Annotated in this window: 100 protein-coding genes, 3 pseudogenes and 1 riboswitch (2 of these 104 only partly in view); of the genes and pseudogenes, 54 read left to right on the top strand and 49 right to left on the bottom strand. The window is 70.9% G+C overall.

Annotated elements, in window-relative coordinates:
• On the bottom strand, nt 1-458 hold the 5' portion of the coding sequence (locus ACQPY0_RS57470; RefSeq protein ID WP_432981919.1) for an NADP-dependent oxidoreductase. 457 nt of this gene lie to the left of the window's left edge; 458 of the gene's 915 nt are visible here — the first part of the coding sequence; the start codon lies at nt 456-458; its stop codon lies off the left edge, out of view.
• Nucleotides 459-556: 98 nt separating this feature from the next.
• Between ACQPY0_RS57470 and ACQPY0_RS57465 the strand changes: the two genes are divergently transcribed.
• The gene (locus tag ACQPY0_RS57465) at nt 557-1,258 is read left to right on the top strand and encodes a TetR/AcrR family transcriptional regulator (RefSeq protein ID WP_432981916.1); all 702 of its coding nucleotides are present in this window, start codon (nt 557-559) and stop codon (nt 1,256-1,258) included.
• A 19-nt stretch (nt 1,259-1,277) separates the two neighbouring features.
• Here ACQPY0_RS57465 and ACQPY0_RS57460 read toward each other — a convergent pair whose 3' ends face one another.
• Nucleotides 1,278-1,772: a TetR/AcrR family transcriptional regulator gene (locus tag ACQPY0_RS57460; protein WP_432981913.1), complete on the bottom strand. Its 495-nt coding sequence runs from the start codon at nt 1,770-1,772 to the stop codon at nt 1,278-1,280.
• A gap of 327 nt (nt 1,773-2,099) precedes the next feature.
• Here ACQPY0_RS57460 and ACQPY0_RS57455 point away from each other — a divergent pair, with 327 nt between their 5' ends.
• Genes ACQPY0_RS57455 through ACQPY0_RS57445 form a run of 3 tightly spaced genes read left to right on the top strand, consistent with a single transcriptional unit; the run spans nt 2,100 to nt 4,616 of the window.
• The gene (locus tag ACQPY0_RS57455; RefSeq protein ID WP_432981910.1) at nt 2,100-2,765 is read left to right on the top strand and encodes an SDR family NAD(P)-dependent oxidoreductase; all 666 of its coding nucleotides are present in this window, start codon (nt 2,100-2,102) and stop codon (nt 2,763-2,765) included.
• A gap of 36 nt (nt 2,766-2,801) precedes the next feature.
• Nucleotides 2,802-3,647, top strand: a complete 846-nt coding sequence (locus tag ACQPY0_RS57450) for an NAD(P)H-binding protein (RefSeq protein WP_432981907.1) — start codon at nt 2,802-2,804, stop codon at nt 3,645-3,647.
• Between the two features lie 60 nt (nt 3,648-3,707).
• Complete coding sequence (locus tag ACQPY0_RS57445; protein WP_432981904.1) at nt 3,708-4,616, top strand: NADP-dependent oxidoreductase; 909 nt, start codon at nt 3,708-3,710, stop codon at nt 4,614-4,616.
• A gap of 1,105 nt (nt 4,617-5,721) precedes the next feature.
• On the opposite strand, the pseudogene ACQPY0_RS57440 reads toward ACQPY0_RS57445, so the two are convergent.
• The 14 genes and pseudogenes from ACQPY0_RS57440 to ACQPY0_RS57375 form a co-directional block, all read right to left on the bottom strand.
• Nucleotides 5,722-5,868, bottom strand: a pseudogene (locus tag ACQPY0_RS57440) (hypothetical protein); the annotation flags it as partial.
• 414 nt (nt 5,869-6,282) lie between these two features.
• Entirely contained in the window at nt 6,283-7,320 is a 1,038-nt protein-coding gene (locus tag ACQPY0_RS57435; RefSeq protein ID WP_432981901.1) for a CU044_5270 family protein, read from the bottom strand.
• Nucleotides 7,313-7,873 (bottom strand): RNA polymerase sigma factor, encoded by a 561-nt coding sequence (locus ACQPY0_RS57430; protein WP_432981898.1) that lies wholly within the window; start codon nt 7,871-7,873, stop codon nt 7,313-7,315. The genes ACQPY0_RS57435 and ACQPY0_RS57430 overlap by 8 nt, the downstream gene beginning before the upstream one ends.
• A 459-nt stretch (nt 7,874-8,332) precedes the next feature.
• Entirely contained in the window at nt 8,333-9,085 is a 753-nt protein-coding gene (locus ACQPY0_RS57425; RefSeq protein WP_432981895.1) for a hypothetical protein, read from the bottom strand.
• Nucleotides 9,086-9,881: 796 nt separating this feature from the next.
• Nucleotides 9,882-11,150: an alpha/beta fold hydrolase gene (locus tag ACQPY0_RS57420; protein WP_432981892.1), complete on the bottom strand. Its 1,269-nt coding sequence runs from the start codon at nt 11,148-11,150 to the stop codon at nt 9,882-9,884.
• A complete protein-coding gene (locus tag ACQPY0_RS57415; RefSeq protein WP_432981889.1) occupies nt 11,147-11,848 on the bottom strand; it encodes an RDD family protein in 702 nt (233 codons plus the stop codon). Before ACQPY0_RS57415 ends, ACQPY0_RS57420 begins: the two co-directional genes overlap by 4 nt.
• Nucleotides 11,845-12,135 (bottom strand): PadR family transcriptional regulator, encoded by a 291-nt coding sequence (locus tag ACQPY0_RS57410; RefSeq protein ID WP_432981886.1) that lies wholly within the window; start codon nt 12,133-12,135, stop codon nt 11,845-11,847. Before ACQPY0_RS57410 ends, ACQPY0_RS57415 begins: the two co-directional genes overlap by 4 nt.
• A gap of 327 nt (nt 12,136-12,462) precedes the next feature.
• A complete protein-coding gene (locus tag ACQPY0_RS57405; RefSeq protein ID WP_432977730.1) occupies nt 12,463-13,305 on the bottom strand; it encodes an IS5 family transposase in 843 nt (280 codons plus the stop codon).
• A 101-nt stretch (nt 13,306-13,406) separates the two neighbouring features.
• Nucleotides 13,407-13,928, bottom strand: a complete 522-nt coding sequence (locus tag ACQPY0_RS57400) for a hypothetical protein (RefSeq protein ID WP_432981883.1) — start codon at nt 13,926-13,928, stop codon at nt 13,407-13,409.
• Between the two features lie 49 nt (nt 13,929-13,977).
• Complete coding sequence (locus tag ACQPY0_RS57395; protein WP_432981880.1) at nt 13,978-14,625, bottom strand: hypothetical protein; 648 nt, start codon at nt 14,623-14,625, stop codon at nt 13,978-13,980.
• Between the two features lie 191 nt (nt 14,626-14,816).
• A complete protein-coding gene (locus tag ACQPY0_RS57390; RefSeq protein WP_432981877.1) occupies nt 14,817-15,587 on the bottom strand; it encodes a hypothetical protein in 771 nt (256 codons plus the stop codon).
• Between the two features lie 720 nt (nt 15,588-16,307).
• Nucleotides 16,308-17,336: a hypothetical protein gene (locus ACQPY0_RS57385; protein WP_432981874.1), complete on the bottom strand. Its 1,029-nt coding sequence runs from the start codon at nt 17,334-17,336 to the stop codon at nt 16,308-16,310.
• A gap of 122 nt (nt 17,337-17,458) precedes the next feature.
• Nucleotides 17,459-18,583, bottom strand: a complete 1,125-nt coding sequence (locus ACQPY0_RS57380; RefSeq protein WP_432995856.1) for a fibronectin type III domain-containing protein — start codon at nt 18,581-18,583, stop codon at nt 17,459-17,461.
• A gap of 147 nt (nt 18,584-18,730) precedes the next feature.
• Nucleotides 18,731-18,871, bottom strand: a pseudogene (locus tag ACQPY0_RS57375) (carbohydrate-binding protein); the annotation flags it as partial.
• A 400-nt stretch (nt 18,872-19,271) separates the two neighbouring features.
• Between ACQPY0_RS57375 and ACQPY0_RS57370 the strand changes: the two are divergent.
• From ACQPY0_RS57370 to ACQPY0_RS57350, 5 genes are all read left to right on the top strand, one after another.
• Complete coding sequence (locus ACQPY0_RS57370) at nt 19,272-20,762, top strand: nitronate monooxygenase (RefSeq protein WP_432995854.1); 1,491 nt, start codon at nt 19,272-19,274, stop codon at nt 20,760-20,762.
• Between the two features lie 99 nt (nt 20,763-20,861).
• On the top strand, nt 20,862-23,477 hold the full coding sequence (locus tag ACQPY0_RS57365; protein ID WP_432981871.1) for a toxin-antitoxin system YwqK family antitoxin: 2,616 nt from the start codon (nt 20,862-20,864) through the stop codon (nt 23,475-23,477).
• Between the two features lie 22 nt (nt 23,478-23,499).
• Complete coding sequence (locus tag ACQPY0_RS57360) at nt 23,500-23,946, top strand: hypothetical protein (RefSeq protein WP_432981868.1); 447 nt, start codon at nt 23,500-23,502, stop codon at nt 23,944-23,946.
• Nucleotides 23,947-24,146: 200 nt separating this feature from the next.
• Nucleotides 24,147-24,665: an RNA polymerase sigma factor gene (locus tag ACQPY0_RS57355; protein ID WP_432981865.1), complete on the top strand. Its 519-nt coding sequence runs from the start codon at nt 24,147-24,149 to the stop codon at nt 24,663-24,665.
• Nucleotides 24,662-25,117: a hypothetical protein gene (locus tag ACQPY0_RS57350; RefSeq protein WP_432981862.1), complete on the top strand. Its 456-nt coding sequence runs from the start codon at nt 24,662-24,664 to the stop codon at nt 25,115-25,117. The genes ACQPY0_RS57355 and ACQPY0_RS57350 overlap by 4 nt, the downstream gene beginning before the upstream one ends.
• A gap of 80 nt (nt 25,118-25,197) precedes the next feature.
• Here ACQPY0_RS57350 and ACQPY0_RS57345 read toward each other — a convergent pair whose 3' ends face one another.
• From ACQPY0_RS57345 to ACQPY0_RS57315, 7 genes are all read right to left on the bottom strand, one after another.
• Nucleotides 25,198-26,172: a transporter gene (locus tag ACQPY0_RS57345; RefSeq protein ID WP_432981859.1), complete on the bottom strand. Its 975-nt coding sequence runs from the start codon at nt 26,170-26,172 to the stop codon at nt 25,198-25,200.
• Nucleotides 26,169-27,059 (bottom strand): ABC transporter ATP-binding protein, encoded by an 891-nt coding sequence (locus tag ACQPY0_RS57340; protein WP_432981856.1) that lies wholly within the window; start codon nt 27,057-27,059, stop codon nt 26,169-26,171. The genes ACQPY0_RS57345 and ACQPY0_RS57340 overlap by 4 nt, the downstream gene beginning before the upstream one ends.
• Nucleotides 27,060-27,070: 11 nt before the next feature.
• Entirely contained in the window at nt 27,071-27,487 is a 417-nt protein-coding gene (locus tag ACQPY0_RS57335) for a GntR family transcriptional regulator (RefSeq protein ID WP_432981853.1), read from the bottom strand.
• Nucleotides 27,488-27,654: 167 nt separating this feature from the next.
• Nucleotides 27,655-30,549 carry a GH92 family glycosyl hydrolase gene (locus ACQPY0_RS57330; RefSeq protein WP_432981850.1) on the bottom strand — a complete coding sequence of 965 codons (2,895 nt, stop codon included), beginning with the start codon at nt 30,547-30,549 and terminating at the stop codon, nt 27,655-27,657.
• 208 nt (nt 30,550-30,757) lie between these two features.
• Entirely contained in the window at nt 30,758-31,183 is a 426-nt protein-coding gene (locus tag ACQPY0_RS57325) for an SHOCT-like domain-containing protein (protein ID WP_432981847.1), read from the bottom strand.
• 26 nt (nt 31,184-31,209) lie between these two features.
• Nucleotides 31,210-31,467, bottom strand: coding sequence for a hypothetical protein (locus ACQPY0_RS57320; protein WP_432981844.1), 258 nt, complete (start codon nt 31,465-31,467; stop codon nt 31,210-31,212).
• Entirely contained in the window at nt 31,467-31,841 is a 375-nt protein-coding gene (locus tag ACQPY0_RS57315; RefSeq protein ID WP_432981841.1) for a DUF2089 domain-containing protein, read from the bottom strand. Before ACQPY0_RS57315 ends, ACQPY0_RS57320 begins: the two co-directional genes overlap by 1 nt.
• 282 nt (nt 31,842-32,123) lie before the next feature.
• Nucleotides 32,124-32,313: riboswitch (cyclic di-AMP (ydaO/yuaA leader) on the top strand.
• Between the two features lie 7 nt (nt 32,314-32,320).
• On the opposite strand from ACQPY0_RS57315, the gene ACQPY0_RS57310 reads away from it, so the two are divergent.
• The 7 genes from ACQPY0_RS57310 to ACQPY0_RS57280 all read left to right on the top strand — a co-directional run bounded on the left by ACQPY0_RS57310 (nt 32,321) and on the right by ACQPY0_RS57280 (nt 40,330).
• Nucleotides 32,321-33,307: an NlpC/P60 family protein gene (locus ACQPY0_RS57310; protein WP_432981838.1), complete on the top strand. Its 987-nt coding sequence runs from the start codon at nt 32,321-32,323 to the stop codon at nt 33,305-33,307.
• 137 nt (nt 33,308-33,444) lie between these two features.
• Nucleotides 33,445-33,984 carry a hypothetical protein gene (locus ACQPY0_RS57305; protein ID WP_432981835.1) on the top strand — a complete coding sequence of 180 codons (540 nt, stop codon included), beginning with the start codon at nt 33,445-33,447 and terminating at the stop codon, nt 33,982-33,984.
• Between the two features lie 688 nt (nt 33,985-34,672).
• Nucleotides 34,673-36,892, top strand: coding sequence for a hypothetical protein (locus ACQPY0_RS57300; RefSeq protein ID WP_432981833.1), 2,220 nt, complete (start codon nt 34,673-34,675; stop codon nt 36,890-36,892).
• A 150-nt stretch (nt 36,893-37,042) separates the two neighbouring features.
• Nucleotides 37,043-37,675 carry a hypothetical protein gene (locus ACQPY0_RS57295; RefSeq protein ID WP_432981830.1) on the top strand — a complete coding sequence of 211 codons (633 nt, stop codon included), beginning with the start codon at nt 37,043-37,045 and terminating at the stop codon, nt 37,673-37,675.
• Nucleotides 37,676-37,732: 57 nt separating this feature from the next.
• On the top strand, nt 37,733-38,278 hold the full coding sequence (locus ACQPY0_RS57290; protein ID WP_432981827.1) for an RNA polymerase sigma factor: 546 nt from the start codon (nt 37,733-37,735) through the stop codon (nt 38,276-38,278).
• Complete coding sequence (locus ACQPY0_RS57285) at nt 38,265-38,807, top strand: hypothetical protein (protein ID WP_432981824.1); 543 nt, start codon at nt 38,265-38,267, stop codon at nt 38,805-38,807. The genes ACQPY0_RS57290 and ACQPY0_RS57285 overlap by 14 nt, the downstream gene beginning before the upstream one ends.
• A 161-nt stretch (nt 38,808-38,968) precedes the next feature.
• On the top strand, nt 38,969-40,330 hold the full coding sequence (locus ACQPY0_RS57280) for a S53 family peptidase (RefSeq protein WP_432981821.1): 1,362 nt from the start codon (nt 38,969-38,971) through the stop codon (nt 40,328-40,330).
• A gap of 59 nt (nt 40,331-40,389) precedes the next feature.
• On the opposite strand, the gene ACQPY0_RS57275 is transcribed toward ACQPY0_RS57280, so the two are convergent.
• Together ACQPY0_RS57275 and ACQPY0_RS57270 are read right to left on the bottom strand one after the other, a co-directional pair.
• Entirely contained in the window at nt 40,390-40,815 is a 426-nt protein-coding gene (locus tag ACQPY0_RS57275) for a helix-turn-helix domain-containing protein (protein WP_432981818.1), read from the bottom strand.
• A complete protein-coding gene (locus tag ACQPY0_RS57270) occupies nt 40,812-41,240 on the bottom strand; it encodes a type II toxin-antitoxin system RelE/ParE family toxin (RefSeq protein ID WP_432981815.1) in 429 nt (142 codons plus the stop codon). The genes ACQPY0_RS57275 and ACQPY0_RS57270 overlap by 4 nt, the downstream gene beginning before the upstream one ends.
• A gap of 92 nt (nt 41,241-41,332) precedes the next feature.
• Between ACQPY0_RS57270 and ACQPY0_RS57265 the strand changes: the two genes are divergently transcribed.
• Nucleotides 41,333-41,941 carry a hypothetical protein gene (locus tag ACQPY0_RS57265; RefSeq protein ID WP_432981812.1) on the top strand — a complete coding sequence of 203 codons (609 nt, stop codon included), beginning with the start codon at nt 41,333-41,335 and terminating at the stop codon, nt 41,939-41,941.
• Nucleotides 41,942-41,996: 55 nt separating this feature from the next.
• On the opposite strand, the gene ACQPY0_RS57260 is transcribed toward ACQPY0_RS57265, so the two are convergent.
• On the bottom strand, nt 41,997-43,469 hold the full coding sequence (locus ACQPY0_RS57260; protein ID WP_432981810.1) for an arabinofuranosidase catalytic domain-containing protein: 1,473 nt from the start codon (nt 43,467-43,469) through the stop codon (nt 41,997-41,999).
• Nucleotides 43,470-43,658: 189 nt separating this feature from the next.
• On the opposite strand from ACQPY0_RS57260, the gene ACQPY0_RS57255 reads away from it, so the two are divergent.
• From ACQPY0_RS57255 to ACQPY0_RS57245, 3 genes are all read left to right on the top strand, one after another.
• A complete protein-coding gene (locus ACQPY0_RS57255) occupies nt 43,659-44,447 on the top strand; it encodes a hypothetical protein (RefSeq protein WP_432981807.1) in 789 nt (262 codons plus the stop codon).
• Nucleotides 44,448-44,507: 60 nt separating this feature from the next.
• On the top strand, nt 44,508-45,023 hold the full coding sequence (locus ACQPY0_RS57250) for a mycothiol transferase (protein WP_432981804.1): 516 nt from the start codon (nt 44,508-44,510) through the stop codon (nt 45,021-45,023).
• A 77-nt stretch (nt 45,024-45,100) separates the two neighbouring features.
• Nucleotides 45,101-46,426, top strand: a complete 1,326-nt coding sequence (locus ACQPY0_RS57245; protein WP_432981801.1) for an NAD(P)/FAD-dependent oxidoreductase — start codon at nt 45,101-45,103, stop codon at nt 46,424-46,426.
• 24 nt (nt 46,427-46,450) lie between these two features.
• Here ACQPY0_RS57245 and ACQPY0_RS57240 read toward each other — a convergent pair whose 3' ends face one another.
• Entirely contained in the window at nt 46,451-47,677 is a 1,227-nt protein-coding gene (locus ACQPY0_RS57240; RefSeq protein WP_432981798.1) for an FAD-dependent monooxygenase, read from the bottom strand.
• Between the two features lie 81 nt (nt 47,678-47,758).
• Here ACQPY0_RS57240 and ACQPY0_RS57235 point away from each other — a divergent pair, with 81 nt between their 5' ends.
• Together ACQPY0_RS57235 and ACQPY0_RS57230 are read left to right on the top strand one after the other, a co-directional pair.
• Complete coding sequence (locus ACQPY0_RS57235) at nt 47,759-48,298, top strand: TetR/AcrR family transcriptional regulator (protein ID WP_432981795.1); 540 nt, start codon at nt 47,759-47,761, stop codon at nt 48,296-48,298.
• An 86-nt stretch (nt 48,299-48,384) separates the two neighbouring features.
• The gene (locus ACQPY0_RS57230; RefSeq protein ID WP_432981792.1) at nt 48,385-48,846 is read left to right on the top strand and encodes a general stress protein; all 462 of its coding nucleotides are present in this window, start codon (nt 48,385-48,387) and stop codon (nt 48,844-48,846) included.
• Here the strand turns inward: ACQPY0_RS57230 and ACQPY0_RS57225 are convergent.
• On the bottom strand, nt 48,827-49,726 hold the full coding sequence (locus ACQPY0_RS57225; RefSeq protein ID WP_432981789.1) for an expansin EXLX1 family cellulose-binding protein: 900 nt from the start codon (nt 49,724-49,726) through the stop codon (nt 48,827-48,829). The two genes, ACQPY0_RS57230 and ACQPY0_RS57225, sit on opposite strands and share 20 nt — an antisense overlap.
• Nucleotides 49,727-49,803: 77 nt before the next feature.
• Here ACQPY0_RS57225 and ACQPY0_RS57220 point away from each other — a divergent pair, with 77 nt between their 5' ends.
• The 8 genes from ACQPY0_RS57220 to ACQPY0_RS57185 all read left to right on the top strand — a co-directional run bounded on the left by ACQPY0_RS57220 (nt 49,804) and on the right by ACQPY0_RS57185 (nt 59,521).
• Nucleotides 49,804-50,292, top strand: coding sequence for a MarR family winged helix-turn-helix transcriptional regulator (locus ACQPY0_RS57220; RefSeq protein ID WP_432981786.1), 489 nt, complete (start codon nt 49,804-49,806; stop codon nt 50,290-50,292).
• Nucleotides 50,293-50,303: 11 nt separating this feature from the next.
• A complete protein-coding gene (locus ACQPY0_RS57215; protein ID WP_432981783.1) occupies nt 50,304-52,631 on the top strand; it encodes a hypothetical protein in 2,328 nt (775 codons plus the stop codon).
• A gap of 492 nt (nt 52,632-53,123) precedes the next feature.
• A complete protein-coding gene (locus ACQPY0_RS57210) occupies nt 53,124-54,458 on the top strand; it encodes a hypothetical protein (RefSeq protein ID WP_432981780.1) in 1,335 nt (444 codons plus the stop codon).
• The gene (locus ACQPY0_RS57205) at nt 54,455-55,960 is read left to right on the top strand and encodes a ferredoxin (protein WP_432981777.1); all 1,506 of its coding nucleotides are present in this window, start codon (nt 54,455-54,457) and stop codon (nt 55,958-55,960) included. Before ACQPY0_RS57210 ends, ACQPY0_RS57205 begins: the two co-directional genes overlap by 4 nt.
• Nucleotides 55,961-55,964: 4 nt before the next feature.
• The gene (locus ACQPY0_RS57200) at nt 55,965-56,549 is read left to right on the top strand and encodes a sigma-70 family RNA polymerase sigma factor (protein WP_432981774.1); all 585 of its coding nucleotides are present in this window, start codon (nt 55,965-55,967) and stop codon (nt 56,547-56,549) included.
• Nucleotides 56,550-56,676: 127 nt separating this feature from the next.
• Nucleotides 56,677-57,321 (top strand): hypothetical protein, encoded by a 645-nt coding sequence (locus tag ACQPY0_RS57195; protein WP_432981771.1) that lies wholly within the window; start codon nt 56,677-56,679, stop codon nt 57,319-57,321.
• On the top strand, nt 57,321-58,247 hold the full coding sequence (locus ACQPY0_RS57190) for a DUF4142 domain-containing protein (RefSeq protein ID WP_432981768.1): 927 nt from the start codon (nt 57,321-57,323) through the stop codon (nt 58,245-58,247). Before ACQPY0_RS57195 ends, ACQPY0_RS57190 begins: the two co-directional genes overlap by 1 nt.
• 8 nt (nt 58,248-58,255) lie before the next feature.
• Nucleotides 58,256-59,521 carry a DUF1996 domain-containing protein gene (locus ACQPY0_RS57185; protein ID WP_432981765.1) on the top strand — a complete coding sequence of 422 codons (1,266 nt, stop codon included), beginning with the start codon at nt 58,256-58,258 and terminating at the stop codon, nt 59,519-59,521.
• Nucleotides 59,522-59,621: 100 nt separating this feature from the next.
• On the opposite strand, the gene ACQPY0_RS57180 is transcribed toward ACQPY0_RS57185, so the two are convergent.
• Entirely contained in the window at nt 59,622-60,506 is an 885-nt protein-coding gene (locus tag ACQPY0_RS57180; RefSeq protein ID WP_432981762.1) for a hypothetical protein, read from the bottom strand.
• A 224-nt stretch (nt 60,507-60,730) separates the two neighbouring features.
• Between ACQPY0_RS57180 and ACQPY0_RS57175 the strand changes: the two genes are divergently transcribed.
• Entirely contained in the window at nt 60,731-61,255 is a 525-nt protein-coding gene (locus ACQPY0_RS57175) for a hypothetical protein (RefSeq protein WP_432981759.1), read from the top strand.
• Nucleotides 61,256-61,261: 6 nt separating this feature from the next.
• Here the strand turns inward: ACQPY0_RS57175 and ACQPY0_RS57170 are convergent, their stop codons facing one another.
• Nucleotides 61,262-62,473, bottom strand: coding sequence for an RNA polymerase sigma factor (locus ACQPY0_RS57170; protein WP_432981756.1), 1,212 nt, complete (start codon nt 62,471-62,473; stop codon nt 61,262-61,264).
• Nucleotides 62,470-63,681 carry an MFS transporter gene (locus ACQPY0_RS57165; protein ID WP_432981753.1) on the bottom strand — a complete coding sequence of 404 codons (1,212 nt, stop codon included), beginning with the start codon at nt 63,679-63,681 and terminating at the stop codon, nt 62,470-62,472. The genes ACQPY0_RS57170 and ACQPY0_RS57165 overlap by 4 nt, the downstream gene beginning before the upstream one ends.
• A 66-nt stretch (nt 63,682-63,747) precedes the next feature.
• On the opposite strand from ACQPY0_RS57165, the gene ACQPY0_RS57160 reads away from it, so the two are divergent.
• The 4 genes from ACQPY0_RS57160 to ACQPY0_RS57145 all read left to right on the top strand — a co-directional run bounded on the left by ACQPY0_RS57160 (nt 63,748) and on the right by ACQPY0_RS57145 (nt 68,755).
• Nucleotides 63,748-64,722 carry a DUF5937 family protein gene (locus tag ACQPY0_RS57160; protein WP_432981750.1) on the top strand — a complete coding sequence of 325 codons (975 nt, stop codon included), beginning with the start codon at nt 63,748-63,750 and terminating at the stop codon, nt 64,720-64,722.
• An 85-nt stretch (nt 64,723-64,807) separates the two neighbouring features.
• The gene (locus tag ACQPY0_RS57155) at nt 64,808-65,218 is read left to right on the top strand and encodes a VOC family protein (RefSeq protein ID WP_432981747.1); all 411 of its coding nucleotides are present in this window, start codon (nt 64,808-64,810) and stop codon (nt 65,216-65,218) included.
• Between the two features lie 18 nt (nt 65,219-65,236).
• Nucleotides 65,237-66,508, top strand: coding sequence for an adenosylmethionine--8-amino-7-oxononanoate transaminase (locus ACQPY0_RS57150; RefSeq protein ID WP_432981744.1), 1,272 nt, complete (start codon nt 65,237-65,239; stop codon nt 66,506-66,508).
• Nucleotides 66,509-66,727: 219 nt separating this feature from the next.
• Nucleotides 66,728-68,755 (top strand): glycosyl hydrolase family 28-related protein, encoded by a 2,028-nt coding sequence (locus ACQPY0_RS57145; RefSeq protein ID WP_432981741.1) that lies wholly within the window; start codon nt 66,728-66,730, stop codon nt 68,753-68,755.
• A gap of 54 nt (nt 68,756-68,809) precedes the next feature.
• Here ACQPY0_RS57145 and ggt read toward each other — a convergent pair whose 3' ends face one another.
• Both ggt and ACQPY0_RS57135 read right to left on the bottom strand, forming a co-directional pair.
• Entirely contained in the window at nt 68,810-70,588 is a 1,779-nt protein-coding gene (gene ggt / locus ACQPY0_RS57140; protein WP_432981738.1) for a gamma-glutamyltransferase, read from the bottom strand.
• Nucleotides 70,589-70,630: 42 nt separating this feature from the next.
• Nucleotides 70,631-71,635 (bottom strand): GlxA family transcriptional regulator, encoded by a 1,005-nt coding sequence (locus ACQPY0_RS57135; RefSeq protein ID WP_432981735.1) that lies wholly within the window; start codon nt 71,633-71,635, stop codon nt 70,631-70,633.
• 1 nt (nt 71,636) lies between these two features.
• Here ACQPY0_RS57135 and ACQPY0_RS57130 point away from each other — a divergent pair, with 1 nt between their 5' ends.
• A complete protein-coding gene (locus ACQPY0_RS57130; protein ID WP_432995852.1) occupies nt 71,637-72,965 on the top strand; it encodes an MFS transporter in 1,329 nt (442 codons plus the stop codon).
• A gap of 98 nt (nt 72,966-73,063) precedes the next feature.
• Here the strand turns inward: ACQPY0_RS57130 and ACQPY0_RS57125 are convergent, their stop codons facing one another.
• The 6 genes and pseudogenes from ACQPY0_RS57125 to ACQPY0_RS57100 all read right to left on the bottom strand — a co-directional run bounded on the left by ACQPY0_RS57125 (nt 73,064) and on the right by ACQPY0_RS57100 (nt 80,224).
• Nucleotides 73,064-75,754, bottom strand: coding sequence for a hypothetical protein (locus ACQPY0_RS57125; RefSeq protein WP_432981732.1), 2,691 nt, complete (start codon nt 75,752-75,754; stop codon nt 73,064-73,066).
• A gap of 81 nt (nt 75,755-75,835) precedes the next feature.
• Nucleotides 75,836-77,391: pseudogene (locus tag ACQPY0_RS57120) on the bottom strand (aldehyde dehydrogenase family protein).
• A gap of 74 nt (nt 77,392-77,465) precedes the next feature.
• Nucleotides 77,466-77,900: a T3SS (YopN, CesT) and YbjN peptide-binding chaperone 1 gene (locus ACQPY0_RS57115; protein WP_432981729.1), complete on the bottom strand. Its 435-nt coding sequence runs from the start codon at nt 77,898-77,900 to the stop codon at nt 77,466-77,468.
• 34 nt (nt 77,901-77,934) lie between these two features.
• Entirely contained in the window at nt 77,935-78,492 is a 558-nt protein-coding gene (locus tag ACQPY0_RS57110) for a hypothetical protein (protein ID WP_432981726.1), read from the bottom strand.
• A 932-nt stretch (nt 78,493-79,424) separates the two neighbouring features.
• Nucleotides 79,425-79,886, bottom strand: a complete 462-nt coding sequence (locus ACQPY0_RS57105) for an HAAS signaling domain-containing protein (RefSeq protein ID WP_432981723.1) — start codon at nt 79,884-79,886, stop codon at nt 79,425-79,427.
• On the bottom strand, nt 79,883-80,224 hold the full coding sequence (locus ACQPY0_RS57100) for a PadR family transcriptional regulator (protein WP_432981719.1): 342 nt from the start codon (nt 80,222-80,224) through the stop codon (nt 79,883-79,885). Before ACQPY0_RS57100 ends, ACQPY0_RS57105 begins: the two co-directional genes overlap by 4 nt.
• 80 nt (nt 80,225-80,304) lie before the next feature.
• On the opposite strand from ACQPY0_RS57100, the gene ACQPY0_RS57095 reads away from it, so the two are divergent.
• From ACQPY0_RS57095 to ACQPY0_RS57060, 8 genes are all read left to right on the top strand, one after another.
• Nucleotides 80,305-80,754 (top strand): MarR family winged helix-turn-helix transcriptional regulator, encoded by a 450-nt coding sequence (locus tag ACQPY0_RS57095; protein ID WP_432981716.1) that lies wholly within the window; start codon nt 80,305-80,307, stop codon nt 80,752-80,754.
• A 70-nt stretch (nt 80,755-80,824) separates the two neighbouring features.
• Nucleotides 80,825-86,554: a pullulanase-type alpha-1,6-glucosidase gene (gene pulA / locus ACQPY0_RS57090; protein ID WP_432981713.1), complete on the top strand. Its 5,730-nt coding sequence runs from the start codon at nt 80,825-80,827 to the stop codon at nt 86,552-86,554.
• Between the two features lie 39 nt (nt 86,555-86,593).
• Nucleotides 86,594-86,818, top strand: coding sequence for a hypothetical protein (locus ACQPY0_RS57085; RefSeq protein ID WP_432981710.1), 225 nt, complete (start codon nt 86,594-86,596; stop codon nt 86,816-86,818).
• Nucleotides 86,819-86,898: 80 nt separating this feature from the next.
• A complete protein-coding gene (locus tag ACQPY0_RS57080) occupies nt 86,899-87,288 on the top strand; it encodes a hypothetical protein (protein ID WP_432981707.1) in 390 nt (129 codons plus the stop codon).
• A gap of 302 nt (nt 87,289-87,590) precedes the next feature.
• Complete coding sequence (locus ACQPY0_RS57075; RefSeq protein WP_432981704.1) at nt 87,591-90,179, top strand: nitrate- and nitrite sensing domain-containing protein; 2,589 nt, start codon at nt 87,591-87,593, stop codon at nt 90,177-90,179.
• Nucleotides 90,179-90,589, top strand: coding sequence for a roadblock/LC7 domain-containing protein (locus ACQPY0_RS57070; protein WP_432981701.1), 411 nt, complete (start codon nt 90,179-90,181; stop codon nt 90,587-90,589). The genes ACQPY0_RS57075 and ACQPY0_RS57070 overlap by 1 nt, the downstream gene beginning before the upstream one ends.
• Nucleotides 90,590-90,604: 15 nt before the next feature.
• A complete protein-coding gene (locus ACQPY0_RS57065) occupies nt 90,605-91,573 on the top strand; it encodes a TAXI family TRAP transporter solute-binding subunit (RefSeq protein ID WP_432981698.1) in 969 nt (322 codons plus the stop codon).
• Between the two features lie 83 nt (nt 91,574-91,656).
• Nucleotides 91,657-92,613 carry a threonine ammonia-lyase gene (locus tag ACQPY0_RS57060; RefSeq protein ID WP_432981695.1) on the top strand — a complete coding sequence of 319 codons (957 nt, stop codon included), beginning with the start codon at nt 91,657-91,659 and terminating at the stop codon, nt 92,611-92,613.
• Between the two features lie 133 nt (nt 92,614-92,746).
• Here ACQPY0_RS57060 and ACQPY0_RS57055 read toward each other — a convergent pair whose 3' ends face one another.
• Nucleotides 92,747-94,825 carry a S9 family peptidase gene (locus ACQPY0_RS57055; RefSeq protein WP_432981692.1) on the bottom strand — a complete coding sequence of 693 codons (2,079 nt, stop codon included), beginning with the start codon at nt 94,823-94,825 and terminating at the stop codon, nt 92,747-92,749.
• Between the two features lie 152 nt (nt 94,826-94,977).
• Between ACQPY0_RS57055 and ACQPY0_RS57050 the strand changes: the two genes are divergently transcribed.
• A complete protein-coding gene (locus tag ACQPY0_RS57050; RefSeq protein WP_432981689.1) occupies nt 94,978-95,973 on the top strand; it encodes an alpha/beta hydrolase family protein in 996 nt (331 codons plus the stop codon).
• A 199-nt stretch (nt 95,974-96,172) separates the two neighbouring features.
• Nucleotides 96,173-97,399 carry an FAD-binding oxidoreductase gene (locus tag ACQPY0_RS57045; protein ID WP_432981686.1) on the top strand — a complete coding sequence of 409 codons (1,227 nt, stop codon included), beginning with the start codon at nt 96,173-96,175 and terminating at the stop codon, nt 97,397-97,399.
• A gap of 7 nt (nt 97,400-97,406) precedes the next feature.
• On the opposite strand, the gene ACQPY0_RS57040 is transcribed toward ACQPY0_RS57045, so the two are convergent.
• Nucleotides 97,407-97,940 carry a GNAT family N-acetyltransferase gene (locus tag ACQPY0_RS57040; protein WP_432981683.1) on the bottom strand — a complete coding sequence of 178 codons (534 nt, stop codon included), beginning with the start codon at nt 97,938-97,940 and terminating at the stop codon, nt 97,407-97,409.
• 62 nt (nt 97,941-98,002) lie between these two features.
• Here ACQPY0_RS57040 and ACQPY0_RS57035 point away from each other — a divergent pair, with 62 nt between their 5' ends.
• From ACQPY0_RS57035 to ACQPY0_RS57005, 7 genes are all read left to right on the top strand, one after another.
• Entirely contained in the window at nt 98,003-98,248 is a 246-nt protein-coding gene (locus tag ACQPY0_RS57035; protein WP_432981680.1) for an acyl carrier protein, read from the top strand.
• Nucleotides 98,232-98,972 carry an SDR family NAD(P)-dependent oxidoreductase gene (locus ACQPY0_RS57030; protein ID WP_432981677.1) on the top strand — a complete coding sequence of 247 codons (741 nt, stop codon included), beginning with the start codon at nt 98,232-98,234 and terminating at the stop codon, nt 98,970-98,972. Before ACQPY0_RS57035 ends, ACQPY0_RS57030 begins: the two co-directional genes overlap by 17 nt.
• Nucleotides 98,972-100,309, top strand: coding sequence for an AMP-binding protein (locus ACQPY0_RS57025; protein WP_432981674.1), 1,338 nt, complete (start codon nt 98,972-98,974; stop codon nt 100,307-100,309). The genes ACQPY0_RS57030 and ACQPY0_RS57025 overlap by 1 nt, the downstream gene beginning before the upstream one ends.
• Entirely contained in the window at nt 100,306-101,355 is a 1,050-nt protein-coding gene (locus tag ACQPY0_RS57020) for an acyl-protein synthetase (protein ID WP_432981671.1), read from the top strand. Before ACQPY0_RS57025 ends, ACQPY0_RS57020 begins: the two co-directional genes overlap by 4 nt.
• Entirely contained in the window at nt 101,352-102,590 is a 1,239-nt protein-coding gene (locus tag ACQPY0_RS57015) for an acyl-CoA reductase (protein WP_432981668.1), read from the top strand. The genes ACQPY0_RS57020 and ACQPY0_RS57015 overlap by 4 nt, the downstream gene beginning before the upstream one ends.
• A gap of 10 nt (nt 102,591-102,600) precedes the next feature.
• Nucleotides 102,601-103,530, top strand: coding sequence for a glycosyltransferase family 2 protein (locus ACQPY0_RS57010; RefSeq protein WP_432981665.1), 930 nt, complete (start codon nt 102,601-102,603; stop codon nt 103,528-103,530).
• A 152-nt stretch (nt 103,531-103,682) separates the two neighbouring features.
• On the top strand, nt 103,683-104,468 hold the full coding sequence (locus ACQPY0_RS57005; protein ID WP_432981662.1) for a hypothetical protein: 786 nt from the start codon (nt 103,683-103,685) through the stop codon (nt 104,466-104,468).
• An 820-nt stretch (nt 104,469-105,288) separates the two neighbouring features.
• On the opposite strand, the gene ACQPY0_RS57000 is transcribed toward ACQPY0_RS57005, so the two are convergent.
• The 8 genes from ACQPY0_RS57000 to ACQPY0_RS56965 form a co-directional block, all read right to left on the bottom strand.
• A complete protein-coding gene (locus ACQPY0_RS57000; protein ID WP_432981660.1) occupies nt 105,289-105,642 on the bottom strand; it encodes a hypothetical protein in 354 nt (117 codons plus the stop codon).
• 478 nt (nt 105,643-106,120) lie between these two features.
• Complete coding sequence (locus ACQPY0_RS56995; protein WP_432981657.1) at nt 106,121-106,879, bottom strand: 2-phosphosulfolactate phosphatase; 759 nt, start codon at nt 106,877-106,879, stop codon at nt 106,121-106,123.
• 59 nt (nt 106,880-106,938) lie between these two features.
• Nucleotides 106,939-109,557: a phosphoribosylformylglycinamidine synthase subunit PurL gene (gene purL, locus ACQPY0_RS56990; protein WP_432981654.1), complete on the bottom strand. Its 2,619-nt coding sequence runs from the start codon at nt 109,555-109,557 to the stop codon at nt 106,939-106,941.
• Nucleotides 109,554-110,234 (bottom strand): phosphoribosylformylglycinamidine synthase subunit PurQ, encoded by a 681-nt coding sequence (purQ, locus tag ACQPY0_RS56985; RefSeq protein ID WP_432981651.1) that lies wholly within the window; start codon nt 110,232-110,234, stop codon nt 109,554-109,556. Before purQ ends, purL begins: the two co-directional genes overlap by 4 nt.
• Nucleotides 110,231-110,494 (bottom strand): phosphoribosylformylglycinamidine synthase subunit PurS, encoded by a 264-nt coding sequence (purS, locus tag ACQPY0_RS56980; protein WP_432981648.1) that lies wholly within the window; start codon nt 110,492-110,494, stop codon nt 110,231-110,233. The genes purQ and purS overlap by 4 nt, the downstream gene beginning before the upstream one ends.
• A 196-nt stretch (nt 110,495-110,690) precedes the next feature.
• Nucleotides 110,691-112,121 (bottom strand): adenylosuccinate lyase, encoded by a 1,431-nt coding sequence (purB, locus tag ACQPY0_RS56975; protein WP_432981645.1) that lies wholly within the window; start codon nt 112,119-112,121, stop codon nt 110,691-110,693.
• Between the two features lie 14 nt (nt 112,122-112,135).
• Nucleotides 112,136-113,710: a hypothetical protein gene (locus ACQPY0_RS56970; protein ID WP_432981642.1), complete on the bottom strand. Its 1,575-nt coding sequence runs from the start codon at nt 113,708-113,710 to the stop codon at nt 112,136-112,138.
• Nucleotides 113,711-113,739: 29 nt separating this feature from the next.
• Nucleotides 113,740-115,038 (bottom strand): acetyl-CoA C-acetyltransferase, encoded by a 1,299-nt coding sequence (locus ACQPY0_RS56965; RefSeq protein ID WP_432981639.1) that lies wholly within the window; start codon nt 115,036-115,038, stop codon nt 113,740-113,742.
• Between the two features lie 92 nt (nt 115,039-115,130).
• On the opposite strand from ACQPY0_RS56965, the gene ACQPY0_RS56960 reads away from it, so the two are divergent.
• Nucleotides 115,131-115,343, top strand: the 5' portion of a protein-coding gene (locus tag ACQPY0_RS56960) for a 3-oxoacyl-ACP reductase (RefSeq protein ID WP_432981636.1). It continues 1,104 nt past the right edge of the window; the window shows 213 of its 1,317 coding nt (coding positions 1-213); its start codon is at nt 115,131-115,133; its stop codon lies off the right edge, out of view.

The raw sequence follows: 115,343 nt of genomic DNA, 5'->3' as shown, positions 1-115,343 counted from the left end.
GCGCCGCTGATCAGCACCGTCTCGCCGGCCTGCGGCTTGACGGCGTCGAGTGCGTCGACGGCGGCGGTGCCGGCCAGCCCGACCGCGCCCGCGACGGCGATGTCGACGCCCTCGGGGAGCTTGGCGATGCCGATGTCCTCCGGCACCGTCACGAACTCGCCGAAACCGCCGTCGCCCAGGAACGCCTTGGTGACCACGCCGAAGACCTTGTCGCCGGCGGCGAAGCGGGTGACGCCGGCGCCGACCGCCTCGACGGTTCCGGCGAAGTCCTTACCGAGCACGAGCGGGTAGCGGTGCTCCATCAAACCGGCCGTGTATCCGGCCGCGACGGCGGTGTCGAATCCGTTGATCGACGACGCCTGCACCTTGACGAGAACCTCACCGGCGCCCGGCTGGGGTGTGGCTACCTCGGCGACCTCCGGTTTTGCACCGTGTTCGGTGATGACCACAGCCTTCACAAGGATCTCCCAGAAATTGGAACTTGTCCTCCACTTGACGTGGCCGAGTGTAGCAGCGAAGTGGACGACATCCTCCAATTCCTCGTAAGGTGATGTACATGACCTCGCCGTCAGCACGCCGTGCCACCACCGGTGCCGGCCTGCGCGTTGATGCCGAGCGCAACCGGCAGCGCATCGTCAGGGCGGCCCGCGAGGTCTTCGCCGAGTGCGGACTCGAGGTGCCGATCGAGGACGTGGCCAAGCGGGCCGGTGTCGGCGTCGGCACGCTCTACCGCCGCTACTCGACCCGCAGCGAGCTGATCACTGCCGCGTTCGAGGAGAAAATGGCCGCATACGCCGCAGCCGCCCGGGAGGCACTCGCCGACCCGGACCCCTGGCACGCGTTTGGCGTCTACGTCGAGAAGATTTGCGCGATGCAGGCCGGCGACCGCGGCTTCACCACCGTGCTGACCATGAGCTTTCCCACCGCGAAGCGTTTCGAGGCCGCCCGCGACGAGGCCTTCGCCGACTTCAGCACCCTCGTCGACCGCGCCAAAGCCGCCGGCAAACTCCGCCGCGACTTCGTCACCCAGGACATGCCCATGTTCCTCATGGCCAACGCCGGCGTGCTCGCCGCCACTGGCGACGAGGCTCCCGAAACCTGGCGCCGGCTGGTCGGGTACCTCATCCAGGCCTGCGCCGCGCCCGCCGCGCAGCCACTCGCGGACCCGCCCGCACCCCGGCAGATGTATCGGGCCATGGTGCGAGCCACGTGGCAGCAACGCGAGCGGCGCACCAGGGGGAACAAGCAGATCACCTGAGGCGCTGGGCGAGGAACCGTCATGGCCGCCGCGTCGCTGCCTGTTCCGGTGGAGGGTCGATCCAGGCCGAGTCGACGGCGCGGTTGATGACGCGCCGCCATCCGGCCGGTGCGTTGGATGCTCTGTTCGCAGTGGCGGCCAGCCAGAGGAGGTCGTTCAGGTCGTCCTCGCTGAAGTCGGGTGCCAGCAAGCCCTCACGGTGGGCCTCGTGAATGAGGCTCTTTCCCAGTGCGGTGAATGCCTCGCAGATGTTGAGCAGTGCGGTGGCGTCGGGGTAGCGCTGCAGGACCGCGTCGTTCAGCGCCGGGTTGGAATGCTGGAGATCGATCATGCCGTGGATGAATGCTTCCAGGCGTTGCCGGGTGGTGGGTTGCTGCAGCACGTGCAGGCCGAGAGTCTTCAGCATCTCTCCGGCGACCTCCGGGATGACCGCGTCGATGAGACCTTCGCGGGAGCCGAAGTGGTTGTAGAGGGTGCCGATGCTGACCCTCGCCGACCGTGCGATCTCCTCCAACGGGACGTCGAGTCCCCTGCTCAGGAAGATGTCGCGGGCGGCGGCACGGAGCTTGGCGGCGTTGCCACGGGCGTCACGTCGCGGAGCGATAGGTTGCGTCATGTAACCCCCGTCACATATTGAGGATGGCCTCAAATCAGTTGCTACAGTTCGTTCTGAGGCCATCCTCAAATTTTAACGGAGAGTGCTGCTTCCGGTGAAACCGACAACCAGCTTGGCCAGGCGGGGCGCCTGCTGGGCGGATTGAGAACCGGCCGCGTTCGCCAGCGCGCGCAGCGCATGCGCAACCAGCGCACCGTCCGTCACAAACGAACAGGGAGATCGACCGTGCCTACCATCGCCATCATCGGAGCCGGCCCCGGCCTGGGAATCGCCATCGCACGAGCCTTCGGCCGGGAAGGCTTCTCCGCGGCCCTGGTTGCTCGCAACGCCGCGAAACTGGACGCCCTCGCCGCCGAACTTCACGCCGAAGGAATCGAGGCGGCGGGATTCACCGCCGACATCACCAAGCCCGACACTCTTGCCGACGCCTTCACCGGCATCAGACAGCGATTCGGCGCGGTCGACGTCCTCGAGTTCTCGCCCGTCGACATGTCGGCGCTGGGCGCCGTCGGAGTCCTCGACGTCACCCCGGCAACGCTTCAGCCGCAACTCGACTTCTACCTCACCGGCGCCATCCAAACCGTGCAGCAGGTTGTCGGGGCCATGATCACCGCTCAGAGCGGCACGATCCTCGTCACCACCGGCGGGGGCTCCATCAATCCGGTCCCCTTCCTCGCCAATATCAGCATCGCCGCGGCCGGCCTGCGCAACTGGACCCTCAACCTGCACAACGAACTCAAACCCCACGGTGTCTACGCCGCCCACATCGCCATCAGCGCCCGGATCGGAGCCGGCAACCCCGCCGCGGCCCCCGACGTCATCGCACAGAAGTACGTCGAACTCCACCAGACTCGCACCGAACCCGAACTGCACTACATCGCCCTCGACTAACTGCCGGACTCCGCATTGCCTGAACGGAGACTCTGCATGTCCCTTCTCGTCTTTGGCGCCACCGGCGCCCTCGGCCGTCTGGTGCTACCCGAGCTACGCAAGCGCGGTGTAGCCGCGGCCGACATCACCGCCGCCGGCCGCAACCAACAGGTTCTCGAGGCCCTAGCCATCGACGGATACCGCACCATCCGCGTGGACCTTGACGACGCCGACCAGACCCGCGCGGCTATCGCTGGACACGACCAAGTGGTGCTCGTCTCGGGCAACGAACCGCAGCGGCTGCAGCAACACCGCGCCGTCATCGACGCCGCCAAAACCGCCGGAGTCCGGTACTTCTTCTACACCAGCGGCGTCAGGGTCGACGACCCGAGCTTCGTCCTCGGCGGCGACCACATCGCCACCGAGGAAGCCATCAAGCAGTCCGGCTTGCGTTACACCATCCTGCGCAACGGCTATTACATCGAGAACTACATCGGCGCCATGCAGGGCGCCGCGCAGACCGGCGTCCTGACCGCCGCAGTCGGGGACGGCCACGTGGCACCGGCCGGCCGGCGTGACCTCGCCGAGGCGCTCGCCGTCGTGGTAACCACCGACGAACACGACGACAAGACCTACAGCCTCACCGGTGACACCAACTACACGTACGCCGACCTCGCCGACGCCATGGCGGAAGTTCTCGGTGAGCCTGTGCAGTACCAGCCGGTCAACGCCGAGCAGTACCAAACCATCCTGACCGACGCGGGACACGACGAAAGAACCGCCGTATTTCTCGCCGCTCTCGACGGCAACCTGGGCGCCGGAATCATGGCACACGCCGGGGACGACCTCACCCGCCTCATCGGGCGCCCCACCATGAGCTTGACCGAAGGCCTGAGCCAATGAACGTCACATCAACAACAGGTCACGCCAGCCGTACCCACTTCTCTTACGACGGGACAAGCAATGGAAGCGATATTTTTCGATAGGTTTGGCGGCCCCGAAGTGCTGCAACTCGGCCAGATCGAGGAGCCGCACGCCGGACCGGGAGAAATCCGCATCCACGTACGCGCCACCGGCCTCAACCCACTGGACTACAGGATCCGCAACGGATGGCTGGCCGACTCCGTCCCCACAACGTTCCCCGCTGTCCCCGGCAACGAGGCCTCCGGGATCGTCGACGAGGTCGGTGAAGGTGTCACCGGGGTAACCGTCGGTGACGCCGTCTTCGGCCTGACCAGCGGTGGTTCCTTCGCCCAGTTCGCGCTGAGCAGCGTCTTCGCCGCCAAACCCGCAGACTTGGACTGGGCCGAGGCCGCCGCACTGCCCGTCGCCGGCGCCACCGCCCGCCGCGACCTCGACCTCCTCGACGTCACCGCCGGGGACACCGTGCTCATCCACGGTGCAGCGGGTGGGATCGGCACCGTCGCGGTCCAGTTGGCCGCTGCTCGCGGCGCGACGGTCATCGGCACGGCATCCCCGGCCAACCATGAGTACCTGCGCTCGCTCGGCGCAATCCCCGTGGCCTATGGCGACGGGCTCGTCGATCGCGTCCGCGAAATCGCGCCACAGGGCATCGACGCGGTCTACGACATCGCCGGGCAAGGCGCGCTGCCCGACTCCATCACACTGCGTGGCGGCACCACCGACCGCATCCTTACCATCGCGGACTTCGCGGGCCCGAGCCTGGGCATTGCACTGCCGATGCACGTCCTGCCCGACGCCGCTCAAATCCTCACCGAACAAGCGGACCAAGTCGTGGACGGCAAGCTACGGATCACCATCGCGGCCGCCCTACCCCTCGCCGACGCCGCCAAAGCCATGGAACGCAGCGAAACAGGCCACGCCCAGGGGAAAATCGTCCTGCACCGGTGAGCAGACGGACATTGTCGGCGAGGTGACACTGCGCCGCCGGGTTATCTCATTCTCGACGTGCTGCACGACGACATCGTGTCCGTCGAGGTTCTCTACCGAACGCCACTGAGCTGACGAGCTGACGCGACTGATGTTGAGGCTACGAACGGCCGAGTACAGCCTCGACGTTGGACACCCTGCCACGATGACGGGGCCGAGCCGACTCGCGTCCGCCGGGTAGTGGCTGGAGTGTGCAGAACGGGTAGGTCCAGTGCCGCGATGATGGTGACCCTGGTCGTGTTCGCATTGTGGACGACCACCCGGACGGAGACGGGCTGCGAACGCAGGATTGGGCCGAGCCTCCCGGAGTCAGCAGCGCCTTCCGGCCGGTGGATCCGCCCACAGCGCCGGATGGGCCCACCGATGCCGTCACCAACACGTCGCCATCGCCGGGGACGCCAGCCGCCCGTGCGCACGTAGCCGGACCAGGGGTGGACCACTGTGCCCTGCGAAGGTCGTCACCGTCAGACGGCAACCGGGCTCGCTGTGGACCCGCGTCACTGCTGCCCATGGCCACTACAAGAGCAGTGAGCAAGCCATCAGCCGATGTCCGGACAGGTCATGGTCATTGTCTACTGCCGAATCTGGCTGTACTAGATCAAGGCGCCTTCGGCGCAGCCCGCAGGCGGTCACCGGCTCGGCGGGCAAGCGGCGCCCGCGCTCCGCGCCGACGCCGGAACCCCACCCGGCCGGGAACCCGCCCACGAGCCGCGCACAGGGCTGTTGAGAAGAGCCCGGTCTGCTCATGGCCGAGGACGGTGCAGCAGCCTTTGGCTCCGGCCCGTCGGGCGCAAGACCGTCGCTCCCGTCAGACACCGGTCGCTTCGCTCCCTGCCAGCTGATCCTATAGTCACGCTCTTTGCCTCCGGCGGGGCCTCCAGCCGGGGGCCTCAGGGTTCCGGTGGGCGCCCCTCCGCACCCCCGCCGTCCAGGCAAGCCCAACAGGCCGGCGACGGGGGCCGCCAAGCGTGGTCGCGGACGTCACGGTCCGTACTCACGAGAGCAGCCCCCGCCGCCAGCCCGTTCCCGGAAGGGTGGACGACGGGTATTACGGAGGGGGTTGGGCCTATCTGATGGATCTTGAAGTAGCGCGGTCGGGTCTGGCGCGGAGCCAGATCACGATCGAGGCGACGGTGAGCGTTGGCTCGTAACGGGATTTCAATTTGTCGTACCGAGTCGCGACAGCTCGGAACTGTTTGAGCCGGTTGAATGCCCGTTCGACCCGGTTGCGATCCTTGTACTGTGCTGCGTTGAAGTTCGGGGGCCGGCCTCGCGCAGCGCGGTGGCGTCACAGCCGCCGGTCGACCCGCCCGCTGCCGACCAGTCTCAGCGCGTCTGCGGGTACGACCGTCAGATGTCCCTGCTCTGCGCTGGTCGCGAACGACATCCCGGACCGCCCAGGTCCGGGCGAACGCTGACCTGACCCTGCTTGCCGAGCACCACCCGATCCCCGGTCACCAACGTCACCGCCGACGCTCGTGCGGTCGAAACTGTATCCGTCGCGCGCGTCAGTGGCGAAACACCCGCCAGACAAACGATCAGGGCCGCGACCACCGTCAGCGGCACCAACAGCCGAACACCGCAGTCTTGCTCCACAGTAGACAACGGTCCGCCAGCGGTGCCGGGTTCAGCCGAGTTTGTCGGTGTGTTCGCAGGCGAGGAGCATCTTCGAGCCCGCGACCGTGTCGACGGGCCGCTCAACGTCGTCCCAGGCGAGCATTTCACCGGTGCGCGGGTCGAAGATGAGCACGTGCCGGGCGCGTTCGTCGTCGAGGCTGACCGCCAGGCCCTTGCGACCGGCGCGGTCGGTGGTCTCGCCTCGCCAGACGACGCCCGCCGTGTTCGCGAGGATGCGCAGCAGTTCGGCTCGCGTGGCGAGCGGCACCGCGCGGGTGGTGAACCAGTCGCGTACCTTGAGGAACGGATCCCCGCCGGCGAGGCGCTTGGCGATCTCGGCCGGGTCGGTCGGCAGGGGCGCGATCGTTCGGTTCGGGTTGGGCGGCAGATCGTTGACGTCGGCGGCCGGCGTGCCGGTCGGCTGGACCGGGTGCTTCTGGAAGTACTGGTAGGACTCCTCGTTCGGGTAGACCGCCGGCAGGAAGGTGGTACGGATCCGCTCGGAGCCGTCGGCGGCGCGCCACTCCCACCTCTCGCTGGGAATGATCCGCTGCGACTTGCCATCGGGCGTGTCGTCGAAGACGGCGTTCCACCCGATGGTGTGGATGAACGTGTACTTGCCTGTGGTGGTATCGCAGCGGCTGGGCGCCAGTTGCGCGGCGAGGGCACGCAGCTGGTCGCCCGTGGCGGGCGGCTGCTTGTCGATCTCGAAGGCCACCGGCCGGATGACGGGCCCGAGCGTCGGCGTCGCTGCGGCGGTCCGGGTGGGCGTCGGTCCAGTGGCCTGGCCGGCCGTGCCGCCGGACGGATTTCCATCGGTCAGGCCGCTGGCTACCACGCCGGTCGCGATGAGCCCCGCGGCGGCGACCCCGGCCGCGACCGGGACCAGGATGCGGCGGCGCCGGACGCCGGACGGTGCGTCGATGTTGACGGTCGCCTCGGCGACGGCGATGAGGTCGACGGCCCTCGCGTGCGGTGGAGGGATCGGCAGGCCGCGGGCCGGGTCCGCCGGGCCGAGGAGTGCCTTGGTGCTGCTGGTGTCAAACATGGCGGTTCCTGTCTGCTGTCGTTTTCAGATGCTTCGGTGCTGGCACACGAGGGGTCGCCGCGGTTGGCGCACTGAGTGCCCGGCTCAGCCGTCCCCGCGCTCGGTGCAGCCGGACGGCCGCCGCGGCACGGCTACAGCCGACAACGGCAGCCGCCTCGGCGAGGGAAAGCTCCTCCCAGCCGACCAGGCGCAGCAACTCCTGATCCGCGTCCGAAAGGGTGACCAGCGCCCGACGAACGTCGGCCAGGCGATCGGTCGCGCTGTGCTCGTCAGCCGTGACAAGCAGGCGCTCGTCGCCGACCTGCACGGGTGTGGCTTGGCGAGCGCGCCAATGGTTCGCGAGCAGGCGACGCGCCACCCCGTACAACCAAGGCAGCTGACGATCGGGCACCTCGACACGGCGGCGCCACGCGACGACGAAGACCTCCTGCGCCACCTCGGCCGCCGCGTCCGGATCACCGATCCGGCGCAGCGCGTAACGAACAACCTGCGGGTAGTGGGCGGAGTACAAGGCAGTGAACCAGCCTTCGCCGCGCTCTCGCAGCACGGGCATGGGCTCTCCTGACTATCGACAGCGGGTACATCGTTACTTGTGTCGCCAGCCGGCGGATCATTACACCCGTCTTTTGGGGGTGTGCCCTCGCCCGAGATCCCCGACCAAGCGTGCCGGTACCACGGCGACATCGGGCAGGTCGACGAGTTGCTCGAACCGTGCGGCCCGCCGGAAAAGCCGGGCTGCTGACCCTAAGCGGGTCAGCTCACGCTCGGGGAGAAGACAGCAGCAAAGTACAGCAACCGACCGCACCGAGCCGGACCATGCCGAAGCTGAAACCTTTGTGTAGCAAAGAATCCAGCTCTACCAAACCGCGCCGCCGCGACTCCTTGCTGCCCGGCGGACGAAGGTGGACGAGCATGGCGCGCCGGTGATGCGGCCCGCTACCTTCCGATTGCCGCCGTCGAAGCCAAGGCCGGCGCCATCGCGGCCCGTCAGCTTGATGGTCGACCTCGCTCGTCAGCGTTCCGTTTGGCCGGGGTGTGCTGAGCGGCGGCTTCGTCGGCGTGTGGCGGTGCTGGTGAAGGCGGTCGCGACGAGCTTCAGGTCGGTGGTGGACAGGGGGCCGTCAGGGCGGCGGGGGCTGTATGGTCCGAGGCAAACGAGTACGTCGTTGACGGTTGTCCAGGTACTCGGGGCCCAGTATCGGCGGTTCTCGAGCAGTTGCGCGGCTAGGGTGGGCTGGTCGCGTATGGCGCCGACGGTGGTCACCACGTGGGTGACGAGGCGGTGTGCGGCGGCGGGTGTGTCGGTGTCGCCGAATGCCGGCAGGAGGAGCAAGAACCGGTCGACCGCAGCGTGGCCGTCGCCGGTGTCCTCTATCGTTGAGGCCAGTTCGGGCCATGACAGAGCTGGGCCTTTGAAGTGCCCTTCCAGCGCGGCGAGATGGAGAACCGGAGTGTCGTCGCCGCGATCGAGGAGATAGTCGACGCCTGCGTCGTCTGGATGGTTACGCATCACGATCCGTAGCAAGGTGTGGTTTCCCAGCGGAAGTGTGAAGACAGGCCATCGGGCCGGGTTGCAAAGCTCGTCGATCAGTACGTCGAGGTCCGCTGGGTCGGCGTCGAAGGCATCGGGTGCGCTGGCTGCGCCGCCGACCGTGTACAAGAACGCCGGCCAGAACAGTGGCTGGTGTATCAGGGGCGCACCGTCGATCAGGGGTGAACGATCAAACGATGGTTGCCAGCCGTCGAGGTAGCCGGGAAGGATCACAGGCTGATCGTTGCACGTCCGCCGAGCGAGATGGCCGAGCCGCACAGGGTGACCCGTGGTTGCGCTGCGGGCTGGCTGGCAAGGCAGCCTGTTCAACTTGCCTGACTTGCCACCTCGGGGGCCGAGATGCCCGCACCGACCGGTGCTTTTGCGGCCCGAGCGCCGATTGGTTGCTACGAGTTCTGTCGCCGACAGTTCCCTGAACCTCGACCTTCTCGGGGCTGGTTAGCCGCGGCCGGCGCGGTTTTCCTTGGTGGGAGTTCGCGGACTTCGGCATGGTGGACCAGACGGTCGGTCGTCGCTGCACGGCGTTGGGGCTGGTTCGGTCTAGCGCGGGCTCGCTGAGGCGATGGCGGCTGCGTCGAAGGCGGCGCATGCGTTTTGATCTCTGGTGTGCCGTCGCCGCAGTCGATGCTGAGGCCGGTTTTCAGTACGGTCCAGGTGCCGCCGGTGTACTGCAGGAAGTATTGCTGACCGGCGTCGCTTGGCATGCCCTGCTTCGGTGCGGGGCGTAGAGGCGTGCGTAGCCGGAGACGCATTGGGTAGATCTTGCCGGCTGGGCGGTTGGACGTAGGCCAGCAGGCTCTCGGGCTTGCACGCGGCGGCGAAGTTGCGGTGGTGCTCGATGCGGCCGTGGTCGGCGCGGCGCCGGCGCTCGCCACGTTGTCGCCGCAGGCGGCGAGTAGCAGCAGGGATGAGCCGGACAGGAGGGTGGTGGCGGCGAGGACGGACCGGCGAGCCAGGCTCCGCGAGGAGAGCGTGTTGGGGACGGCGCCCTGCGGTCAGGCCTCGCCGATCACCAGGGTGGTTCGGCGGCCGTATGCGGTTGGATGGGCAGCGGTTCGTCCACTAGGAACGCGAGGATCGCCTGCCGATAGCGCTCCGGCTGATCCGTCGAGATGCGGTGTCCGGCTCCGTCGATCGGCAGGAGTACGGCGCCGGGCAGCAGGTCTCGATACTCTCGCGTGACGGGCCACGCGATGTAGTCGCATTGGCCTCGGAGCACGAGAACGGGCGCGGTCAGGTTGCGCAGTCGTGGCCGGGGGTCGGGGACGCGCCGGCTGTCATGGACGGTGGCGGCGTTGGCCCAGAACCCGAGACCGACCGGGCTGTGACCGGCCGGGTCTGACGTGGACGAGTTCGGGGTCGTGCATCCGGGTGCCATGTCGAGGCCGGCGACGACACTCTGGTACACACCGTCCATCGTGGCGTCCGGGAGCAGCGCCCGTGCCGCCTGCGGGCCGATCGTGTGCATCAGCGCGTGCGCGAGCATGAATCGCGGCTGGCCCCTGGTGACCTGCTGCTGGTCGCGGAGTCCGGCTTCGGTGAGCCGTTCGGTGTCGGTGAATGCGGGTGCCCAGATGACCCCGGGCGAGGACACGACGGCCTTCTCGACCCGGGTGGGGTGGGTGGCCAGGTAGTTCGCGATGAGCTGGCCACCCCAGGAGGCGCCGATCAGTACTACCCGTTCGACGCCGAGCGTGCGGCGGATGGCCTCCAGATCTTCCACGTGCCGGGCGACCGTGTAGCCGGAGGCGTCGGCCAGCCGCCCGGAGAGGCCGGCACCGAGTTGGTGGTAGGCGTACACGTCGAAACCGGCCGTCGCGAGTGAGGCCGCTGGCTCCGGAGCGGGGGCATCGGGCGCGCCGGGTCCACCGTGGACCAGGATGACGGGCGTGGCCCGCGCCGTCGCCGGTGCCGCGGTTTTCGTGTACGCGATCCGCGAACCCGTTGCCAGGTCCCAATACTGGACGCCCGGCGGGACGGGATACGTGGTGTACGGCGGCGCGGGCGCGTGCACCAGTGTCCCCACCACGACCGCGACCAGCGCGAATGTCAGGCCGGTGACGGCGATGGCGAGGGCCGTCCGGCGGCGGGCACCGCGGGCGGCCCACCACGCCGGCACGCCTGTCGCCAGCCCGAGGGCAAGCGTCCCCGCGACTGTGGCGAGCGCCCGCTGCCCGGTCACCGCGACGGTCGCCAACAGCGTCACGATCCCCGCGCCCGCGCCCACCGGGACGGCGGCCACCAGTACCAGCCTGCGGGCCACGGTCGCGACGGTCACGACTCGGCCCGTGCGACGACCCGCGTACCGGCCACGTAGTCGAGTATCCGCCGGTGGCGGCCGGCCAGAACCGGGGCCCAGTCCAGCCAGGCCAGCGGGCCGAGCAGGAAGCTGGTCCGCCGGAGGATCCCGGCCGGCGCACGGACGCGCAGGCCGGCCTCGGTCACCACGCACAGGCCGAGCAGCCGCTTGCCGGGGGAGGATCCGGTCCCGCTCTCGATCAGGCCCAACCCGAGGATCGACCAGACCAGCGCGAGCGGGACACCGACGGTGTAGAGCAGACCGGTCCCGTCGTACGCCCCGCATCCCAGGCCCATCGGTCCGCCGACGCAGACCGCTTCCCCGATCCGCGCGTACGCGTACGGCGGGAAGGCCCCGAAGGCCCCGCCACCGTCGGCCAGATCCAGGACGAACAGCGCGACGGTCACACCGATCAAGGGGAGATTGTCGACGAGCGCGGCCGCCAGGCGTCGCGTCAACGGGGCGGGCGGCGTCGGCCGGGCTCGCGCGAACGACGCGGCGGCCGCTGCGGGACTACCCAGGCGTCGCAGGGCGTCGGCCAGTTCCCCGGCATCGGCCGCGCCGTCCAGGTGGTCGAGCAGTTCCGCGCGGATCGCACCCTTCCGGGACACAGAACCGACCAGATGACGCTCGACCTGGTCCGCGTACGCCTCGATCGTCCGTCGATCCTCGTTCATGTCGCATCCGTTTCCGCGCCGGAAGCGCCGTCGTGATTCATCGCGTCGAGCGAGTCGAGAAGGCCTCCCAGCGCACCGACGAGTCCGCTCCATTCGGTGCGCAGCAGCGACAGCCGGTCCCGGCCGGCCGCCGCGATGGCGTAGTACTTCCGCGGCCGTTGCCGACCCTCGGCTTCCCACTCCGCCGCGATGTATCCGGAGTCCTCCAAGCGGTGCAGCAGCGGGTAGAGCGTGCCCTCCTTGAGTTCGAGCACGCCGTTGCCGGCGCTCTGCAGCAGCTTCAGCATCTCGTACCCATACCGCCGGCCGGGCGAGAGCACGGACAGGACCGCCAGCTCCGCGGTACCCCGGGCCAGCTCGCGCCGTAACCGGGTGAGGCCGGCCTCCCCTCTAGCTCCGTCTGAATCCTCGTTCGGCACCGTATCAAAGTACAACCCGATACCTTTGACGACAAGGTATCGGGCGCAGATGTGCTCGCGCGGGAATGCGGCACGGTGTGACCCCGGGTGCCGGCGCAGATCATCAGAGAAAGGCGCCCGACCCGCGTTGCCGCAGGTCGGACGCCTCTTGAACCGAAGACTCTTGAATTAGAGGTCGCACAAATAGGTGGGCGTTCATGGTCGGCGGGTGGGACGGGTGTCCCAGCGGTAGAGGGTCCATGCCTGGCGGATAAGGCTGCGTACGGTGATGATCGCGTCGGCGAGGTCGAAGTAGGCGTTGATGACATTTTCCTTGCGTTCGTAGCAGCGTTGGAGCCGGTTGAAGGCGTTGTGCCAGGCGTTGGTGCGTTCGACGTGCCAGCGCCGGCTGGCCTGGATGGGGGCTTTGACACCTTTGCGGGCGATCTCGCCGGTGAATCCGCGTTTGGTGAGGACGGTGCGGCTGGCGGCTGAGTCGTAGCCGGCGTCCAGGTGCACGGTGATGTCGTCGGGCAGCGGGCCGAGGTCGTCGAGCTGGTCCAGGGTGGGTTCCAGCAGTGGGCTGTCGTGACGGTTGGCGCCGGCCAGGACCCGGCCGAGGGGGATGCCGCGGGCCTCGACCATCGTCGAGCGTTTGATGCCTTGTTTGCCGCGGTCGACCGGGGATCGGCCGGCGACCTCGCCGCCGCCGGGCGCTTTGGTGATGCAGCCATCGACGGCCAGGTCGTCGAGCAGGAGTCCGACGATGCGGTCGTAGGCGTCCAGGACGATGGTTTTGAGCTGGGTGAACAGGCCGAGGCTGATCCATTCGTCGCGGCGGTTGCGGATCGTGGTGGCTGAGCAGGTGGTGTCGGCGATGCCCTCGTAGGAGCAGCCGAACCGGAGCACTTGCAGGAGCTTGTCGAACACGATCCGGTCAGCGATGCGCCGGCGGTGGCAACCGAGGGGGTGGCTCGGATCGGTGGCGGGTCGTGGGGGCAGCAGCGCGGCGAACTGGTCCCACAAGGGGTCGCTCAGCCATGATGGGACAGCGGGCACAGGCGTTCCAATGATCACTCGGTGTAGGAACCTTCATGATCACTGATGCCTGTGCCCGTCTTCTGCCCGCCCGGTCCTCACCGACCTATTTGCGTGGCCTCTTAGTCTTCGATCAGTCGAACCACCCAGGCCGCGAACGTCTCGCGCCGGGCGAACTGCTCGTCCTCGTACCAGATAACGGTGGCGGCACCGCCGCGGGGCAGCCACAGCAGACGGGCGGGATGCTCGGCGGGCCCCAGCACCACGCCGTGGCCCGGCAGCTCAGCGACGAAACCGGCGTGCAACTCGTCGAGATACTCCGGCAGCTCGTCATCGGTGTCCTCGCCGAGCTCCTCCAGTACGTCGTCGACACAGACCCGACGTAGAACGTCGGCCATCGGCTCGACCAGCACCACACCGTCGGCGTCCGCGACCGGCTGCTCCCCGCGACGGACGGACAGGTCTGTTGGATATCTGTTGTCGCAGGCAGCCCAGATCCGCAGCTCGGCCGGGGCCGGGGAGCCGTCGGGCAAGATCAGCGTAGCGGCTGCGGGATGAGGCTCCAGGCTGCCCAGCGCGCAGTACAGCGACGGCTCGGTTCGTACCCGGTACGCCACTCGGTGGAGATCATCGGCCGCGGCCACGGCCGGCAGTCTAACGCCGCCTCAGCCACGACCGTTGTGCGAGCAGGGGTTACCACCGGTGTGCGGCTCTGGTCGCTGAGGTGCGTGCGGGCAGCGGTGACTCGTCCGATGCGTCGGTCCAGGTATCGAGGGCGTTGGGCTCCAGGGTGGTGTAGGGGGCCGGGGTTGTCGGGTAGCGGACCGGTAGCGGTTCGAGTTCGGTGTCGCCGAACCTCGGGGTGAGGCCCAGGCCGTCGGTGCCCAGAGGACGTTCCTCGTCCATCGGGCCGACCGGGCTCGGCCAGCGGCGCCAGCGCTGCGCGCTGGCCGTCGCCACCAGTAGCAGGACGCCTACCACCATGGTGGTGCCGGTACGTATCGGGGCGGCCAGGTCGACCTGGTGGCCGATCACCCACAGATCATGGGTGGACAGGTTTACCACCTGCGACGGGGCGGCCAGCAACATTGTGTAGCTCAGCGTGTACACGATGCCGATCGCCATCGCTCCCAGCGGGGAGACGCGCAGGGTGGCGAGGATGCCCAGCAGGAGCCCGGCGGCGGCCAGCAGGAGCACCGGTTTCACGAAGTCGCCGGCGTGCGGCGTGCCGTGACCCGTGCCGGGAAACGCGCTGAGAGACCGAGCTTGGCCGAGCGCCAGCAGTACCCAGGCCAGCGGAGCGACGACGATCGCGACGATCAGGGTTCGAATGTGCCGCATGCCCGGCACCTACCGATTCCCGGGCGCCGGCGTCGGCCGGGCACCTTCGACTTGTGCGCGCAACATTGATCCTCTCCAGGATTTGTGTCGGTTCGTTGCTATAAGGAGCGATAGAGCACCGTATGCCGTCACACGGTTGGCCCGACCGGATCGTCCGGTCGGGCCAGCGGTGTGGGCGTTTGCCGACGTGGTCAGCCTGCCGCGAGCTTGCAGGTGGCGAGCCCGTCCAGGCCGATGGGCCTGGCCGCGTGCCGGCCGATGGCGATGGTGATGCGGTCGATGGTGGCGGCCCGCTTGTCGCTCAGTGGTCCGAGGATGGCGTTGTTGACGAAGTTCGGCCCGCCCTGGCCAACGCTGTTCTGCAGGCGGGTGTTCGCCTCCCGGACCTGCGTGTCGAGGAGTGCGAGATTGCGCTGTACCTCGTCCTGGGCCTGCGCCGGGACCGCGGGCAACTTGTCCGCGACCGACGGGCAGACGATCCGGCCGGCGCTGGCGGTACCCCCGTTGCCGCCGTTGCCGACGTTGGTGGGTGCGGTGGTCACCACCGTCGGCTCGGCGGACCCGGTGCCGGTGCCGGCGACCAGCTTGCAGGTGGCGAGCCCGTCCAGGCCGGTGGGCCTGGCCGCGTGCCGGCCGATGGCGATGGTGATGCGGTCGATGGTGGCGGCCCGCTTGTCGCGCAGTGGTCCGAGGATGGCGTTGTTGACGAAGTTCGGCCCGCCCTGGCCGACGCTGTTCTGCAGGCGGGTGTTCGCCTCCCGGACCTGCGTGTTGAGGAGCGCGAGATTGCGCTGTACCTCATCCTGGGCCTGCGCGGGGACCGCCGGCAGCTTGTCGGCCACGGTCGGGCAGACGATCGTCCCGGCCGAGGCGGACGCGCTCTGCGTCTGCGCCGATGCGATGCCCAGGCCCAGGACCGCCATGAGTATCGCGGCCGCCCCGGTACAGACGGCCAGCCACATACCTCGCCGCTTTGCTGTTCTTGACTCGTCCCGCATGCGTGATGACATACGTTGACAACCCAACCCTTCCGCGACACTCGCTCGTGGTGTGCAGGTCGACGTGCCGGCCGTCTTGATCGCTAGTACGGATTGCCGACCGCGAAGGATTAACCGATCGACGACCAACCTGCTTGGGGTGAGCGCGTACGGTGCGCGGCAGCGGGGATATGCGCCCGCGCCGCCGCTTCCCCCGCCCCTGCCGCCCAGTGGGCCGAGCGAACGCTCCCGATCGCCCCTACGAGCCGATGCCGCACGCACCCGCACTGCGATCGTGGCCGCGTCTTCACCGCGCCACGCGCCAGACCGTACGCCCGCGGACCGAAGGGCTCCTCGACCTCGCGGCAGCACGCCCGCCCCGGCGCGCCTCCGAAGGGTAAGAGTGGGAAGAAGAGCACGCCGAGCAGCCACCATCCACATCGGATGGACCTGCGGCAGTCGGCCACGGCCTGGGACTCGTTGCGATGCAGCACAAACAGGCTCAGCACCACGGCCCGGTACAGCCCCAGGACCCGACGTCCGCCGCGAACCGGCTGCCATTGCGAGGCCGCTGTCATCACCCGTAGTGGCATCCGTGCCTTTGGCTACAGTGGACGCTCACACGTTTGACGCCCTCTGGTTGGCTGCTGTCTGCGTTCAGCTCGGCGCGGGACCTGGTTGCGTGCGACCCGCTGATGCTGGTCGCTACCGGTGGCTTGGTGACGGCGACGGGTTCGCGCATCCGTCGGAGATGTCCAGGCTGCGGTCCGCCCGGAGGTACGAGTTCTGGTCCTCCGTGGGTTGAGGGCCCGGTGTCGTCGTGACGGTTGACGGGGTCGGTGCGAGCAGGCCGTTGGCGGCTGCGGCACAGTCGATCCATGCCATGTACGACTTGGTGGTACCGATCCACATGCCCTTGTCGTCGTTGCGGAGGTGGTCGGTCTTTGGGAAGTCCCAGCGGATCTCGTCGTGGATGGCGGCGATCGGCGTGTCGGTTCCCTCGAACGCGTAGATCCACACGAAGTTGGTTGTCACCTGCAGCGTGGGGATGTCGTCGACCACCGCGGAGCTGAACGTGACTCGACCGCTGACTCTGGGCTCCTCGTCGGGATCGAGCTTCACGGCCGGATCGATCCAGGTCGCCACCGAGCTGTGGTCCGCGGAGGTGAACCAGGTGCCGACCTGCTTGCGAGCATTCGGCGCGAGCAGCTTGAGGAACGCCGAGCTGTCGTGGCCGACGATCATCTTGTGCTCCAGTCGCCCCGCGACGAGCACCGCGTGAACCTGCTGCAGCGCCGCGTCCACCTGGGCCGTGGTGAACCCGGTGACGGCAGTTGCCGGGGGCAGGGTGATCCCGGCCGCCCCCTTCGGATATGACTCGGCCGGCGTGCCGACGAACGGGCCGGTCGGCCGGGCACTGGCAGACGAGGTCGCCGAGACGCCGTCCGGCACGCTCTGGGTCGGGTACGGCGCGTTGTCGGCGGAGGCGGACGACCCGGACGGTAGCCAGGTGCGGATCGTGGGCCAGCCGGCGGCGAGAAGCACTGCGGCGACGGCTGCGCTGACGAGGAACGCGACGTTCCGCGCGCCTTCGCCACGCAGGCGTCGCAGCCGTTGCCCACGCCGGGCGCGCCGGTCGACCGCACTGCCCCAATCCTCCAAGCCGGCAAACGGGTCGGGTCGCTCGACCGGCGGGTCTTCATGATCGTCGGATCGGTGGTCATTGCGTTCCATGGCCTGACTCCGGCGCGGTAGGGACGTGACGGATCAGTATGGACCTACGGACCGGATCCCTGCGGCGCCCGCCCAAGCTGAAGGGGGCTGACGCCGTGGCGTCAGCCCCCTTCGGAGGTTCGTCAGCCGGTGAATGTGGCTGTGATCTGGGTGAATTGCCAGTTGTTTTGTGTGATGCCGGAGCAGTTGGAGACGACGCCGCCGCCGGGGCAGGGGCGGTCGCGGTTGACGGACCAGAAGGCGAGGCGGGCGAGGTGGTGGGTTTGGGCGTAGTCGCGGATTTGTTGCCAGTATGCGACTGAGGTGAGTTCTTGTTGGTCGGAGAGGCCGTTCATGCCGGAGATGCCCATGTGGCGGTAGGCGGTGTCGTCGTTCCAGCCGAACGCGGTTTTGAGCATGGTTTTGAGGCCTTCGGAGGCGCTGACGGTGCTGGTGTACATGTTGGCGCCGCCGCCGAAGTCGAAGGGCATGATGGTGAAGACGTCGATGTTCGCGTTGGTGGATGCGGCGCGGTTGATGAGTTGTTGGGCGTAGTAGCCGGGGCCGGTGGTGGCGGTGCCGAAGGTGACGATGACTTTCAGGTTGGGGTTGTTTTGTTTGACGATTTTGAGGGCGTCGACGATGCGGTTGCGGACGGTGTCGTTTTCGAATTCGTCGGTGTTTTCGATGTCGATGTCGATGGCTTTGAGGTTGTAGGCGTTGATGACGGTTTGGTAGGCGTTGGCGAGGGCTTGGGGGGTGGAGCAGTTCGGGCCGAGTTTGTTGCCGCTCCAGCCGCCGAAGGATGGGATCACGTCGCCGCCGCCGGCGCGGATCTGGTTGATGACGGTTTGGTCGACGCCGCCGGTGAGTGGCCGGTTGCCGTCCCAGGCGGGGGTGCAGCCGCCGTTGGCGAGGACGAACGCGAGGGTGAACCATGTGATGCCGGTGGCGGACTGGATGGTCTGTGGGTTGGGTGGGTCGCCCCACTGGTAGAGGTAGGGTGCGGCGGCGAACCCGGCTGGTGGGTTGGTGGTGCCGCCGGTGGTGGTGGCGGTGATGCTGTTCGACGCCGCCGATTCGCCCTGGGCGTTGTACGCCTTGACGGTGTACGTGTGGGTGGAACCCGCGGTCAGGCCGGAGACCGTCGTGCTGGTGGTGGTGACCGTGGCGCGCACCGTGGCGCCCTCGTAGACGCGATACCCGGTCGGGCTACCGGTCGACGCGTTCCACGCCAGCGCCAGACTCGTATTCGTGGTCGCGGTCACCCGCAGATTGCCCGGCGCGGACGGAACTCCCGACGGAGTGGTCGGCGGGGGAGTGGTTGGGCCTCCGGTGCACGTGCCGAGATCCGTCCACAGCGACGGCGTGGTGGACGGGGTCCAGCCGGTGCCCGGATAGGCGGTGTGCGTCTGCAGGGCCTGGTACGTGTGACCCTGGTACGTGACCTGGGTGCCGACTGTGTAAGTGTTGCCTTCTGCCCAGGTCGGGGCGGTACAGGCGGCCTGGATGGCAGTGCTGCCGGCCTGCGCCTGGAGCGTGGGCACGAGAACCATGGTCGTCACGATGGTCAGTGCCGCGCCCGCTGCCAGGGCGAATGTGCGACGTCGAGATCTCATTGAACTCCTCACCATCGATGGATCGATGGTGAGGAAGGTTATCAGTTAACATTATTAAATGTAAGGGTCGGCAACCTTAGGTGCGCTGTAACTCCAGGCGCCGGTCTGTGCCGACTGGCCTGGATCTTGGACGGCGACACGCTCCGGTGATCTTGCCAAGTTCCGGCAAGCCCCTACGGTCCCCCCCCGGAACCCCGGCCGGTGCGGACAGTGACCTTGTACCTCAACCGGCCGGGACTCCCGGCCCTGGTGACAAGGGCCGCTGCGGAGCAGTGTTGTCCACCGGGCGGAACAGCCCGGCAACATGACCGCCGCAGAGGGCCCGGAGGGGGCGTTCATGCACGGACCATCCCACGCGCATCCCGACGACGACGCCACGGCGAACCCGGCGACGAGCCTGCCGGTGGTGATCCAGGGCGGCATGGGCGTGGGGGTGTCCGGATGGCGGCTGGCTCGCGCGGTGGCCCGGGCCGGCCAGCTCGGCGTGGTGTCCGGGGTGGCGCTCGACACGCTGATCGCCCGGCGGTTGCAGCGCGGCGACGAGGACGGACACATCCGGCGTGCACTCGCCCGCTTCCCGGACCCGGACCTCGCCGAGCGGGTGCTGCGGCGCTACTTCGTCGCCGGCGGCATCCCGCCGGGCACCCCGTTCCGGCCGGTGCCGCGGCTCGGGCTGCGGTCCAACCGGCTCCGCGAGGAGCTTACGGTCGCGGCGAACTTCGTCGAGGTGTTCCTGGCCAAGGAGGGCCACAACGGCGTCGTCGGCGTCAACCACCTCGAGAAGATGCAGCTGGCGACGCCAGCGGCGGTGTACGGGGCGATGCTCGCCGGCGTCGACTACGTCCTCATGGGCGCCGGCGTGCCCAGCGAGATTCCGGCGCTGCTCGACGCCCTCGCCCGGCACGAGCCGGTCCGGCTGACGATCACCGTGGACGGTGCGCTGCCCGGCGAGCGCTGCACGGCCGGTCTCGATCCGGTCCGGCTGCTGGGCCCGGCGCTGCCCGGCCCGCTGCCCCGGCCGCGGTTCCTCGCGATCGTGTCCGCCGCCTCGCTGGCCGCGTACCTCGCCCGGGACGAGCGTACGTGCCCGGACGGATTCGTCCTCGAAGGCCCGGACGCGGGCGGCCACAGCGCCCGGCCGCGGGGCCGGATGACGCTCACCGCCGACGGCGAGCCGGTCTACGGCCCGCGCGACCGCATCGACCTGGCCAAGGTCGCCGCCATCGGCCTGCCGTTCTGGCTGGCGGGCGGGCAGGCCGACCCGGCCCGGCTGGCCGCCGCCCGGGCCGCGGGCGCGGCCGGGATCCAGGTCGGGACCGCGTTCGCACTGTGCCGCGAGTCCGGCCTGGACCCGCGGCTGCGCCGGCAGATCCTCGCGGCCGCGACCGACGCGACCCTGGTCGTGCGCAACGACGCCGCCGCGTCGCCGACCGGGTTCCCCTTCAAGCTGGTGCACCTGCCGGGCACCGCCGCCGCCGAGGACGTCTACGCCGACCGGCCACGCCACTGCGACCTCGGCTATCTGCGGACCCCCTACCGCCGGCCCGGCGGGGAGGTCGGCTACCGCTGCCCGGCCGAGCCCGTCGAGGAGTACGTGCGCAAGGGCGGCGCGGCCGGCGACACCACCGGCAGCCGCTGCCTGTGCAACGGCCTGATCGCCACCGTCGGGCTCGGGCAGCACCGCACCGGCGGGTACGTCGAACCGCCGCTGGTCACGCTGGGCCAGGACACATCGTTCCTCGCCCGGCTCCGCCACCGGGCCGGCGCCGACTACACCGCCGCCGACGTCATCGACCACGTGCTCGGACCCGCGGACGGCGCAGCCTGACGCCGGTCGGGGATGGCGACGGCCGGTTGCGGGCGCTGCCTATGCTCGACGGCCGCGATGGTGCCGTCGGGCGCGGGGCGGCGATTGGGAGGTTGTGGCGTGGATCGGCCTGATGGTGTGCCGGTGGAGGCGCAGTTCGTCGAGGGGTGGGAGGTGTACCCGTCGGGTCCGCGGTGGCCGGCGTGGGTGGCCGGGGCGTGGGATGGTGGCGAACGGTCCGGCACCTGGCGGGCGTGGCGGCCGGACGGGTCGTCGCTGGAGGAGAGCGAGTGGCGTGCCGGCAGGCGCTGCGGGGCGTACCGGCGGTTCCACGACGACGGTTCGCCGGCGGTGTCCTGCGAGTACGCCGATGACGTGGTGGTGTTCGCGTTCGGGTATCGGACGGACAACCCGAGCCGTGATCCGTTCTCGTTCGACGGGTGCGCGACGGCGATCCGCAGCATCCGCAACGACTACGACGGCGACGGCGTGTTGGTACGGACCCGCTGCTACGCGGCGGACGGCGGTGAGCTGACCATCGCCGGTGAACCGATGCCGCCCCGACCGGCCGGGGTGCCGGAGATCGCCAACCTCTACCCGAACGGGCTCTGGGCGATGGTGCGGCGGCGCGGCGGCGAGCTGCACGGGGTGGCCCGGCACTGGAACGCCGACGGGACGCCGCACATGATTGTCTACAATCGTGCCGGCCACGAGGTCGGACGCTGGGGGGACAAGCCGCTCGTCGAGGCGGCCCGGGACGGTGACGCCGCCTCGGTCGAGCTGTGCCTGGCCGCCGGTCTGGGCCGTTCGCCGGGTGCGGCGCGATACGCCGCGTACGAGGAGCTGCCGGAGCTGGCGCTGCGGCTCCTGCGGCGGGAGCCGGCCGGCGCCCCGGAACCGGCCGTCGAGGATGAACCGCCCGGTCCGCCGCCGGCCGACGCGTCCGGCGACGCGACATGGGTGGCGGGCCTACGCGCGTACGTCGTCGGCGACGTCGACGAGGGAACCGGTGCCGCGGTCGGGACCTGGCGAATCTGGGAGCAGGCCCAGTATTCGTCACACTACGAACACAGCTACGTCGAGGCCGACTTCGTCGACGGACGACGGGCCGAACGGCGCAGCTACTTCAGCAGTGGCGGACTGGTCAGATTGGAGCGTCGCGGGTCGGACGGCACGAAGCTGAAACGCTCATGGAACCACCGTCACCGCCTCGACCAAGAGCGGGAGTGGGCCGCCGACGGCACTGAGACGTTCCGGCGGTTCCACGACAACGGTGTCGCCTGCATGGAGCGGACCACGCGGGACGAGGCGTTCGTGGTCGCGAACTGGTTCGACGAGTCGGGAACCCGCACCGCCGAGGTCACCCCGACCGGCGCCACCGTCGACGGTAAATCCCTCGATTGGTGGCGGGCCCTGGACGCCACCGGCGCGGTCATCGCCGAGGGGCCGGTGGAGCCCGGCACCGGTGGCGGGCCGGTGGGGCAGTGGCGGCTGTTCGCCCCCGACGGCACCGACCTCGGCTCCGTGTCGTTCGAGGGCCTCGACCGGTTGGCGAACAACGCCGACCTCGGCCGTGTCGCCCATGCCCTGCGCACCTGGCACGCGGCGCCGACACCGCCCGAACTCGCCGGCGCGGATGCGGTGCCGTGGGGCGACCTCGACACGTTCCACGGCAGCGGGAGCCACCTGCCGTTCCTGCTCAAGGGACTGACCGTGGCGGACCCGTACGCCTTCTCCGTGGCCCTGGCCATGCTGTCGAACCTGCTGTGGCACCAGCACACGGTCGCCGAGGCCACGGGCCCGGCGTTGCGGTACATGACCGCATTGGTCGACCGGGTCGCCACCGACGACGACCGGAAGCGGCTGCTGGACCTGCTGGTGGGTATCGCCACCCGGGACGGCTCACCCGCCGCCACGCACCGCCTCAAACTCATCCACGCCAGCCTGCCCGGCGACGCGGCAAACCCGGCCGAGCACTTCGCCGAGCACGGTGCGGAAGGCGCCTACCACGAGGTGCTCACCAGCCTCGCCGACGCGGTGCCGACCTGGGCGAGGCTCGCCGCCCACCGGCGGGCAAGGTTCCGGCGCCGCGCGGTCACGCTGCTCGCCGCCGCACCGGGCGCGGCCGCCGCGGATGCGTTACGGGACCGGCTCGCGATCGAACCGAAGCGCAAGATCCGGGCGGCGATCCTGCTCGGCCTGGCGCTGCACGACACCGACCCGCAGACCCGGCAGGCCCTCCAACCGTACCTCAGCGGCGACGACCCACTGCTGCGGTTCTGCGCCGCGCTGACCTGGGTGCGCCAGCACCACACTCCCGCCGCCGACGGCGTGCGGGTGCTCGTTGACGCGCTGCGCGGCGACCTCGTGCCGACCGGCTACGACAGCCTGTTCCTCGGCGAAGAACCGTTGACCGACGTCACCACCGCCCTCGCCCTGCTCCCGGCCGACCAGGCCGGCGAACAGCTGACCGGACTGTGCGCGGTCCTCGACCAGGTCAACGCCGTTGATGCCGTGTCCGTCGCCAACGCGCTGCTGGACATCGTCTTTCCCACCGCGGCGTACCAGGAGGGCGACCCCCTCACCGACCAGCAGCGCACCGTCATCCGCGCCATCGCCGGGAGTGCGAACGTGTGGACGTTCAACGTCAACCTGTTCGAGGTCCTCGACCGCAACGGGCTACCGAACCACCCCGACCAGTTGCACGCCCTGGCCGGCGCAGGCTCGGCGTCCTGACAAGCGACAATGTGGTGTGCGTGTGCGTAGGCGGTGGTACGAGCCGGACCCGATCGGCGACGACCTGCTGTGCGCGACCGCGGTGTTCGAGGCGGCCGCCCGCCGGCGGGAACACGAGCCGGACCCGCGGACGACTGAGGCGTTGATCGCGCGGGCGGCCGGCATCGGTGCGCCGGTCGTCGCCGTCGAGGCGCTGTGGGACGGCGATACGCAGGGCTGGGTCGTCCGGCTGGTCGCGATCGTGCGCCGGCCGGGCCGACGGCACGACCGCTTCGACGACATCACGCTGATGATCCTGCGGCACGGCGGCGACATCCGCCTGTTCACCGGCCAGGTGCCGCCCTGGCCGGAAGCGCACCAGGCGACCGAGCAGGGCCAGGCCGTCGCCCGGCACTTCGGCGTGCCGTTCCACTTCACCAGCCCGCAGACCCCGGACATCAACCTGCCCCGCTGGTGGGACACGCCCTGACCGCCACCGCGCCGTCCAACCGGCTCCGCCCTGCCTGATCGAAGACGGTCTCGACCGCCGCCCAGCGTAGTCCTCGCCGTAGCCGCCGTGCAGGCCAGGCCAGGCCAGGCCGGCGCAGAGAAGGTCGCCGCAGTCCACAAGCTGGACGAGAAGTGAACCTGCACGGCGCGGGCCGCGACTGAACAGGCGAAGGAGGGCAGATGGCCGATGAGTTGTTAGTGGTTCGCTGCCAGTTGGGCGAACGTGAAGCCTTCGCCGAGTTGATACGGGCCTGGCATCCGGCGATCGAGCGGTACGTCGGGCGGATGCTGACCGGGCCCGACGACGATGTGGTGCAAGAGGTGTGGCTGGCGGTCTTCAAGGGGCTGCCGCGGCTGCGGCAGCCTGACCGGTTCGCGCCCTGGCTCTTCGCCATCGCTCGCCGGGCTGTGATGAACCGACTGCGTGACGTCTACGCACGCCCGGAGCCCGAGTTGCTCGACGACGTGCCGGGAGCCGACGAGACGGAAGCGGTGGTCGATCGGGAGACGATCGGTGACGCGTTGGCGGCGCTTCCGGCCAGGGAACGGGAGGTGCTGCTGCTGTTCTACCTCGAGGATCTGCCGTTGGACGCGTGCGCCCAGATTTGCGCCGTTCCGGTCGGCACCATCAAGTCGCGGCTCAACCGGGCAAGGAAGTTGTTGCGCCGCGAGCTGGCGCGGAAGGGGTACGAAGCATGACGCCCGAGGACCTGCTCAAGCGGCTCGACGCACCGTTGTCGCTGCGTAAGAGGGTCGGATACGTGATACTGGCGCTCGCCGGGCTCGCCGGCAGCGGCCTGATCGCGCTGCTGTGGGCAACCGAGCCCGGGCTGCCGCCACGGACGGTGGTGGCCTTCGCGGTGCTGGTGGCGATCGGACTGTGCTGGGCGGCTTTCGGCGGCTGGGCCGTGACCCGCAGGACGCCGATGTTCGCCCGGGATCGCGTCGTCGCCGGCTGGCTCGGACTGAGCGCCTGGCTGCTGTTCACGGTCGGTGCGTTGGTCATCACCACCCTGCGGCACAAGCTCGAGCCGTCGTTGATCGTCGTGGTACTGGCGTTGGGTGTCCTGGCCATCGTCAATCTGCGCGCCGCCCGCCGTAAGAGGACGGCTCTGCTACGACGCAAGGAAGAGTTGAGCCGGCTTCCGTGAGCCGCCTGGCCGCGTCAGGCCATCCGCCGACACGCGAGATCGCCGGACCCCGGAGGGGCCGGCGATCACCGCGGGAGCGGTCAGGCGATCCGGCGGATCGTGCGGATGGCGATATAGAGCAGGATCACGGCGAGGGCCACGAAGATGCCGGTCTCGATGCTCTGGAACAGCCAGAACCGGTCGGCCGGCTGGTACAGCTGCCAGTTGTAGGCGCCCGGTCGGAGGCCCAGCTCAGCACCGCAGGCCTGGCCGCTCGGCGTTCGGCTACCAGGCGTGCAGTTGATTCGGGTGTCGGCCACCACCATCGTCCCGTCGGCGTTGCGGACGCCGCTGGAGAGGATCCAGTCGCCACGGGACATCTGCTGGTCCGCCCCTTCTACCGGAAGGGTAAGGGTGCGAGCGGGCTGGTAGTGCGGCCGGGCCAGGATCGCCACCGCTGCGCGAACTCCGACGAATCCGACGAGGGTGACGGCCATGGCGGGCAGCATCTTGCGCCACACGGTGCCGGCGAAGATGCCGAGCGCCACGGCGAAGAGGGTGTAGCCGATCGGAACGACGCCCTGCAGGTCGAAGACCATGACGCCCATCCGGCCCTCGTGTGCGGCCTGGGTCAGCGGGCTGGCCCACCACGACATGCCCAGCCCATAGAAGACCGCGAGGGCGAGCACGGCCACGCCGACGAGCCCGAACTTCACCAGCGCCCAGTGTATGCGGCCGACGCCCTGGGTCCAGACGAACCGGTGCGTGCCGTGCTCCACCTCGCGGGCGACCAGCGGGGCGCCCCAGAACAGGCCGACCAGCATCGGCAGGATGAGAAGCAGGACGGCGACCAGATTCAGGCTGCCGTACCGGTTCGTGAACTGTTGGAGCGCCCCGTTGCAGTCCGGGGCCGCGTCGGTGTCGGCCAACCGGCGCACGCAGTCGGGCAGTCCGAGGTCGACGAACGTATGCCGCATCGACAGGCCGATCGGGATCATCAGAGCAGCGAGGGCCGCGAACCCGAGGAGGGTGAACAGCAGTTGCTTGCGGTGTTGCCGCCAGGCCAGCCAGATCATGCCTGTACCCCCCACTCGACGTGACTGACGGCCGTGTCGCCATCGACCAGATAGGCCAGGATGATGTCTTCGAGGCTGACCTCGCGAACCGTCCATGCGGGATCGTCGATCGAGCCGTCGGTACGGACCAGGAGCGTGGACTGCCGGTCGGTGTGGCTCGCCCGCACCACCGCGGCGACGCCGTCGAGCGGAGCTCCGTCGTGGCGGGGCCCGACGAGTTGCCGGTGCGCGGCAACCAGGTCGTCGACCGAGTCGGCGAGCTGCACCCGCGCGGCGTGCAGCACGATCAGGTAGTCGCAGACCCGCTCCAGGTCCGCCAGCAGATGCGACGACAGCAGCACGGTGGTGCCGGAGTCGGCGACGCTGCCCATCAGCGACTGGAGGAACTCCCGCCGGGCCAGCGGGTCCAGGCTGGCGACCGGCTCGTCGAGGAGTAGCAGCCGGGGCCGTTTGGCCAGTGCGAGCGCGAGCGCCACCTGGGCGCGTTGCCCACCGGAGAGCTTACCGACCGGCCGGTCGGGCGGGATGCCCAACTGGGCCAGCCGGGCGCGGGCCAGCGTGGCGTCCCACTGCCGATTCAGCTTGCCGCCCGCGGTGACCAGTTCCGCGGCGGTGAAGTCCCGGTACAGCGGGGTGTCCTGGGCGACGAACCCGATGTCGGCCAGCACCTTCGTGTTGTCGTACGGGGATTCGCCGAAGACCCGCACCGCCCCGGCGTCGGGCCGGAGCAGGCCCACGGCCAGGTGCAGCAGGGTGCTCTTGCCCGCCCCGTTCGGGCCGACCAGGGCGCCGATACGTCCGGCCGGCAGCTGCAGCGAACAGTCCCGCAGCGCCCAGGTGCTCCCGTACCGCTTGCCGAGCTGATCGGCTTCCAGAGCCAAATCCATCGATTGTCCTCTCAGCCCGCTCCCGCGGGTTTCCTGTGTGGTGTGTCGCCGGCGAGGGTGGCCCGCAGGGTGGTCTCCACCAGGGCGATGACGTCCTCGGGCGTGAGCCCGGCCTCCTGCGCCCGGTGCAGCCACGCCACCAGGTCCTCGCGCAGCTCCGCCTGGTTGGGCAGGGATGCGCCCGCCAGGCTGCGCTCGACGAAGGTGCCGACCCCGGGCCGCCCGGCGACCAGGCCCTCGATCTCCAGTTCGCGGTACGCCTTGAGCACCGTGTTCGGATTGATCGCCAACGACTGCGCGACGTCACGTACTTTCGGCAACTGGTCGCCCGGGGTCAGCAGGCCGACCCGGAGCGCCTGTTTCACCTGCTGCACGAGCTGCAGGTAGGTGTTCACCTTCGACCGGCTGTCCAGCACGAACTCGATCACTCGAGACGATCCTCTCTATTGTCCTACGACAGTAGGACTAGTGGGCAAGTTTCATGACGAAATCAGCCGCTGTCAAGACCGCCACGGAGTGTCATGCCCACGTTTTCGCCGGGCCGCGCGTGCCACCGGCCGGGCTGGTGTGCTGCCCGGCCGGTGGACTCGAGGGGTCAGGACACCGCGACGTCGAAGACGTGCATGATGCCCTTGTCGGTGGTTTCGGGCAGGAGCACCGAGTCGACCGTCCTGGTGCTGTCCAGGGCGACCGGGTCGGTGGCGAACACCCGGAACGTGCCGGTCCCGGTCGTACCGTTGGCGTTGTTGCGGCCGTTGAGGGTGACCAGGGCGGTGTTGCCCGCAGGCGCCGCCGACGCCCAGTCGGCGAAGGTGACCTTCACCGGCTGGGTGGTCCCGTCGGTGTAGACCACCGTGGCCGTGCCGGTGGCCGGGCCGTTGGTGGCCAGGCCGAGGAACGAGACGCTGCCGGCGTTCCGGTTGGGCAGGTCGACGCGCTGGCCGTGCGGGATCCAGTTGTCGGGAGTGCCGGGCGCGGCGTCCGGCCAGGTGAACTCGATGCCGGTGGCACCGAACGGCAGTTTGGCGCCCGGCGCGGCACCGGCCGCGGCCAGGCCGCCGCGGGAGAACGACCAGTCGCTCAGGTCCATCGAGCCCAGGTTGCCCTGGCCGTCCGGGGTGGTGCCGACGTTGTTGCGGGCGTCCGCGCCGTCGGTGTACGACGGCGGCACGTCCTTGGCCCCGGTGCCCCACGCGCCGGGCGTGGCCGACATCGTGAGGTCGAGCCGGCCCCCGGAGCGCACGAAGGCGGCGTCCACCCAGCTTGCCGACTGCTGCTTGCCGTTGACGCGCAGGCCGGCGACGTATTTCTTGCCGTTCTGCACGCCGGGTGCGGTGATCCGGATGCGGCGGTGGCTGTCGACGGGATCGATCGTGACGCTGCGGAACATCGGGGCGCTGACCACGAGGTCGCCGGTGCCGTAGATGGCGGGGTACACGCCAAGGTTGGCGAAGACGTACCAGGCGCTCAGCGCGCCTTGGTCGTCGTTGCCGGGCAGGCCCGACGGCGTGGTGTCGTACATCTCGGAGACCGCCCGGTAGAGCACGTCGGTGGTCTTGGCGGGCGCCTGCAGCCAGTTGTACACCCACGGCGTGCCGAAGGCCGGCTGGTTGGACAGGTAGTTGCCGGTCTGGGTGTACGCGCCGGCGTCCAGCTGGGCCATCAGCACGTCGAGCTGGGCGGTGGCCGCCGCGACGCTGCCGCGCTTGGCGATCAGGGTGGACAGGTTCTGCGGGACCAGCCAGCCGTATTGATAGCCGGTGGACTGGTTGAACTGGCCGCGGCCCGCGCCGTCGTCACGGACCCGCAGGTCGAAGGAGCGGTCGAAGCCGGTCCGCTCGCGCGGGCGGATGTGCCGGGTGACCGGGTCGAAGACGTTCATCCAGTTCTGCGCCCGGCCCATGAAGAAGTTGTACTCGTCAGTGGCGCCGAGCCGCTTCGCGAACTGGGCGATCGCGAAGTCGTCGATCGAGTACTCAAGGACCCGGGACGTCGCGAAGTCGCCCTTGCGGTTCTCGATCATGCCGGTCGCGAAGTACTGGTAGCCGTCCGACCGCGTGGTCGTGGTGGCCGGCAGCTTCTGGGTGGTGACCATCGAGGCCAGCGCGGACTTGCGGTCGTAGCCGGTCGCGCCCATGTCGTCGAGGGTGGCCAGGACGACCTGGTAGTTGTCGCCCTGCATGCGGGCGTTGCCCGGCGCCCACGAGCCCCGCTGCGCCACCATGTCGACGATCGACTGGTTCATGTCGTTCGCGACCTTCGGGAAGGTCAGCGCGATGAGCTGCGCCTGGCTGCGGTACATGTCCCAGCCCGAGCCGGCGAAGTTCAGGTTCTCGTAGAAGTGCCGGCCCCGCTCGACCTGGTGCACCTGGTTGTCGTAGCCGAGGTACTGGCCGTTCACGTCGTCGCGTACGTTCGGGTGCAGCAACGCGTGGTAGAGCGCGGTGTAGAACTTGATCCGCTGCTCGTCGGTGCCGCCGCCGATGTCGATGGTGCCGAGCGCCTCCTGCCACAGGCGCTTCGCGCGATCGCGTACGTTTTCGAATCGCGCCCGGCCCACCTCCTCGTCGCGGTTGGCCGCGGCGTTGGCCACGCTCACATAGCTGAAGCCGGTCTTCGCGGTGACCCGCGCGCCGTCGGCGAACGTGATCCACGCGCCGGTGTCGTGCCGGTAGTCCACGCTCACGTTGGTGGTGCTCTTGATCGCGTGGGTGGAGCCGGCGACCATCTCGCCGTCGTTCCACGTTCCGTACGAGGCGAACGGCTGGTCGTACGTGGTCGAGAAGTATGTCTTGTAGTAGTTTCCGACGTCGCACACGTCGACGCCGTACATCCAGCCGCTCACCGTCCGGGTGGCCGGGTCAATCGTGACCTCGCTGCCGAAGGTCCGGTTGTTCGGGCCGGACACGTCCAAGATCAGTGTCGAGTCGCCGGCGTCCGGGAAGTCGTACCGGCTCACCGCGGTGCGCGTGCTCGCGGTGAGCTCCGCGGTCACCCCGTTGTCCAGCGCCACCTTGTAGTAGCCCGGCTCGGAGACCTCGTTCGCGTGGCTGAAGCTCAGGTAGTAGCCCTTCACGTCCGTGGACGGGTTGACCGGCAGCACACCGCCCGGCAGGTCACCGGCGTACGGGATGGTCGGGAACTCGTATCCGCCATAGCGGCCGGTGCAGCCGGTGCCCGAGTACCGGGTCATGCCGAAGCCGCGGATCAGGCTCGCGGTGTACTCATAGCCGCCCTTCTCGCCGACCAGCGCATTGCCGGCCTTGTAGGTGGTCGGGCTCGGCTGCACCATGCCGAACGGCACCGCGGCGCCGGGGAACGTGTTGCCGTACGCGTCGTTGCTCTTGTTCTGGGTCGTGTCCATCTCGGTGCCGATGAACTGGTCGACCGCGTCGAACGGCGACATCGTCCTGCTCGCGGACGCGGGTGCGGCCAGCACGACGGTGGACATCAGCGGTGCCAGGCACCAGGCCAGGACTCTGACGTGCATTCGTGTTCCTTCGCATCGGGAATGCTGAGGAACCCATCCTTCTGTCCCGATATGACGCAGGGGCCACCTGTCGGTGACCCCTGGTCGGTACGTTCGTCTCGGCTAGACTTCAGGCTGGCAGTTCAATCGTGCTCTGCTGTTGCGGGCGCGACCTCGAGAAGGTGTTCGAGCACCTTCTCGGGGGCCCGTCCGAGATTCCGGACGGCATCTACTCGCAAAAGACGCGGACCTGGGTGTCGAGTTGGTCGACCTCGACCGTCATGTCGTCCAGTTGCTCGATGAGCTCCTCGAGCTGCTCGGGCTTGAGCTGGGTCAGGTCGAACGGCACGCCCGACCTCGCGAGTTCCGCGTTGGCCTGTCCGAGCGCCTGCGGCGGAATCAGCGCGGCGAGCCGCACGCCGGCCCGGAGCAGTTGCAGCGGCACCCGGATGTTGACCCGGCTCGGGGTGCCGTCGTCGTTGGCGTCCACCATCACCCGTAGATACTTCGGCTTTCCCTTCGGCCGTACGTCCGAGCCCGCGGCCACCGGCACGGGCTGGACCCGTTCGAGAGCCTCGATGAGCTGGTCCGCCTCGTCCGTGGTGATCTTCCCTTCGGCGAGCATCTGCAGGATCTCTTTGCGCTCTTCGTTCACTGTGCACCTCTCCTCTTTCCGAGCCTCTATCTGATGCTCACGAGCACGGCCGTGCGACCCTGCTCGATGTCGAACCGGGTGCCGGGGAGAGCGGACATGATCCGCCACCCCGTGCCGAGCGCCCGCAGCAAACTGATCCGGTACACCAGGCACGCGACCGCCGCGACGGCTGTCGCCAGAACCACCACCGGTGCCAGGACGAGTAGTACGGGAAGCACCGGCACCCAGATCCGGATAGGGCGACCGGCCGGGCGCTTCACCCGTACGGTCAGCAGTTGCGGCATCATGTGCGACCCTCCAATTCGCGCAATGCCTGCTGGGCGTTGATCTCGCCGCGGCGCAGCCGGTCGATGACGTCGGCCCGCGACGGCGCCGGATCGGTCTCGACGAAGTCGAGCGCCTGGGCGATCCGGTTGAGTCGTGACTTGATCGTCGGGTAGCTCACCCCGAAGATCCGCTCCATCTCCTTGATGGAACCGTGGCACCGGACGAACGCCGTGACGAACACCTGGTCCTCAAGGCTGAGCTGACCCAGTTGCGGGGGCTCGAACTCCCCCTCGATCGCCACGCCGCTGGCCAGGCGCACCCGCTCGACGACGAACGGCTGGCCCCGGGTCAGGTTCGTAAGTTCCTGCCAGTCCATCGCCCGCTCCGTCATATATCAAGTTGTACCTTGAGTATCTTGATCCTTCAAGCTGTTGATCTTAATTTTCTTAAACCCCGACTCAACGGGTTCGCGAGTGGGCCTCCGCGCGGCGGTCGCGGCCGGCGCCAGGACGGACGAAGGTTGGACGATCGATTCTTGAGTCTGCGTTAAGTGTCGCTTAGATCGCGGCGGTGCGGTTCCGTCGCCGAGATGCATTCGTTACGTTTGGTGGCAGCCTGCCGGCAAGCGTCGCCCAGCCTGGGTGGCCCGGTCAGGTGCCGCCGAGTCGTGTGTCGGGCCTGCTCGCAGGCTTCGACGCGGGAGCCGGGGACCCATCCGGGTGAGCGCTGGACCGGCTCGCCCCTGGGGTGAATCCGTGTACGGGCGCTGGGCAACCTGCACAGCGCGTGACGGCCACGGTAGGGCGCACCTTCTTCTCGCCCGAACCCGTCAGCTAACCCGGTAGGCGGTCCGCGAAGAAGGACGCTGCCGTGTTCAACGGACGAACGGCGCTGCGCTCGTTGCTTGTCGGGCTGACGGCCGCGGCCGTGATCGGTCCGGCGTGCGCCGCGCACGCCGACCCGACGCCCGCCGAGCTTCAGGCCCAGATCGACAAGGGCAACAAGGAAGTCGAGCTCATCGTCGAGCAGTACAACAAGACCAACGGTGACCTGGCCGCGACGCAGGCCGCGATCACGAAGCTGGAGGCCGGCCTGCAGCCGCTGCAGGCCAGCATGGACGCGGGCCAGGCCAGCGCCGAGCAGATCGCGGTCAGCGCGTACAAGACCGGCAACAATCTGCGTACCTGGTCGCTGATGCTGGGGGCCAGTTCCTCGGACGGGTTCGTCGACCGGGTCGGCACGCTGGAGCAGATCTCCCGCAGCCAGCGGCAGGACATCGCCACGTACACCGCGGCGAAGGGCACGTACGACGCCGAGAAGCGGCGCCTCAACGAGGTACTGGCGGCGCAGACCCGGCAGAAGACGGACCTGGAGACGCGTCGCAAGCAGATCGAGGGCGACATCGCCCGGCTCGACGAGATGCAGCGCAAGGCCAACGCGGCGGCGGCCGCGGCCAAGACCACGACCACGACCACGAAGACCACCACGAACCCCGGGTCGCCGCCGGCCGTCTCCGGCGCGGCGGGCAAGGCGGTCAGCTACGCGTGGGCCCAGCTCGGCAAGCCTTACGTCTGGGGCGCGGCGGGGCCGAACTCGTTCGACTGCTCCGGCCTGACCATGATGGCCTGGAAGGCGGCCGGCGTCACATTGCCGCACAACGCCGCCGAGCAGTACAACACGGTTCGCCACATCACCCGCAGTCAGCTGGCCCCGGGCGATCTGGTGTTCTACAACGGCCTCGGGCACGTCGGCATCTACATCGGCAACAACCAGATCATTCACGCGCCCAACAGCCGCACGGTCGTGAAGGTCGCACCGATCGACATCGACACGCTGTACGGCTACGGCCGTCCGTAACCGTCCGGACAGACGCCGCCCGACCGGCGGCGTCTGTCCGTGTCCGCATCAACGCCGGGCGCGGCCGCGGTGAAGATCTCATGGAGATCGGTCGCTCGCCCGTTCAGATCGCCGGCCGGCCGGATTACGCTCCGGCCGTGGGCACCCTTACCCGCGTTCGCGTCTGGCTGGTCCTGTTCGTGTTCGGACTCGTCGTCAGCGGCGTCACCGCGTTTCCACTCGAGGCCGAGAGCGCTCTGCTCGTGCGGCTGCTGCACGCCGGCTGGTCGCCGGCGCCCGAGCATCTTCCCGTGCTCGTGGAGTGGATCGATCGGGTACATCACGGTATCGCCGCGACCAACCGGGACTATCCGTTCATGGCGTACGGCACGGACTGGCTGGCCTTCGCCCACCTGGTCATCGCCGTCGCGTTCTGGGGTCCGATCCGGGATCCGCTGCGCAACATCTGGGTCGTTCACTTCGGGATGATCGCCTGCGTGGCCATCGTTCCCCTCGCCCTGATAGCCGGCAGTGTCCGCGGGATCCCTTGGTGGTGGCAGCTCATCGACATGTCGTTCGGGGTCTTCGGCATCATCCCGCTGCTGTTCGCCGAACGCGCGATCCGCCGGCTCGCCACGCAGGCGTCCCGAACCGCCGTCGCGCCGGCGCCCGCCGCCTCCGCGCCGATCGCCGGTTAGATTCGCCGCCGCGCGCACGGTTCGGTCCGGCGGCGCGGCGAACTGGGCGATTTGTTCGGGAAACACCGTGAAAAGCGGGAGATGGTGGTCGTTCGCGGCCGATGAACCGGGTGAATCTCCGCAGGCATGCGCGCATTGTGTATTGCGCGATCGGCAGCGCACCTGGGGGCGGCGGGTGCGCATTGTCCGTTTTGGTGGGTCTCCACGAAACTTCTACAAGACGTCACCCCGCGTATCCCGTCGTTTTCGCGGAGGCGCGTTCGACCGGCTGAGCTGTTCACTCTTCGGTTCTCGCCGGCGTGCCGTATTGGGGCTGGTGGTGATCGCGCAATCGCGGTCCGTCATGGGAATGGTCGCTACGGGCGATTTGCCGTAAGCGCGTGATCGGTGCGATGAAGGAACTGACTTACGGCCCGATTGAAGGGGCTGCGCGGGGCGTCGCGATCTGTTAGCGTCCAGCAGGCCTTCTGAGAAAAGCATTCATGTCCGCGCCGGAGCTCAACTGCTCCGGGGCTTTGCGTGAACGTGAAGGCCCAAACATCAGCGGCAGAACAGCGACTTGCCGCGCAATACCAAGCGACGACGGGGCGTTGCCAGGGATTTCGGTGCTTTCGGCACACCTCGTTGTCTATGTCCGGCCACGGCGGGCAGCCGTGGTCCAAGCACCTACCCCCGAGGTGAGCAGAGCATGCACAAACCACGCCGCGTCAGGGCAGCTGTCCTTGCCGCCGGCCTCCTGTCCGGAAGTGTGGTGGCCACGGCCTTCACGAGCCCGGCGCAGGCCGCCGAAAGCGACGCACACGACGCCGGCAATGCGGCCGCGGTGGCCGCGGTCACGAAGGACCACAAGTATCGCAACGGGGTCGTCACGACGCTCTCCGCGACCGCCAAGGCGGAGGTCAAGGCGAGCGCGGCCGGCGACGCCGTCTACTTCGACGATATGACGTACTTCGGCGGCACCCCCTACCCCGGCTCCTCCAACGTGGGCGTCGTAACCGACCAGCCCAAGGTGTACGTCGTCTTCTGGGGCTCGCAGTGGGGCAGCGAAGCGGTTGACGGAAACGGCAACCACACGTATTCCGGCGACACCGCGGGCATGGCCCCGCGCCTGCAGGAGTTCTACCGGGGCATCGGCACTCAAAACGAGAACTGGTCGCAGAGCATCCAGCAGTACTGCCAGGGCGTGTCCGCCGGCGACAAGTCGTGCCCGGCCAACGCGGCGCACATCCCGTATCCGACGGGCGGCGTCCTCAGCGGCGTCTGGTACGACAACTCCGCCCCGGTCAGCGACTCGGCGGACGGGCGCGCGATCGCCCAGGAGGCGATCAACGCCGCCCAGCACTTCGGCAACACGGCCACAGCGTCGAACAAGAATACGCAGTACATCATCGTCTCCCCGTCCGGCTCCCGGCCCGACGGCTGGAGCCCCGCGGGCGACAGCTTCTGCGCCTGGCACAGCTACAACGGTGACGCCGGCCTCCCGGGTGGCCCGGTGAGCTCGTCGTACGGCAACGTCGCCTTCACCTTCCTGCCCTACCTTCCGGACGCCGGCGTCAACTGCGGCGCAAACTGGGTCAACAGCGGCAGCGCGGGCAACCTGGACGGCGTGTCCATCATCGCGGGTGCGCAGTTCCAGAACACGGTGACCAGCCCGTTCCCGTACTGGCCGTCCCCCTCGGCGCAAGTGCCGGCCTCCGGCGGCTGGTTCACCCCGTTCTACGACGAGAACCTCAACCTCGTCGGCGCCACCCAGGGCTTCTGCGCCTGGATCGCCCCCGGCAAGCCGGGCGGTGCCGCCAACGTGAAGTTCGGCGCGAACACGTTCCCGGTGCAGGGCACCTGGTCCAACGCCGCGCAGTCGTGCGTCACGGGCTCGGCGCCGATGACGTCGAAGCCGCAGGTGCTGTACAACCCGAACAACCGCAACATCGAGATCTACGGCATCAACGGTGGCAATCTCGCCGAGAAGTACTGGAACGCGGGCAACGGCCAGTGGTCCGGCTGGAACGACTTCGGCGCGTTCGACACCGACCCGTACGGCAACGACGCGGAGACGACGATCAAGCTGACCGGTGACCCCGCGGTCTTCTACAACCCGGGCAACCACAACGTGGAGATCTACGCCAACGCCGGCGGGCACCTGGTGGAGAAGTACTGGAACGCCAGCAACGGGTGGTCGGACTGGGCCGACTTCGGTGCGGGCATCCAGGGCAGCCCGAAGGTCTTCTACAACCAGAACAACGGCAACGTGGAGATCTACGCCCGCGGCACCAGCGGCAACCTGGTCGAGAAGTACTGGAACTCCCGCAACGGCCAGTGGTCGCCCTGGGTCGACTTCGGCGGCAGCCTGTCGGCCGACCCGACGGTGCTCTACAACCCGAACAACCGCAACGTCGAGATCTACATCAACACCAATGGGCACCTTGCCGAGCGCTACTGGAACTCCAGCAACGGCCAGTGGTCGGGCTGGAACGACTTCGGCGGCACGCTCACCGGCGAGCCGACGGTGCTGTACAACCCGAACAACCGCAACATCGAGATCTACGGCAACTCGGCCGGCAAGCTGACCGAGAAGTACTGGAACGCGGGCAACGGCCAGTGGTCGGACTGGCTCGACTTCGGCGGCACCCTCTCGGGCGTCCCGACGGTCATCTACAACCCGAACAACCGCAACATCGAGATCTACGTCGCCACGGGCACGTCGACCGCCGAGAAGTACTGGAACTCCAGCAACGGCCAGTGGTCGGGCTGGAACGACCTGGGCTCCGGCCCGGCGGGCGACCCGACGGTGCTGTACAACCCGAACAACCGCAACATCGAGATCTACTCCCTGGCCGACGGCCAGTACCGGGAGAAGTACTGGAACGCCGGTAACGGCCAGTGGTCGGGCTGGAACCTCCTCGTCTGATCCTGTTCCTGAGCAACACCCGGATGCCGGGCCCGTTTCCCACACGGGCCCGGCATCCGCCGTTTATTCGGTCACTGACAAGTGCGCGTTCGGCAGCGATCGGTTTCGGCGCTGGTTCGGACGGGAGTGGACACCCTGAGGAGGGGCTTCGTGTCGGACAGTTTCCTGGTAGCGGCGCGGCTGCCGATGGGGCGGGACGCGTTCGAGCGCTGGCTCGACGCGCCGGTCCCGGGCCGCGAGGCCATCGCGAACATCGATGAGATGTTCGCCGGGTGGTTCTGGGACGGCAAGGCCGCCGGGAAAGGGTGGAGCAAGGCCGGTCGCGGGCTCACCGTGCGGGAGTGGCTCGCCGAGCGGGTCGAGGGCTCGTGCGGCAAGCGGCCGACCCTGACCATCGTGCGCCACGAGGACGAGGCGCTGCAGGTGTACCTGTTCGACGTCGGCTACAGCGAATGGGACACGCAGCCGGCGCTGCTCGCGCTCGCGGCCGCCGCGCCGAGCGCGCCCGGCGAGGTGCTGTTCTGGGCGGAGACCGGCGGGCAGCTGCTCGACCCCGCCGCCAAGGGCTGGCTCGCGGTGCTCGAGGTCGGGCCGGACGGGGCGCGGTTCGTGCGCGACCGGGACCTGACCGCCGCGGTCGCGGGGCTGCGCGGGATCGAGGACGTGTTCTTCGCGGCCGCCGAGCGGGTCGGCGAGGCCGAGGAGGAGTGGGACCCGCAGGAGGAGCCGGAGTTCCGCACCCAGGCGCCGAAGGAGTTCGTCGACCCGGCCGTGCTGCGGTAACGCTCGGGGCGGCGGGAGCCAAGTACTTGGTGGAAGGACAAGTACTTGGGAGGTGAAGTGACACCTGAGTTCACTGGAAGTCCGGAGGCGTTCGAGGCGTTCTACCGGCGGCACGTCGGCGAGGTGAGCCGGTTCGTGGCCCGGCGGGTCGACGACCCGTACACCGCGGCCGACCTCACCGCCGACGTGTTCCTCGCCGTCATCGACTCGGCGCACACGTACCGGCCCGAGCGCGGCAGCGAGATCGCCTGGATCTTCGGCGTCGCACACCATGTGGTCGCGGCCGAGCGGCGGCGGGCGCGGCGGGAGAGCGCGGCCGGGCGGCGCATCGCCGGGCGGCGGCTGCTGGAGCCGGCCGACATCGCGCGCATCGAAGAGCGCATCGACGCCGAAAGCGCGGCGCGGCGCGTGTACCAGGCGCTGGACGGGGTCCCCGAGGGCACCCGCCGGCTCATCGAGCTCGTCGCCGTCGACGGGCTGTCCACGGCCGAGGCCGCCGCCGCGCTGGGCATCTCCCCGATCGCGGCCCGCGTGCGCCTGCACCGCGCGCGCAAGAAGGTCTCCTTCATCTTCGCCGCGGGAGGCGCACATGGTTACGCGTGAGCAGGGGTTCGAGGAGCGGCTGCTGGAGGAGCTCCAGCTGGTCGTGGCCGAGCGGCGGCCGGCCCGCAAGAGGCGCCGCCACGCAGCGGTCACGATCGGGGCCGCGGCCGCGGTCGCGGTCGCCGCGGGGGCCGTGACGCTGGTGCAGCTCAATCGGCCCGCGTACGCCGTCGAGCGCGACGTCGACGGCTCGGTCCGGGTGTCGATCTTCGACTACCGGGACCCGGACGGGCTGCGGCAGCGCCTCGCCGCGTTCGGCGTGCGGGCGGACGTGAACTTCCTGCCGTACGACCGGACCTGCCGCGAACCGAGGGCCGACTACGTGCCGCCGGACGAGATGCCGCTCGCGCTCGTGGACTGGCCGGCGCCGGGGAGCAACGAGAGCTTCTTCCGGCTGCACCCGCAGTACATCGGCGCGGGCCAGACGCTCGTCTACACCGTGCGGGTCGATCGGCGGGCGCACGACCAGCGCGCCGTGATCCGGCTCGCGAACGGGCCGGTCGCGGCCTGCGAGCGGATCGCCGTCTAGACATCGTCACGTGATGGTGGCCGGATTATTCCGGGCGAATGTCCGTTTCGGAAGGCCAAGAGCGTCTCGAAAGGGTGACGAAAAGGGTTCTGCCCGATGTCATGACGGGCATTCGCCGGTTCCGATGGGTGGGTCCATGTTGGCCTGCACGAGAGGTGCCGATGAAGCTCATCTCGATCGTGTCCCGGGCCGCCGTCGCGACGGTCGTGACCACCACAGTGGCCGGCCTCGCCGCGGTGGCCACGCCGGCGGCGGCCTCGGCCGCGGCGCCCGCGTTCAAGCTCCGCCCGGCGATCACCGGGCATGTCGAAAAGGTCTCCCGGACCGCGCCGCTGTCCACGTCCGACTGCCTCGCGCAGATCGGCATCCACTGCTACTCGCCGCTGCAGTACCGCACGGCGTACAACCTCAACCCGCTGTACGCCCACGGGATCACGGGCAAGGGCCGCACGATCGTGATCGTCGACTCGTTCGGCTCGCCCACGATCCAGCACGACCTCGAGGTCTTCGACGCGCAGTTCGGCCTGCCGAACACGACTGTCCAGGTCGTCAAGGCCGGCGACGTCCCGCCGTTCGACCCGAACAACGCCGACCACGTCGGCTGGGCCCAGGAGACGACGCTCGACGTCGAGTACGCCCACGCGATCGCCCCCGACGCGAAGATCGTGCTCGTGGAGACCCCGGTCGCCGAGACCGAGGGTGTCACCGGCCTGCCCGAGATGATGAACGCCGAGAAGGCTCTCATCGACAAGGGCGTCGGGGACGTGATCTCGCAGAGCTTCGGGGCGACCGAGAACACGTTCCCGGGCTTCGACAAGGGCGACTTCTCCTCGATCCAGAAGCTGCGGTACGCCTACACCGACGCCGCCCTGCACGGCGTGACGGTCCTGGCCGCCTCCGGCGACGCCGGCGCGACGGACTACCAGGAGAACGGGGAGGACCTGTACCCGTACCAGGTCAACTCCTGGCCCTCCGCGGACCCGCTGGTGACCTCGATCGGCGGCACGCAGCTCAACCTCGACAACTCCGGCAAGCGCGTCTCGGCCGACGTCGTGTGGAACGACGGCCACGGCGCGGGCGGTGGCGGCCTGTCGCACGTCTTCCCGCGCCCACTGTTCCAGGCCGGCGTCCGCTCGGTCGTCGGCAACCACCGCGGCACGCCCGACATCTCGATGAGCGCCGCCGTCGACGGTGGGGCGTGGGTGTACTACTCGTTCGTGGGCGCCGACTCGCCGTGGCACATCTTCGGCGGCACCAGCGAGGCGACCCCGATCTTCGCGGGCATCGTGGCGCTGGCCGACCAGCAGGCGGGCCGCCGCCTGGGCGACATCAACGCGGCGCTGTACCTGCTGGGCGCCGGCAGCACGCACACTCACCTGCCGACCGGCCTGGTCGACGTGACCTCGGGCGACAACAGCTTCGCGGGCGTGACAGGCTTCCCGGCGACGCCCGGCTACGACCTGAGCACGGGCTGGGGCACGATCGACGCCAACAAGTTCATCCCCGCACTCGCCCTGCTCTGAGTTCCCTCATGCTCGGTGCGGCCCCCGGTCCTTCCCCGGGGGCCGCACCGCCGTTTTTCTCAGGACGCCTTGCGCCGCGCCGCCTTCGCCGCCGGGACCGCCTTGCGGCCGGCGCTCGTCCGCCGGGCCGCCGCCGCGACCTTCCGGACCGCGCCCGCCGCGCCGCTCGGCGTCGCCCGGCCCGCGCTCAGGATCGGGAACCGGCGCCGTCCCTGCACGACCACGATCTCCAGGCTGCCGCCGGGCACGAGCGCGCCGACGTATCGCTCGAGCAGATCGACGGTGACGTTCGAGGACCGTTCGATCGCGGCCACGCGAGGCTGCGACACGCCGATCCGCGCCGCGACCTCGGCCTGGCTGAGCCCGGCCCGCTCCCGCAGCGCGGTAAGCCCGGCCGCGAGCCGCAGCTCCTCCTCCACTTCGGACACGCGTGCCGCCGCGCCCTCGGCGGCCAGAACCCGGGCCTCCCAGTCCTTCAGGCTCATCGCCTTCCCCTCCCGCTCGATCCCGGCGCACGCCCACCGGCTCGACCCGCCCGCAGCCGACGTTGTACGGCAAGTGCCGCCTGATGTTCACTGAACCGCTGATCCGCGATCGGAACGTTCGCCTCGTACCAACCCGACCAGCGGCCGCTCTTGTCCCCGCCCAGCAGTAGAATCGCCTGTCGCCGCAGGTCGAACGCGAACAGCACCCGGATCTCGGTGCGCCCCGTCGACCCGGGCCGCAGCTCCTTCATGTTGGCGTGCCGACTGCTTTCGACCACGTCCACCAGCGGCCGCCCCAGCGCCGGCCCCTGATCCCGCAGTATCCGGATCGCCGCCAGCAGCGCCTCGGCGTCCGCCTGCTCCAGCCCGTCGGCCCACTTCTCACACTCTGGATGAAACTCGACGACCCATTCCCGCGGCGTCACGTCATAACAATAGCGTTATCGGTACCGGCGCGGCAATCAGCGCCCGGGGCGGCGCGATCCCGGCCTTGATCGGGCCCCCTACCGTTGGCGGCGTGCACCGGCCGCGTACCGTCGCGACGAAGTCAGCCGTGATCCTGGGCCTCTACGTGCTGGCGGCGCTCGGCGCCGTGGCGCTGCAGTTCGTCCGGCTGCCGGCCAACGTGCCGATGGTCCTGGTGGTGCTGCTGCTCGTGGCCGCGTTCGTCGTGGGCCAGCAGCTGGTCTGGTCCAACGGCTGGGGCCAGATCGCTACCTTCCTGGCCGCAGGCGTGTTCGTGACCTGCACGGCCATGGCGACGCATTCGCTGACCCTGTCCTGGCACGGCGACGAGGTCGACGCGATCGTGACGGACGTCAACCACGGCCGGAACGGGAACCACTACACCCTGGAGGACTCGCGACACCGCTCGATTGCCGGGCAGGTGACGACCTTCGACGACGATTACCGGGTCGGCGACGTGGTGACCGTGGTGGTGGACCGCAGTGACTGGGTCAACCCGCAGACGCCGTACGACGTCTCGACCGGGCGGCCGGTGGCGATCGTCGCCCTGGTCGGCTTCGTCCTGACGGCGGCCATCACCATTCCGGGAGCTCGCACTCGCGGCTCGGGACGCCCGCCTCGCAAGGGACCGTTCGGCATCTGGATCTTCGAACGCTCCTGACCCGGATCGGGGGCGCCGGGCTCGCCGCTCGGCACCCCCGACCTGTCCGGTGGCGTTACGAGCTGAAGGACCAGAGCTGGCAGGTGTTGTTCAGCCACATCCACATCTGGACCTTGGTGCCGTTGGCCGTGCCGCAGTTCTGGTCGTCCAGGACCATGCCGCTGTTCTCGACCACGATCTCGTAGCGGCCGTTGCCCGCCGGGATCACGGCCCACTGCTGGCAGGTGTTGCCCAGGGACTGCCACAGGTTGGTGGCCGTGCCCAGGGCCAGGCCGCAGTTGACCGCGTCCAGGACCTTGTTGGCGTTGACGTTGGTGATCGTCCACTTGTTGGCGCCGACGCTGTTGAAGCGCCACTGCTGGCAGCTGTTGCTCAGGTTCTGCCAGATCTGGATACCGGTGCCGTTGGCGGTGCCGCAGTTGACGGCGTCCAGGACCTTGCCGCTGGCCAGGTTGGTCAGGCGGTACGTCGCGCCGTTCACCGGGAACGCCACGCTCTTGCTGTAGCCGACCGAGACGATGTTGGCCTGCACCGAGTTCTCGGTGGCGTCACTGGGGTAGCCGCTGGTCATGACGCCCTCGAAGAAGGAGCCGACCGAGCCGTTGCTGTTGTCGCCGCCGATGCCGAGGATGATCGCGCCCTGCTTGGTCATCGGCATGTAGCCGGACTGGGTCGGCAGGGAGCCGTTGTAGCGGGTCGCCAGGCTGCCCGACTGGGCATTGCCGTCCTTGATGGCGTACGTCGTGGTGCCGTTGTTCTTGAGCATCGCGGTCACGAACGCGCTGCTGCGGCCGGTGTTCGCCGTCCACGAGCCGTTGCCGCCGGCGAAGAGGCCGTTCTCCAGGTCGGCGGCCACGCGCGGGCCGGCCGCGCACGGGGAGAACCAGCACAGGGAGCCGAAGTAGATGGCGTCCATGTCGCCGTTGCCGGTGTCCATGTTGTTGGTCTCGGCGTTGCCGTAGTCGAAGCAGCACCGGTCGTTGTAGTGGGTGCCCTCGGTGACCATGTACATGCCCTCGGGCTGACTGCCGGTGGCGACGCCGTTGGTGCTGTTGTTGCGGTAGCCGTTGCCCGCGGACATGTAGATGCCGTACACCTTGTGCCCGCCCGCCGTCACCGGCAGCGCGGCCGCGTTGGCACCCTGGTCGGCCGTCGGGTTGGCGCCGCCGCCGGGTGCGATCGTCAGGTCGTTGTGGCGGGACGTCTGGTCGTAGATGCGCACGATCGTGCAGTACGTGCCCGAGCAGAACGAGTCCTGCGCCGCCGCGTTCGCGTAGCCGCCGGCGCTCAGCACGCCGATGTTGGACGTCGCGCCGTCGGACCAGCGGCGCACCTGGTACAGCGAGCCGTTGTACGAGCCGAACAGCGCCCGGGTGGTGCTGTGCGCGGCGACGCACGGGGTGCCGCCGCTCGCGTAGATGTCGCACGGCAGCGTGCCGGCCGCCTCCGCGGTGCCGGGCACGGCGACCAGCGCCGCGAGGCCGAGCACCGCGGAGGCGGCCCCGGCGAGGAGTCTGGACAGGCGCATGGCGGTGAGCCCCTCTCATCGGTTTGTTAACGCTCACAACACGAGCCGGAACCGTGGCGGAGCGAGTTCCAGCCCGAGGGTGCTGCCGAGTGTTATCGCTCACATAGATGATGTCAAGTGTAAGTACATGATGAGGTATTTTCGCAAATCGGCGGAAAACAGGCGCCCTCCTGGCATAGCGTACGGACCGTGCGAAGCGGAAAATGCCTGATCCTGGTGGTCGCGGCGACCGCCCTCATGACGTCGTGCGCCGACAAGACCGAAAAGTCGGCTACCACCGTCAGCGCGCCGAGCAGCCCGGCGGTGGTGGACGCGGGGCCACAGCTGGCCGCCGCCGCAGCCAAGAGCAGCGCGACGACATACCACTTCCGGGCCGAGGACCCCGGCGCCGGCGGAACCATCGAGGGCGCCGCCGATCCCAAGGCCGCCGCCTCGACGGCCACGATGAGCGTCGCCCTCGACGAGAGCAACAAGCTCACGTTCGAGAGCATCACCACCGGCGGCGCGTTCTTCCTGAAAATTACGGGCCTGCCGGCCACCGGCGGGGTGGACCTGTCGAAGTACTGGCTCAAGGCCGACCCGGCGAAGCTCACGGGCGCCGTCGGCCTGCTGGACGCCAAGGACCCGATCGACGTGCAGGGCATCGTCGCCGGCGTCACGAACGTCAAGCACGCCGACGGCACGCTCTACACGGGCACGATCGACCTGACCAAGTCCTCGACCGGCATCTTCTACGACGAGGAGCTGGCCAAGCAGCTCGGCGACAAGGCCAAGGCGGTGCCGTTCGGCGCGTCCGTCGACGCCGAGGGCTACCTGAACTCGATCAGGGTCAGCGCGCCGGCGTACGGTACCGAACCCGCCACCGACACCACGGTGACGCTCACCGACTTCGGCCGCCCGGTCACCGCCACCGCCCCGACCGGCACCCAGGTGATCGCCATGCCCGAGCAGATGTACACGGTGCTCAACGAGAAGTGACCCGGCGCGACGGTTGGGTAAGGATACCCGGGAGACGGTCGCGAGAAGGGATGCAAGGCGATGCGCGTGAACGAGTTGCTGGTCGAGGGGTACGGGCGGCTGCCCGACCTGGTGCGCGGGGCCGTCGAGGGGCTGAGCGCGGACCAGCTGCACTGGGCGCCGGGTCCGGGGGCGAACTCGATCGGCTGGCTGGTCTGGCACCTCACCCGGGTGCAGGACGACCACATCACCGAGCTGCTCGACGGGGCCCAGCAGCTGTGGGTCACCGGCGACTTCGCCAAGGGGTTCGGGCTCGAGGCGCGAGCGCACGACACCGGCTACGGGCACACCCCGCAGCGGGTCGCGGGCGTGCGGCCGGAGTCGGCGAAGGCGCTGCTTTCGTACTTCGAAGCCGTCCACGAACGAACCCACGCGTTCGTGGCCCAGCTCAAGGAGGAGGACCTGGACCGGATCGTCGACGAGCGCTGGGACCCGCCGGTGTCGCTCGGCGTGCGGCTGGTCAGCGTGCTCGACGACGACGTGCAGCACGCGGGGCAGGCGGCCTACGTCCGCGGGCTCCTCCCGAACCACGGGTAGCGCAGGACACACCGCCGCCTGGCCCCGGCAGTGGTGTACTTGAATCGCACGATCCACTGCCCCATCGGGAGATGCACATGGAAGAGCGTGCACAGCAGCGGCACCGGGTGGTCGTCGTCGGCGCCGGGTTCGGGGGACTGTTCGCGACCAAGGCGCTCAAGAACGTGCCGGTCGACATCACCCTCATCAACGGGACCGCCTACCACCTGTTCCAGCCGCTGCTCTACCAGGTGGCGACCGGCATCCTGTCGGAGGGGGAGATCGCGCCGCCGATCCGTGAGGTCCTCAAACGGCAGAAGAACGTCAAGACGCTGCTCGGGACCGTCACGCGCATCGACCCCGCCGCCAAACGGGTCGACGCGGTCGCCCCCGGGGTCGCCTACAGCGTGGAGTACGACTCGCTGATCGTGGCCGCCGGCGCCTCGCAGTCCTACTTCGGCAAGAACGAGTTCGCCGAGTTCGCGCCGGGCATGAAGAGCATCGACGACGCGCTGGAGCTGCGCGGGCGGATCTTCGGCGCGTTCGAGCTCGCCGAGATCGAGACCGACCCGGCCGTCGTCGAGCGGCTGCTGACCTTCGTGGTCGTCGGGGCCGGGCCGACCGGCGTCGAGATGGCCGGGCAGATCGCCGAGCTCGCGCACCGGCACCTGCCGGGGCAGTACCACAACATCGACCCGCGCCAGGCGCGCATCATCCTCGTCGACGCGCTGCCGACGGTGCTGTCGACGTTCGGTGACCACCTGTCCACCCAGGCGCTGCGGCAGCTGCACAAGCTCGGCGTCGAGGTGGAGCTGAGCACGAAGGTGGTCGACGTCGACGCCAACGGCATCGACGTCGAGACCGTCAACGGGCGGCGGCGCATCGAGTCGGCGACGAAGATCTGGGCGGCCGGCGTGGCCGCGCCCGCACTGTCGGTGCAGCTGGCCCAGGCGACCGGGGCGGAGACCGACCGCGCCGGGCGGCTCAAGGTCAACCCCGACACCACCGTCCCCGGGCATCCGGAGATCTACGCCGTCGGCGACATGATGGCGCTGGAGCAGCTGCCGGGCGTCGCTCAGGTCGCGATCCAGAGCGGCCGGCACGCGGCCGGGCAGATCCGCAAGCGGCTCGCCGGGGAGCCGGCCGGGCAGCCGTTCAAGTACTTCGACAAGGGCAGCCTCGCCACGATCTCGCGCTTCTCGGCCGTGGCGAGCGTCGGGAAGTTCCACTTCGCCGGGCTGCTCGGCTGGCTGCTCTGGCTCGTCGTGCACCTGCTCTACCTGGTCGGCTTCAAGAACCGGGTCACCGCGGTGCTGCACTGGTTCGTGAGCTTCATCGGCCGCGGGCGCTCCGAGCGGGTCGCCACGTTCCAGCAGGTGTTCGCGCGGCGCGCGCTGCAGGAGTACCAGGACAAGCTTCCGTAGGCCGGGCGCGTGGCAGCGCCCTGCTCAGGCACCGGGAACTCGCTGCTGGAGGCGGGCGGTGCCGGGGAAGGGGCGCAGGTCGACGCCGTCGAGCATCGCGGCCGGGCCGCCGCCGAAGGACGTCAGCCTGCGCCGCAGCGGGAGAGGCAGGTGGGGGAGCACCCGCAGGGCCTGGGCCATCGTCCACACCTGGGCGGGGCCGCGCGGGATCAGCGTCGCGAGCACCGCTGGGCCGATGCGACGGCTCGCCGCGATCGGGGTGGCCATCGCCGCCTCGTACGCGGGGAAGGCCACGGTGTGCTCGCCGCCCGCGGCCGCGAGCTCGGCGGCCAGGACGTAGGCACCGACCAGGGCCAGGCTGCTGCCGCCGCCGACCGCCGGGCCCGGCCCGTAGCCCGCGTCGCCGGCCAGGGTGACCCGGCCGCGGGAGTAGGACCCGAGGCGGATCTGGCTGATCGAGTCGAAGTAGAAGTCGCCGGCCGCGTCCAGGTGTGTCAGCAGGGTCGGAACCTCCCAGCCCAGGCCGCCCGCCAGGGTGCGCAGCAGGGCACGCTGGGCCGCGGCGTCGCGGTGGTCGTAGTCGAGCTCGGGGTTGCGGATCAGGAACACCGCCCGCGCCTGGCCCGGGCGCTTGGTGGGGTAGAGCGCCACGGCCCGGTCCACGGTGTTGTACGACAGGACCCGCCCGTCGAGGCCGAGGAAGTCGGGCAGGGAGTAGACCGCGAGGTATGCCCCCAGGAAGTGGCGGTAGCCCCGCTCGTCGCCGAAGATCAGCCGGCGCACGCCCGAGTGCAGGCCGTCGGCGCCGACGACGAGGTCGAAGTGCTCACGGGCGCCGTCGGAGAACGTCACCGCGGTGTCCTCGATCGCCGTGATCGTCTTTGCGAAGCGGTACTCCACATCCTCCGCCGTCGCCGCGTGCAGGACCCGCGCCAGGTCGCCGCGCAGGATCTCGACGTGCCGGTCCGAGACGCCGGCCAGCAGCTCGGCCCCGTGGATGCTCACGTCCCCCCGCCCCGGCCGGACCAGGGTCATCACGTCCGTCGTCGTGCGGTGGCGGCGCACCTGCGCGCCGAGCCCCATCCGCTCGACCACCTCGACCGCCGGCCCGAGCAGGTCGACGGCCTGCCCGCCGTCGCCGGTGCGCAGCGATGCCGTCCGCTCCACGACGGTCACCTCGAACCCGGCTCTGTGCAGCCAGTACGCCAGCGTCGGGCCGGCGATGCTCGCCCCCGAGATGAGCACTCGCATGGTGAACCTCCCCCTCGCAGGTTTACTTACCTACCGGACGGTAAATCCTTACCGCCCGGTAAGTCAACTACACTCGGAGGGGTGCCGAGACCGAGGACGAGCGAGACCGCCGAACGCATCCGCGCCGCCGCGCTGGAGCTGATCGCCCAGAAGGGCGTGCAGCAGGCCAGCTTGCGCGAGATCGCCGAGCGGGTGGGGATCACGAAGCCGGCGCTGTACTACCACTTCGCCTCGCGCGAGGAGCTGCTGCGCGGGCTCGTCCAGCCCCTGGTCGACGACGTCGAGGAGCTCCTGGTGGGGCTGGAGGCCGGCGGCGAGCGCGACCCCCGCAAGCTGCTCGGGGCCTACTTCGACGTGACGTACCGCCACCGCGCCATCACGGCGATGGTCATGCAGGACCCGAGTGTCCTGGCCCACCTCAACCTGGCCGTCGAGGTCGACGGCTGGCGGCGCCGCCTGACGAGCCTGCTCTACGGGCCGAACCCGACCCTGGCCGAGCAGACCCGGGCCGCCGTGGCCGTCGGCGGCATGGGCGACTGCACGATCATGTTCACCGACGCCCCGCAGGACGAGCTGCGCGCCGCCACCCTGGACGCGTCCTGCGCCGCCCTGGGGGCTTAGCGGCTCTTCACCTCCTGAAGGCGACGCGATTTTTTCACCGGCCGGGCCACGCTCAAAGGGCCAGGACGCCGGAAGGAGTACGCGTCATGCCCATCGATCTGCACTCTGGCCCACCCGCCGAGGCCGTGGCCACCTATCCCCAGTACGAGGGGGCCCAGCGAGCCGTGGACCGGCTTTCCGACGCCGAGTTCCCGGTCTCCCATGTGACCATCGTCGGCGAGAACGTAAGGCTGGTCGAGCGCATCCTCGGCCGCCTCACCACCCCTCGCGCGGCTCTGGCCGGGGCCGGCTCCGGCGCCTGGTTCGGTCTGCTCATCGGCGTGCTGCTCGGCATCTTCGCCGTCAGCGCATGGTGGAAGGTCGTCGTGTTCGGCCTCGTCGCCGGCGTGGTGTGGGGCGCCGTCTTCGGCGCGATCGCGCACGCCATGACCGGCGGGCGGCGGGACTTCACGTCCACCAGCACGCTGCAGGCCGACGACTACCTGATCCTGGTCGACGCCGAGTACGCCGACGAGGCCCGCCGCCTGCTCAGCACCGCCGCGCCGTAGGCGCGCCCGGACTCTGCGGCGGCGACGCCGTCGGCTCCTCCACCGGCGGCTCGCTGACCACGGCCAGGGCGGCCGTGGTCGCCTCCGCCGGGCGGCTCGCGGCGGGCGCGGACGTGCGGGCCGGGCCGGAGGTCCGCGCCGCGGTCGTCCCGCCCGCGGTGGCCCCGGGCTTCTGGAGCGTCCCGACGCTGAGCGTGACGCCGCTGAGCGTGCTCCGGCGCCCGGCGGTGTCGGTGACCCGCACGGTGAACGGCCCGTTGCCGGCCCCGCTCTCGGCGATCCAGTAGTTGTAGTCGGTCCGGGCCAGCGCCCGCCACGAGCCGCCGGACTGGACCTCGGCGCTCGCGAGCGGGTTGCCGGTGTTGTCGAAGCGCAGCGCCAGCCAGTATCGCGACGAGCCCTCCTTCACCCGGACCGTCATCGGCCCGGGCACCGGCGGGTTGGTGACCTGGCTGTAGGAGACCTTGATGATCCCGTCGTCGATCGCGCCGATCCGGGCGAACGCCTGGCGGCTGAGGTCGATGTGCCCGGCGGCGCACTCGGGGCAGCGGTCGGTGATCTTCACGCGGACGGTCCCCTTCGGCCCCTTGACGTCGAGGTATCCGCCGCACGCCGCCCCGGCCTGGTACTCGGCGTTACCCAGCGCCACCACCAGCGGATCGGCCACCTTGTCGAACGAGCAGTTCCCGCCGCCGTCGGCCGCGTAGTAGGTCGCCTGCCCCGATGTGGCGCCGACCACGGCCGCGCAGGCCGCCCCGGACGCCTGCGCCACCAGGGCCACGCTCGCGGCCCCGGCCACGAGCACACCGGCCCCGGCGATCACCCAGGTCCGCCTCGCCCGCCACCACGGCGACCCGGTCGCCGTCTCGGTATGCGCCACGGTCGGCATCGTATCGGCGTCGCCGCCCGGTCCGGGCGCACCAAAGCAAACCTTAAAACGGCCTATAGTCGTGCTCGGTGACCAAAGATCCCGATCTCGGCATGCTCAGCGCGCAGGTGCTCTTCGCCCTGCAGCGCGAGCTGTTCCGCCGCCTGGCCGAGCAGGGCCACCCGGACCTGCGCCCCCGCCACGGCGCGGTGCTGGCCTACCTCGACCCGCAGGGCAGCCGCGCCACCGAGCTGGCCTACGCGTCGGGCCAGCACAAGCAGGTGATCGGCACGCTCATCGACGAGCTGGAGGCGCTGGGATACGTCCAGCGCCGCCCGGACCCGCAGGACCGCCGGGCCAAGCTCGTCGTGCCGACCGAGCGGGGCCTGGACCAGCTGCGCCGCTCGGAGGCGATCCTCGCCGAGATCGAGGGCGGGCACGCCGCCGACGTCGGCGCGGAGGCGTACGCGGCGTTCAAGGCCGTCCTGCGCCGGGTCGCCGCCCGCCAGCGCGGGTTTGAGATCCGCACGGGTGAATCTCCCCCGGTTCGCGGGGCGGCGGTGCGCCGGGGCCGGTAGGAAAGCGGGTCATGGCCCTGACACGCCTGGCGGAACGGGACGGATCGGACACGCGAGCTGAGCGGGCCCCGCGCTCCGGGCGGGGGGTGTGGCGGTCGGGGTGGTGGCCGGCCGGGGTGGTGTTCGCGGCGGCCGCGGCGGTGCTGCACGCGTACGGCGTCGCGCTGCCCACCTTCCTGACGTTCGCCGGATACGTGGGGCTCGCGGTCACCCTGCCCGGGATGCTGCTGTGGCGGCTGATCCACCGCGGCTCCCGCGGGCTCGGCGAGGACCTCGCCGTCGGCACCGCGGTCGGCTACGGCGTCGAGGTGCTCGCCTACGTGCCCGCCCGCGCGCTCGGGGCCCCGCTGGCCGTGCTCGCGGTGCCGGGCGCGATCCTGGCGGCGTTCGCGGGGGTGCGGGGGCTGCGGCGGTACTGGCGCGCGAGCCGCGGCGACCGCGCCCCGGTCTGGCACTCGTGGACGCTCGCCGCGGTCGCGCTGGTGCTGCTGTTCTGGAGCACGCTCTACTACCGCCACCACGGCTTCGGCTGGCCCAGCTACGGCAAGCCCGACATCGACGTGCCGTTCCACCTGGCGCTGGTCGGCGAGCTCAAGCACCACATGGGCCTGGTCACGCCGTGGGTGACCAGCGAGCCGATCTATTACCACTGGTTCGCCTACGCCGACATGGCCGCCGCCGGCTGGGCCACCGGCATCGAGCCCTACGTGCTGGTCACCCGGCTGTCCATGCTCCCGGTGATCTTCGCGCTGGTGGTGGCGGTCGCGGCGGTCGGGCGGCGGGTCGGCGGGTCGTGGGCGGCCGGGGCGGTGACCGCGCTGACCGCGTTCCTCGCGCTCGCCCCGGACCCGTACGGCTGGGTGCAGGACCTCTTCTACCGCGACTACGGCTTCAACGCGACCGACGACGGCTCCAACATCCGCCTCACCCTGTGGACGAGCCCGACCCAGACGTTCGGGGCGCTGCTGTTCGTGCCGCTGATGCTGGTCCTGCTCGACCTGCTGCGCGAGCACGCCGCCGACCGCCGGCGCCGGATCGCCTTCCTGCTGCTGCCGGCCGCGGTGACGGGCGCCAAGGCCAGCTTCCTGCCCACGCTGTTCGCCGGCCTGCTGCTGGTCCTCGCCGTGCACGCCGTGCTGCACCGCCGCCTGCACCGCGTCGCGGCGGCCGCGCTGGCGGTAGTGGCCGGCTGGCTGGTCTTCGCGCAGCTCGTGCTGTTCGGCGGGGAGAGCCAGGGCCTGGGGCTGGGCGCGCTGGACGCGATGCGCCGCAACCCGGCGGGGGTGAGCACGCACTACACCGAGGATCCGCGGCTGTACCGCCTGATCGTCCTCCTCGCCCTGACGCTGCTCGGCTGGGCGGCGATCTGGGGCGGCGCCCTCGGCCTGCGCCGCCGCCTGCTTGCCCCCGACGCCGTGCTCCTGCTGGGCCTGGGCCTGGCGGGCTTCGCGATCCTGGTCCTGTTCGGCCACTCGGGCGGGCAGGCCGAGGGCTTCTTCCTGCAGGGCGCCCGCCCGTACCTGGCCGCGCTGGCCACCTGGGGCCTGGTGTCCGCTCTCTCGGATCGATCGCGACGTTTCGCGATCATCCTGGCGTTCGCCGGCGGCGCGGTCCTCGTCTGCCTGATCCGTCTCGCCGACGGCGGCGAGGTCCCCGTCATCGGCCCGCAGCGCCGCGCCGCCGCCGTCACCCTCGACCTGGTCTGGCCGTGGGCGGTGCTCGGCCTGGCCACGCTCGCCGGGCTGCTGCTCGCCCGGCGGGCGCGCACCCCGCTCGCCTACGGCCTGGTCGTGGTGTTCCTGCTCGGCGCGACCGCGCCCACCGCCGTGCGCCAGATCGCCTACGCCGTGCAGGACGGCGCCGACAACGGCTGGCACGACCGCGCCGACCTGTGGCCGGTGGTCACCGAGGGCACCCTCGAGGCCGGCCGCTGGCTGCGGGACCATTCGGACCCAAACGACCTCGTGGCCACCAACATGCACTGCGCCTACGAGGGCCGTCGCGGCCGCTCCGCCTGCGACCGCCGGCACTTCGGCATCGCCGCCTACAGCGAGCGCCGGGTCCTGGTCGAGTCCTGGGCCTACACCGCCGAGGCGCACGACCAGGAGGCGCTGCAGGGCGTGCCGCAGGAGCACACCGCCTACTGGCACCCGCAGATCCTGGCCGACAACGACGCCGCCTTCGCCGACCCGTCGCCGGCCACCATCGGCGTGCTGCGCGAGCGCTACCACGTCCGGTGGCTCTTCACCGAGGACGACATCATGCCCCCGTCGCCGGACCTGCCCCGCTACGCGACCCTCGTCTTCCGGGCCGGACGCTGTGCCGTCTACCGGATCTGACCAGGCCGAACGTCGTCGTACACATGTGCTATCCACAGCCTGTGGATAGCACATGTGTACGAGGCTGGTGGGGTGCCGGGTCGCGCGGGTTGTGCGGGTCCGAACGATGTGATCAATGGTGCCTTGGAGATCGAACGAAGGCTCCCCGAAAGAATCCCTAACGGCCACTTAATGGAGTTTTCAAAAAATCGTGCGGTCACGTTTCGGAGTTGAGTGATTACGGTCTTTCTGAATGCGTCCGCGGTGTGCGGCAGGGTGCTGACAAATCGGGCAAATGCCCGGTCCGGATCGGTGTTGAGCGCTCGGCCGCCCGGCGAGTCGATCAATAAAGAGATTTAAGCGAACTTGAAGAACGGTGTCTGGATCATGTTCGGGAGCCGTAAAAGTGCTCGATGAAACTTAAATTGACCCGTTGGTAACCGCCTGCCTAGGTTGGTTTCGCCGGCCGGTGGGAAGCCGCTGGCAATCGCCGAACAGGATAGAGGAACTGCAATGGCTCAGCCGCACCCGCCGGGCTCCGGCGGGGTTCCCTCACCACGCGGTCGATCCACACGGGGCGGTCCGCCGTCCGCGGTCAACGTCGGGCTGGCCGCCCTCGCCGGGCTCCTGCTCCTCGGGGTGCTGACCGGCGGCGGGCGCGAAACTCTGACCCAGCTCTTCGGGTTCCTGGTCTTCTACTGCGGCGTCTTCACCCTCGTGTCGCTGACCCTGACGGTGATCGTGGGCCTGGTCGCCACCGACCGGATCATCCTCGTCGCCCGGCACCGCGTGTGGGTGCAGTCCGTGCACCGCACGCTCGGCATCGTCGCGATCGCCTGCCTGTTCCTGCACATCGGCACCGAGCTGGTCGCCGGGCGGGTCGGCGTCTTCGGCGCGCTGGTGCCCTTCACCACCGCGCCGTTCGCGATCGGGGTCGGCACCCTCGCGGCGTACCTGATGATCCTGGTCATGTGGACCGGCATGGTCCGCGCCCGCTTCGCGCAGACCGGCAAGCCCTGGATGTGGCGGCCGCTGCACGCGACGGCCTACCTGTGCTGGCCGGTGGCCCTGTGGCACGGCCTCAACGCGGGCCGCCCGCCGGCCGTGTGGGTCAGCGCCAGCTACCTGGTGCTGCTGTTCCTGACCACCGTGGCGCTCGGCCTGCGCCTGTCGGCCGAGCGCAACCGCCGTCGGCAGCGCCTCGCCGCCGACCGCACCACGACCGAGATCGCGCCGGTGGGGCGGCCGGAGCCGGCCGGGTACGACCGCCGCGCCAACCGCTCGTCGCGCTCGGGGAACCGGTTCCGCTGGGACGCGCCCTCCGCCGATCAGCTGTGGAACCAGGACGCCCCGGCCGACCTGCGCGCCGACTACCGCCGCGAGCCGGTCGCGCCCGCGCCGGTGACGGCCGTGCCGGTGACCGCGGTTCCGTCCTATGAGGACAGTTTCATCGAGCCCTTCGCCGAGCCCGCGGCACCGCCGGACCCGTACGCCACCGACTACTACGAGCCCGCGCAGTCGTTCCGTGGCGTCGCGACCCCCGTCTACGACGACTACGACCCCTACGCGAGCGACCCCGAGCCCCTTGAGGAGCCGGCGGCGCCGATGACATTGCGGGATCGGTTCGCCGCCCGTCGCTCGGCCGCCGCGGCGGCCGCCGAGGCCGACCGGTACGCCGACGACGACACCCCGACGCTGGTCAACCTCGACACCCGCCGCGAGCTGCGCCGCCAGGAGCGCGACCGGCTCGAGCAGGCGCGCCGGAGCGAGGGGAGCGGCCGGCGGCACCGGGCGGATGACGACGACGATCTCGAGTACTGGGGCCGGCTGCGGGGCGAGGCGCGATGAGCCCACGCGGCCGCGGCGCCACCGTCGCCGAGATCCAGGTGCCGACCGTGCTGTCGATCGGCCCGGCTCGGCTGACCGCCGGCCTCGATCGCGCGGAGCGGCTGGACCTGCGCGACCACCAGCAGGTCCACGGCCCGATCGGCCCGCTGTCCCAACGCGCGCTGATCGAGCTGGCCGAGGACATCAAGCTGACCGGCCGCGGCGGCGCGGGATTCCCGTTCCACAAGAAGGTCAAGGCGGTCGCCGACGCCGTCGAGCGGCGCATGCTCGCGCCGTTCGTGGTCGTCAACGCCACCGAGGGCGAGCCCGCGGCGTGGAAGGACAAGGTCCTGCTGTCCCGGGCGCCGCACCTGATCCTCGACGGCGCCGCGCTCGTCGCGTGGGCGCTGCGGGCCGTGGAGATCGTGCTGTGCGTCGCCGACGACGGCGTCGGGGAGCGCTCGCTGCTCGCCGCGGTCGCCGAGCGCGACCTGCCGGTGCCCGCACGCGTGGTGCGGGTGCCGCACCGGTTCATCTCCGGCGAGGGCGGCGCGCTCGTGCAGGGCATCAACGGCTTCCCGCACATCCCGCCGGGCATCAAGCGCCGGGCGAGCGACGGCGGCGTGGCCGACCAGCCGACGCTGCTGTCCAACGCCGAGACGTACGCGCAGCTGGCCATCGCCGCCCGGATCGGGCCGCGGCGCTACCGCGAGGTCGGCGACGCCGCGGGCAAGGAGCCGGGGACGGTCCTGCTCAGCGTCACCGGCAGCGCCCGGCACCCCGCCGTGGTCGAGTGCCCGACCGGCACCCCGCTGGCCGACGTCCTCGACCTGTGCGCCGTGCCGGCCGGGCCGGCCGTGCTCACCGGCGGCTTCCACGGCCGCTGGCTGGACATGTCGGCAGCGTCGCGGGCCGAAGTCTCCCGGCGCGGGATGACCGCGGCCGGCGGGGCGCTCGGCGCCGGGATCATCCTGCCGATCGGGCCTGATACGTGCCCGGTCGGCGAGGTCGCCCGGGTGGTGCGCTACCTCGCGGCGGAGTCGGCGGGCCAGTGCGGCCCGTGCCGGCTGGGGCTGCCGGACCTGGCCCGGGCCGTGGACGGCCTGGCCTCGGGCTCCGGCGACCCCGCCGTCGTGCGCGCGGCCGCGGCCGGGGTCAAGGGCCGCGGTGCGTGCAGCCATCCCGACGGTACCGCCGGATTCGCCACCTCCGCCCTGGAGGTCTTCGCCGACGACCTGGCCCGCCACGCCCGCGCCGGCGACTGCGGGCGCCCGGTCGCCGGGGTGCTGCCGGTGCCTACCGCCCGCGACGATGGCGGCACGCGCCGGCTGCACGTCGACTGGTCCCGCTGCGACGGGCACGGACTGTGCGCCGACGTGGCCCCGGATCTCATCCGGCTGGACGGCAACGGCTATCCGGCCTTCCTCGACGCACCGGTGCCGGTGCGGCTCGAACCCGTCGCCGTGCAGGCGGTGGCGATGTGCCCGGCACTCGCGCTGCGCATGGCTGCCCCGAAACGGTGAGGCGATGATCGAGACGTACGGCCGCCGCACCGGGCGGCACACAGAAGCCCGGGACCCCGACGACGAGCTGCTGGTCGCCCTCTACCGCGAGCACGCCGACGCGCTGCTGCGCTTCGTCGCGCGGCTCACCGGCGGCGACCGCGGGCGGGCCGAGGACATCGTGCAGGAGACCCTGCTGCGGGCCTGGCGCAACGCGGACCGCTTCGACCACAACGCGGTCGGCTCGCTGCGCCCGTGGCTGTTCACGGTGGCCCGGCGCATCGCGATCGACGAGCATCGCAGCGCGAGCGCCCGGGCCGGCGAGACCTACGGCCAGGACCTCGACGAGCTGTGGCTGGCCGATCTCGCGCAGTCCGACGAGACCGAGCGCGTGCTGGCCGGCATGGTGGTGATGGACGCGCTGCGCAGCCTCAGCCGCGCGCACCGCGAGATCCTCGTCGAGACGTACCTGCGCGACCGCACGGTGAACGAGGCCGCCGAATTGCTGGGGCTGCCGCTGGGGACGGCGAAGTCGCGGGTGTACTACGCCCTGCGCTCGCTGCGCGCCGCGCTCGACGCAAAACGTGATACGCAGCGCAGCCCGCGATAGTTCGACGATTTCCGCAGCAGTACCTGTGAATTTGTCCACTGTGGATCATTCAGTCCCGGTGCCCTCGGTGCCCGTACCACTTGGCAGAACACGAGATACGCCAAGCGATCGGACCGAGGAGGACGCAGTGGCAGCAACGAGGCTCACCGCCACCGTGGCGGGTTGCGCCGCGGCGGCGACCGCGCTGGCCGCCCTGACCGCGTGCGCGCCCCAGGGCGGCGCCGACGCCGCCGACTACGACGCGGCGCAGCAACAGATACCCGCGTTGGCCGACGTCGTCGGCGAGAGCGGCGCGCCCGCGTCCACCGCACCCGCGGCGCCGCTGACCACGTCGCTCAAGGCGGCGACGATTCCCAAGATGGGCAAGGTCGTCCTCGACCAGGACGGCTTCGTGCTGTATCGATTCGACAAGGACACGGCCAAGCCGCCGAAGTCCAACTGCGTGGACAAGTGCGCCCAGGTCTGGCCGCCGGCGCTGACCGACGGCAACCCCGACCTCACCGACGTCGACCCGGCGGTCGTCGGAACCGTCACCCGCGCCGACGGCACGCGCCAGATCACGCTCGCGGGCTGGCCCGTGTACCGCTACATCGGCGACCCGAAGCCGGGCGCCTGGAAGGGCCAGAACGTCGGCGGCGTCTGGTTCGTCGTCGCCCCCGACGGCAAGAAGAACCTCACCTGCCTGCCCACGCCCGCGCCGACCGCGGTGGAGCCCCCCGGCGCCTCCGCGCAGCCGACCGCGACGAGCGACGGCGGATCAGGCGGTTACTGATGTTCTCCGTCGAGCCCGACGGCGCCGGCCGCCGCCCGTGGCCGCGCCGCCGCATGTGGCCCTGGTGGCTGCTCATCGCCGGGGCGGTGGGTGTGATTCTGGCCGTGCCGCAGTGGCGGACCGCCCTCACCGGCGGCCAGGCGGGTGGCTCGGCGAATGCGGCGCAGACCATGCCGGCGACGGGGTACGCCCCCGGCGCCGGCGCCGGGTCGGCCGGATACCAGCAGAATCCGGTCCAGGTCGCCGTGACCGGGCCGCAGCCGACCGGCACTGCGTTACCGGCGGGCTGGACGATGACCAGCGCCGGCCCGCTCGGCCCGGTCGACCGCGAGTTCCTCACCAAGGTGCGCCAGGCGGGGCTCTGGGAGGGCCCCGCCGGCACGATGGCTCAGACGCGCGCGGCCAGTGAGCGGGTCAAGGAGGTCGGCCGCCAGCTCGCGACCGACCACGCCGGCCTCGACCAGCAGGTGCGGCAGGTCTCGGCGCAGCTCAGGGTGCCGCTGCCGGACAAGCCGAGCGACGAGCAGCAGGGCTGGCTCAACGAGCTCAACGGCCAGACCGGCGAGCAGTTCGACAGCACCTTCGCCAACCGTCTGCGCGCCGCGCACGGCAAGGTCTTCGCGCTGGTCTCATCCATCCGCTCCGGCACCCGTAACGAACTCGTGCGCAACTTCGCACAGACCGCCGTGAACGTCGTGATGAAGCACATGACGCTGCTGGAGAGCATCGGCAACGTCGACTTCGGGGCTCTGCCCGAACCGGGTGTGGCCGCCGCTCCCCCCGGCGCCACGAACAAAGCCCCAGCCGGGGTTTCGCAACCCGACGCCGTCTGGGCGGTGGCGGGCCTGGCCCTGGCCATAGGTGCCTTCGCCGCCTACCGCATCTTTCGCGGCACGCGTGGCGCCCGGCGCCGTCCCGCTTTCTGAGGAAGGACGTGAGCAGGTTGGAACAGCAACGACCCGGACGCCGCCGGGTGCGGTGGTGGACCGCCGCCGGTGCGGGCATCGTCGTCATCGGCGCGATGCTGTCCGTCTCCTACTACGCCTCGGCCGAGGAGGGCCCGGACGCGCTCGCCGAAGCCGCGCGCTGGCCCAACGACCAGGGTCCGGCCCCGGAGTGCGCCGGCACCCCCGCGAAGCGCCAGAACAACAACGGCAACGCCAACAACAGCAACGGCAACAACGGGAAGCCGACCGGAAGGCCCACGGCGTCGGCGAAGTCCACAGTGGACCCCAATACCTCGGCGCCGTCGAGCGCGAGCCCGACCTCGGCGGCGCCGAGTCCAACCTCGACCAAGGTGCCGGACAAGTGCCACGCCGACATGGGCGGCCCGGTCGGCGGCGACTTCGTCGACATCCGCCAGGTCCAGCCGGCCCGCGGCAACGGCAACCGCAACGGCCGCAACGCCGCCACCGGCACGTTCGTGTCGCAGTGCGGCACCAACAAGGAGGGCCACCACAACTCCGACAACTTCATCGTGGCCCCGGGCGTGACCAACGGCGCCCACCATGTGCACGACTACGTCGGCAACGTCTCCACGGACGGCAACTCGACGAACGAGAGCCTGGCCGCGGCCGGCACCACCTGCCGCTTCGGTGACAAGTCGGCCTACTACTGGCCGGTCCTGCGCCGCACCAACCGCCAGGGCCCGGACGCCAACCAGGACGGCGGCGGGCTGGACGGCAACCTCGGCCAGATCCTGGAGCCGACCGGGGTGCGCCTGGAGTTCTCGGGCAACAGCCAGTCGAAGGTCCGCGCGATGCCGCAGTTCATCCGGATCATCACCGGCGACGCGAAGGCGCTGACGAACGGCCCGGCCAACGCCCGCGCCAAGTGGACCTGCAGCGGGTTCACCAACCGCACCACGACGAAGTACCCCGTGTGCCCGCAGGGCAGCCAGATCCAGCGGGTCCTCGAGTTCCCGAGCTGCTGGGACGGCAAGAACATCGACAGCGCCAACCACCGCTCGCACATCGTGTTCCCGCTCGCCAGCGGCAAGTGCCCGAAGAAGACGGTGGCCGTGCCCCGGCTGACGATGACGCTGTCGTTCGACCGCCAGGCGGCGGGCCAGTTCGCCCTGGACTCGTTCCCGGAGCAGCTGCACAACCCGAACACCGACCACGGCGACTTCACCAACGTGATGTCCACGCAGCTGATGAACTACGCGGTCGCCTGCATCAACAGCGGCCGACGCTGCTGAGCCGCCGGTCATCGATGACTGGTTTGTCGCGATAGATCCGGCGCCCTGCGACCAGATTTATCGCGGCAAACCAGTATTCAGGTGCTGTTGCGGGGCTTGGTCAGGTGCGGTCGGTCAGCTCGCGGTAGGCCTTGATGATCGCGGCCGTGCGCTCGGCCAGTTCGCGGGTCTCGTCCGGCGGTGCGGCCGGGGCCGCCACGCGGCCGAGTGACTCGTCCGCTCGGCGCACTGCCTCGTCGGCGCGCCGGACCGCCTCGTGGGCCACGTGGGTCGCCGCCTCGGCCCGTACGAATGAGGCGCTGCGGGCGGCCAGGTCGGTCAGCGGCTCCAGGCGGCGGTCGATCTCGGCGGACAGCGCCCGCTGCGCGGCCTCGACGCGGGCCAGCCGCTCGTCGAGCGCGCCGCGGACGGAGGCATGGGCCGGCAGGTCGCCGAAGCGCGCCTCGCTCAGGGCGACGTGCTGCTCGGCGAGGTCGGCGTGGTCGCGCAGCAGCCCCGCGATCGTCCACAGCGACGCCGACACCTCGCGGCGCGGCGACGGGACTTGGACGAGCTCGGCGAAGTACGGCCAGGCGACCAGGATCGTGCGCGCCGCGTCGAACGCGCGCCGGAACCGGGCCACCTCGGCACGCGTGTCGAGTATCCGGTGCCGGGACGCCCACCGGGCCTCGGCCCGCGCGGCGGCGATGTTGTGACGGCGGCCGACGTACACCGTCGCGGCCGCACCGGCGGGCACCGCGACCCAGGGACTGACCAGCGCGGACGCGGCCAGGGTGGCGCCCGCCACGACGAGCATGACGCTGCCGGCGAGCAGCCGGTTGCCGTCGAGGTCGGGCGCGGTGGCGGCCCAGTCCTGATCGTGCGGGGCGGCGAGCGCGATCGCCACCACGCCGTCGTAGTCGGCCCGCTCGGCGCGGCCGCTCGGCGCCGGGTCGTCGCGAGAGACGAGACAGCGGCCGGTGTCGTCGAACACGACGTACAACACGTGTGAATCCTAAACGCGAGTTTCGCCTCAGGTCATCGACTGTTACCGTGCGCTGGACCCTCGAAGGGTCGGTTACCGGCGTGCACGGGGAGGACGCGGTGACCGACGGGATGACGCATTGCCGGGTGGCGGAGCGGAAAGGTCCGAGCCCACGCCTCCTCGACCACCTCACAGCGGCCCGCACCCGCTGCGGCGAACCGATCACCTGACAGGACCCACACGAAATGCAGCCTGGATACCCCTCCGACCCGGGGCAGCAGCCGCCCGCCTACGGCCAGCCCCAGCCCCAGCCGCCGTACGGCCAGCAGCCCTACTCGGCCCCGCCGGCCTACGGCCAGCCGCCCAACCCCGCGCCGTACCAGCAGAGCGTCCCGCCGTACCCCCAGCAGAGCGCCCCGCCGGCCTACGGTCAGCCCCCGAACTCGGCCCCGCCGGTTTACGGCCAGCCTCCGAACTCGGCCCCGCCGGCCTACGGCCAGCCGCAGCAGCCCTACGGCCAGCAGCCGCCGCCGTACGGCCAGCAGCCGCAGTACATGCAGGTACAGCCGCCGCCGGCGGCCGTGAGCGCCGGGGCCAAGACAGGCAAGCGCGACATCATCATGGGCCTGATCCTGATCGCCGTCGGTGTCGCGATCACCGTGTGCACGTACATGGCGGACATCCGGGTCTACCTGGTCGCCTGGGGCCCGATCGTCTGGGGCCTGGTCCAGGTGGTCCGCGGCATCGTCAACGTGGCCCGCGGCCGATAGCCGGACTCAGGGCACCTGGATCGCGTCGGCCTTCTGTTGCAGGTAGCGCTGCTCGGGGAGGCTCGTCGCGCGCTTGGCGGCCAGTGAGTACCACTCCCGGGCCTCGGCCGGCGAGCCGGACATCTCCAGCAGGTGCGCGCGCACCGCGGCCAGGCGGTGGTGCGAGGCCATGCGGTCGTCGGCGTCGAGGGTGGCCAGTAGCCGCAGGCCCGCCGAGGGGCCCTTGGCCATCGCGAGCGCCACGGCGTGGCTGAGGGTGGCCATCGGGTTCGGGGCGACGCGGGCCAGGAGTTGGTACAGCGCCACGATCTGCGGCCAGTCGGTTTCCCCGGCGGTGGCGGCCTCGTCGTGGACGGCGGCGATGGCGGCCTGCAGCTGGTACGGGCCCGGGGGCGCCTTCGGCAGCGTGCGCGTGATGAGCTCGGTGCCCTCGTCGATCATCGGGCGCAGCCACAGGGTGCGGTCCTGGTCGGCGAGGGGGACGATCGCGCCGTCGGGGCGGGCCCGGGCCGGGCGGCGGGCGTCGGTCAGCAGCATCAGGGCGAGCAGCCCGGCCACCTCGCCGTCGTCGGGCAGCAGGCGGTGGACCTCGCGCGTGAGGCGGATCGCCTCCGCGGTCAGGTCGCCGCGGTGCAGATCCGCGCCGGAGCTCGCGGTGTAGCCCTCGTTGAACATGAGGTACAACACCTGGAGCACGACCTCGAGGCGCTGCTCGCGCTCGTCCGGCGGCGGCGGGGCGAACCGGGCGCCGGCCGACTTAATCTTGGCCTTGGCCCGGCTGATCCGCTGGGCCATCGTCGCCTCGGGGACGAAGAACGCGCTGGCGATCTCGGCCGTCGTCAGGCCGCCCACCGCCCGCAGCGTCAGGGCCAACTGGGAGGCGGGTGACAGGGCCGGGTGACAGCACAGGAACAGCAGGGTCAGCGTGTCGTCGTGGGCCGGGGCGTCCTGCGCCGGCGGCGGCTCCAGCGTGGCGAGCGTCTGCTCCCGGCGGCGGCGCGCGTCGTCCGAGCGGAACTGGTCGGTCAGGCGCCGGACCGCGACCGTGATCAGCCAGCCGCGCGGGTTGGCGGGCACCCCCTCCGAGGGCCACTGCAGCGCCGCGGCGAGCAGGGCCTCCTGGACCGCGTCCTCGCAGGCGTCGAACTGGCCGTATCGCCGGATCAGGATGCCCAGCACCTGCGGCGCGAGCGTGCGCAGCTCCTCCTCGACCGTCACGCCTCATCTCTACACCACGACCGGCCGCCGCGGTCGCGTACGAACCCCGGGGCGGCACCCAGCGCGCACAGCAGCGTCGCCCCGCCCAGCAGGCCGACGACCAGGCCGGGGCGCAGCCCCTCGGCGAGGAGGCCGGCGAGCGCCGGCAGCAGGCCCTGCGCGGTCATGAGGCCGGTGCTGAGCAGCCCGAACGCCTGACCGCGACCGTCGGGCGGCAGCGCGTCGCGGAACTCGGCCTGCACGCCCAGGCCGAACGCGAACCCGACGCCGACCACTGTCAGGGCGGCGGCCAGCACCGGCCAGGGGACGGGCGCGACGAACGCCAGGCAGGGCAGGCCCATGAGGGCGATGAGCGGCGCGACCAGGCGTTCCCGGACCGCCGGGCTCACCCAGCGGCCGACCACCAGGTTGCCGGCGATCATGCCCATGGGAATCGCGGCCAGTAGCCAGCCGGCCACGCTCGCCGGGAGGCCGCGGGTGGCCGCGAAGGGGACCATGAGGGCCTCGGCGCCGGTGATGAACGCGGGCGGAAGCCACTGGACGAGCAGCAGGCGGCGGACCGTGCGCTCGCGCAGCAGTGCCGCGTTGCCCCGCCAGCTCGCGGCGGCCAGGCCGGTGCGCGGCCCCGGCTTCGGCGCGTGGTCGGTCAGGCCCAGCCGGGTCCAGACCGCGGCGATCACGTGGCCGAGCGCGGCGAGCAGCATCGCGCGCCGGCCGCCGAGCGCGGCGACCGCGACCCCGGCCCCGGCCATGCCGACGAGCTGGGCGAGCGAGGAGGCCATGTTGGACAGCGAGCGCCCCAGCACGTACGCGTCGCCGGTCAGCACCTCGGCGACCAGCGCGTTCTGCGCGCCCATGAACACCGGCGTGAGCAGCGCCCCGGCCGCGACGAGCAGCAGGCTCGCCCAGACCGGCAGCGGCGCGACCGCGAGCGAAATGGCGACCGCGGCCTCGGCGAGGTAGCCGAGCGCGATCAGCCGCCGCGGCCGGACGCGGTCGGAGAGCGCCCCGAGCACGCTCGCCCCGAGCAGCTGGGGGAGGAACCCGATCCCGTACGCGAGCGCGGCCAGCGCCGGTGAGTCGGTCGCGGCGTAGACCAGCAGCGAGAGCGCGACGATCCGCAGCGTGTCGGCGAGGATGCTCAGCGTGCGGGTGCCGAGGAGGACGCGGAACGTGGCGTCACGCCAGACCGCCGAGTACGTCGTCATGCGATCAGGCTCCGGCGGGTACGGCATGCGGGGTTATTGTTTCGTCCCTCGACGTAAGGTCGGAGCGTGATCCGGCTCGAGGTCGCCGCCGCCGACCTGCTGCACACGCGCTTCGCGGTGTCCCTGCTGTTCGAGCTCGGCGCGCTGCTGCGCCGCCTGGCCGGGCTGGCGCCGCTGGGCCCGTTCGCGCGGCTGCGGCCGGCGTTCGAGAGCCTGCGGGCGGAGACCGATCTCGATGCCGTGCTGGCGCTGCACACGGCGCGCTACGGCGCCGACTTCATCGGCCCGCCGCCGGCGGCGGGCATGCAGCAGACGTGGGAGGCGGACGTCGCGGCCGTGCGGGCGACGCCGCTGCCCGTCGCGCGCAGGGAGATCGCGCGGGCCCTGGCCGCGGGTCCGAAGCCCGGGGATGCGGTACTGCGGGTGCTGGAGTCCGGCGACGTCGTCGACCGCCTCGCCGACGCGCTGGCCGCGGCGTGGCCGGCGCTGCTCGCCCCGGACTGGCCACAGCTGCGCGCGATCTGCGAGAGCGACGTCGTGCACCGGGCCGGCCGCCTGGGCGAGGGTGGCTGGGCGGCGGCGTTCGCGGGCCTGCACGGCCGCGTGCGCTGGCGCCGCGACGCCATCGAGCTGACCAAGGAGCACGACGGGGGCGTCCAGGCGGTGCCGTCCGACGGGGCGGGGCTGCTGCTGATCCCGTCCGCGCTGGTCTGGCCCGGCGTGAGCGTGTTCACCGATCCGCCGTGGCGGCGGGCGCTGGTGTACCCCGCCCGCGGGATCTCGGCGCTGTGGGAGGCGGAGCCGGCCGCCGGCGGGGCGCTGGGCGAGCTGGTCGGGCGGTCCCGGGCCCGGCTGCTGCTCGCGCTCGAAGAGCCCGCGAGCACCACCCACCTGGCGGCGCGGCTGGGGTTGGCGGTCGGGGCCGTCGGCGACCACCTGGCGGTGCTGCGCCGCTGCGGCCTGGTGCGCTCGGCGCGGGCCGGGCGCTCGGTGCTGTACCGCCGCACCGCGCTCGGGGACGCGCTGGTGGCGCAGGCGTGAACGTCGGACGCTTTGGCATCGCGCGCGCCGGTGCGGAACTAGTCTCGGGTTGATCGCGCACGTCACACGACCAAAGGAGTTTGTTGTGGCCACGAGACTCAACCCGTACATCAACTTCCGCGGCAACGCGCGGCAGGCGATGGAGTTCTACCAGAGCGTCTTCGGCGGCGAGCTGCGCATGAACACGTTCGGCGAGTACGGCTCCGACGAATCGGTCGTGGCCGACCAGATCATGCACGCGCAGCTGGAGACGCCCGCCGGATACACCCTCATGGCGTCGGACACGCCGGCCAACATGCCGCTCAACCCCGGTGATCACATCACGATCAGCCTCAGCGGGGACGACGCCGAGCAGCTGCGCGGTTACTGGGGGAAGCTGTCGGCCGGCGGCAAGGTCTCCATGCCGCTGGAGAAGCAGATGTGGGGCGACGAGTTCGGCTCCTGCACCGACCAGTTCGGCATCCAGTGGATGGTGAACATCGCCCAGCCGAGCTGACCACATATCGTCGGGGGCATGCCCGTCGACGACGAACTCACCGCGCTGGACCGCGAGCACGTCTGGCACCCGTATGCGCCGATGCCGGCGACCCAGGCCCCGCTGCTGGTCTCGTCGGCGTCGGGGGTGCGGCTGCGCCTGTCCGACGGCCGGGAGCTCGTCGACGGGATGTCCTCGTGGTGGGCGGCGATCCATGGCTACGCCCACCCGGTCCTCGACGAGGCGGTGCGCGAGCAGCTGGGGCGGATGAGCCACGTCATGTTCGGCGGACTGACCCACGAGCCGGCGATCCGGCTGGCCAAGACGCTCGTCGACATCACGCCCGGCCCGCTTCGGCACGTGTTCCTGTGCGACTCCGGCTCCGTGGCCGTCGAGGTCGCGGTCAAGATGTGCCTGCAGTACCACCGCTCGCTCGGCCGCACCGGGAAGACCAGGATGCTCACCTGGCGCGGCGGCTACCACGGCGACACCTTCCACCCCATGTCGGTGACGGATCCCGACGGGGGCATGCACAGCCTGTGGCGCGGGGTGCTGCCCGAGCAGGTCTTCGTGCCGGAGCCGCCGGTGGAGTACGACCCCCGATACGTGGAGCGGATCGACGCGACGCTGCGCGAGCGCCGGGACGAGATCGCCGGCATCATCGTCGAGCCGGTCGTGCAGGGCGCCGGGGGGATGCGCTTCCACAGCCCGCAGTACCTCACCGCGCTGCGCGAGCTCGCCGACGAGCACGACGTCCTGCTCGTCTTCGACGAGATCGCCACCGGCTTCGGCCGCACCGGAGTGCTGTTCGCGGCCGACCACGCCGGGGTCGCGCCCGACGTGATGTGCCTCGGCAAGGCGATGACCGGCGGATACCTCTCCATGGGCGCCACCCTCTGTGTCCCGCGCGTCGCGCAGGGCATCAGCCGCGGCGAGACCCCCGTGCTGGCCCACGGCCCGACGTTCATGGGCAACCCGCTCGCCTCGGCGGTGGCGAACGCCTCGATCTCCCTGCTGCTGTCCGGCGACTGGGCCGGCGCGGTGAAGCGTGTCGAGGAGGGCCTGCGCGCGGGTCTCGCGCCGGCGAGCGAGGTCCCGGGCGTGCGTGACGTGCGCGTGCTCGGCGCGATCGGGGTCGTGCAGCTCGACCACGACGTCGACATGGCCGCCGCCACGCGCGCGGCCGTCGAGCACGGCGTCTGGCTGCGCCCGTTCCGCGACCTGATCTACACCATGCCGCCGTACGTCACCGAGGACGCCGACCTCGAGCGCATCTGCGCCGCCGTGACGGCCGCGGCCCGGGTCGCGTAGTCCGTCCATTTCGGACATCACACTGCAATCCCACGGGCTTGCCCGTGCAAGAAGGCTGCAGCGTTACGCAATTATGTCGCGAAACCTTGTGCAAGGGGGTGCGGTCGCCCTACTGTCACCTCACCTCACGGCTGTCGCTCCCACACCCCGCCTCGAGCGTCTACGCCCGCCATCGATGCACCGGGTGCGCCCGCCTACCCGAGAGAAACGAGTCAATCGATGTCACGGAGCACCACAGGAGCACCACCGCGGTGGTCCGCGGTGGCGACCGCGGCCGTCGTCGGCCTCGGGCTCATCGTCACCGGTGGCACCACCGCCTTTGCCGCGTCCGCGGCGCCGGCCGTCACGCGGGCCGGCCTGGACCCCGCGCTCGTGGCGGGCCGGGGCGCGAACGTCGGCTTCGCCGAGCAGGAGGGGGAGCAGGCCGCGACCAACGGGGTGGTCATCGGCCCGGACCGCACGGCGTACACGCTGCCCGCGGAGGCATCCGGCCGCTCGGCGGTCAAGCTCGCGCCCGGGCAGTACGTCGAGTTCACCCTGCCGAGCTCGGCGAACGCGATCAATGTGCGGTACAGCATTCCGGACGCCCCGAACGGCGGGGGCATCACGGCGCCGCTCGACGTGACGGTCAACGGCAAGTCCAGGCAGACGATGACGCTGACCTCGCAGTACTCCTGGCTGTACAACCAGTACCCGTTCACCAACGACCCCAACGCGGACCTGCTGCACTCCGACTGGTGGATCACCGAGTGCGGCTGCGTGCCGGCCGCCACCACCCCGGCGCCGCAGATCACCAAGCCGTTCCGCCCGTTCCACTTCTACGACGAGCAGCGCCTGCTGCTGGGCAAGACCTACAAGGCGGGCGACAAGGTCCGGCTCACGGCCCCGGCGAGCAGCAAGGCCGCCTGGACCGCGATCGACCTGCTCGACTCCCAGCTCGTCGCGGCCCCGAAGATCAACCCGATCGCGTCCAACGTGCTGTTCTTCGGCGCCGACCCGACCGGCAAGCGCGACTCCGCGGACGCGTTCGACATGGCGATCGCCTTCGCCAGGTGGACGCACCTCAAGGTGTACGTACCGCCGGGCACGTACCAGGTCAACCGCCACATCGTCGTCGACAACGTGACGATCGAGGGCGCCGGGTCGTGGTACACGATCATCAAGGGCCACGAGGTCGCCCTGAGCGAGCCCCTGCCCGACAAGTCGATCCACACCGGGGTCGGCTTCTACGGCAAGTACGCGCAGGACGGCGGCAGCCGCAACGTGCACCTGTCCGGCTTCTCGATCGTCGGTGACGTGCGCGAGCGCATCGACACCGACCAGGTCAACGGCATCGGCGGGGCCATGTCGGACTCGACCATCGACGGGCTGTACATCCAGCACACGAAGGTCGGCCTGTGGTTCGACGGCCCGATGAACAACACCAGGGTCACCAACACCACGGTCGTCGACCAGATCGCCGACGGCCTGAACTTCCACACCGGCGTGACCAACTCGTCCGTGTCGAACAGCTTCTTCCGCAACACCGGCGACGACGCGCTGGCCATGTGGGCGGAGACGACCACGAACGCGAACAACACGTTCGACCACAACACCGTGCAGACCCCGACGCTGGCCAACGGCATCGCGATCTACGGCGGCAAGGACATCACGGTGTCGAACAACCTGGTCGCCGACCCGATCCGCGAGGGCAGCGCCCTGCACCTGGGCACCCGCTTCGGCGCCCAGCCCTTCGCCGGCACGATCAACGTCGCCGGCAACACGACGGTCCGGTCGGGCACGTACGAGCTCAACTGGAACATCGGGCTCGGCGCGATCTGGCTGTACGCCCTGGAGCGCGACATCGACGCGAACATCCAGGTCGTCGGCGACAACTTCCTCGACAACACCTACAACGCGATCATGCTGGTCATCGACTTCCCGGTGAAGGACCAGTACTCGATCACCAACGTCCACTTCAAGAACATCAAGGTCGACGGCACCGGCACCTCGGTCGTCAGCGCCCGCGTGGCCGGCTCCGCCACCTTCGAGAACGTCGACGCCCGCAACGTGGGCGCGGTCGGCGTGAACAACTGCGGCTCGTTCCACTTCACCCCGGCCGGCTCGGAGTTCTCCCTGACCGACCTGGGCGGCAACGACGGCGGCGGCACGACCGGCCCGTGGCTGGCCCCGTGGGAGCTGCCGAACACCATCACCTGCGACGACCGCCCGCCGGTCGTGGCTCCCCCGGCTCCTCAGCCGTGGTGATGGAGACGCCCCCGCCGGTTTCCCGGCGGGGGCGTCTTCTTGTGCATGGGCGGTTCAGCGCACGGTGCCGGCCGAGCCGGTGCCGCGGCGGACCGGTTCGGCGCAGGCCAGCAGCTTGCCGTGCGGGAGGAACTCGATCGCCGTGGCGGCGCCGATCTCGGCCATCGGCGTGTACGAGTGGCCCAGCGCCGTCAGCGCCCTGCCCTCGGCCGAGTCGATGAAGGCGGGCTCCGCCGTGATCGCGGCCGTGTTGCGCTGCGACGCGCGCGGGGCCGCGACCGCCTGCGGCAGGGTCATGCCCAGGTCCAGGCGGTTGACCAGGATCTGCAGGACCGTCGTGATGATGGTCGAGCCGCCGGGGGAGCCCAGGGCCAGCACCGGTTTGCCGTGCTGCAGGACGATCGTCGGGGCCATCGAGCTGCGCGGGCGCTTGCCCGGGCCCGGGAGGTTCGGGTCGGCGGCGGTGCCCTGGGTGGGCGTGAAGTTGAAGTCGGTCAGCTCGTTGTTGAGCAGGAAGCCGCGGCCCGGCACCACGATCGCGTTGCCGCCGATCTGCTCGATCGTGAGCGTGTACTCGACCACGTTGCCCCACTTGTCGGCGACCGTCAGGTTGGTCGTCGACAGGCCCTTGTCCGGCGTCGCGCCGCCCGAGGTCGTGGCGCAGTGACGATCGTACCGGCCGTCCGGCGCGCCCGGGGCGACCGGCTTGGCGAGGGCCTTCGCGGGGTCGATCCGGCAGGCGCGCTCGCCCGCGAAGCCGTCGCTCAGCAGGGCGTCGAGCAGCGGGCGCGGCGTGTAGTCGCCGACGTATCGGTTGCGATCGGCGAAGGCGAGGGCGCTCGCCTCGAGGTACCGATGCAGGGCCTGGGTCTTGCCGAGCTTCGACAGGTCGGACTTCTCGAGGATGTTGAGCGCCTCGCCGACCGTGGAGCCGCCCGACGACGGGGTGGCCATCCCGTAGACGTCGTAGCCGCGGTAGGAAACCTTCGTCGGGGCGGGGCGGCGGACGTCGTAGGCGCGCAGGTCGGAAAGTGTCATACCGCCGGGGCGGATCTGGTACTGCCATGACTGCGCCGGGCTCGCCGCCACCGGCGGGTGCTGCACGGTCGAGACGATGTCCCGGCCGATCTCGCCGCTGTAGAAGGCGCCGGTGCCGCGGCGGGCGATGAGGTCGTACGTCGCGGCGAGGTCCGGGTTGCGCAGCGTGCTGCCGACCGCCGGTGGGGCGCCCCCGGGCAGGAACAGCCTCGCGGTCGGGTCGAACTGGGCGAACGCGGCCGCGTTGTCGCTGACCTGCTGGGCGAAGGTCGCGTCGACCGGGAAGCCGTCGCGGGCGACCTGGGCGGCCGGGCGCAGCGCCGCGGCGAGCGGGCGGGTGCCCCAGCGCCGGGCCGCCTCGTCCCACGTGGCCAGGGAGCCGGGCACGCCGGCGGAGAGCCCGCTGACCCGCGCCTCCTGGAACGCCATCGCCTGCCCGGTCGCCGGGTCGACGAAGGCCTGCTCGCCCATCGAGCGCGGCGCGGTCTCCCGGCCGTCGAGGGTCGACACGCGTCCGGTGCGGGCGTCGTAGTACACGAAGAATCCGCCGCCGCCGATGCCCGACGAGAACGGCTCGGTCACGCCCAGCGTGGCAGCCACGGCGAGCGCGGCGTCGACGGCGTTGCCGCCCTCGCGCAGGACCTTGAGGCCGGCGGCGGTGGCGGTCGGGTCGACGGACGCGACCGCGCCGCCGTAGCCGGTCGCGGTGGGTCCGGTGGCCGTCGCGGCCGCCGCCGCGGGGGCGGCCGGGGCGAGCAGCAGCGCAACCAGGGCCAGGGGGATGAGCCTTCGCACGGGTACCTCCCATAGGGATCGACGGCGATCGCTTATCCCTGCCTACCCGCCGGCGCGCTCCGGCACAACCCGGAACGTGCGGCGGTACGCACTCGGGGCGACCCCGATCGTGCTCTGCAGGTGCTGGCGCAGCCCCGCGGCCGTGCCCAGGCCGCAGCGGCGCGCGACCACCTCGACCGGCAGGTCGGTGCTCTCCAGCAGGGCGCGGGCGTGGTCGACGCGCTGCTGCAGCAGCCAGCGCGCCGGGCTCACCCCGGTCTCCTCCCGGAAGCGGCGGGTGAACGTGCGCACGCTCATCGTCGCGTGCGCGGCCATGTCCTGCAGCGACAGCGGCGCATCCAGCCGCTCGGCCGCCCAGGCGCGGGTCGCGGCCAGGGTGGCGTCGCTCGGGCGGGGCAGGGGTCGCTCGATGTACTGCGCCTGCCCGCCGTCCCGCCACGGCGGCACCACGCTGCGCCGGGCCGCCCGGTTGGCGACCTCGCTGCCGAAGTCGGTGCGCACGACGTGCAGGCACAGGTCGATGCCGGCACCGACGCCGGCGCTGGTGAGCACGTCGCCGTCGTCGACGAACAGCACGTCGGCGTCGAGCTTCACCTGCGGGAAGAACTCCCGGAACTTCTCCGCCCACCACCAGTGCGTGGTCGCGGGCCGCTCGTCGAGCAGCCCGGCCGCCGCGAGCACGAACGCGCCCGTGCAGATCGACATGATCCGGGCGCCGCGGGCGTGCGCGGCCCGCAGCGCGTCCGCGATGACGGGATCAACAGTGCCCCGTTCGACCGGGTCGCCCGCGTGGATGCCGGACACGACGACCGTGCCGGCCCGCTCGGTCAGGTCCAGGCCGTGGTCGGGGGTCACCCGATAACCGGCCGCCGTCGTCACTGGCCGGCCGCCCGGGGTGCAGACCAGGGTTTTGTACTTCCTGTGCCCCGTCTCGTCCCGGGCGGTCCCGAAGATCTGCGTCGGCGTGCCCAGGTCGAACGGCACCACCCCGTCCAGGGCCACGACCGCCACCAGGTGTTGCTCACTCATGGCCCAATTCTTGCGCATGATGGCTGTCGGGCCACTCGTCCCGCGGTACCGAATCCGATGCAATGTTCTTGTGAAACGACTCCACCCGGCCTGGCTGGTCGCCGCCGTCGCGTTCGTCGCCCTGGTCGGTGCCGCGGGCTTCCGCGCGACGCCGGGCGTGCTGATCCACCCGCTGCACGACGAGTTCGGCTGGTCGCTGGGCACGATCTCGCTGGCCGTGTCGATCAACCTGCTCCTGTTCGGCCTGACGGCGCCCTTCGCCGCCGCGCTGATGGAGCGCTTCGGCATCCGGCGCGTCGTCGCGTACGCGCTGCTGCTGGTCTCGGCCGGCAGCGGCCTCACCGTCTTCATGCGGCACAGCTGGGAGCTCATCGCACTGTGGGGCGTGCTGGTCGGCCTCGGCACCGGCTCCATGGCGCTGGCGTTCGTCGCCACGGTGACCGGCCGGTGGTTCGTCAAGCGCCGCGGCCTGGTCACCGGCGTCCTCACCGCCGGCGGCGCCGCCGGCCAGCTCGTCTTCCTGCCGGTGCTCGCCCTGCTCGCCGAGGACCACGGCTGGCGCTCGGCCGCCCTCACCGTCGCGGGTGCGGCCCTCGCCGTGGTGCCGCTCGTCCTCTGGCGCCTGCGCGACCACCCCGCCGAGCTGGGCGTCACCGCGTACGGTGCGACCGGCGGCGCGGCCCCGCCCCCGCCCCCGGCCACCGGTGCCGCCCGCCGCGCCCTCGGCGCCCTGCGCACCGCGTCGAAGACCCCGGCCTTCTGGCTCCTCGCCGGCGGCTTCGCCATCTGCGGTGCGACCACGAACGGCCTGATCGGCACCCACTTCATTCCCGCCGCCCACGACCACGGCATGGCCGAGCCGACCGCGGCGTCGCTGCTCGCGCTCATCGGCCTCTTCGACATCGCGGGGACCATCGCCTCGGGCTGGCTGACCGACCGCATGGACAGCCGGGTCCTCCTCGGTTGGTACTACGCCCTGCGCGGCCTGTCCCTGCTGGTCCTGCCGGCCCTCTTCGCCGCGACCGTTCGCCCCAGCATGCTGGTGTTCATCCTGTTCTACGGCCTGGACTGGGTCGCCACCGTGCCGCCGACCGTCGCTCTGTGCCGCGAGTACTTCGGCTCGTCCGGCGCCGTGGTCTTCGGCTGGGTGTTCGCGTCCCACCAGTTCGGCGCGGCGATCGCGGCGACGGCGACCGGCCTGCTGCGGGATCGTCTGGGCAACTACGACCTGGCCTGGTACATCGCGGGTGGCCTGTCGATCTCGGCCGCGGCTCTTTCCCTGCTGCTGTTCAAGACCCGTCAGGCGAGGCCGGCCGTCGCGCAGCCGGTCGCCGCGGTGGCCGCCTGATCTTCGGTAATGCAGAGCGGCCGGCTCCCCCGTTCGGGAACCGGCCGCCCTGTGCGATATGTCGCCTATTTCGTATTATTTCGCCTCGCGCGGCTCCTTCAGGCGCGGCGGCGCCGGCGGGTGCCGAAGAGCAGCGCCCCGCCGCCGAAGACCGTCGCCAGGCCCAGCTGCAGCATCGCCGCGATCGGGGCGCCGGTCACCGCGAGCCCCGGGCTGCCACCGCTGCTGCTGTTGGCCTGCACCGTGATCGCCATCTTCAGGCTGTGCGGCAGCCCGTTCGGCCCGATCCCGGTCGCGACCAGGGAGTGCTGGCCGACGACGAGGTCCGGCGGCACGTGCACCGGCTTGCTGAAGTTCCCCTGCCCGTCGGTGACGACCGTGCCGAGCTCGATCGGGGTGGAGTAGACGACGATGGTCGCGGTCGAGTACGCCATGAAGCCCGTCCCGATCACCACGATGTCCTGCCCCGGCTCCGCCGTGGAGATCTGCCCCTGATCGGTGGTCAGCGTCAGGTCCGTGTCCGGCGGCGTCGCCGGGATCGCCGGCGCGGTCGGCGTGACCTGGTTGGACGGCCCGGCCGCCGCGGAGTCCCCGAGCGGGTTGTTGGTGACGACCGTGATCGTGTACGTCGTGCCGGCCGTCCCGCCCATCACGCACGACGTCAGCGCGGCGCCGGCCGTCGTGCACGTCGCCGGTCCGGGGCTCGCGATCGCCGTGTACCCCGTGACCCCCGTGACGTCACCGGGCGCCTGCCAGCTCACGCTGATCGACGACACGCCCGCGGTCGCCACGACGGAGCCCGGCGGCGGGGTCGGAGCGCTGACCGTGAACGTGTGCGAGACCTGCGTGGCCGCGTCCCAGGTGGTGTCGCCGGCCTGGTCGGCCGTGACGGTGCACGACCCCGGGTCGACCAGCGTCGCCGTGCTCCCCGAGACGGTGCACACGGCCGGCGTCGTGCTCGCGAACGTCACCGGCAGCCCCGAACTCGCGGTCGCCAGCAGCGGCACCGTGTGCTTCGACACCGACCAGTCGGCCGGCGCGGTGAAGTCGATCGTCTGCGGCTTGGCCGACACGTGCAGCGACGGCATACACTCACCCTCGGCCCGCCCGCGCTCGGCGCATCCGCCGGTCATCCGCGCCTGCACGCCGACCGGGTTCACGATCAGCGTGTTGTCGAAGTCGTAGTTCCCGGCGACCGAGCTGGTCATCGGCACCGTCAGCGCACAGTCCGCCGGATACCCGGTCAGCGAGGCGCTGGCCAGCGTGAGATACGCCGCCCCGGCCGCGGCCGTCAGCGTGCCTCCGCACTCGTTGGTCGGCGTCCCGCTGCCGACGGTGACCCCGGTCGGCAGGTTGAGCCGGAACCCGAGCCCGCTCGACACCGCCGCCGCGTTCGCGTCCGTGCGCGACAGCCGCACCGTGAGCGTGCTGGTCTCCATCACCGCGATCTGCCACGGCGAGATGTCCACCCCGACGCCCGGCTTCGCGGTGGTCACCGTCAGCGTCTGCGGCGACTGGTTGACCTCCATCCCGGTGACGTTCGTAAACTGCGCCGCAGCCATCTGGTACTCCCCAGAGGCCTCCGCCATCACCGGGAACGAGATCTGGCAGCTGTCCACCCCCTCGTCGAGCCGCGCGCCGGCCACGGTCAACGTCCCACTCCCGACACTGGCGATGATGCCGGTCGCGTCGCACGTCGACACTTCGCTGCCCTGAGCCCGGTAAAGCGTCCCGGGCAGCGTGATCGTGTACCCGAGCCCGGTCGCCGGCAGACAGCTCACCGCACGGCTGATAGTGACGACAAGCGACGTCGTCTCGTGATCCTCGACCGTGGCATCCGCCCAAGCGGCGCCGACCGCGAGGTCGGTACTCTCCGCACAAGCGGTCATCTGACCAACACGCGGCTGCACCCCTCGATCAGGCGCCTCAACGTTGCCACCGGCCGCCGCAACACCGACCGCAACACCCGCGACCACCGCCGAGCCGACAGTGCTCTTCCCGGCATCACGACCGACCTTCGCAGCACCGTTCCCGCCGGCGACGACATCCTTGCCACCCGCCCGGCTCCGGCCCGATCCCTGACCGCGATCCCCCTGCCCGACCCGGTCCCGGCCCGTGCTCTGGCCCCGGTCCGTGCTCTGCTCCCGGTCCGCGCTCTGCTCCCGGTCCGCGCTCTGCTCCCGGTCCGCGCTCTGGTCGAGTCCGGCGCCCTGGTTCCGGTCCCTGTTCTGGCCGTGGTCCGTGCCCCGGTCCCCGCCTGTGCTTTGGTCCCGGTCCGTGTTCCGGTTGCGCCCCGTGCCCTGATCGCGGTCGCTGGCCTGGTCGTTCCGCGTGCCCTTGCCGCCGCCACGCTGCTGACCGGTGGCCTGCACCTGGTCGCCGTGATCGCGGCGGCCGAGCGCGTCCGCCTGCCCTTGCCCGCTCTCCTTCCCGACCGAACCTCCCGTGCCCGTCTCGCCGGCGGCGCCGGCCGAGCCGGCCTTGCCCGTGGCGTCGGCCGAACCTCCCGTGCCTGTCTTGCCGACGGCGTAGGCCGAACGTCTCGTGCCCGTCTTGCCGGCGGCGCCGACCGAACCTCCCGCGTCTGTCTTGCCGGCGGCGCCAGCCGAGCCGACAGCGCCGGTCGTGCCAGGCCGGGCGGTGTGGCCAGTCTGGGCATGCCGGTCGTCCTGGCCCGCGCCCGCCGCGGCTGCGAAGCTGCTCTGTGGCACGGCCAGCGCACCGCACGTGGCGAGCACCGCCACGGCGGCCCAGCGCGTCGGCCGGGCCCCTTTCCACCGAATTCTCATTGGTTCCCCCCGTCCGGGGTGCACCCGCCGTCCTGAGCGCGGATGGCCCCATCGGGGAATTTACGGCAAATATCCGATTTGTTACTGTTCGAGCCGATAATTAAGATCGGGCGAAATGGTCAGCGTGTCCATCTGCGCGCGCTGCAGCCGGCCCGAGTAGTCCCAGTTCATCGACTGCCAGCGCGTGAACTGGTCCAGCACCCACACCCCCGACTGGCGGCTGCCGTTGCCCGAGCGTCCGTTGCCGCCGAACGGCAGATGCGCCTCCGCGCCCGATGTCGAGTTGTTGATGCTGACCATGCCGGCCCGGGTGCCGCGGCGGAACGCGAACGCCTTGCGCGGGTCGGTGGTGTAGATCGCGGCGGACAGCCCGTATCCCGGTGCGTCGGCCAACTCGATCGCCTCCTCCAGCGCCGAGTAATGCGCCACGCCCACCAGCGGCCCGAACGTCTCTTGCCGGAACAGCTTGTCGTCGGGGCCGACGCCGTGCACGAGCACCGGATGGTAGAACAGCCCGGCTGCGGGATCGCCGACGAACCCGTCCCGCGGGTTGTCCGTGCCGATGCGGCCGATGCCCGTCGAGCCCGACACCCGGTGGTGGTCCTCGATCCAGTCGAGATAGCCCTCATACCGCTCCGCGAACCGCTCGCTCATCAGCGGCCCGTAAAGCACCGATGGGTCCGTCGGGTCGCCGATTACCGCGCCGCGGACCGCCTCCTCCAGTCGCCCCGTGAACTCCTCCAGCACGGTGTCGTGGACGATCAGCGTGCCGAGCGACGTGCAGCGCTGCCCCGCGGTGCCGAACCCGGCGAAGAGTGCCCCGTGCACCGCGAGGTCGAGGTCGGCGTCCTCGGTGATGACCATCGGATTCTTCCCGCCGAGCTCCAGGCAGGCGCTCTGCAGGTGCCGGCCGGCCAGCTCGCCGATGCGCGCCCCGATCTCCGACGAGCCGGTGAACCCGATCTTGTCGATCAGCTGCTCGCGCAGGCCGGCATCGAGGCCCGCGTAGGTCGTGTCGCCGTCGCAGTGCACCACCTCGAAGACGCCCTCGGGCACTCCGGCGCGGCGGATCAGCTCGGCGAACGCCTCGGCGCAGCCGGCCACGTACTCCGCGGGCTTCCAGACGACGGCGTTGCCGCACAGGAGCGCGGGCACCAGATACCAACTCGGGACCGCCACCGGGAAGTTGCCCGCCGTCACGATGGCCGCCACGCCCACCGGCACCCGGAAGGTGAACAGCTGCTTGTCGGGCATCTCGCTGGGGACGGTCTGTCCGTAGAGCCGCCGGCCCTCGCCGGGAAGAAGTCGCAGGTGTCGACGATCTCCTGGACCTCGCCCCGCGCCTCGGTCAGCGTCTTGCCGACCTCGCGCGTCACGAGCGCGGCCAGGGCCTCGAAGTTGGCCTCGACCAGGCGGCCGAGGTTGGCCACGACCCGGCCCCGCACCGGCGCCGGCACGTCCGCCCAGGCCCGCTGGGTGCGGCGGGCGGACCGGCACGCGGCGACGAACGTCCCGGCGTCGGCGAGCGCGACCTCGGCCACGACGTCGTCGAGCCGGGCGGGGTTGAGCGAGGGCACACGGTGGTCATTAGCCGCGACGGGTCTGCCGCCGACGGTGGAAACGATGAGGCGGTTCATGGGTCTCATCTTGGACCGGGGGTCTGACAGTTCCGGAGCGAGTGACCGGATAGAGCACGCTCCGTGCGGTGTTGCTAACTGGCTGTCGCGGGGGGATCGAAGGCCAGCTGCCCGCCGAACTGGTCGCGCAGTCGCTCGTCGTAGTAGTCCGCGGTGTCGGCGACCCAGTCGCAGGCGTTGCTGAGCTCGATCGGGTCCAGCGTGGACGCGAGCATCTCGGCCGCCGCGATCACGCTGTCGTCGCGCCAGAACAGCCGGATGAAGTTCAGCCGCCCGTTGAGCTCGTTGAGCTCGGTGAGCAGCTCCGGCGTGCGCGGAAGCCGGCGCAGCAGTGGCGAGAAGACCCGCACCAGCGGTGGCTCGCTCGCGATCAGGCGCAGATACACGACCGCGGTGCCGCTGCGGATCGCGATCGGCTGCGTGACCAGATCAGCGGGGACGTCCGACCGGCCGAGATACTCGGTGACGAGCCCGCGCACCTTCGCCCGTAAGGCGTCGTCTATCGACACGCGTCCACGATACCGGTGGCCCGCACGCCGCCCGTCAGCCGCTCTTGCCGGGCTGCCCCGGCGGCAGGAACCCGCGCCGCCGGGCCTCCTTCACCCACCGATGCGCCGTGCTGACCGGCACCCCGTGCCGATCCGCGAGGTCGCAGGCGGGCCGTGGCGAGGCCTGAGCATATTCGAGATACACGTCGGCGACCTGCCGATAGAAGATGTCCGGCCGCCCCCGCAGCCGCGCGGCTTTCGCCGGGGCCGCACGCGTGACCGCCAGCGCCGGCTCGATCATCTCCCACCCGACGTCCTCGGCCACCGGCGGTGCGACGGGTCTCGCTCGAGAGCTCAACACAGGAGTCGTACTCCCAGTGCCCTCCGCCGCCAGCTGCGCGTTAGCCGCCGCCTCGATACGCCCGACGGGGATGGCCCGCAGCAGCTCGGCGCTCGGCGTCCCCTCGATCCGCAGCCCCGTCAACACCAGCCGCCCGCCCGGCCCCACGCCGACTCGCACCAGCACGGCCCCGGCCAGCGGCGGCTCGTCCTGGCGCCATTCATACCAGTCCTCGCCCGCCGGGAGATCGACTGGAAAGAGACGGCCCCGCACGCGGCAAGGCTATCCACAATTCCGCAAATCAACAATTGCGCTCACCTAGACGTCTAGATACGCTGATCTGGACCCACCAGCCACAGGGCGTTCGGGACCGGGGGACGGTCGCGTGCTTGGGGGGCCTGGGCAGGCAGCCGATGGCCGGTGGCTCGTCCGCACTGAGAACGGGGGAACGGGGCGGTGTGGACGGGGACCGCCGAGCGGACCGCGGACAGACGCGATCCGCTCGGCGGTGTCGGGGGAGGGGAGCTGCGGTCGCGGGGTCTCGCCGGGCCCCGCGGCCGCTTCCGATCGAGCGGATGATGGTGCGGTTGGGGACCGCAATAACGCGCTTTCTGCGGGTGTGCGCGGCAAGCGGAGGATGCGCGGTCGGGGGCGTGCGCGGCGAGCAGGGGGCCGACCGGCCGCCGCGGCGGCGATCGGCGGAGCGCAGTTGGGGGTGTGCACGCCAAGGGGATGACGCTCGGTCGGGGATGTGTGCGGCGAGCAGGGGATGCGCGGTTGGGTGTGTGCGGCGAGCAGGGGCCGACTGGCCGCCGTGGCGGCGATCGGCGGAGCGCGGTTGGGGGTGTGCGCGGCAAGCGGAGGATGCGCGGTCAGGGGCGTGCGCGGCGAGCAGGGGGCCGACCGGCCGCCGCGGCGGCGATCGGCGGAGCGCAGTTGGGGGTGTGCGCGGCGAGCGGATGACGCGCGGTCGGGGCGTACGAGGGGCGCGGCAACGTGCACTGTCTGGGTGCGCGGGCGAGCGATCGCCCCGGGTGCGCCGACGCCGGGTGCGGTGCATCCGTGGGGGTGCGCGGACTGGCGGATGGTGCGGTTGGGCGGTGCAGTAACGCACACTCCGCGGGTGCGCTTCGCCGAGGGGGACGACGCGGCTGAGGGGCACGGCGAAAGGGGCTCGGCGGGCGCACTCCGCGGGTGCGTGCGAGTCAGGACGGGGATGCGGTCGGCGCCAGACTCGGGGATGTGATCGGCGCCGGGTCGACCGAGGAGTCTCCCGAGGAGGAGGACGACGAGGCGAACAGCACGAAGGCGGCCAGGCCCGCCAACACGCACATGGTGGCCACCGCGCCGATTGTGACCAGAACCCAGATCAGTGCGGCCGACCGCTTCTTCGGCTCGATGACGATCGGGGGCGCCGGAGCGGGAGCCGCGGTGGGCTCCGCGTCGTAGAGGGCCTCGGCCGCCACCTCCTCCGGGTCGCCCAGGAGTTCCAGGATCGAGCGGACCTCGATCTCGGTCTCCTTGCCCGGTGCCAGCTCCGCCCGCTTGGCCGCGAGCTGCTCGCTCAGGTCGGCGAGCAGCTCGGCGCGCCGGTGGGCGGGAACGCCGGCCAAGGCCTGCTCGACGGCGCGCAGATAGTCGTTGACCAGGTCATCGTAGGTGTTCATGCGGCCCTCGTTCCGACAATTCGGTCAACTGTGTCGCGGAAGGTCGTCCACTCGGTGCGGAAGTTCTGCAGGGCCTGGTGGCCCCGCTGGGTCAGGGCGTAGTAGCGCCGCGGCGGGCCGCTCGGGGACTCGCGCCACGTCGTGTCCACCCATCCTGCCCGGCGCAGGCGGGCCAGCAGCGGATACAGCGTTCCCTCGCTGGTCGTGAGCGTGCGCTCGGCGCCCAGACGGCGGACCAGCTCCACGCCATACTGCTCGCCCTGTTCCATCAGGGCCAGCACGCAGAACTCCAAGGTGCCGCGGCGCAGGGCCGTCGACAGTGAGCCCGGTACATCCATGCCACACAGGGTACCTGGCGGCGCAAGGTAGCGCCCCAACCGGGCTTGGGGAGGTTTCTGAACGTGCAAAAATACGTGGCATGACCCGCTGGCTCGACGAGGAAGAGCAGGCCGTCTGGCGTGCGTTCTACAGCGCGACCACGCTGCTGATCGACCGGCTCGATCGCGAGCTGCAGCACGAGGCCGGGATGCCGCATGCGTACTACGAGATCCTCGTCGTGCTCTCCGAGTCACCCGGGCGATCGCTGCGCATGAGCGAGCTCGCGCTGCGGACCCGCTCGTCGCGCAGCCGGCTCTCGCACGCCGTCACCAAGCTCGAGGGGCGCGGCTGGGTGCGGCGCCGCGACTGCGACGACGACAAGCGTGGACAGTTCGCCGACCTCACCGACGAGGGCTTCGCGGCCCTGGCCGCCGCGGCGCCGGGGCACGTGGAGACGGTCCGGACGCACCTGTTCGATCCGCTCACCCCGGACCAGCTGGCGCAACTGCGGCAAATCAGCGAGGCGATCAACGAGACGCTGAAGAGTTGAGAAGTCAGGCCTTGTAACGATCTTTGCCGATGGATACGGTGCCCACCTCGGCAGAGAGGTAGGCCCCGCCATGCCGTCCGCCAAGCATCTGACGTTAGGCATCCTGACGACGCTCGCCGTGCTCGCCGCCGTGCCCGGTGACAACCCGCGCACCCCCGACGTGCCGCAGTCGCCGACCGGCTACTCGCAAGGCGTTCCGGAGTGGGCCAAGGAGCCCTCGATCGCGAGCCTGCTCGAAAACCAAGGCGCCGAGCGGGCCGAGCAGTTCTACTTCGTGCTCGCCGACCGCTTCGCCGACGGCGACCGGAGCAACAACACCGGCGGGATCAAGGGCGACCGGCTCAGCACCGGCTACGACCCCACCGACAAGGGCTTCTACCACGGCGGCGACCTCAAGGGCGTCATCGACAAGCTCGACTACATCCAGGGGCTCGGCACGACCGCGATCTGGCTCGCGCCGGTGTTCAAGAACCGGCCGGTGCAGGGCAGCGGCAGCGACGTCTCGGCGGGCTACCACGGCTACTGGATCACCGACTTCACCCAGGTCGACCCGCACTTCGGCACCAGGGACGACCTGAAGGTCCTGACGAAGAAGGCGCACGAGCGCGGGATCAAGATCTACCTCGACGTCATCACGAACCACACCGCGGACGTCATCCGATACGCGCAGAACCAGTACACGTACCGCGACAAGACCGATTATCCATACAGGGATGTAAACGGAAACAAGTTCGACGACCGTAACTACGCCGACGGCACGCACGGTTTCCCGGACGTCGATGTCAACTCGTTCCCCTACACGCCGGTCTTCCCGAACGAGGGGGACAGGAAGGTCAAGACGCCGGCCTGGCTCAACGACCCGACGATGTACCACAACCGCGGCGACTCGACCTTCAGCGGCGAGAACGCGGAGTACGGCGACTTCTTCGGCCTCGACGACCTGTGGACCGAGCGCCCCGAGGTCGTGCAGGGCATGACGAAGATCTATTCGGACTGGGTCAAGGACAGCGGCATCGACGGATACCGCATCGACACCGCCAAGCACGTCGACATGCAGTTCTGGCCGCAGTTCTCCCAGGGCGTGCGGGCCGCAGCCGACAGGGCGGGCAAGCCGGACTTCTTCATGTTCGGCGAGGTGTACGACGCCAACCCCGGCTTCGACTCGCAGTACGTGCGCAAGGGGCGGCTGCCGGCCACCCTGGACTTCCCGTTCCAGCAGGCCGCAGCCGACTTCGTGGCGCGCGGCGGCTCCGGGACCGAGCTCGCCGACATGTACGCCCAGGACGACCTCTACACCTCGGCCGGCACGAGCGCGCAGTACCTGCCCACCTTCCTGGGCAACCACGACATGGGCCGCATCGGCTACTTCGTCGCCACCGGCGGCACCGACCCGGCCACGCACCTGCGCCGCGACGAACTGGGCCACGAGCTGATGTTCCTCACGCGCGGCCAGCCGGTGGTGTACTCCGGCGACGAGCAGGGTTTCACCGGAGCCGGCGGTGACAAGGATGCCCGCCAGGACATGTTCGCCACCAGGACGGCCGACTACCTCGACGACGACCTGCTCGGCACCGACACCACGCACGCGGTGCCGCACTACGACACGAGCCACCCGATCTACCGGACCATCGCGAGCCTGGCCGGCCTGCGCGAGCACAACCCGGCGCTGCGGCAGGGCGTGCAGATCACGCGGTACGCCGACCAGAACGTCTTCGCCTTCTCCCGTATCGACCCCGATCAGCGGGTCGAGTACGTGGTGGCGGGCAACAACGGCACCGGCGCCAAGAAGGTCACACTGCCCACGACGATGGCCACGACGACGTTCGACCAGATCTACCCGTCGACCGGCCCGATCGCCGCAACCGCCGGCGACGGCTCGCTGGAGATCACCGTCCCGCCCCTGACCACGGTCGTGTTCAAGGCCCGCGGCCAGATCAAGCGCGCGAGCGCCCGGCCGCGGATCACGCTGCACGCCGACCCGGCGCCGGCCACGCTCGCCGAGATCCGGGCCGACGTCACCGGCGACCCGCTGGCCACCGTCACGTTCGCGGCCAGGGTCGCCGACGGGGCCTGGAAGCTCCTCGGCACCGACCACGCCGGCCCGTACGCCGCGTACCACGACCTCGACGGGCTCGCGGCCGGCACCAGGCTCGAGTACAAGGCGGTCGTCCGCGACGGCTCGGGGCGTACCGCCGAGGCCAAGATCACCACGAAGGTCGGCACGCCGCCGAGCGCCGCGGCGCCGGACTACGCGGTCGTGCACTACCAGCGCCCGGCCGGGGACTACGGCAACTGGGGGCTGTACGCCTGGGGTGACGTCCAGGACCCGATGACCTGGCCGGCGGGTGCGCCGTTCGCGGGGGAGGACGCGTACGGGCGCTTCGCATGGGTCAAGCTGAAACCGGGGTCCGCTAACATGGGCTTCCTGGTGGTCGACGGAAACGGCGTCAAGGATGTCGAGATCGATCGATCGCTCGACCCGATGAAGCAGTCGGAGATCTGGCTCAAGCAAGGAGATGCGACCGTTTACACCTCCGAGGCGGCCGCCACCGGCAGCGTGTCGATCCACTATGGACGAACGGACGGCGACTACGCGGGCTGGGGCCTGCACCTGTGGGGCGACGGCCTCGCCACGGGCACCGCGACCGACTGGACGAACCCGCGCCCGCCGGACGGCGTCGACGAGTTCGGGGCGTATTGGCACGTGCCCGTCGCCGACCCGGGCAAGCCGGTGAACTTCATCGTGCACAAGGGCGACGCCAAGGACCCGGGGCCGGACCAGTCCGTGCTGCCCGCCACCCAGGGCGAGGCGTGGATCCGCTCGGGCGAGGCGACCGTGCACCCGACCCGGGCCGCGGCCGAGCACACCGCGGTGCTGCACTACCGCCGGCCCGCCGGCGACTACGACGGCTGGGGCCTGCACGTGTGGACGGGCGCGGCGAGCGGCACCGACTGGGGCAGCCCGCTGCCGCCGTCGGGCACCGACGCCTTCGGCATGAAGTTCACCGTGCCGCTCGCGGACAACGCCGCGCTGCTGAACTACATCGTGCACAAGGGCGACACCAAGGATTTGCCGGCCGACCAGGCGCTGGACCTCGTCACCGTCGGGCACGAGGTCTGGATTCTGTCGGGGCAGGAGAAGTACCTGCTGCCGATCCCGGCCCAGGGCACCCCGGACACCGACGTGAACAAGGCGAAGGCGGTCTGGATCGACCGCGGCACGGTGGCGTGGCGCGCCGGGCCGACCGACGGGCACAGCTACGAGCTGTGGTCGGCGCCGGCCGGCGGGCTCACGGTCGTCGACGGGCAGGTGATCGGCAACGGCACGAAGCTCGCGATGAGCGCGGTGCCGGGCAACCTGACCGAGGCGCAGCGGACGAAGTACCCGCACCTGTGGGCGTACCAGAGCTTCCACGTCGACGGCGACCGCGCCGCGCTCGCCGCGGCCCTGCGCGGGCAGGTCGTCGCCGTCGAGCGCGACGCCGCCGGGCAGGTCACCGCGGCGACGGGCGTGCAGCTGGCCGGCGCGCTCGACGAGCTCTACGGCGCGGCCCTGAGCGCGAAGCTCGGCCCGGCCTTCGACGGTGGGAGGCCGGGCGTGAGCGTGTGGGCGCCCACGGCGCAGAACGTCTCCCTGGAGCTGTACCGCGACATCACGCAGCCGCCGCAGGTCCTCGCCATGCGCCGCGACGAGCGCACGGGCGTGTGGTCGGCGACCGGCGACAAGACGTGGAAGAACGTGTACTACAAGTTCCGCGTCACGGCGTACCAGCCGGCGGTCCACGCGGTCACCACGGCCAGCGTCACCGACCCGTACTCGGTGTCGCTGAGCGCGAACGGCACCCACAGCCAGCTCACCGACCTGTCCGACCCGGCGCTGCGCCCAGCCGGCTGGGGCGGGCTGCACAAGCCGGCGGCCCCGGCGCGCCCGCAGATCAGCGAGCTGTCGGTGCGTGACTTCTCCATCGCCGACACCACGGTCCCGGCCGAGCAGCGCGGCACCTACCTGGCCTTCGCCCAGCCGCAGTCGGCGGGGATGCGGCACCTGAAGGCGCTGGCCCAGGCCGGCACCTCGTACGTCCACCTGCTGCCGGTCTTCGACATCTCGACGATTCCCGAGGTGCGCGCCGAGCAGGCCCAGCCGCCGTGCGACCTCGCCGCGCTGCCGCCGGACTCGGCCCAGCAGCAGGCGTGCGTCACGCAGGTGGCCGACCGGGACGGCTACAACTGGGGCTACGACCCGTTCCACTACAACGCGCCGGAGGGCTCCTACGCGACCGACCCGCAGGGCACCCCGCGGATCACGCAGTTCCGGCAGATGGTCGCCGGGCTGAACAACGCGGGCCTGCGCGTGGTCATGGACGTCGTCTACAACCACACCACCGCGGCCGGTACCGACCAGTACTCGGTCCTCGACCAGATTGTGCCCGGGTACTACCAGCGGCTGCTCGACGACGGCACGGTCGCGAACTCGACCTGCTGCGCCAACACCGCGCCCGAGAACGCGATGATGGGCAAGCTCGTCGTCGACTCGGTCGTGCAGTGGGCCAAGCAGTACAAGGTCGACGGGTTCCGGTTCGACCTCATGGGGCACCACCCGAAGGCCAACATCCTCGCGGTGCGGGCGGCCCTGGACCAGCTCACGGTGGCCGAGGACGGGGTCGACGGGAAGAAGATCCTGCTGTACGGCGAGGGCTGGAACTTCGGCGAGGTCGCCGGCGACGCCCGGTTCGTGCAGGCCACCCAGGCCAACATGGCCGGCACCGGCATCGGGACCTTCAACGACCGGCTGCGCGACGCGGTGCGCGGCGGCGGACCGTTCGACGGCAACCCGCGGGTGCAGGGCTTCGGCACGGGCCTCTACACCGATCCCAACGGCGACCCGGTCAACGGCACCGCCGAGGAGCAGAAGGCCCGGCTGCTGCACTACCAGGACCTCATCCAGGTCGGGCTGACCGGCAACCTGGCCGCGTACGAGTTCACCGACTCGACCGGGCACCGGGTCACCGGCGCGCAGGTCGACTACAACGGCTCGCCGGCCGGATACACGCGCTCGCCGAGCGAGGCGGTGACGTACGTCGACGCGCACGACAACGAGATCCTGTACGACGCGATGGCGTACAAGCTGCCGACCGGCACCAGCGCCGAGGCGCGCGCCCGGATGCAGGTCGTGGCGCTGTCCACGACGGTCCTCGGGCAGGGCACCGGCTTCGTCACCGCGGGCTCGGACCGCCTGCGCTCGAAGTCGCTGGACCGCAACTCGTTCAACTCCGGCGACTGGTTCAACCAGATCCGGTGGGACTGCGCGGACGGCAACGGCTTCGGCGCGGGGCTGCCGCCGGCCGCCGACAACCAGGACAAGTGGCCATACGCGCGGCCGCTGCTGGCCGACCCGGCGCTCGTGCCGGGCTGCGCCGCGGTGGACCTGGCCTCGGCCCGCTTCGCCGAGCTGCTGCGCATCCGGGCCGGCTCGCCGGTGTTCGCGCTGAGCACCGCGGCCCAGGTCCAGCAGCGGCTGAGCTTCCCGCTCTCGGGCCCGCAGGCCACGCCCGGCGTGATCACGATGGTGCTCGACGCCCGCGGCCTGGACGGTCACTGGCGCTCGATCGTGGTGGTCTTCAACGCGGGCGCGACGGCCACCACCCAGACCGTCCCGGCCTACCGCGGCGCGAACGTGACCCTGCACCCGGTCCAGGCGGCCTCGGCCGACCCGGTCGCCCGGCAGTCCACATTCGACAGCGCACACGGATCGTTCACCGTTGCGGCGCGGACCGTAGCGGTGTTCGTTCAGGCCGCTTAGGAGGGTATGACGTGGGCGCGGTTGGGTATCCCCTTCGTCATGAGTCGATACCGCAACCGCGTCCTGAAGGCGACGGCCGTCATGTGGCTGCTCGTCCTGCTCGCCGACGCCGGCTGGGTGGCGACCTCGCGCGCCGCCCTGACCGCCGCGACGGTCCTGGCCGTTTGTGTCGTCATCTCCGCCGCCCTGCTTCACAAGTTCATGCAGAACCTTCGCGACGACGAGCCGGTGCCGGTGCGGGTCCGTGACGACCGGCGCCGCTGAGCGGCAAAGCCCCGCTTAAGGTTGGCACTTCATCCCCACAAAAGGCTCAACCCGGTCCCGGCGATGCCGTTGGGACCGGTGTGAAGCCCCTTCTGGTCGCGCTGATGATCGGTGGCGCGGCCCTCGGTCCGACGCCGCCGCCCGGGCCGCCCCTGCCCGGCCCGCCGGCCATCCTGGAGCCGCTCGGCCCGTCGGCGACCCTGGCCGAACCCAGCGAGCCCGGCACGATTCCGCCGCTCGTGACCCCCGTGGAGCCCTCCGGCCGCCCCCCGGCGAGCTCCGCCGCGCCCTCCGCCAGTGCGGCCGTGGCGACCCCGGCGCCGAGCGCCGCGAGCGCCTCGCCGAGCCCGCTGCCCGTGGAAGTGTCATCGCGGCGCCCGATGCTGTGGATCGGCCTCGGGGTCGTCGTGGTGGTCGCCGGGGCCGCCACCTGGCTCATTGCGCGACGTCGTCGTCACGCTCAGTCATAACTACTCGGCCGTTCGGCTAAGGACTCTTTAGGGATGCGACCTCTTCCAGTAGCGTGCCTGATCGTGTTCCGTAGTTGTTCCCAGCTTGGCGCCTCGGCGTCCGGGCACCCGCTACGGCACGCTCCGTATTGGAGGCGCTACATTTAGGAGGCCAGACGTTGGCAGGCAGCGGCCCCTCCCGCGCCCCGGTGCCGCGTCACGGCGTCAGCTCCGGCGCTTCGTCACGCCGTACGGCGGGCACCGACACCTCCGTCGCGGGCCACCGCCGCGGCGGCGGCCCCCGCGCGAACCGTCTGCGCTCCGTGCGCACCCAGCTCCTCGCCCCGATCGTCGTCGCGATGGTCGGCCTCTTCGCCCTCGGCGCGATCCAGGTGACCAGCGCCGTCTCCGCCGCCCGCGACGCCGGCCACGCCCGGACCCTGACCCTCACCGCCGGCAGCGCGGCGAACTTCGTCCACGAGCTCGAGCGCGAGCTCGCCGAGACCGCGGCGCTGCGCCAGCGCGGTGGCAAGAGCGGCGCCGCGCTGGTCACCGCCCAGCGGGCCCGCACCGACGAGGCCGCGTCGCGCTTCTTCGCCGACGCCGCCAAGGCCGTCGACTCGGCGCCGGCCCTGTCGGCCCGGGTGCGCGTCGCCGGCGAGAACTACGGCCAGCTCGGCTTCACCCGGGCCTCCATCGACAACGGCACCGCCACGATGGTGCTGGTCACCGACATCGTCTACGGCGGCCTCGCCGACGCGCTGCTCGCCGTCGCCGACGCGGTCCCCGGCCAGATCGCGGACATCGAGCTGGCCAACGCCGCCCGCGCGCTGGCCGCGACCGCCGCGATCGAGCACTACTCCGCCGTCGAGCGCGACCTGCTGCGCACCGTGTTCAGCCGCGGCGGCCTGCAACCCGGCGACCTCGGCAACCTCTCCCTGGTCCAGGGCGCCCGCGGGCAGCGTCAGGCGGACTTCCGCCGGGTCGCCACGCCCGAGCAGCAGGCGCTGTACTCCAGCGAGGTCCGCGGCACCGACGTCGACAACGCCGACGGCATGAGCGCCGCCGCGCGCAACGCCGAGCGCGACCCGTCCGGGCTCAAGGTCGACGCCGACGCCTGGTTCGTGGCCCAGAGCGGCGTGCTCCGCCGGATCAACAGCGTCGCCGTCGACCTGGCCGACAACCTCGACGCGCGCGCCGACCAGATCGCCACCAACGCCGCCTGGCGGGCCTTCGCGACCGCCATCGGCGCCGCGCTGGTCGGCCTGAGCGCGCTGGCGATCGCCATCATCCTCGCGGTGCGGACCGCCCGCCGGCTCAACCTGCTGCGCGGCGCGGCCCTGCAGGTGGCCCGCCGCGACCTGCCCGACGCGATCAACTCGGTCACCGCCGGCTCGGCCGCCCCGGCCCCGTCGATCATGGAGGGCGGCCGGACCGCGGCCGAGGTGACCCGCGGCATCGCCGCCCTCAACGACGAGGTCGGCCAGGTGGCCGAGGCATTCGGCACCGTGCACCGCACCGCCCTGCGCCTCGCCGGTGAGCAGGCCGAGCTGCGCGTCGACGTGGCCCGGATGGCCGAGGTTCTGGCCCGCCGCATCCGTACCCTCATCACCCGCCAGCTGCGCCTGCTCGACGAGTTCGAGCGCGACGAGACCGACCCTGACGCGCTGGCCCGGTTGTTCGCCCTCGACCACCTCGCCGCCCGCCTGCGGCGTAACGGGGAGAACCTGCTGGTCCTCTCCGGCGGCGAGCCCGGCCGCCCGCAGACCAAGGCCGTCGCGCTCGGCGCCGTCATCACCGCCGCCGCGTCGGAGATCGAGGACTTCGCCCGGGTCGAGTTCCAGCCCGCCGAGCTGGCCATCGCCGGCCCGGTCGTCGGTGACCTGGTGCACCTGCTCGCCGAGCTGCTGGAGAACGCCACCGCCTTCTCCCCGCCGACCGAGTCGGTCCTCGTCGATGCCCGCGAGACCATCGACGGCGCCCTGATCCGCGTCCACGACCAGGGCATCGGCATCGTCCCGGCCCGCCTCGCGGAGATCAACTCGCGGCTGGCGGTGCCGAGCGCCCTGTCCAGTGCCGCCGCCGGCACCATGGGCCTGCACGTGGTCTCCCACCTCGCGGCCCGCCACGGCATCCGGGTCCAGCTGCAGGCCGGCGGCCCCGGCGGGGCGGGTGGCTCCGGCACGATCGCCTACGTGGCCCTGCCGCACCGGCTGCTGGAGCCGGTCAGCGCCCTGCCCGTGGGCCGGTCGGTGGCCGCGCGGCCGACCGAGACCATCCCGGCCGTCCAGGCACCGGTCATGGCCCAGCGGCACGAGCAGACCCGCCCGGTCCAGGTGCCCTCGACCGTCGGGGCGCCGATCGGGCGCCCCGAGCCCCAGATCCCGCGGCAGCGCCGGCCCGAGCCGGCCGTGCCGCAGCCGGTCGCCGCCCAGCAGTCCGCCGCGCCCGTCGGGGGCATGGCGCCCTGGTTCCGCCCCTACCTCAGCAGCAGCACCGCCGGCGGGGGTTGGACCCCACCGCCGGCACCGGTCCAGCCGGGCGGCCACACCCCGCCGCGCGGCGTGGCACAGGTGATCGTCAATCAGCCGCCGGTCGCCACCGCGCCGCCGGCCCGGCCCCCGCAGTACAGCGCTCAGACCACCTGGGGATCCCCCGGCACATGGCCGCCCCGGCCGGGGAGCCCGTCCAGTGCCGGAGGTGGCTCGATGTCCGAGCAGGAGCAGCATCTTCCTCGTCGTCGTCCCGGCGCCCAGCTCGTGCCGGAAACCACCGAACCACGCGCCGAGAGCCGCGCCGCCGCGGCGGTCGACCCGGAGCAGGTCCGGTCCCGGCTGTCCGCGTTCGCCGAGGGTGTCTCGGCGGCCGCACGACGTAGCAGCAGCACGACCCCAGGACAAAAGGAATCATGATGTCTCAGCAACCGCACGGTGCCGGACAGCTCGACTGGCTGATGGTGAGCTTCGCGCGGCAGGTGCCCGACGTGGCGCACGCCATCACGGTGTCCGGCGACGGGCTGCGCCTGGCCTGCTCCGCCGACCTGCCGGTGGACCAGGCCGACCATCTCGCCGCCGTGATCAGTGGCCTGGCGAGCCTGGTCTTCGGCGCCGCCCGCGTCATGCAGGCCGGCCACGTGCGCCAGACCATCGTCGACATGGACGGCGGCGTCATGATCGTGATGTCCGTCGGCGACCGGGCCCTGCTCGGCGTGCTCGCCGCGCCCGGCTGCGACCTGGGCCAGGTGGGGTACGAGACCGCCATGCTGGTCCACCGCGTCGCCGACGCCCTCGATCCCCTCCCGCGCGACGCGCTGTCCCGATAACGAGAAGGCCGCCCCGTGAAGCTTCGGAACCTGGCGCTGGTGCTGGCGGCGGTCCTCGCCGTCGCCGGCTGCTCCAGCCTGCCCCAGCGCCCCGGCGCCGGGCTGTGGCACGGCGGGCGGCTCTTCATCGCCACCGGCAACACCACCGGCGTGTACTACTCCATCGGCGGCGGCTACGCCGACCTCATCACCAAGCACCTCCCCGGCTACGAGGCCCGCGCGGAGGCGACCGGCGCGTCCGGGGAGAACATCCAGCGGGTCGCGACCGGGGACATGGACATCGCGCTGACCCTGGCCGACACCGCGGCGGACGCCTACGCGGGCAAGGGCGCCTTCGACGGCCAGCCGCAGAAGATCGTCGCGCTGGCCCGCGTGTACAGGAGCTACGTCCATCTGGTCGTGCGCCGGTCCGCGAACATCACGAAGTTCTCCGACCTGCGCGGCAAGCGGGTCTCCACCGGCTCGCTCGGCTCGGGCGCGGACGTCGTCGCCGGGCGGATCCTCTTCGCCGGCGGGCTGAACCCCGACACCGACGTGGTCCGCCAGCGCCTGTCGCTGCCCGAGACGACCAAGGGCATGCAGGCCGGCACCACGGACGCGTTCTTCTTCGCCGGCGGCCTGCCCACGCCGGGCATCAACGACCTGCTCAATTCTTCGCCGAACGGCTACGCCATCCTGCCGCTCAACACGCTGCTCCAGCCGCTGGCGTACCGCTACGGCCCCGTCTATAGCGGCGCCAAGATCCCGAAGGCGGCGTACGACACCGCCAACGACATCGACACGATCGTCATCGGCAACTTCATCGTGGTCTCGCCCGACATGCCCGAGCAGCTCGCGCACGACCTGACCAAGATCCTTTTCGAGTACCAGACCGAGCTCAGCCGGGTCCACCCGGAGGGCGGCAACTACGACAAGGGCACCGCGCCCCAGACCGACCCGATCCCGTTGCACCCGGGCGCGGCGCGCTTCTACAGCAGCGGGTAGCCGACCGGCCACCGCGTTATGGATCTCTCATTCGCCGTAAGTGACGAGGGTGTCCGCAGCTGGGTGATGTCAGGATTGGCGACGTGACCGCCACCCAGCAAAACCTCGTTCACCTGGATGAAATCCGCGATGCTGCCGCGCGGATCTCCGGGCTCGTGGTGCGCACTCCGCTGCTACCCAGCCCCTGGGCCGAGGAGCTGTGGCTCAAACCCGAGAGCCTGCAGCCCATCGGCGCCTTCAAGCTTCGCGGCGCCACCAACGCGCTGCACCGTCTCGACCTCGAGCACCGCCGCTCCGGCGTGGTGACCCACTCCTCCGGCAACCACGGCCAGGCCCTCGCCTACGCGGGCCGGGCCCTCGGCGTGCCGGTGACCGTGGTGATGCCCGAAGTCTCGACCCCGCTGAAGATCGAGGCAACCCGCGGCTACGGCGCCGAGGTCATCCTCGTGCCGCAGTCGGAGCGCGAGGTGGTCGCCAAACAGCTCGTGGCCGAGCGGGGGCTGACGCTCATCCCGCCGTACGACCACCCGGACATCATCGCCGGGCAGGGCACGGTCGGGCTGGAGATCTTCGAGGACCTCTCCAGCGTCGACGTGGTCGTGGTGCCGGTCGGCGGCGGCGGGCTCTCCTCCGGTGTGGCGACCGCGGTCAAGTCCCTCGCCCCGCACGTGGCGGTCATCGGCGTCGAGCCGGCGGTCGCCGCCGACGCCGCCGAGAGCCTGGCCGCGGGCATGGTCCGGGTATGGCCCGTGGAGCGGATGCTCAGCACCTGCGCCGACGGGCTGCGTACGGCCCTGTCCGAGCTGACGCTCGCGCACCTGTCGACCTACCTCGACGCGATCGTGACCGTCAGCGAGGAGGAGATCCTCGACACGGTCCGCACGCTGGCCCGCAAGGCGCGGCTGGTCGTCGAGCCGAGCGGCGCCGTGGCCACCGCGGCCGTGCTGCACCGCCGCGACGAGCTGCCGGCCGGGCGGACCGTCGCCGTGATCAGCGGCGGCAACATCGCCCCCGAGCTGGCCGCCCGCCTCTTCGCCTGACTTATCCACAGCCTGTGGGTAGTGCCTGTGTGGATCCACACAGTAACCCGCTGCCCATCACGGTTATCCACAGGTGTTCGGCGAGTTGTCCACAGCAAGTTATCCCCAGCCTGTGGACAACGCGCCGAGGTGCTTACGCCTTGCCGACCTTGTCCAGCAGCCAGGCGGCGATGAACGCCTCCTCGCGCCAGGCGTCGTAGCGGCCGCTCGGCCCGCCGTGCCCGGCCCCCATCTCGGTCTTGAGCAGGACCTCGGTGCCCGGCGAGACCGCGCGCAGCCGGGCGACCCACTTGGCCGGCTCGTGGAAGAGCACCCGGGTGTCGTTGAGGCTCGTCACCGCCAGGATCGGCGGGTACTGCACCGCGGCGAGGTTCTCGTACGGGGTGTACGACTTCATGTAGACGTACACCTCCGGATCCTCCAGCGGGTTGCCCCACTCCTCCCACTCCGTCACGGTCAGCGGCAGCGACGGGTCGAGGATCGTGTTGAGCGCGTCGACGAACGGCACCTGCGCGACGACCCCGCCGAAGGCCGCGGGTGCCAGGTTGGCCACCGCCCCCATCAGCAGCCCGCCGGCCGAGCCGCCCCGCGCCACCAGCCGCTCCGGGGCCGTCCAACCGGCCTTGACCAGGTGCTCGGCGCAGGCGACGAAGTCGGTGAACGTGTTCTTTTTGGCCAGCAGCTTGCCCTCGTCGTACCACCGCCGGCCCATCTCGCCGCCGCCGCGGATGTGCGCGATGGCGAAGACCACCCCGCGGTCCAGCAGCGACAGGCGCGGGATCGAGAACCAGGGGTCCATCGAGGACTCGTACGAGCCGTAGCCGTAGAGCGTCGCGGGGGCCGAACCGTCGCGGGGCGTGCCCTTGCGGGCGACGATCGAGATCGGCACCCGGGTGCCGTCGTCGGCGATCGCCCACTCGCGGTGCTGCTCGTAGCGGGACGCGTCGAAGTCGCCCAGCACCGGCTTCTGCTTGCGCAGGGTCAGCTCGCCGCTGTGCAGGTTGCAGTCGTACACCGAGTCGGGCGTCACCATCGACACGTAGTGCAGGCGGAAGGACGTGGTGTCGTACTCCAGGTTGGCCTCCGGCCCCACCGAGTACAGCGGCTCGGGGAAGGCGATGTCGTAGGCCGCCGCGCCGTGCAGCGGCACCACCCGGATGCCGGTCAGCCCGTCGCGGCGCAGCGTTACCACCAGGTGCCCGGAGAACGCGTCGACCTGCAGCAGCCGGGTCCCCGGCGCGTGCTCGATCAGCGTCGTCCAGTCGCCCGGGTTGTCCACCGACGTGTACGACAGCGCGAAGTCCTCGGCCCCGTCGTTGTGCAGGATCAGGAACCGGTGGCCGTGGTGCTCGACGGAGTACTCCACGCCCTGGCGGCGCGGCGCGATCGAGCGGGGCTCGCTCGTCGGCGCGTCGGCCGGGATCACCAGCACCTCGCTGGTGACCTTGCTGTTGACGTCGATGAGCAGGAACCGCTCCGAGCGGGTCAGCTCCACGCCCACCCAGAAGCGCTCGTCGGGCTCCTCGAAGACGATCACGTCGTCGGCGGCCGGGGTGCCGATGGCGTGGCGCCACACGCGGTGCGGCCGCCAGGCCTCGTCGACGGTGAGGTAGAACAGCTGCGAGCCGTCCGCGGACCAGGCCGAGCCGTAGAACGCGTTCTCGATGACGTCGGGCAGGTCCTCGCCGGTGCGCAGGTCCTTCACCCGCAGCGTGAAGCGCTCGTCGCCGGAGAAGTCGGTGCTGTACGCCAGCCGGTGCCCGTCCACGCTGAGGTCGAAGGTGCCGAGGGCGAAGTATTCACTGCCCCCGGCGAGCTCGTTGCCGTCCAGCAGGACCTGCTCGCCGGGCAGCGGGGCGCCGTCGCCGATCTCCGGCGGGGCGTCGCGGCCCTCGGCGGCGGGGACGCGGCAGTGGATGCCGTACTGCTTGCCCTCCTCGGTCCTGGTGTAGTACCAGTAACCGCCCTTGCGGGTGGGCACCGAGAGGTCGGTCTCCTTGGTGCGGGTCTTGATCTCGTTGAACAGCGTCTCGCGCAGCGGCTCCAGGTGCGCGGTCGCCGCCGTGGTGAAGGTGTTCTCGGCCTCCAGGTAGGCGACCGTGTCCGGGTCGTCCTTGTTCTGGAGCCAGAAATACTCGTCGACCACGGTGTCGCCGTGGTGGACCCGCTCGTGCGGGACCCGCTTCGCGGTGGGCGGCTGCTCGGCTGTCACACATCCGTACGTTACCTCCTGGGGTGACGACGAGGACTACCCCTTGGCGTGACGCAACCACACACGTCATTCGGCGGTCTGTCCCTTCAGGAGAGAGCGACGCCGGTACCGTCAAGGTCTCGTAGTTCGGGCGAGACCACGGAGGGATGCCGGTGCGGCGTCGTGGGGTGTTGCACATCGGGGTGACCGGGCTGGCAGCGATGCTGGTCCAAGCGTGCTCCGAGGGGTCGGCGACGGCGCCATCGAAAGGTTCGGCCGGCTCGGCGGGCGGTTCCGCCTCGCCGAGCGTCGATCCGCAGGCCGCGTCGACGTTCGACCCCTCGGGGTACGTCCCGGCCGCGGTCCCGCTCGCGGAGCTCAAGAAGCTCTACAACTACGACAAGGGCTCCTCGCTCAACGCGCAGCTGACCGACAAGCGCAGCGGCGACGGGGTCATCCTCGAGGACATCACGTTCTCGGACACGCGCGGCAACGACGCGATCCCGGCGTACGTGGTCAGCGCCGACATCCCCGGCGACACGCTGCGGATGCCCGCCGTCGTCTTCGGCACCGGCCCCGACGGCGACCGCGACAAGCTGCTCGAGGAGGCCATGGCCGTCGCCCGGATGAAGGCGCTGGTCATGGTCACCAGCCTGCCGATCAAGCCGACCGGCGACCCGTCTGCCGACGCCAAGGTGCTCGCCAACGCCGTCGTCGCCCAGCGCCGCGCCTTCGACCTGCTCATCCGCCGCAGCGACTGCGACGGATCCCGGGTCGGCTACGCCGGGCACCACTCCGGCGCCGCCCTCGGCGCGGTCCTGCTCGGCCTCGAGACCCGCATCACCGGGGCGGTCCTGGCCGCCGGCCCGAGCCGGTTCTCGCGCTGGATGGTCAAGCAGAAGGTGCCGCAGGACTGGCACCCGTACCTCGACTCCCTCGCCCGCTTCGACGCCGGCCCGTACGTCGCCGCCGGCGGCAAGCGCTCCGTGCTCCTGCAGTTCGGCAAGCAGGACAACGTCGTGCCGGAGGCCGAGCGGGCGGAGCTGACCACCCAGGTCGCCGGCGCCAAGCAGCGCAAGGACTACGACACCGGCCACGACCTGGCCGGATTCGCCGTCGCCACCGCCGATCGGACGGCCTTCCTGAAGCAGGTCTTGCGGCTGTCGTAGTTGGCGCATACGCTTCGAACGTATGTTCGGATGTCGGTTGGTGCACTATGTGCACCGCACCAGCGCTCGAATGTATTCGAGCGTGTCATTGGGAAAGCCTGGATCGTGATTTCCTGGCCCGGGCTACCGCGATTCCCAGCGACCGATCTTCCCCACGTCCACGGTGGCAGCTGGTGAGCTAGGGAAGCGGGAGTCTGCGGTGACGGTGATCGAGGCCCTGGCGGGCGCGTGCGGCCCGGAGCAGGTGTGGGAGGCGGGCCCCGCCGACACCGTCGACGGGGTGCCGGTCGGCTGGGTGGCCGCCCCCGGCGGCCCGGCCGAGGTGGCGGAGGTGCTGCGGTTCACCGCGGCCGAGGGCCTGTCCGTGGTGCCGAGCGGCGCCGGGACCAAGCTCGACTGGGGCCTGCCGCCGACCCACGTCGACGTCCTGCTCGATCTCTCCCGGCTGTCCGGCGTGCTGCACCTCGCGCCGGACGGGCTCAGCGCGACGGTCGCGGCGGGCACGCCGCTGCGGGCGCTGCGGGCGTATCTGCTCAAGGAGCGCCGCCGCCTGCCGCTGGACGTCGGCTCGCCCGGGGCGACGCTGGGCGGGGTGCTGGCTACCAACGAGGCGGGGCCGCTGCGACACCGCTTCGGCACGCCCCGCGACCTCGTGACCGGCGTGCGGGTGGCGCTGGACGAGGGCAGCCTGGAGCATGGGGTGGACGGGTCGGAGCTGGCGCGATACGTCTGTGGCTCGTTGGGGACCCTGGGCGTCGTCACCGAGGCGACGGTGCGGCTGGAGCCGCTGCCGGCCGCGCGTTTGTGGGTGGTACGCCCGGTCTCGACACCGCGCGAGGTGCGGCAGCTGACCGAGGCCCTGACCGCCTCCGCGCTGGACCCGGCCGCCGTTGAGGCGGACCTCCCCGGCTCGCTGCCCGGGCGCCCCGCCGAGCTGGCGGCCCTGTTCGAGGGGGGCGAGGCCGTCGTCGCCCACCGGGCCGAGTCCGCCGCCAAGCTCCTCGGCGGCGGCGCCATGGTCGAGCCCCTGCCCCCGCCGTGGTGGGGCCGCTACCCCTTCGAGGCCGAGGACGTGGCCCTGAAGATCTGGGGCCGTCCGAGCGAGCTGTTCGCCGTGATCTACGCATTGCGCGACGCGGCGGGCGTCCCGGTGCCGGTCCGCGGCTCGGTGGGCCTGGGTGTGGCACACGTGGCCCTGCCCGACACGATCGCGCCCGAGCGCCTGGACGGCATGCTGACGGCGGCCCGCACGGTGCTCCTGGCCCGCGGCGGCGGGGGCTGCACCCTGCTGCGCGCCCCGCTGGAGCTCCGCGAGCTGGTCGAGAGCCACGGCCCCGAGCCGTTGCCCACCGCCGCGGCCCGGCTCAAGCTCGCCCTCGACCCCGAGGAGCGCCTCGCCCCGGGCCGCCTGCCGGACCTGTCCTGACGCCGGCTCACCCGACGGTCGGACGCGACTTCTCCGTCCACACGACGAGCTGCTCGGTGCCGTCGATCTCGGCGGTGTAGCGCCGCTCGGGGACCTCGACGAAGCCGAAGCGGCGGTGCAGCGCGATCACCGGCTTGTTCCAGGCGAGCGTCCGGCCGCCGAACGAGCGCAGCCCCATCTCCCCGAACGCGTAGTCCACCGCGGTCTTCTCCAGCTCCATCCAGGCCGGCAGCAGCTCGCCGCGCGCATCGAGGCCGTCGACGTCGAGGAAGAAGCCCCATTCCGCGGTACCGCCGACTGGATCGTGGTCGTTGAACGTCACGACGCCGCAGTCGTGGCCCGCGTAGCTGAAGATGAGCACCCGCCGCGCGGGGTCGGCCCGCACCTTCGACCACCACTGGGCGTGGCCCTCCGGCGTGATGTACGCCGTGTGGATGCTCGCGCCCCGGGTCTTCGGGTGGTTGCGCCAGCTCCGGATGGTTTCCACGTCGGACTCGTGGGCCTCGCGCAGCACCTCGGGACCTCCTAGGTCGTTGAACACCCTGACGATCCGTACAACTTGCGTACTTTCTCCCAAGTTGCGTAACCCCCGGAGGACCGCCGATGAGCAACCTCGACCGTCTCCGCACCGCGTTCCGCACGGCCCTGGGCCTGCCGGAGGACCTCGACGTCGACCGGCTGGAGTACCGCGCCATCGAGCAGTGGGACTCCCTGGCGCACCTGACGCTGATCGCCGAGATCGAGGACGCGTTCGACGTCATGATCGATACCGACGAGGTGATCGACCTGAGCTCCTTCGGCAAGGCCGTCGAGATCCTGGGAAAGCACGACGTTGCGCTCGCCGGCTGACCACGCACGGGTCGCGCTGGTCACCGGCTCGTCGCGCGGGATCGGCCGCGCGGTCGCCGAGGCCCTGGCCGCCGCCGGCTACGAGCTGGTGCTGCACGGGCGCGAGGAGGGCTCCGCGAAGGCCGCCGCCGAGGCGATTCCGGGCGACCAGCTCGTCGTGCACGGCGACGTGTCCCGGGCCGAGGACGTGGCCGGGATCGTCCGCGCGGTCTTCGAGCGCCACCGCCGCCTCGACGCCCTGGTCGTCAACGCCGGGGTGCATGAGGCCGGACTGCTCGGGATGATGGGCGCCGAGGCGGTCGAGCGGGTCTTCGCGGTCAACGCCGCCGGGGCCGCGCACACGCTGCAGGCGGCCGTGAAGCTGCTGCGCCGCGGGGCCGCGCCGGCCGTCGTGCTGATGGCCTCGGTCATGGGCACCGCGGGGGCCGCCGGGCAGGCCGTGTACGGCGCCTCGAAGGCCGCGGTCGCGGGGCTGGCCCGCGCGGCCGCGAAGGAGCTCGGCCCCTCCGGCATCCGGGTCAACGCCGTCGCGCCCGGGTTCGTCGAGACGGACATGCTCGCGTCGCTGGACGAGGTCGGCCGGGCGGAGCGTATCGCCGCGACCCCGCTGCGCCGCCTCGGCCGTCCCGAGGAGGTCGCCGACGTGGTGACGTTCCTGCTGTCGCCGCAGGCCCGATTTGTCACAGGCCAGGTGATCGGTGTCGACGGCGGGGTGATCGTTTGATGCACGGGCGGATCATCGACGCTGCGAGCGGCGTTGTCACGAAATTTCCGTACAAATCGGACGTGCTGGATGACGTCCCGCCGGGAGTCGTCTTCCTCCGCATGCCCACGACGGTCGAGGCCGTACGCAACTACGTGACGGCCTTCGAAGCCGGCCGACCGGTGGCGCTGCTGGATCCTGCCCTGCCTGATGAGACGCTGCTCGACTTCGTCGAGCGGTTCGAGCCGGCCGGCGTCATGGGGCCGCTGCCGGACGAGGTGCCGAAGCGGTATATCCGGAAAAATCCGGACAAGTGGGTGCGCGAGGAAGTGTCGGCCTATGTCCCACATCCGGATTTATCCGTTTTGCTGGCCACCTCCGGCTCGACCGGCAACCCGAAGCTGGTAAGGCTGTCCCGCCGCGCGATCCTGGCCAACACCGACTCGATCATCGAGGCGCTCGGCATCACCGCCGACGACGTGGCGATCAGCGCGCTGCCGTTCTACTACAGCTACGGCCTGTCGGTGCTCAACACGCACCTGGCCGCCGGGGCCACGCTGGTCGTCGAGGCCGGCGGGCTGCTCGGCCGCGACTTCTGGCCCGCCGTCGACGGCTACGGGGTGACCTCGCTGGCGCTCGTGCCCTCGCAGTACGAGATGCTGGTCCGGCTGCGTTTCGACGCGGCCCGCCACCCCACCCTGCGCACGCTGACCCAGGCCGGCGGGCGCCTGCGCCCAGAGCTCGTGCGCGACTTCCACGAGCGGATGACGTCAGTCGGCGGGCGGCTCTTCGTCATGTACGGCCAGACCGAGGCCGCGCCGCGCCTCACCACCCTCCCGGCCGGGCGCCTCGGCGAGAAGCTCGGCTCGGTCGGCCCGGCGGTGCCCGGCGGACGGCTGAGCATCCGGCTCGACGACGGCACCGAGACCACCGCGCCGGACGTCTCCGGCGAGGTGCTGTACCGCGGCCCGAACGTCATGCTCGGCTACGCCGAGACCGCCGCCGACCTGGCCCGCGGCGACGACCACGGCGGCCTGCTGGTCACCGGCGACCTGGGGCGGCTCGACGCGGACGGCTACCTGTGGATCGAGGGCCGGCGCAAGCGCTTCGGCAAGGTCTTCGGCGTGCGGCTCAACCTCGACGACGTCGAGCGGATGCTGCCCGTCCCGGCCGCCGCGGTCGCCGGCGAGGACAAGGTGGTCGTGTTCGCGGCCGAGGGCGACCCCGCGGCGCTGCGCCAGGGCCTGGCCGAGCGGCTCCGGCTGCACTGGTCCGGCTTCGAGGTGCGCGCGGTCGCGGCGCTGCCGCTGCTGAGCAACGGCAAGGTCGACTACCGCGCGCTGGAGGCCGCCCGATGACCGTGTTCACGCTTTCCAGCTTGGAGCGGGAGGCGCTCCTGCTGCCCCGGCTGATCGAGCTGACCGAGCGGCATCGGGCGCGCGGCGCGGAGTACGCGAACATCCTCGCCGCGACCGGCCACGCCCCCGGCCGGATCTACCGCGACACCGCCGAGCTGCCCTGGCTGCCGGTCCGGCTGTTCAAGACCCGCCGGCTCAAGAGCATCCCGGACGAGGCCGTCTTCAAGGTCCTCACCTCCAGCGGTACCACAGGGGACGTCAGCCGGATCTACCTCGACCGCGAGGCCGCCGCCGCGCAGACGCGCATGCTGGGCCGGACCCTGCAGACCGTCCTCGGCCCGCAGCGCCTGCCGATGCTCGTGGTCGACACCAAGGCGATCATCAAGGACCGGCGCTCGTTCAGCGCGCGGGGCGCCGGCGTGCTGGGCATGGCGACGTTCGGGCGCGACCACGTGTGGGCGCTGGACGAGCACGGCCGCCCGGACGTGGACGCGGTGCGGGGCTTCCTCGCCGCGCACGGCGACCGCCCGTTCCTCGTGTTCGGGTTCACCTTCATGGTCTGGCTGTACCTCTACGAGCTCGCCCGCGACCACCGCCTCGACCTCGCCAACGGGATCCTCATCCACTCGGGCGGCTGGAAGAAGCTGGCCGACCGCCGGGTCGGCAACGCCGAGTTCCGGCGCGCGTTCCGCACCGGCACGGGGCTGACGCGCATCCACAACTTCTACGGCATGGTCGAGCAGATCGGCGTGGTGTACCTCGAGGGCCCCGACGGCGACAGCCTGTACTGCCCCGACTTCGCCGACGTCGTGATCCGCGACCCGGACACGTGGGAGCCGCTGCCGCCCGGCCGCCCGGGGCTGGTCGAGGTGCTGTCCACCCTCCCGGAGTCGTACCCCGGCCACGTCCTGCTCACCGAGGACCTCGGCGTGGTCCACGGCGTCGACGACGGGGCCTGGCCCGGCAAGCGCTTCTCGATCCTCGGCCGCCTGCCACGGGCCGAGGCGCGGGGCTGCAGCGACACGTTCGTAGGGGCGGCGGTATGACGCCATTTAAGGTGAAATTTCCGCATTTTTCGGCATCGGTCGGGCTGGACGGCCTGCTCGCCGAGGTCACCGCCGACCCGCCCGGCGGCCGGCTCGTCGTCGGCGACGAGCGGGTGCGGGACTTCCTCGCCGCGTTCTCCCGCCGCCTGCTGCGCCCCGACCTGGCCCGCCGCCACCCGGAGCTCGGCTCGCTCGGCTTCTTCCTGCGCAAGGGCGAGCTGGCCCGGGCCGTGGCCCGGCTCGGCGACGGCGCGTCCGGCCAGCGCCGTGCCCCGCGGGGCCTGGTGCTGCACTTCCCGCCGGCCAACGTGGACACGATCTTCGTGTACTCGTGGGCGCTGTCGGCCCTGGCCGGAAACCACAACGTCGTGCGGATCTCCAACCGCTCGGCGGGCGCGGCCGAGGTGGTCCTGGAGGCGCTCAACGAGGTGCTGGCCGACGCCGATCCGGCGATCGCGCAGACGCAGCGGATGGTGACGTACGAGCGCGACGACGCCCTGACCGCGGCGCTGAGCGCCGCGTGTGACCTGCGGGTCCTCTGGGGCGGCGACGCCTCGGTCGCGGCGCTGCGCCGCCACCCGGTCCGCCCGCTCGCGCGGGACCTCGCGTTTCCGGACCGCAGCTCGTTCGCCGCGATCTCGGTCGCCGGCTGGCGCGCGGCGACGCCCGGGCAGCGCCGGGCCGCGGTGGCCGGCTTCGCCAACGACCTCTACTGGTTCGACCAGGCCGCCTGCTCGTCCCCGCGCGACCTGTGCTGGGTCGGCGACCCTGACACCGCCCAAGCCGCGCGGGCCGAGTTCACCGGGCTGCTCGCCGAGGAGGTCTCGCTGCGCGGGTGGGCGGTCGACCCGGCGATGGCGGTGGAGAAGTACGTGGCGACCTACGGCCTCGCCGCCGACGGAGCCGCGACCCGGGTCACCTTCGCCGGCAACGCCCTGGCCGAGGTGGAGCTCGCGAGCCTCGGCGAACTGCAGCGCGGCTGGCTCGGCGCCGGCACCGTCTGCCACGTCACCGTCGCCTCCCTCGCCGAGCTGGCCCCCGCGATCCGGCGCAAGGACCAGACGCTCGCCCACTTCGGCTTCACCCTCGCCGAGCTCGACGACTTCGTCACCGCCCTCGCCGGGCGCGGCCTGGACCGGATCGTGCCGTTCGGCCAGGCGCTCACCTTCGCCGGCGTCTGGGACGGCCTCGACCTGCTGCACGAGTTCACCCGCATCATCACGATCGCCGCTTAGGAGTTTGGCCGTGTCGATCTCCGTCGTCATCCCCTGCTACCGCTCGGCGAGCATCCTGCCGCGCCTGGTCGCGCGGCTGAACGCGGTCCTGCCGGCGATCGACCCGGTGCACGAGATCATCCTGGTGGTCGACAGCACCGACGCCACCTGGGACGCCGCCCGCGACCTGGCCGTCGAGCACCCCCATGTGCAGGCGATCCGGATGGCCCGCAACTACGGCCAGCACAACGCGCTCATCGCCGGTATCCGCGCCGCCTCCTGCGAGCGCATCATCACGATGGACGACGACCTGCAGCACCCGCCGGAGGAGCTGCCGAAGCTCGCCGCGGCCCTCACCGACGACCTCGACGTCGTCTACGCCGTCTCGCAGACCGAGGAGCACGGCGCGCTGCGCAACCTGACCTCGTGGGGCGCGAAGAACCTGGTCATGGGGCGCACCATGGGCGTGCCGAACGCCGACGTGCTCGGCGCCCTGCGCATCTTCCGCACGTTCCTGCGCGCCGGCTTCGACCAGGTCAGCGGCCCGCACGTGTCCGTGGACATCGTCCTGTCGTGGACCACCACCCGGGTCGGCTCCGTGGCCGTGCGCATGGAACAGCGCAGCGAGGGCCGCTCCGGCTACGCGTTCAAATCCCTGATGAAGCACGCGATCAACATGATCCTGGGATACTCCACGAAGCCGCTGCGGCTCGTGACGTACCTCGGCTTCCTGATCGGCGTCTGCGGCGTCCTGCTCACGCTGCGCCTGGTGTGGCTGTACTTCACCGGCGACACCAAGGTCGCCGGGTTCACGACGCTCGCCTCCCTCGTCACGATCTTCTCGTCCGCGCAGATGATCGGGATCGGGGTGCTGGGGGAGTACCTCGGCCGCGTCCACGCCCACGGCATGGGGCGCCCGACCTACGTCGTCCGCGAGCACTTCGTCAAGAGCGAGGGCTGACTCGGGGCGGGTGGCGGAGCCGGCGATCGTGCGCTCCACGGTTCAGATGCCCGGAATGTTCGCGATGCCGGGAGTTATCCACAGCCCTGGATCGGGTCTTGAGGCGCGCCGCGGGTGGCGGAAGGCTGGAGGTCGCAACACGGGGAGGGGACGTGCAGCGACGGGGGATCTGGATCGGGTTGTTGGTGGCGACGGTCCTCGCGGGCCTGGGGTTCGTGGCCGCGGCGGGGTTCCGGACGGGCGAGGACATTCACGGGCCGTCCCCGGACTGCGACGGGACGCCACCGAAGATCGGCACCGCGGTGCGGGCAGGGGACCGGCTGGCGGTCGAGGAGCAGGGATTCGGCACGATCGCCGAGCGCAACGCCATTCGGGTGATCGGGATCGGGGCGGTGCTGATCAACCGGTCCGCGTCGGCGGCGTATCGGACCGAAGTCTCGCTGACCCTCCACAGCGCGGTTGAGGACAGGGTGCTGTGGTCCGGCCCGCCGCAACGGATCCCGGTGATCCTGCCGGGCGGCCGGGCCGCGGTGGGCGCCTACGCGTGGCTACCCACGACGGATGCGGCGTCGGCGGCACGGATGTCGGTGGAGATCGGCCCGACCCACTGGCTCGAGGCCGGCGAGGCCAACCACCTGTTCGAGGCCGACCTCCGAAGCGTCGCCGCCTTCACGCTGATGCCGTCAAGCCCAGGAGTAACCGCCGCCGAGTTCGACATAGGTCCATCCGTGAGCTGCGAACTGCTCACCGACGGCGGCGCCGGTGTAGTCTTCCGCGATTCGCGCGGCACGGTGCTGGCCGGCGCCCCCGGTTCGTCAACGCACAACGGCTTCTGCGGACACACCGACTCGACCTTCGCCAAGGTCGACCTCATCCCGCCGGAAGCCGACCTACGACGAACCCAGATCTCGATCTACTGCGACCTCGACACCAGCTAGTCCGGCAGCCATGAGCCCAGGCCAGGGCCGCCCCGCTTGCGGAAGCCGGCGAAGTCTGCCGACCACGGCCACGGACACCGCACCAGCTCGGGCGCCGATACCTTGACCTGTAGGTGGTGCTCGCGCCCGAACCGGCGCTCGCCAATCCACACTGACCGTTGCCTAGCCCACCGCCCGATCGGGAGAGCAAGAACAGTCAGACACACACGAACGGGTTGAACGTTGCGCTAGTGTCGTGCACAGGACAGCAGCGCCTGTGTGATCTAGGTAACGTCGGCCGACCCTTTGCCGATAGCACCAGCGAGAGAAAATCCGGTGCCCTTGAAGGTGGCTGCAACGCAGGAGCTGGCCGACGATGTGGAACTCACCCAATATGGAGAACTTGGTATCCCCTTCCGGAACCACCTGCGTGTCGACATCGGAGAGCCTGAGATGTCCCTGATTATGGGGAAACAGACGGCCATGGCCGCGGCTCTGCTGGTGACTAAGACGGTTCCACCTGGCGCTGCGGCCCGCTGGACGACGGCAGGGCGGTTGAGGGCAGATGGCTTCGTAGTTCTCCATTCACCCACGCGAGGCAACCCCTTGCACGTCTCGGTCTTCCCTCCAGGGGGCCCCAGCGAGCCCAGCGAGTGGGATGACACCTTGGCGGACCGGTTCAGCCAGTGCTTCACTGTGGATGTGGGGGGTGATACTGATGAGTAGTGCGTTGATTGCTGAGGTCGGCAACCTTGCTTGGGCACCGCTGACGGCAACAGAGGGCGTTGAGATATTCGATCGTTACAACGGCGTCCCAACTTTAGGGACAATTCGAGTTGGCTCAACAACTCATCTGTTTTGGCGTGCTGTTGGCTATACGGCTGACGTTTCTGTTTGGCTGTATGTCCCCCTCACGGCCGAGGATATCGCCCAACTTGATGATGATGAAGGACCTGGGCTGGTCGACGGTATCGTCTTTCGGTCCCCCATTCGGCGATTTGTGGCCATCGGTGTCGCTGTTGAACATCGGATAGTTTTCGAACGTGAATGGCAACTCCCGGCGGGCCTTCAGCAATCGGCGATTCTTGGCCCACTCCTGGAGTTTACGCACGAAGCCCTTCGAGTCGCTTTGAGCGAAGGCCTTCCTCATAGCCGCCGCGAACTGGTTCAGAAGGCTAGTGAGGTCGTCGGTCACCTGGTGCCGTGCTAGCCCGAAAAACGCACATTGCTCGTTAGCATTGGATGCCCGGACGGCGAGAATTCAGTCCAGGAGCCCGGAAGGTGAACATGCTACTGCTGCCTGCGGTCACTCAAAGTAGCTGAGTTTCATCTTTGTTTCAGAGTGCACCGAAATCGGTACTCGGCGCGCGCTCGACCACTTCTAAAGTCGTTGGCGATTCCCCGCGGCACAAAGGTTGCCGCTGTCGGGTCAGGCAATTCCCTCAACCCGGCCATTCATGTGTCGCACATTTACGCAGTCCGCTGATAGGTGTGCGACGACCAGGGATGGGGCCGTAACGCATAATGAGAGGGCTGGCTCTTCGAAGCCATACCTCATCAACTCGGCGACGCGATCGAGTACGTGTGGGGTACATTCGTTCGTTTCCGATCCCGCCGAACACGACTCCATGGCTACGAGGGCCTCGCTCGATCCGCTTGAAGCGGTGGGTGGCTCAGGCGGGGGCGAAGGACTCGCCGTCGGTCATGATCGGGACGGTGTGGGAGGCGCCGGACTGGGTGGCCAGGAGGACGTCCTCGGCGAAGCCGCGTTGGATCAGCTCCTGGCCGCTTACGCAGCGGCGGATCGCGGCGGGGACGTTGCGGACCGAGGCCAGGGCGGCCAGGGAGACGGCGGCCTCGACCGACAGGGGGGAGCCCAGCATCGACAGGCCGTCGAGGACCGCGGCGGCGCCCAGCAGGTCCTCGACGCAGGGGCGGAGGGTGCCGTCCGGCCACAGCTCGCCGGCGGCGACTACGCCGACGGCGCTGGTCGGGGTGCCGTGGCCGTGCGTGTGCAGCCAGCGGGCCACGGCGGGAGCGTTGCGCAGGCAGGCGGCGACTACCGGGACGCCGGTCGAGGCGGCGGCGGAGCAGATGGTGGCGCCGTTCGGGGAGGGGAGGACGAGCTGCTCGACGATCGGGGCCGACTTGAGCGCCGCCGGGGACAGGCTCCAGGGCCGCGTGGCGCTCATCTGGCCGCGGCCGACCGCGACGGCGGCGCCGAGGCGGGTGGCATACGCGTGGGCCTGGTCGCTCCACGGGAACGGGTGCACGCGGATGCCCCGGCCCACGGCGACGTCGACCGCGGTGGAGAAGGAGAGGACGTCCACGACGACGAGGACCGAGCAGACGCGGGCGAGTTCGGCCGCGCCGGCCGGGCCCCAGTCGAAGCGGGCGCCCGAGCCGGGCTGGCTGAAGACGCCCTCTGCCATGGCGACGGTTCCTACGACGGTGAGTGCGACTTGTTGAGTGTGTGCCTGGGAGGTGGTGATCAGGCTTTGTCGTTGTCGAGCGGGGCGTGCGGGACCTCGGGGGCCTCGACGGGCTCGAAGAACGTCGGGTGGGCAGCCGAGGCCGACTCCTTGCCGCCGGGGGCCGTGCCCCTGGCGGAGCCCCGGCCCGGACCCGCGTTCGTGGCGGAGGGCCCGCCGCTGGTCGGGGTGTCGCTCTTGGAGCTCGAGCCGGCGTCCCGACCAGCGGCGGGCTCAGCGGGCGGGACCGAGCCCACGACGGGGGCCGAGTCCGCCGCGAAGGCCTTGTCGGCCGCGAAGGACGTGGGTGCCGGCCCGAAGTAGGTGGGCTGGGGCTCGTTCGGGGTCAGGTAGGCCGGGGCCTCCGTGGAGACCTCGCCGAAGAGGGACGGCATCGTGCCCGTCCAGGCGGCGCGGAGCTCGTCCAGGGAGATGGCGAACTGGCCGCGGACGTCCAGGGTGCGGCTGCGCCCGTCGACCGAGCCGATCACCGTCGCCGGGAGGCCGTGCTGGGCGCACAGGGCGGTGAACGCCTTCTCGTGGCCGCGGGGGACCGAGACCAGGGCGCGGGCCGTCGACTCCGAGAAGAGGGCCACGAACGGGTTCGCGTCCTCGGGGAGGGTGATGTTGGCGCCGCAGTCGTAGCGCAGGGTCGCCTCGACCAGGGCCTGAGCCAGGCCGCCGTCGGAGAGGTCGTGCGCGGAGGACAGATGGCCGCGCTCGCCGGCCTCGGTCAGGACCGAGGCCAGGATGCGCTCGCGGGTCAGGTTGACCCGCGGGGGGATGCCGCCCAGGTGCTGGTGGGTCACCCAGGCCCACTCGGAGCCGGAGAGCTCGTCGGTGGTCTCGCCCAGCAGCACGATCAGGTCGCTGTCGCCGCCGAAGCCCATGGGGATGCGGCTGCCGACGTTGCCCATGATGCCCAGGACGCCGACGACCGGGGTGGGGTGGATGGCCTGGGAGCCGGTCGAGTTGTAGAAGGAGACATTGCCGCCGGTGACCGGGATGCCCAGCTCCGCGCAGCCGTCGGCCAGGCCGCGGACGGCCTCGGCGAACTGCCACATGACCTGCGGGTCCTCGGGGGAGCCGAAGTTGAGGCAGTTGGTGACGGCCAGGGGCGTGGCGCCGGTGGTGGCCACGTTGCGGTAGGACTCGGCCAGGGCCAGCTTGGCGCCGTTGTACGGGTCGAGGCGGGCGAACCGCGCGTTGCCGTCGACCGACAGGGCGATGCCGAGACCGGTCTGCTCGTCGATGCGCACGACGCCGGAGTTCTCGGGCTGGGCGAGGATCGTGTTGCCCTGCACATAGCGGTCGTACTGCTCGGTGACCCAGCTCTTGTCGCACAGGTTGGGGCTGGCGGCCAGGCGCAGGAGGGTTTCGCGCAGCTCGACGCCGGTGCGGGGGCGGGGCAGGGTCTCGGCGCGGTCGGCCTGCAGCAGGATGAGGTCGGCCGGCTCGCGCATGGGGCGGGCGTAGACCGGCCCGTCGTCGGCCAGCGAGCCCGGCGGGACGTCGACGACGGCCTCGCCGTGCCAGGTGATGAGCAGGCGGCCGGAGTCGGTGACGCGGCCGATCGCGGTGGCGATGACGCCCCAGCGCTCGGCGACGTGCAGGACCTCATCGAGCTTGGCCGGGTCGACGATGAGCAGCATGCGCTCCTGCGACTCGCTGGCCAGCACCTCCTGCGGGTCCATCGACGCCTCGCGCAGCGGCACCAGGTTGAGGTCGATGTCCATGCCGGTGCCGGCGGCGGCGCTGGTCTCGGTCAGGGCGCAGGTCAGGCCGGCGCCGCCGAGGTCCTGCACGCCGACGATCAGGTCCCGCTCGTAGAGCTCCAGGCAGCTTTCGATGAGCAGCTTCTCGATGAACGGGTCGCCGACCTGCACCGACGGGCGCCGGGCCGGGCCGTCGCTGTCGAAGGTGGCGCTGGCCAGCACCGACACGCCGCCGATGCCGTCACGGCCGGTCTTGGCGCCGAGCAGGACCACGATGTTGCCGGGGCCGTGGGCCTCCTTGTTCTGCAGGCGGTTGACCGGCAGGACCCCGACGCAGAGCGCGTTGACCAGCGGGTTGCCCTGGTAGCAGGGGTCGAAGACGACCTCGCCGCCGATGTTGGGCAGGCCGAGGCAGTTGCCGTAGCCGCCGACGCCGGCGACGACGCCGGGCAGGACACGCTTGGTGTCCTCGTGGTCAGCCGCGCCGAAGCGCAGCGGGTCCATCACGGCGACCGGGCGGGCGCCCATGGCGAGGATGTCACGGACGATGCCGCCGACGCCGGTTGCGGCGCCCTGGTAGGGCTCGACGAAGCTCGGGTGGTTGTGCGACTCGACCTTGAAGGTGACCGCGATCTCATCGGAGATGCGGATCACGCCCGCGTTCTCGCCGATGCCGGCCAGCATGAGGTCGGAGCGGGGCGCCTTCTCGCTGAACTGACGCAGGTGGACCTTGCTGCTCTTGTACGAGCAGTGCTCGCTCCACATGATCGAGTACATGGCCAGCTCGGACGTGGTCGGCCGGCGGCCGAGGATCGCCCGGATGCGCTGATACTCGTCCTCGCGCAGGCCCAGCTCCTCGTAGGGCTGCTCCTCGTCGGGAGTCTTGGCGGCCTGCTCGACGGTGTCGAACGTCCCCTCGGTCATACTCGGGCTCCCAGGTGTGCGAGCACGGACGTGAAGATGCCCAGGCCGTCGATGGACGGACCGGTGAGCACCTCGACGGCGTGCTCCGGGTGGGGCATGATCCCGACGACGTTGCCGGCTGCGTTGCTGATCGCCGCGATGTCGTGCAGCGAACCGTTGGGGTTTCCGCGGATGTAGCGCGCGACGACGCGCCCCTCGCCCTCGAGCTCGTCGAGAGTCCGGGCGTCGGCCATGTAGCAGCCCTCGCCGTTCTTGACCGGGATCACGATCTCCTGGCGCGGCTGGAAGCCGACGGTCCAGGCGGTGACGTTGTTCTCGATGCGCAGGCCCTGGTCGCGGTTGCGGAAGTGCAGGTGCTGGTTGCGGGTGAGTGCACCCGGCAGCAGGTGGGCCTCGCAGAGGACCTGGAAGCCGTTGCAGATGCCGAGCACGGGCAGCCCGTCACCGGCGGCCTTCACGATCGAGTCCATGACCGCGGAGAACCGGGCGATGGCGCCGGCGCGCAGATAGTCCCCGTAGGAGAAGCCGCCCGGCAGGATGACGGCGTCCACGCCATAAAGCTCGGCGTCGGCGTGCCACAGCGGGATCGCGGCGGCGCCGGCGAGGTGCACGGCCCGGGCGGCGTCGCGGTCGTCGAGCGAGCCAGGGAACGTGACGACACCAATGCGGGCGGTCACGGCTGCTCGACCTCCGCCGTCACCGGCTCCTCGACGCGCAGGGTGAAGTCCTCGATCACCGGGTTGGCGAGCAGCTTGTCGGCGATCTCGCGAGCCCGGTCGAGGTCGGCGGCGCCCTCGAACTCGATCTCGATGCGCTTGCCGATGCGCACCGACGCGACATCGACCACGCCGAGGCGCGGCAGCGCGTTCGCGACGGCCTGACCCTGGGGGTCCAGGATCTCCGGTTTGAGCATGACGTCCACCACGACGCGGGCCACGGGGCACTCCTGACGTTGAGTCGGGCGCTCGAGGGCGAGCGACACGAGCCTACCGGGCGGGGCTCCATCGCAGATCACCGGCCGTGTCACGGTTCGGTCGACCACGCGGCGAGGCCCGAGAAGAATCGCCCGAAAGGCATCCTATCCCGGCCCGGCGGCAGCCAAGATCGGCTGCGCGCCGGGCCGGGTGGCGGGGCTAGAGGATCGGCGGCGGGACGTACGCGCCCGCCGCCGGATGTGCCGCGACGACCGCGCCGATCTGCTCGACCACGGCGCTGACCTGTGCGGACGCGGCGCCGACGAAGGTCGACGGCGCCCCGACGAGGGCCCGGACATCGCCGGCGGAGAGCCGCAGCCGCTCGTCCCCGGCGAGCCGGTCGAGAAGATCGTTGTCCTGGATGCCCTTTTCGCGCATGGCGAGCGCCACGGCGACGGCGTGCTCCTTGATCGCTTCGTGAGCATCCTCACGGCCGACACCCCGCCCGACGGCGGCCACGAGCACCCGGGTGGTGGCCAGGAAGGGCAGGTACCGGTCCAGCTCCCGCGCCACGACCGCCGGATATGCACCGAACTCGTCCAGTACGGTCAAGAATGTCGCGAACAGCCCGTCGACCGCGAAGAACGCGTCCGGCAGGGCCACCCGCCGCACGACCGAGCACGACACATCGCCCTCGTTCCACTGGTCGCCGGCCAGCTCGCCGACCATCGACAGGTAGCCGCGCACGATGACCGCGAGCCCGTTGACCCGCTCGCAGGAGCGCGTGTTCATCTTGTGCGGCATCGCCGACGAGCCGACCTGGCCCGCCTTGAACCCCTCGGTGACCAGCTCGTAGCCGGCCATGAGGCGGATCGTGGTGGCGAGGCTCGACGGGCCGGCGACGGCCTGGGCGAGGGCCGACACCACGTCGAGGTCCAGCGAGCGCGGATACACCTGGCCGACGCTGGTGAGCACGTTGCGGAAGCCGAGGTGCTCGGCGACCCGGCGCTCCAGCTCCGCGACCTTGCCGGCGTCGCCGCCGAAGAGGTCGAGCTGGTCGGCGGCGGTGCCGACCGGGCCCTTGATCCCCCGCAGGGGGTAGCGCTCGATCAGGTTCTCCACGCGGTGGTACGCGATGAGCAGCTCCTCGGCCGCGGAGGCGAAGCGCTTGCCCAGCGTGGTCGCCTGGGCCGGGACGTTGTGCGAGCGGCCGACCATGACCAGCTCGTCGTACTGCTTCGCCCGCGCCGCGAGCCGGGCCAGCGCGGCGACCATGCGGTCGCGGACCAGCTCCAGCGACAGGCGGATCTGCAGCTGCTCGACGTTCTCGGTCAGGTCGCGCGAGGTCATCCCCTTGTGGATGTGCTCGTGCCCGGCGAGCTCGGAGAACTCCTCGATGCGGGCCTTCACGTCGTGGCGGGTGACCCGCTCGCGCTCGGCGATCGAGACCAGGTCGACGTCGGGCAGGACGCGCTCGTAGGCCTCGACCACGCCGTCGGGCACGGGCACGCCGAGGTCGCGCTGCCCCTTGAGCACGGCGAGCCAGAGTCGCCGCTCGAGGCGGACCTTCTCCTCCGGCGACCAGACCCCCACCAGCTCGGGGGAGGCGTAACGGGCGGCGAGCACATCGGGAATCCGCGCTTTGTTCACGCTTGCCATTGTGCCTAGGTCCGCGGCGGGTGATCGCGCTCGGGCTGGCCGTACTGCAGGGCGAGGCGGTCGAGGTACGACACCTGAGCGACGATCGCGAGCACCAGGAACAGCAGCAGCATCGGCAGCGGCAGGAGCCGGGCGAAGGGCAGCTCCTGCGGTCCGTGGAACTGCCCCAGCGCGGTGTAGATGGCCGTCTGCCCGGTCGGCTGCTGGATCGTGCTGCTGGCCCACGGCCACAGGGCGTCCTGCGCCTGCACGAGCCAGGTCGCGAAGTACGCGATCCCGAGCATCGGCAGCCCGGGCAGGAGCACCGACCACCACGACGCCGGTCGCCCCTCCTGCAGCAGCACCTCCCGGCGTATCGCCTGGCCGCGGAAGAGCATCGCGAGCAGGATCAGCGCCGGGATGGTCAGCCGGGACGGCGGGATGAGCCCGATGAAGGAGTTCAGCCGGCCCGCGGTCGCCCCCGCGGCGTAGGCGCGCAGCATGAGCGGGCCGACGCCGACGAAGAGGAACAGGCCGAAGGGGAGCAGGAGCAGTTCGCTGTACTTGCCCAGGGGACGCAGGCCGCTGATGCCGAACGCGGCCAGGCCGGCGGCCGTGACGCCGACGGCGGCGGAGATCAGCGGCGGTGCCCACGTATTGACGAACGTGTCCGGGAAGTCGGCGTTGTCCGCGGTGATGTGCCCGAGCCACGGCCACAGCCCGACGAGCGTGACCACCAGCACGACGACGAGCAGGCCGGCCGCCGGGCCGAGCGCCCACGCGCGGGTCTCGGGCTGCACGGAGGACACCTGCAACCGCAGGCCGGTCACGATGATCAGGGCGGTCGCGGCCAGGCCGAGCAGCATGAGCGGCACGAGCAGGACCGAGGAGGTGGCGGTGGCGACGCCGAAGTTGAAGTACACCAGAGCCTGCCGCGACATCTGCAGCACCGGCGTGTCGGTGTGCGCGTCGTGGCCCTCGCCCTGGAAGACCTGCGAGAACGCGAACTCCTGCAGGACCACGGCGACGACGCTCAGCACGGCCAGCAGCCCGCCGACGATCACCCCGGGCCAGGGGCCGCGGGCGGAGCGGAACGCGGCCAGGTACAGCGTCACCGCCACGGCCGTCGTCACGCCGAAGGTGCCGAGCCAGAAGGCCCAGCGCTGCGAGTGGCCCTCGGTCAGGTGCGCTGCGGCGACGCCGAGCGGGGCGAACGCGGCCAGCGGGATGGCGAGCGCGACCCGGGTGGCCCAGCGGCCGATCCGCCCGGAGGTGGCGCTCGCCCAGGCCAGGGCCGGGGCGAGCAGCACGACGGCGAGCAGCGGCAGGATCGTCAGGCCCAGCGCGTAGCCGATCGCGCCGCCGAGGCCGCCGTCGAACGCCTTGGCGTAGTTGTCCCAGCCCGCCGAGCCGCCGGCCTGCCCACCGAGCAGGCGGACGCCGCCGAACTTCTGGAAGGAGCTCTTGAACGTCCAGATCACGGGCTCGACGTAGGAGGTGATGAGCAGGACCAGCGCGGGGAGCGCGAGCACGAGGCCGACGACCACCTGCCAGGCGGGTCGCTGGGTGGCCGGGCGCAGCATCGTGGGCTGGACGGTCATGGGAACCACGATATTGGCAGCGGCCGAATTCAGCGCGACAAGACGGCGGCCACGCCCTGGCCGCCGGCGGCACAGATCGAGATCAGGCCGCGCCCCGAACCCTTCTCCGCCAGCAGCTTGGCCAGGGTGGCCACGATCCGGCCGCCGGTCGCGGCGAACGGGTGGCCGGCCGCCAGCGACGAGCCGTTGACGTTGAGCCAGGCTCGGTCGATCGGGCCGAGCGGCTCGTCGAGGCCGAGACGGTCCTTGCAGAACGCCGGGTCCTCCCACGCCTTGAGGGTGGCCAGCACCTGCGAGGCGAAGGCCTCGTGCATCTCGTAGAAGTCGAAGTCCTGCAGGGTGAGTCCCTCCCGGGCGAGCATCCGGGGGACCGCGAACGCCGGGGCCATGAGCAGCCCGTCGGCGCCGTGCACGAAGTCGACCGCGGCGGTCTCGGCGGTGTCGAAGTACGCCAGGACCGGCAGGCTGCGGGCCCTGGTCCAGGCCTCGGAGGCGAGCAGGACCACGGCGGCGCCGTCGGTGAGCGGGGTCGAGTTGCCGGCGGTCATGGTGGCCTGCGGCCCGCGGCCGTAGACCGGCTTGAGCTTGGCGAGCTTCTCCGCGGACGTGTCCGGGCGGAGGTTCTGGTCGCGGGCAAGGCCGAGATACGGTGTGACGAGATCGTCGAAGAACCCGCGCTCGTATGCGGCGGCGAGCCGCTGGTGCGAGGCCAGCGCCACCTCGTCCTGCTCCTGCCGCCCGATGCCGAACTCGGCCGCGGTCAGCGCCGCGTGCTCACCCATGGACAGCCCGGTGCGCGGCTCTGCGTTGCGTGGGATGTCCGGCTTGAGCTGGGTAGGGCGGAACTTGCTCGCCGCGCGCAGCCGGGCGCCGAGCGAGCGGGCCCGATTGAGCTCCATCATGATGCGCCGGGCGTCCTCGTTCACCCCGAGCGGCGCGTCGGAGGTGGTGTCCACGCCGCCGGCGATGCCGGCCTCGATCTGGCCGAGGGCGATCTTGTTGGCGACCAGGGTCACGGCCTCGAGACCGGTTCCGCAGGCTTGCTGCACGTCGTACGCGGGAGTCCTCGGGTCGAGGCGGGATCCGAGCACGGATTCGCGCGTCAGGTTGAAATCGCGGCTGTGTTTGAGCACCGCACCGGCCACGACCTCGCCGAGCCGCTCCCCGGCGAGCCCGAAACGGGCCACAAGCCCATCTATGGCGGTGGTCAGCATGTCCTGGTTTGATGCAGTGGCGTAGGCACTGCCCGAGCGGGCAAAGGGGATGCGGTTACCGCCGACGACTGCGACCCGTAACGGGATGTCCGAGCGGGTTTTCGAGGGGGCCATCGGAGTCTCCTTCTCGACGCGTCAGGGCATCCTGGCGTTACCCTACTCGTGAGTAGGTTAGCGCGTTGAGTTGTGACTGGGGAGGCACCGCAATGACCGACCGCTACGCCAGCTTCGCCCGCTCGGGCGCCGGAAGGTTCCTCGTCAAACGCCTCGGCCTGCCGGACCCGCCCCGGCTGCGACGCTACGAGCAGGGTGACGAGTTCGGCCCGGTCGCCCTCGGCGGCGCCGGGCGGCTGGCCGAGCCGAGCCGCCACATCCTCGACAAGCTGCCCGTCGCCGGGCGCGGCGCCGAGGAGCGCACC

This window comes from Dactylosporangium sp. CA-233914 (assembly GCF_050942935.1).
GTDB lineage: Bacteria > Actinomycetota > Actinomycetes > Mycobacteriales > Micromonosporaceae > Dactylosporangium.
This window is presented reverse-complemented; position numbering and strand designations above follow the sequence as displayed.

What these genes read in the sequence shown, in the direction of transcription:
- ACQPY0_RS57465 (WP_432981916.1), top strand. Translation starts at nt 557, where the DNA reads ATGACCTCGCCGTCAGCACGCCGTGCCACCACCGGTGCCGGCCTGCGC.
- ACQPY0_RS57450 (WP_432981907.1), top strand. Translation starts at nt 2,802, where the DNA reads ATGTCCCTTCTCGTCTTTGGCGCCACCGGCGCCCTCGGCCGTCTGGTG.
- ACQPY0_RS57445 (WP_432981904.1), top strand. Translation starts at nt 3,708, where the DNA reads ATGGAAGCGATATTTTTCGATAGGTTTGGCGGCCCCGAAGTGCTGCAA.
- ACQPY0_RS57435 (WP_432981901.1), bottom strand. Translation starts at nt 7,320, where the DNA reads ATGTTTGACACCAGCAGCACCAAGGCACTCCTCGGCCCGGCGGACCCG.
- ACQPY0_RS57430 (WP_432981898.1), bottom strand. Translation starts at nt 7,873, where the DNA reads ATGCCCGTGCTGCGAGAGCGCGGCGAAGGCTGGTTCACTGCCTTGTAC.
- ACQPY0_RS57415 (WP_432981889.1), bottom strand. Translation starts at nt 11,848, where the DNA reads ATGAACGAGGATCGACGGACGATCGAGGCGTACGCGGACCAGGTCGAG.
- ACQPY0_RS57410 (WP_432981886.1), bottom strand. Translation starts at nt 12,135, where the DNA reads ATGCTGAAGCTGCTGCAGAGCGCCGGCAACGGCGTGCTCGAACTCAAG.
- ACQPY0_RS57395 (WP_432981880.1), bottom strand. Translation starts at nt 14,625, where the DNA reads ATGCGGCACATTCGAACCCTGATCGTCGCGATCGTCGTCGCTCCGCTG.
- ACQPY0_RS57390 (WP_432981877.1), bottom strand. Translation starts at nt 15,587, where the DNA reads ATGTGGCTGGCCGTCTGTACCGGGGCGGCCGCGATACTCATGGCGGTC.
- ACQPY0_RS57385 (WP_432981874.1), bottom strand. Translation starts at nt 17,336, where the DNA reads ATGGAACGCAATGACCACCGATCCGACGATCATGAAGACCCGCCGGTC.
- ACQPY0_RS57370 (WP_432995854.1), top strand. Translation starts at nt 19,272, where the DNA reads ATGCACGGACCATCCCACGCGCATCCCGACGACGACGCCACGGCGAAC.
- ACQPY0_RS57355 (WP_432981865.1), top strand. Translation starts at nt 24,147, where the DNA reads ATGGCCGATGAGTTGTTAGTGGTTCGCTGCCAGTTGGGCGAACGTGAA.
- ACQPY0_RS57350 (WP_432981862.1), top strand. Translation starts at nt 24,662, where the DNA reads ATGACGCCCGAGGACCTGCTCAAGCGGCTCGACGCACCGTTGTCGCTG.
- ACQPY0_RS57345 (WP_432981859.1), bottom strand. Translation starts at nt 26,172, where the DNA reads ATGATCTGGCTGGCCTGGCGGCAACACCGCAAGCAACTGCTGTTCACC.
- ACQPY0_RS57340 (WP_432981856.1), bottom strand. Translation starts at nt 27,059, where the DNA reads ATGGATTTGGCTCTGGAAGCCGATCAGCTCGGCAAGCGGTACGGGAGC.
- ACQPY0_RS57330 (WP_432981850.1), bottom strand. Translation starts at nt 30,549, where the DNA reads ATGCACGTCAGAGTCCTGGCCTGGTGCCTGGCACCGCTGATGTCCACC.
- ACQPY0_RS57320 (WP_432981844.1), bottom strand. Translation starts at nt 31,467, where the DNA reads ATGCCGCAACTGCTGACCGTACGGGTGAAGCGCCCGGCCGGTCGCCCT.
- ACQPY0_RS57315 (WP_432981841.1), bottom strand. Translation starts at nt 31,841, where the DNA reads ATGACGGAGCGGGCGATGGACTGGCAGGAACTTACGAACCTGACCCGG.
- ACQPY0_RS57300 (WP_432981833.1), top strand. Translation starts at nt 34,673, where the DNA reads ATGCACAAACCACGCCGCGTCAGGGCAGCTGTCCTTGCCGCCGGCCTC.
- ACQPY0_RS57285 (WP_432981824.1), top strand. Translation starts at nt 38,265, where the DNA reads ATGGTTACGCGTGAGCAGGGGTTCGAGGAGCGGCTGCTGGAGGAGCTC.
- ACQPY0_RS57280 (WP_432981821.1), top strand. Translation starts at nt 38,969, where the DNA reads ATGAAGCTCATCTCGATCGTGTCCCGGGCCGCCGTCGCGACGGTCGTG.
- ACQPY0_RS57275 (WP_432981818.1), bottom strand. Translation starts at nt 40,815, where the DNA reads ATGAGCCTGAAGGACTGGGAGGCCCGGGTTCTGGCCGCCGAGGGCGCG.
- ACQPY0_RS57260 (WP_432981810.1), bottom strand. Translation starts at nt 43,469, where the DNA reads ATGCGCCTGTCCAGACTCCTCGCCGGGGCCGCCTCCGCGGTGCTCGGC.
- ACQPY0_RS57250 (WP_432981804.1), top strand. Translation starts at nt 44,508, where the DNA reads ATGCGCGTGAACGAGTTGCTGGTCGAGGGGTACGGGCGGCTGCCCGAC.
- ACQPY0_RS57245 (WP_432981801.1), top strand. Translation starts at nt 45,101, where the DNA reads ATGGAAGAGCGTGCACAGCAGCGGCACCGGGTGGTCGTCGTCGGCGCC.
- ACQPY0_RS57240 (WP_432981798.1), bottom strand. Translation starts at nt 47,677, where the DNA reads ATGCGAGTGCTCATCTCGGGGGCGAGCATCGCCGGCCCGACGCTGGCG.
- ACQPY0_RS57230 (WP_432981792.1), top strand. Translation starts at nt 48,385, where the DNA reads ATGCCCATCGATCTGCACTCTGGCCCACCCGCCGAGGCCGTGGCCACC.
- ACQPY0_RS57215 (WP_432981783.1), top strand. Translation starts at nt 50,304, where the DNA reads ATGGCCCTGACACGCCTGGCGGAACGGGACGGATCGGACACGCGAGCT.
- ACQPY0_RS57210 (WP_432981780.1), top strand. Translation starts at nt 53,124, where the DNA reads ATGGCTCAGCCGCACCCGCCGGGCTCCGGCGGGGTTCCCTCACCACGC.
- ACQPY0_RS57205 (WP_432981777.1), top strand. Translation starts at nt 54,455, where the DNA reads ATGAGCCCACGCGGCCGCGGCGCCACCGTCGCCGAGATCCAGGTGCCG.
- ACQPY0_RS57200 (WP_432981774.1), top strand. Translation starts at nt 55,965, where the DNA reads ATGATCGAGACGTACGGCCGCCGCACCGGGCGGCACACAGAAGCCCGG.
- ACQPY0_RS57190 (WP_432981768.1), top strand. Translation starts at nt 57,321, where the DNA reads ATGTTCTCCGTCGAGCCCGACGGCGCCGGCCGCCGCCCGTGGCCGCGC.
- ACQPY0_RS57175 (WP_432981759.1), top strand. Translation starts at nt 60,731, where the DNA reads ATGCAGCCTGGATACCCCTCCGACCCGGGGCAGCAGCCGCCCGCCTAC.
- ACQPY0_RS57165 (WP_432981753.1), bottom strand. Translation starts at nt 63,681, where the DNA reads ATGACGACGTACTCGGCGGTCTGGCGTGACGCCACGTTCCGCGTCCTC.
- ACQPY0_RS57150 (WP_432981744.1), top strand. Translation starts at nt 65,237, where the DNA reads ATGCCCGTCGACGACGAACTCACCGCGCTGGACCGCGAGCACGTCTGG.
- ACQPY0_RS57145 (WP_432981741.1), top strand. Translation starts at nt 66,728, where the DNA reads ATGTCACGGAGCACCACAGGAGCACCACCGCGGTGGTCCGCGGTGGCG.
- ACQPY0_RS57135 (WP_432981735.1), bottom strand. Translation starts at nt 71,635, where the DNA reads ATGCGCAAGAATTGGGCCATGAGTGAGCAACACCTGGTGGCGGTCGTG.
- ACQPY0_RS57130 (WP_432995852.1), top strand. Translation starts at nt 71,637, where the DNA reads ATGGCTGTCGGGCCACTCGTCCCGCGGTACCGAATCCGATGCAATGTT.
- ACQPY0_RS57125 (WP_432981732.1), bottom strand. Translation starts at nt 75,754, where the DNA reads ATGAGAATTCGGTGGAAAGGGGCCCGGCCGACGCGCTGGGCCGCCGTG.
- ACQPY0_RS57105 (WP_432981723.1), bottom strand. Translation starts at nt 79,886, where the DNA reads ATGAACACCTACGATGACCTGGTCAACGACTATCTGCGCGCCGTCGAG.
- ACQPY0_RS57100 (WP_432981719.1), bottom strand. Translation starts at nt 80,224, where the DNA reads ATGGATGTACCGGGCTCACTGTCGACGGCCCTGCGCCGCGGCACCTTG.
- ACQPY0_RS57095 (WP_432981716.1), top strand. Translation starts at nt 80,305, where the DNA reads ATGACCCGCTGGCTCGACGAGGAAGAGCAGGCCGTCTGGCGTGCGTTC.
- pulA (WP_432981713.1), top strand. Translation starts at nt 80,825, where the DNA reads ATGCCGTCCGCCAAGCATCTGACGTTAGGCATCCTGACGACGCTCGCC.
- ACQPY0_RS57085 (WP_432981710.1), top strand. Translation starts at nt 86,594, where the DNA reads ATGAGTCGATACCGCAACCGCGTCCTGAAGGCGACGGCCGTCATGTGG.
- ACQPY0_RS57070 (WP_432981701.1), top strand. Translation starts at nt 90,179, where the DNA reads ATGTCTCAGCAACCGCACGGTGCCGGACAGCTCGACTGGCTGATGGTG.
- ACQPY0_RS57035 (WP_432981680.1), top strand. Translation starts at nt 98,003, where the DNA reads ATGAGCAACCTCGACCGTCTCCGCACCGCGTTCCGCACGGCCCTGGGC.
- ACQPY0_RS57025 (WP_432981674.1), top strand. Translation starts at nt 98,972, where the DNA reads ATGCACGGGCGGATCATCGACGCTGCGAGCGGCGTTGTCACGAAATTT.
- ACQPY0_RS57020 (WP_432981671.1), top strand. Translation starts at nt 100,306, where the DNA reads ATGACCGTGTTCACGCTTTCCAGCTTGGAGCGGGAGGCGCTCCTGCTG.
- ACQPY0_RS57015 (WP_432981668.1), top strand. Translation starts at nt 101,352, where the DNA reads ATGACGCCATTTAAGGTGAAATTTCCGCATTTTTCGGCATCGGTCGGG.
- ACQPY0_RS56995 (WP_432981657.1), bottom strand. Translation starts at nt 106,879, where the DNA reads ATGGCAGAGGGCGTCTTCAGCCAGCCCGGCTCGGGCGCCCGCTTCGAC.
- purL (WP_432981654.1), bottom strand. Translation starts at nt 109,557, where the DNA reads ATGACCGAGGGGACGTTCGACACCGTCGAGCAGGCCGCCAAGACTCCC.
- ACQPY0_RS56970 (WP_432981642.1), bottom strand. Translation starts at nt 113,710, where the DNA reads ATGACCGTCCAGCCCACGATGCTGCGCCCGGCCACCCAGCGACCCGCC.
- ACQPY0_RS56965 (WP_432981639.1), bottom strand. Translation starts at nt 115,038, where the DNA reads ATGGCCCCCTCGAAAACCCGCTCGGACATCCCGTTACGGGTCGCAGTC.